Origin of the sequence: Pseudactinotalea sp. Z1748 (assembly GCF_049725185.1) — a bacterium.
GTDB lineage: Bacteria > Actinomycetota > Actinomycetes > Actinomycetales > Beutenbergiaceae > CALKWS01.
On the sequence record NZ_JBMPQB010000001.1, the window covers coordinates 1 to 113625 of the forward strand.

The following is a 113625-nucleotide window of genomic DNA, read 5'->3' on the forward strand; positions in this document are numbered from 1 at the left end:
AGGAGAGGGTGGACCAGTCCAGGACGACTTTGCCGCTGGTGCCGTTGGCGGCGATCTCGAAGCCGCGCTCCCACTGGGTGGCGGGTAGGACGTCGGTGATCACCGAGGAGATGGTGTGGTGCAGCCAGGTGGACGAACTCAGCATCGCGGCCATCGCGTTCCAGGTCTCGAACATCTCCCGCCCGTAGATCCCCTGCAACGTGAGCATGTGCGTCACCACCACCGACCAGTCGATATCGATGGAGGCAGTAGGCAGCCCCAGCAGCGCGATACGACCCCCGTGGTTCATATCCCGGATCATCTCCGGCAGCGCATCGGGGTGCCCGGACATCTCCAGGCCCACATCGAACCCCTCCTTCAACCCCAACTCCCCGAAAGCCCACTCGATGCTGGTCTTGGACACATCCACACTCAGGTCCACCCCCATCCGCTCGGCCAGAGCCAACCGGGGCGCGGACACATCGGTGATCGCGATGTACCGGGCACCCACATGACGCACCACCGCCGCGGCCATCAACCCGATCGGCCCGGCGCCGGTGATCAGCACATCCTCACCCACCACCGAGAACTTCAACGCGGTATGCACCGCATTACCGAACGGGTCAAAGATCGCACCCAGTTCGGCAGTGATGGGCTGCTGCCCCTCCCGGAAGGTGTGCACCCACACATTCTCCGCCGGAATCACCACGAACTCAGCGAAAGCCCCGTCGCGCTGCACCCCCACCGAGATGGTGCGGATACACAACTGGCGTTGCCCGGCGCGACAGTTGCGGCAGGTCCCGCACACGATATGACCCTCACCAGAGACCCTGTCCCCGACCTTGACGTCCTGCACCAGATCCCCCACGGCCACCACCTCGCCATAGAACTCATGCCCGGGAATATAGGGAGCAGTCACCATCGAGGCCGCCCAGGAGTCCCAATTACGGATATGCAGATCCGTCCCGCAAATCCCCGTAGTCAACACCCGGATCTTCACCTCCGCCCGACCAGGCTCAGGCTCAGGACGTTCGACAAGTTCCAGACCAGCACGCGGGCCGGGCTTATAAAGGGCACGCAACGGGGAGGGCCTCTCGGTATCGGGCGATTCGGTATCGGGCGATGGTGGTTCACGGCTGGATGGTGCGGGCTTGCGGCCATCGATGGTGGCGCCGTACAGGGTACCTGGAAGCCTGGCTCCGGGGTCGTGGTGGGGTCTGGCGGACCGGTGGCGCAGGGGTAGGTATCGGTCAGCATGGACGTCCGCGCTGGTTGACCCGGTGAGCCGGGTGCAGACCTCCCCGAGAGTAGGCTCGCGGTATGTCTGACCTGGATGATCTCACTGCCGTGGAACTGGCCGCCACCATCGCCAAGGGCGAACTCGGTGCGGTCGAGGTAACCCAGCACGCGCTGGACCGTGCAGCAGAACTCAATGACCGGATCGGCGCGTTCATCACCCTCACCCCCGAACTGGCCCTGGAACAAGCCAGGGCGGTCCAGCGCGCCATCGACGCGGCCGACGACGCGGCTGACCTGCCGCCGCTGGCCGGCGTGCCGCTGCCGATCAAGGACCTGAACCAGGTCGCCGGGGTCCCGATGACCGCCGGTAGCGCGGCGCTGCAGGGCTATGTGCCCGAGGTCGACGACGGCGTGGTCACCCTGCTGCGCCGGGCCGGGACCACCATGATCGGCAAGACCAATACCCCCGAGTTCGGGTTCCCCTGTTACACCGAGCCCGATGTCGCCCCGCCGGCCCGCAATCCATGGGACCTCTCCCGGACCGCGGGCGGCTCATCCGGTGGCGCGGCGGCCGCGGTGGCAGCAGGGATCACCCCGATCGCCCACGGCTCAGACGGAGGCGGTTCGATCCGCATCCCCGCCGGGGCTTGTGGCTTGGTGGGCTTGAAGCCCGCACGCGGGCGCATCAGCCCCGGCCCGCACGGCCTGGATGGCCCCGGCCTGTCCACCAACGGCGTCCTCACCCGCACCGTTGCCGACACCGCGATTGCGCTGGACGTCCTGGCGCACGCCTGGCCCGGCGATACCTACAGCGCCCCGCCCGTCGCGACCCGTTTCGTCGAGGCCGCCGCACGCTCCGCCGCGCCGCTCCGGATCGGGGTGCTCACCGAACCGATCATCGCCGATGTGGGGATCCATCCCCAGGCCCTGGCCGCCGTGGACAAGGCGGCGCGCCTGCTCACCGGCATGGGCCACCACCTCGATACCGCGGCGGTTCCCTTCAACGCCGAGGAGTGGGCCCCGTTCCGTCCGATGTGGGCCGTCCTGGCCACGTCCATCCCGCTGCCGCCCGGGGGTGAGAGCGCCCTGCGCCCGCTCACCCGGTGGCTGCGCGAGGCCGGCAAGGATGTCACCGGGCCGACTTACGCCGAAGCCGTGCTCGGCGGGCAGCGCCTCACCCGCCAGGCCGCACGCCGGTGGGCCGACTTCGATGTGATCCTCACCCCGTCGCTGGCTACCCCACCACCGGCGATCGGCGCGATCCGCAACGATGAGGACCCGGCCGCGGACTTCCAGGCCCAGATGGAGTTCACTCCGTGGACCTCCAGCCTGAACATCATCGGCAAGGCCGCGATCTCCCTCCCGCTGCACCACGCCGAACCCGACGACGGCGAGCCGGCATTGCCCTTCGGCGTCACCCTGGCCTCGGTGGCACCCGGGGGTGAGGACGTGCTGCTGTCCCTGGCCGCAGACCTGGAGCGCGCCGCCCCCTGGGCGCACCGCCGCGCCGTACTCCACTGACGCTGCCCGGTTTGCGCCGCTCTTGGGACGCCTTGTCGTTGCGGTGTGGAGTGTCATTGATGTCTGGCGCAAGGATGCGGGCCCGGCGGTGGTGGCCGGGTGTGGGGCGGGACATTCAGGTATGCCAGGTGGCCCCGGTTGGGGTGATGGTGGCGGTTAGGCCGTTGCTGTGGACGTGGGTGTGGTGTCGTTGGCACAGCAGGGCTCCGTTGTCCAGGTTGGTGTGTCCGCCGTCGGCCCAGAACTGGACGTGATGGGCTTGGCACCACTGGGCAGGGATGGTGCAGCCTGGGAACGAGCACCCCTTGTCGCGATGCCACAGGGCTCGCTGTTGTGCGCGGGTGAACAGGCGCTCATCACGTCCCTGATCCAGGATCTCTCCCTCCGAACCCAGCACTGCGGGGATGATCGAGGCATCACAGGCCATGCGCCGGATGGTTTCTGGGGAGAGCACCTGACCGGTCATCGTGATACCGGCGCCGTTGGTCTGGGACCGTAGGTCGCTCAGGGCGATGGTGATGAACACCTGGGCTTTGGTGGTCTGGGAGGTTCCCTCGGGGGCGGAGACGCCCCGTTGGATGATGGTCATTAGGGCCTCGGCCCGGCGGCGGGGTGCGCTGCGCGGATCGGGCGTGCCGTCCTCGGCCGGCTGCGGCTTGGACAGCGCTGAGAGGGTGGCGTCGATGATGGCCGCCCCTTCGGGGTCGAGGAAGATCCGGTACTCGGTCATCCCGCCGGCTGCGGGCAGGGTGTAGAGGGCTCGCCGGATCCGCTGCCCGTTCTCCTCGGCTTCCAAGTCCTTGGCTGGTTTGATGGTTCGCCGTGCTCGGCGCAGCAGGAGCGACAGTTGCCGTTCGGTCCAGCCGCATCGGCGTACCGGTGGCCCGCCAGGTCCTTCGGCGCCGTTCCCGTGGTCGCCCTGGTCGTCCTCCTCGTTCTTCGGGTCGGGAGGTTGGACCTGGTCGGTCGCGCCTTCGTTGATCGTCTTCATCGTGGTGGCGAGGGCCTCGGTGTCGCAGATCGGTTCCACCTCGTCGTGGAACTGAATGATCGCTGAGGCCTTCGAGGTGCTGATCAGCCCGGCATCGAACCCGGAAAGGGTGTTCTCCACACCGGGTGCGGGATTGTTGATCGTTGCGGCGATGCGCGCGGTGTGGATCGCTTGCCCCCGCGGTGGCGCCGGGGCGTACTGGCTTCCCACCTTGACCAGGTAGTCCACCGCCGTCATTGCCTGGCCTGCCGGTAATCCGCGGGCGATCGCTTCGGCTGCGGCGTGGGCCTCGAGCCGGGCCACCTCGTGGCGGATCCGACCCGCCTGCGCCAGCGCCTGGCCCAGGTCTGACTCACCCACCCGCCACCACCCACCGGCGGCCATCTCGCCAACGACCGAGGCGACCTGAGCCAACACGGCCGGTGCCTGGATCATCGGTGGGTCCTGGGTGATGGACATGAGTCGAACCTACAACCCACCTCCGACAAACGTTCGAACCACTTTAGCGCTGTGGATAGCGGTTCATATCGGGCGCCGCTGTGGACGCCCGGCCTGGGGATAACTGTGCAGTTGAACGCTCGGGTGAGAGGCCGGGAGGTCGCCGACGCCCGCCCGGGCCGACCACCTACGGCGAGTCAGTGCTACTCGCCCGCTGCCTGCCGCCGTCGTCGGCTGATGACGAGCCAGAGGCCGGTCCCCACCAGCAGCAGCCCGAACAGCAGCACCGGAACCGGAACCGGTAGGGAGAAGCCGCTGCCTGCGGTGGTGGCGAAGAGGGTGTCATCACCGGGCTCCAGGTCCCAGGAGACGGTGCGGCCCACCAGGGTACCGTCGTGGTCGGTGACAGCCTCCGGGAAGGTCACCGACAAGTCGATCATCCACGGCGTGGCGACCTGCTCGTCCCCCTCGGCCCCGTCCGGTGCGGTGAGGTCGAGGTCACCGAACCGCCCGGCCACGACGTGTCCGTCCTCCTCGGCGGCGACGATCAATGCGCCGGAGGTGGACTCCTCGATCCGCTCGATCGGCACGTCCGTCAGCGTCAACGTGGCCCCGATGTACTCGCCGTCCTCGAACGGCTCCGCGGCGATGCCGGCATCCGGGGCCGCGGCGATCTCCTCGTCCAGGATGCGCTGCAGCGCGTAGGGATCCTGACCATTGGCCTCGGCCCAGGCCTGGCTGACGGCGACCACCACGTCGCCGGACAGGGTGTCATCGGTGCTGATGGTCACCCCGCCGTCCAGGCGCACGCAGCCGGTGAGCACCACGAGCGCGATCAGGACTGCGCCCACCGGGCGCCAGATCCGCGACATCATCCTCCGAGTGTGCCATCGTGCGGCGAAGGCTCAGCCGTGGTCCGCGCCGGTATCGGTCGCAGCCGCTTGGGCGTTCGAGCCGGAGACGGTGCCCGAGTCGGCCGCGTCCGGCCACACCCAGTCGGCCACCTCGGGGATGTCCACACCGTGGTCGCGGGTGTACTGCCGGGCCGTCAGGCGGGCATCGCTCATCTCCTGGCGCAATCCCGCGTACCGGCTGCCCAACTGCGGCACCCGGTCGATCACGTCCATCACCAGGTGGTAGCGGTCCAAGTCGTTCAGCATCACCATGTCGAACGGCGTGGTGGTGGTGCCCTCCTCCTTGTACCCGCGCACGTGCAGGTTCGGGTGGTTCGTGCGCCGGTAGGTCAGCCGATGGATCAGCCACGGGTAGCCGTGGTAGGCGAAGAGGATCGGCTTGTCCTTGGTGAACACCGTGTCGAAGTCGCGATCGGACATCCCGTGCGAGTGCTCCCGGTCATCCTGCAGGCGCATCAGGTCCACCACGTTCACCACCCGCACCTTCAGGTCCGGCAGGTACTCGCGCAGCAGGCCGGCGGCAGCCAGGGTCTCGATGGTGGGAATGTCCCCGGCGCAGGCCAGCACCACGTCCGGGTCCTCCCCTTCCACCTCGGAGCCGGCCCAGTCCCACACGCCCACGCCGCGGGCGCAGTGGGCGATCGCGGCCTCCATGTCCAGCCACTGCGGGCCGGGCTGCTTGCCGGCCACCACCACGTTGACGAAGTCCCGGGTGCCCAGGATCTGGTCGTAGACGCTCAGCAACGTATTCGCGTCCGGTGGCAGGTACACCCGTACCACCTCAGCCTTCTTGTTCATCACATGGTCGATGAAGCCGGGGTCCTGGTGGGAGAAGCCGTTGTGGTCCTGGCGCCACACGTGCGAGGACAACAGGTAGTTCAGCGACGGTATCGGTGCCCGCCACGGGATCTCCTGGGTGACCTTGAGCCACTTGGCGTGTTGGTTGAACATCGAGTCGACGATGTGGATGAAGGCTTCGTAGGAGTTCAGCATCCCGTGCCGTCCACTCAGCAGGTAGCCCTCCAGCCATCCCTGGCACATGTGCTCCGACAGCATCTCCACCACCCGGCCGCTGGGTGCCAGATCATCGTCGGCATCGATGTCGCGGTACTCGGCGTTCCACTGCTTCGCGGTGACGTCGTAGACCCCCGATAACCGGTTCGAGGCCGTCTCGTCCGGGCCGAAGATGCGGAAGTTGTCCGGGTTGGCCCGGATCACCTCGGTCAGCCACCTTCCCAGCACCTTGGTGGGCTCATCGATGCGTGCGCCCGGGGCGGGAACGTCGACGGCGAAGTCGCGGTGATCGGGCAGGCGCAGGTCGCGCAGCAGGAGCCCGCCGTTGGCATGGGGGTTGCCGCTCATCCGTCGTCGCCCCTGCGGGCAGAGGCCGGTGATGTCCGACGACGGAGCACCGTCGTCGTTGAACAGGTCACCCGGGCGATACGAACGCAGCCATTGCTCGAGCAGACGCAGGTGCTCGTCGTCGTCGCGGGCCTTCGCCAGGGGCACCTGGTGGGAACGCCAGGACCCCTCGACCACGTCGCCGTCGACCGTGACCGGTCCGGTCCATCCCTTGGGCGTGCGCAGGATGATCATCGGCCACGCGGGCCGGGCCTCATCACCGTTGGCGGCGCGGGCCTTGATGTCGGCGATCTCATCGAGCACGGCGTCGAGGAGTTCGGCGTAGCGGCGGTGCGTGTCGGCGACCGGTTCGTCATCGAACCCGGCGGTGAACAGGTGCGGGTTGTGTCCGTATCCGCGCATCAGCTCCAACAGTTCGGTCTCCCCGATGCGGTCCAGCACGGTCGGGTTGGCGATCTTGAAACCGTTGAGGTGCAGGATCGGCAGCACCACCCCGTCGGTGCGCGGGTTGAGGAACTTGTTGCCATGCCAACTGGTGGCCAGTGGTCCGGTCTCGGCCTCACCGTCGCCGACGACGGTGACCACCAGCAGATCGGGGTTGTCGAATGCGGCGCCGTAGGCATGGGAGAGCGAATAGCCCAACTCGCCGCCCTCGTTGATCGACCCGGGAACATCGGCAGCGACGTGACTGGGCACCCCGCCGGGGAAGGAGAACTGCTTGAACAACCGGCGCATGCCCTCGGTGTCCTGGGTGACGTCGGAGTAGGCCTCGGTCCAGGTGCCCTCCAGGTAGGAGGCGGACACCAGAGCAGGCCCGCCGTGACCGGGACCGGTGACGTAGATGGCGTCCAGGTCCCGTTCGATGATGGCACGGTTCATGTGTGCGTAGGTGAACGTCAGGCCCGGGGTGGTGCCCCAGTGGCCGAGCAGCCGCGGCTTGATGTGCTCGGGCTGCAACGGCTCGTCCAGGAGCGGGTTGGCCATCAGGTAGATCTGTCCGACCGACAGGTAGTTCGCGGCCCGCCACCACCGGTGCAGGGTGTTCAGACCGTCCTCATTCACCTCCGTGGTGCTGCGGGGCCAGGCCGGAGCGGCAGGAGGTCGCGAGGTCTCGGCAGTGGTACCCATCTGCCCAGCGTGCACCGTGGCGCGCGGACGCGCCAGGGGGCGGCAGTGCCCGGGGCCCTTGCAGCACCTTGCGACGCCAGGGGGCGGACGCGCCAGGGTGCGGAGGAACGCCGGGGTGGGGGATTCCGGGAGCGGTCGCTGGGCCCTAGCCGGTTCCGTACCCCTGCATCGCCGACACCGTCAGGCCGTCACGACGGGTGTCGGTGCGCACCACCTGGGCGACCACCGGATGCTCGGTGCGCACGATCAACCCGTAGGGGACCCCCAGCGGAACCGGCACCGGGTCGAACAGGTCGTTGATCCGCACATGCCGCACCCGCCGCGCGCCGACCGCCAGGGTGAACGGCCCCGATGGGTCCTCATCGTCCCGCAGCACCTCGATCTCGGCGGTGACGTCCTGCGGCCCGGGGTTGAGCAGGCACAGCTCCTCACGGCTGGTGAACTCCGGTTCCGTCCCGGTGCCGGTGGCCGGGATGCATCCGGACGGGAAGACCCAGATGCGATGCCCCGGCTGCTCGGTCATGACTGGTCCCCGTTCGCGCCGTCCTGGTCCTGCTCCAGCAACGAACGCAGGTAGTCGTTCATCAGCACCCCCTCCGGGTCGTGCCGGTGTCGGATCTGCTGGAAGTGCTGCCACTGCGGGTACATCGGTGCCAGGTGGGCGCCCGTGCGGGAGTGCTTCTTACCCCAGTGCGGGCGACCGCCGTAATCCAGCAGCAACGGTTCCATGTCCGCGAAGTAGGGGTCCTCGGGCAACTCGGCGTTGTGCAGCAGGGCGATGCTCATCGAGTCGTGCCCGGTGGCATTGGACAGCATCAGGTCATCGGCCGCGATGGTGCGTACCAGGACCCGCCAGGCCACGTGCTGACGGTGGTGGGACTTGATGCGTTCCCGCACCGCCTGGAACACGTCCATGCCGACCTCCAACGGGAACAGATACTCCATCTCATCGAAGCGCAACGGGGGAACGGTCGGGATGATCTCGTGGCTGGGGCCGGTCTGTTCGGCCACCACGTGCGCGTTTGCCGGCATCACGGAGGCGGTGTGCTCGGGCAGGTTCAGCGTGCGCACCTTGACCTCGTCCCTGCGGGGGTACCAGTAGATGTCGGCATTGCGGTTGGTCAGGGACAACTCCAGGAAGTGGTCGATGGCCCACTCCGCACCCGCGCTCCACTCCAGGCGGCGCAGGTCGTACTCGGGGGTGACGCGGATGGTCACCGCCGTCATCACCCCGATCGTGCCCAGCGACACCCCGAGCGCCCGCAGTAGCGCATCCTCGGTGCGACCCGCGCCGGCGCCGGCCCTGGCGATGTCGTCGTCACCGCCTACCGGGCGGCTGCCCGGCGGTGGCGCGGTGGCCGGGGACGCGTCGTCGTCGGTCCCGAAGTCGAGCACCTCTCCGGTCCCGGTGACCATCCGCCCCCCGGCCAGGAGGGTGGACAGGTTGCCGAACTGGAGCCCGGTGCCGTGGGTACCGGTGCCGATCGCTCCCGCCAGGGTCTGGTAGGACACGTCGCCGAAGTTCTCCATCGCTAGGCCGGCCTGCGCCAGTTCCGCACCCGCCTGGTCCAGGGTGGTGCCCGCGCCGAGCCGGGCCAGGCCGGCCTCGGTGTCGTGATCGATGAGTCCGGATAGCCCATCCAGCGACACCAGGACGTCATCGGAGGCGATCAGCGGTGTGGAGGAGTGCCCGCTCCCGCGGGGCCGGACGGTGTGACCGTGTTCGCGGGCCCGGCCGATGATGCGGGCGAGTGCACCCTCGTCCGCGGGTTCGAGATGCCGGCCGGGGGTGAACTGGACGGAGCCGGACCAGGTGCGGTACTCCTGCGCTGCGGCCTCATCCATGATTTTCACGTTAGGTGCCCGCACCTGCCGGCGCCACTCGCGCCGGCGGCCCCAGGACGATGCCCGCTGGCCATCTTGAGTGGAATAGACTCAACTTCACTGGAGTTGTCTCTGATGGACCCTGACACTGCTCGCGGAGGAAGCGAACGTTGGACACACAACTCACCACCAAGTCCCAGGAGGCGCTGTCGGCAGCCGTCCGCAACGCCTCGGCCGCCGGTCACGCCCAGGTTGAGCCGGCCCATGTGCTGGCCGCCCTGCTCGCCCAGGAGGACGGGATCGCCGTCGCGCTGCTGAACGCCCTGGGGGTCGCCCCGGCCATGGTCGCCGGGCGCATCGAAGGTGTCCTCACGGGCATGCCCGCCGCCTCGGGAACCTCGGTCAACCAGCCCCAGGTGTCTCGCGGCCTGGCCACGGTGATGAAGACCGCCGGTGAGGAGGCCAAGGCGCTGGGGGATGAGTTCGTCTCCACCGAGCACCTGCTCATGGCCCTGGCGGCCGACTCCGGCAACACCGGTGAGGTGTTGCGTTCCATGGGTGCCAACCGCGACGCGCTGGCGGCCACGCTACCGAACGTGCGGGGTTCGGCACGGGTCACCACAGCGGACCCCGAGGGCACCTTCCAGGCCCTGGAGAAGTACGGCACCGACCTGACCGCCGCCGCTCAGGAGGGACGCATCGACCCGATCATCGGGCGCGACACCGAGATCCGCCGGGTGGTGCAGGTGCTCAGCCGGCGCACGAAGAACAACCCCGTCCTCATCGGGGAGGCCGGCGTCGGGAAGACTGCCGTGGTGGAGGGCCTGGCCCAGCGGATGGTCGACGGCGACGTGCCCGCCTCCCTGCAGGGCAAGCGCCTGATCTCCCTGGACCTGGGAGCGATGGTGGCCGGGGCGAAGTACCGCGGGGAGTTCGAGGAGCGCCTCAAGGCGGTGCTCGATGAGATCAAGGACTCCGACGGCGAGATCATCACCTTCATCGACGAACTGCACACCGTGGTCGGTGCCGGCGCCACCGGTGGAGACTCCACCCTGGACGCGGGCAACATGCTCAAGCCGATGCTCGCCCGCGGTGAGTTGCGCATGGTGGGGGCCACCACGCTGGATGAGTACCGCGAGTCCATCGAGAAGGACGCCGCCCTGGAGCGCCGGTTCCAGCAGGTGTTCGTCGATGAGCCCTCGGTGCCGGACACGGTGGCGATCCTGCGCGGCATCGCGCCGAAGTACGAAGCCCACCACAAGGTGGAGATCGCCGACGGTGCTCTGGTGGCTGCGGCGTCGCTCTCGCACCGGTACATCACCGGACGGCAGTTGCCGGACAAGGCCATCGACCTGGTCGATGAGGCCGCCTCCCAACTCCGGATGGAACTGGACTCCTCCCCGATGGAGATCGACGAACTCCAGCGGGCCGTGACCCGCCTGGAGATGGAGGAGTCCTACCTCTCCGACGCCGACAACGACGAGGCCTCCGCCGAGCGACTCGCGCAGTTGCGCGCCGATCTGGCCGACCGCCGGGAGGAACTGGTGGCACTGACCACCCGGTGGGAGGCGGAGAAGGCCGGCCGCAACCGGGCCGGTGATCTGCGCGAGCGGCTGGATACGCTGCGCACCGAGGCGGCCCGCGCCGAGCGCGAGGGAGACCTGGAGACCGCCTCCCGGCTGCGCTACGGAGAGATCCCGGGCGTAGAACGCGAGATCGCCGAGGCCGAGGCCGAGGAGGCCGGCACCACCGAGCAGGCCCCGATGATCGCCGAGCGGGTGGGTCCCCAGGAGATCGCCGAGGTGGTCGCGGCCTGGACCGGGATCCCCACCGGCAAACTGCTGGAGGGGGAGACCGAGAAGCTGTTGCACATGGAGGAGGTCATCGGCCAGCGTCTGGTGGGCCAGCGCGACGCCGTCGGAGCCGTCTCCGATGCGGTGCGCCGTTCCCGCGCCGGGGTGGCCGACCCCGACCGGCCCACCGGTTCGTTCCTGTTCCTCGGACCCACCGGTGTGGGTAAGACCGAACTGGCCAAGTCCTTGGCGGACTTCCTCTTCGACGACGAGCGCGCCATCGTGCGCATCGACATGAGCGAGTACTCCGAGAAGCACTCCGTGGCCCGCCTGGTCGGTGCCCCGCCCGGGTACGTGGGCTATGAGGAGGGTGGTCAGCTCACCGAGGCGGTGCGGCGCCGGCCCTACTCGGTGGTGCTGCTCGATGAGGTGGAGAAGGCCCATCCCGAGGTCTTCGATATCCTGCTGCAGGTGCTCGACGACGGGCGCCTGACCGACGGTCAGGGCCGCACCGTGGACTTCCGCAACACCATCCTGGTGCTCACCTCCAACCTGGGATCACAGTTCCTGGTGGACCCCTCCCTGGACCCGGCGGCGAAGAAGGACTCGGTGATGACCACCGTGCGGGCCTCGTTCAAACCCGAGTTCCTCAACCGTCTCGATGAGATCGTCGTCTTCGACGCCCTGACCATCGATGAGCTCGGCACCATCGTGGACCTGCAGGTGCGCCAGCTGGCGGACCGTTTGGCCGACCGCCGGCTGCAACTGGAGGTGACCCCCGCGGCGCGGGAGTGGCTGGCCCTGGAGGGCTACGACCCCGCCTACGGGGCCCGGCCGCTGCGCCGGCTCATCCAGCGGGAGATCGGGGACCCCCTGGCGAGGTTGCTGCTGGCCGGGGAGACGGTGGACGGAGATCGCGTCACGGTCGATCGCGCGCAGGAGACGAGCGCGGGCCTGGTACTCACCAGCGACTGACCACGGCGGGCGATCGGTCGGACCTCACATCGCTTCGGTGTGCAATTCCACGTCCCCGGCGGTGAAACTGCCGGTCAGGTGATGGTCCGGCTCCACCGTGAGCAGGCACCGCATCATGCGATCCCCCTCCTCCCAGGAACCGGAGGTGGGGGAGATGGTGTGGGTGCGCAGCGCCGCGGTGTCGACCTCATCGGGGACCACCTGGTAGGAGACCGGCAGGCAATGCTCCTCGGCCTGCCGGGAGTAGGCGTAGCGGCTGTCGAACTGCGCGTCGGTGATCTCCTCGGTGGCCACCACCTCGGCCTGGTGCGGCGCCGCGCACGGGACCTGGCGGAACAGATCGTCGTGCACGTACTCCAACGACTCCAGGCACGCCCCCAGGGCCAACCGCGTCTCGGGCACATCGACCGCGGTATCGGTATCACCGGGGGCGGGTTCGTCCTGCCCGCTGCGGGAGATCATCACGCCGGCGACCGCTGCCAGGGCGAGTACCGCCACGACCGCCGCGACCGCCGCGGCGAACCGCGCTCGCCGTCGTCCCCTGGTGCGCCCGGGGGCGTGCGACGGCGTGCTCATGGTCACGCACCCTATCGGCCGGTGCTGCCACGGCGGCAGCGCGGCGTCATCCCGGCGGCCGTGGACGACGGGGGCGATGGAATGGGTGCCCACGCGGGTTAAGGTGTGCTGGTCCGTCCCCCGGAGGTTGCTGGCATGTCCGATCGACTCATGGGCAGAAGCGCCTATGAGGTGCTCGGGGTGTCCGCGCAGGCCTCCGATGCCGAACTCAAGCGCGCCTACCGCCGCATGATGCGCCGGTCCCATCCCGATCTGGGCGGAGACCCCGAGGTGTTCGCGGCCGTGCAGTTGGCCTGGGCGCAGGTGAGCAGCCCGCAGTTGCGCGCCGCGCATGACCGACGACGGCGGAGCTCACCCGCTGCCGGGCCGGAACCGGAGCAGCGGGTCTGGGCCGCCGGTACTGCGGGGCGATCCTCGGCCTCGCGTTCGGCACCGGCGCGGGCCCGATCCCACGGGCACCCCGGCGGGTGGTCGCGCCAGCAGTACCTGACGCTCGTGCGCGAGTGGGTCGGGCGCGGCGTGGACCTGACCGACCCCTACGAACCCGCCCTGGTGCGGCGCGCACCCCGGGAGATCCGCCACCTGCTGGCCGATGCCGTCGCCGAGGAGGCCACCGCCAAAGCGCTGGCCGACCTGGGCTCGGCGTTCACCGTCTGGCATGACGTGGCCACGAGCAGAAGCACCCGTGCGGCCGGCGCGGCCGGGCACAGCAAGATCGATCACATCGCGCTGGGGCCCACCGGGTTGTTCGCGATCCAATCCGAGGACTGGGGTGCGCCGGTGCGGCTGGGCACCCGCGACCTGCACAGCGAGGGGCTGGCCGAGCGGGAGCGGCCGATGAAGGACCTGGCCGGCCGGCTCCGGGCAGCGCGCTCCTGGGGGCTGCACTTCACCGCGCTGGTGGTGGTGCTGCCCGATGAGCACCTGGAGGCCGACACCGCGGTGGTGGGGCGCTCGCGGCGGCTGCGGCGGATGGTGGTGCGCAGCAGCGCGATCGCCGCACTGCTGCGCACCGGGGTCCCGGGGGTGCCCGGGCTGGAGGCGGACGTGCTCTTCGACTGGCGCACGCGGCTGCACCGGTCGATCCACTTCGTCTGAGCCAGGACAGTCAGTTCAGCAGGTCGCCCTCGAACGGCCCGTTGGCACCACGGGCCAGACACATCAGCTGGGTGTTGCCCTCCTGCCAACCCTCGCCGCTGGGAATCAGGTACCACGGCATCACCGGGACCTCCTCGGTGGGCAACGCCTCGACCTGGTCGGTGCAGACCTGGTCGGCCTGGGCCTCCAACTCCTCCTGCCCGGGAAAGTCACCGTCCAGGGTGTGGACCGAGATCACCTGGGCGATGTGGGTCTGCGCGCAGGGCACCACCCGCACATCACCCACCGGGCGGGCCGGGGGCAGCGTGAGGATGCAGTTGCCTTCGGCCAGGGTGGCCGAGGCGATCGTGCGCGGGGTGTCGGTGTCACCGGCCTGGGGGGTCTCGGTGAGGCGGTCGAACGTGCCGGTGAGTGCCAAGGTGATCACGGTCAGGATCCACCCGACCGTGAACAGCGCCCCCAGCACGATGGCGCTCATCGCCAGTGCCGGGCTGCGTCGTCGTCCGCCTTTGACGCGGGGGCGGGCCAGCAGGCCCAGCACCAGCCCGGGTAAACCCAGCACCGAGGTGATCAGGCCGAGCACGGCGCGCGGCTCCAACTTCGCCTTGGGCATCTGCGGGAAGGTGAAGTGGCCGTAGTTGCCACTGGACTCCTGCATCGGCGCAGGTGCGGATCGCTGACCGTATGGGCTCCGGCCGGGCGGGGCGGGTTCGGCGGTGGGTGAGCCGGCCGGACCCGTGGGCACCGTGGGCACCGGCGGTGCTCCCGGGGGTGCTTCCCAGCGCTTCTCCCGCCGCTGGGCGCGGGACGGCTTGCCCGGTGGCGGCTGGGTCGGCTCGGTCATGGAGACACCCTAAACGCCGGTCGCGCCCGCTGGTTCATGCGGTGTGCTGTCCGGGCGCGGGCTGTCGCTCAGGTGTGCCGATTCAGGCGCGCCCGCCCCGGTCAGGCATCCACCTCGAGGACCACCGGCACATGGTCCGAGGCGCCCTTGCCCTTGCGTTCATCGCGGTCGATGGCGGCGCCCAGCACCCTCTCGGCCAGGACGGGGGAGGCCAGGGCGAAGTCGATGCGCATACCCTCGTTGCGGGGAAAGCGCAGGCGCTGGTAGTCCCAGTAGGTGTAGGCGCCGGGTGTGTGGGCGCGGCTGACCTCGGCGAACCCGGCCTCCTGCAGGGATGCGAAGGCGTCCCGCTCGGGTGGGGAGACGTGGGTGGCGCCCTCGAAGACGGAGGTGTCCCAGACGTCCTCGTCCAGCGGTGCGACGTTGAAGTCCCCCAGGAGTGCGATCCGCGCCTCGCCATCCTGTTCCAGCCAGGTGGCGGCCTGGTTCCGAAGCGCCGCGAGCCAGTCCAGTTTGTACAGGTAGTGCGGGTCCACCAGGGTGCGCCCGTTGGGCACGTACACGCTCCAAACGCGCACGCCGCCGCAGGTGGCACCGAGCGCCCGGGCCTCGGCGGCCGGGGGGTCGCCCCAGGTGGGCTGCTCGTCGAAGTGGGTCTGCACGTCCGCCAGGCCCACGCGAGAGGCGATCGCGACGCCGTTCCACTGGTTCAGGCCGTGGAAGGCCACCTCGTAGCCGATCGCCTCGAAGTCCATCACCGGGAACTTCGCGTCGGCGACCTTGGTCTCCTGCATCGCCAGCACGTCGGTGCCGGTGCGTTGCAGCCAAGCGGTGACCCGGTCGAGCCGGGACCGGATGGAGTTGACGTTCCAGGTGGCGATCCTCATGCCGATCACCGTAGTGCCAGGGCCGATACCCTGGGCCGCGTGAACAACTCTCCCCTGGACCGGTTGATCGAACTCGTGGCGGACCTGGCGGTGGTGCACGGTGAGGTCACGCTCAGCAGCGGCAAGAAGGCCGACTACTACGTGGACATGCGCAGGGCCACCCTGCATCACGAGGCCGCCCCGCTGATCGGGCACCTGTTGCTGGACCGGCTGGAGGAGGCCGGGATGGGTGTGGCTGAGGTGGACGCCGTGGGCGGTCCCACGATGGGCGCTGACCCGGTGGTTTCGGCCGTGCAGCACGCCGCCGCCAGCCGGGGCCTGTCCCTGGATGCGTTCCTGGTGCGCAAGGAAGCCAAGGGGCACGGAATGCGCAGGCAGGTGGAGGGACCCGATATCGCCGGCCGGCGGGTGGTGATCCTGGAGGACACCTCCACCACCGGGAACTCGCCGTTGTTCGCCGCTCGGGTAGCCCGTGAGCACGGCGCGCAGGTGGTCGGCGTGGCGACCGTGGTGGACCGGGACACCGGCGCTCGCGAGGCGATGGAGCGGGCCGGGCTGCCGTACGTCTGGCTGCTCTCGGCCGATGATCTCGGATTGGGCACCCGTTAGACTCGATCCCGGTTCGCACCCTCGGGTGATGGACCGGAAGGGGTGGGGGAACCGTTTCTCCACTCGGGACACCCAGGAGGTGGGCCACGGTGGAAGTCGTGCTCGTGCTGCTGCTCGTGATCGTCGTCGTTCTGGTGATCTGGGCGATCACGATGTACAACCGGCTGGTGCGCCTGCGGAATCTGGTGCAGGAGGCATGGCGCCAGGTCGACGTCGAACTGCACCGGCGTTATGACCTCATCCCCAACCTGGTGGAGACGGTCAAGGGCTACGCCGTGCACGAGCGATCGGTATTCGAGGAAGTCACCCAGGCTCGCGCGCAGGCCGCCACACCGGGATCCTCCCCGGGCCAGCAGGCCGCGCAGGAGGACATCCTGTCCAACGCCCTGGGCCGCCTGTTCGCGGTGGCGGAGAACTACCCGCAACTGCGTGCCGCAGAGAACTTCCTGCAGTTGCAGAACGAACTGACCAACACCGAGGACCGGATCGCCGCCGGGCGCCGCTTCTACAACGCCAATGTGCGCACGCTGAACACCAAGGTGGAGGTGTTCCCCTCCAACATCATCGCCGGGATGTTCAACTTCGTGCGCGCGGAGTACTTCGAGGCCAACAACCCCGCGGTACGGGCGGTCCCGAACGTCTCGTTCTCCGATTCCCAAGGGAACCTGGGTGGCTACGGCCAGGGCCAGGCGCCCCAGCAGCAGGGTGGCCGGGCCCAGCCCTCCCACGGCGGTCAGCCCGGAGCATTCCCGCCCGGTCAGGGTGGTGGCCGGCCCGGCTACTTCCAGCAAGGTCAGCAAGCGCCGCCCCAGCACCCTGGTCAGCCGGGTCAGCACGGTGGGCACAGCCAGGCGCCCGGGCACGCGCCGGGTCAACCCCCGCAGCCCGGCCAGCCCCCGCAGCCGGGTCAACCCCCGCAGCCGGGCCAGCCCCCGCAGCTGGGCGGCCAGCCCCCGCAGCCCGGCGGACAGCACCCGGACCAGGGCCAGCCCGGTTCGGGCGGCTATCCGGACTCACCGCCCCCAGCCCAGGGCTGACCTGACCTGCACTGCGGGCTGAAGGCGGACCGCGCCGCCGACGACGGTGCCCCGCGAGCCGGCTGACCGGGGGGTATGCGAGGCTGGGTTACCCGAGCCGTTCCAGTAGGGCTGCGATGTCGTCGTGCACCTCGCTGGGCCGGTAGGGGAAGCGTTCGATCTCCTCGGGCCGGGTGGAGCCGGACAGCACCAGGAAGGTGCGCAGACCGGCCTCCATCCCCGCCACGATGTCGGTATCCATCCGGTCCCCGATCATCGCGGTGTGCTCGGAGTGAGCATCGATCCGGTTCAGCGCGGTACGGATCATCACCGGGTTCGGCTTGCCCACGAAGTAGGGCTCGCGCCCGGTGGCCGCGGTGACCATCGCCGCCACCGATCCGGTGGCCGGGATCGGTCCCTGCCCGGAAGGTCCGGTCACATCGGGGTTCGTGGCGATGAACCGGGACCCGGTGCTGACCAGCCGGATCGCCCGCGTGATCGCCTCGAAGGAGTAGGTGCGCGTCTCCCCGAGCACCACGAAGTCCGGGTCGGTGTCGGTGAGGGTGTAGCCCTTCTCGTAGAGCGCCGTGGTCAGCCCGGCCTCCCCGATGGCGTAGGCGCTGCCCTCGGGGATCTGGTCGGCCAGGAACGTGGCGGTGGCCAGCGCCGAGGTCCAGATGTGGGTCTCCTCCACCTCGATGCCGGTGGCACGCAGCCGCGCGGCCAGGTCCCGCGGGGTGAAGATCGAGTTGTTGGTGAGGATCTGGAACGGGATGTCCTTGTCCCGCAGCGCGGCGATGAACTCCGCGGCACCCGGCAGGGCGTGCTCCTCATGGACCAGCACCCCGTCCATGTCGGTCAGCCAGTTCGAAATCCGGTCACCCACCGCGCTCACCTCTTAGATCGGGCCGGCCAGGTCCTCGCTGCGCGCCAAGCGACCGCTTCCGGCTTCCTGGCCCAGCCTAGCCAGCCCGGCCCGGCCCGCGATGTGTACGAGCCCGCCCCGCGCGCCCCCGCGCCCGTCCCGCGCCCGCGCCCGTCCCGCGCCCGCTCGCGCCCCCGCGCCCGTCCCGCGCCCGCGCCCGTCCCGCGCCCGCTCGCGCCCCGCGCCCGTCCCGCGCCCGCGCCCGTCCCGCGCCCGCTCGCGCCCCGCGCCCGTCCCGCGCCCGCGCCCGTCCCGCGCCGCTCGCGCCCGTCCCGCGCCCGTCCCGCGCCCGCGCCGCTCGCGCCCCGCGCCCGTCCCGCGCCCGCGCCGCTCGCGCCCCGCGCCCGTCCCGCGCCCGCGCCCGTCCCGCGCCGCTCGCGCCCCGCGCCCGTCCCGCGCCCGCGCCCGTCCCGCGCCGCTCGCGCCCCGCGCCCGCCCGCCCCGCGCGTCCCCGCGCCCCCGCACCCGCCCGCCCCGCTCGCGCCCCGCGCGTCCCCGCGCCGCAACCATCCAATTGGGCGGTTGTAGCGGCTGAACGAGACCGCCGGTCGCCCTAACCGACCGATTGGATGGTTACGGCGCGTGGGATGGCGGGGGAGGCGACCGGGGCGGGGCGCGGGTTGGGGGCGGGATACTGGGGTGGTGGAGCAGGACCAGCACCAGGGATATGGACCGACCGATGCCGCCGGCCCCGGCCGTGTGCCCGTTGCCGATGCGGAGCCGGGACGCGAGATCGAAGCGCAGCCGGAGCGCCGGAGCGAGGAGGAGCGCCGGGCGGGTCCCGAGCACCCCGACACCGAGTCGGGGGCGCCGGTCGAACAGGGTGTCGGGCCGTGGCCGGGAGGACCCGATGCCTGGCCGGAGGGGGACCACTACGACCCCGACCTGCTCGCCCGCGGGGACCGGCGCAACGTCGTCGATGCCTACCGGTACTGGCGCCTGGAGGCGATCGTGGCGGACCTGGACTCGCGCCGCCACGGCTTCCACGTGGCCATCGAGAACTGGGGCCGGGACTTCAACATCGGCTCGGTGGTGCGCAGTGCGAACGCCTTCGGGGCCGTCGCCGTCCATATCGTGGGTCGACGACGGTGGAACCGTCGCGGCGCCATGGTCACCGACCGGTACCAGCACGTCCATCACCACCCCGACATCGAGCACCTGGTGGCCTGGGCCGCCGAACAGCGTCTGCCCGTCATCGGCATCGACAACCTGCCCGGCTCGGTGCCGCTGGAGCACCGGAGGCTTCCGCGGGCGTGCGTGCTGCTGTTCGGCGAGGAACAGGCCGGCCTGAGTCCGGCAGCGCAACGGGCCAGCACCGAGATCGTGCACATCACCCAGCACGGCTCCACCCGCTCCATCAACGCCGGCGCCGCCGCCGCGGTGGCGATGTACCACTGGGCCCTGCAGCACGCCCGGGTGCCCGAGCCCCAGTAGTAGACGCCGCCGGAGCGCTCCGGCACCGCTCCCTCGCTGCACGCCCCGGCACGCCACCGACGTCGCGTTGCTCCCGGCGCCGTGCCGCCTGCCCCGCCCAGCACCTAGCGCCGGAGGTGGCATTGCGCCCGGCCGATGGGTCGTCGTCGGCCCTCAGCCCGGCGACGTCCGGCCCTCGTCTTCATCCCGAATCCGGCATCGGGGCCGATCCGTGGAAGACTGGAGCGGCTGGTGCTTCGCCCGGCGCAGACGCGCGTCCCCCCGGGGCGCCCAGATGAGAATCGCAGACGAACAGGAGATAGCAATGGGTATTGCCACCCCTGAGGTGTACGCGGAGATGATCGACCGCGCCAAAGCGGGCTCGTTCGCCTACCCCGCGGTGAACGTCACCTCCTCCCAGACCCTGACCGCGGCCCTGCGGGGGTTCGCCGAGGCAGAGAGCGACGGCATCATCCAGGTCTCGGTGGGCGGTGCCGAGTACGCCTCCGGCTCCACCATCAAGGACCGGGTGGCCGGTTCGCTGGCGATGGCCGCCTACGCCCACGAGGTCGCCAAGAACTACCCGGTCACCATCGCCCTGCACACCGACCACTGCGCCAAGGAGAATCTGGACTCCTGGGTTCGCCCGCTGATGGAGATCGAGGCCAAGCAGGTTGCCGATGGTGGCCTGCCCTCCTTCCAGTCGCACATGTGGGACGGCTCGGCGGTGCCGCTGGATGAGAATCTGCAGATCGCCGCCGAACTCCTGGAGAAGGCCCAGGCGGCGAACATCATCCTGGAGATCGAGGTCGGCGTGGTCGGCGGCGAGGAGGACGGCGTCGCTCACGAGATCAACGAGAAGCTCTACACCACCGTGGAGGACGGCCTGGCCACCGTGCGGGCGCTGGGGACCGGGGAGAAGGGTCGTTACATGACCGCCCTGACCTTCGGCAACGTGCACGGGGTGTACAAGCCCGGCCACGTCAAACTACGTCCGGAACTCCTCGGGGAGATCCAGCAGGCGGTTGGTGCCGAGGTCGGTCAGGACAAGCCGTTCGACCTGGTGTTCCACGGCGGCTCGGGCTCAACCGCCGAGGAGATCGCCACCGCGGTGGACCACGGAGTGATCAAGATGAACATCGACACCGACACCCAGTACGCCTTCACCCGTCCGGTGGTGACGCACATGTTCCACAACTATGACGGTGTGCTGAAGGTCGACGGCGACGTGGGTAACAAGAAGGTCTACGACCCGCGCGCCTGGGGCAAGCTCGCCGAGGCCGGTATGGCCGAGCGGATCGTGCAGGCCTGCCAGGAATTGCGTTCGGCGGGCCAGAAACTCATCTGAGCCGGCGCGTCATGACGGCGCGGTGTGCCGGGGCCATACCCGGGGCGCCGCGCCGGTCTCGCCGCACCCGACCGGTCTCGGCGATGAGGTGGGGCGACGGTGTGGCGGGATGGGGCGACGGTGTGGCGGGATGGGGCGACGGCGTGGCGGGGACGCCGGCGGAGGACGGGACGCCGCGGGCGGCGGTCAGGCGATGGCATCCGGTGGTTCGTCGTCGGGGGTGCGGGGCAACGGGATTGCACCACCGTGATCGTCACCGGTGTCGATCACCTCGACCAACTCCCCGATCCGGGTGACCTCCAGCAGGAAGGTCAGCACCTCCGGGGGGTTGAGGATCTGCACCCGGCCCGGAGTGCGGCTGGCCAGGCGGGCCAACATCGCGACCCCGGAGGAGTCGATGAAGGTCACGTGCTTGGCGTCCACCTGGGTGGGCTTTCCGGCCGCCTCGGCCTCGGCGACAGCATCGGTCAGTTCGGCGCTGACAGAGACGTCCACCTCACCGCTGAGCACGATGCGGGTACGGTCGGACTCGAGCAGCGTGTGCACACTGCCGCGCTCACCGCGCGGGCGCTCCTCGCCACTGTTAACGTCAGCCACGGTCAGCCTCCAGGTACTGGTCGGTCGGAACGGGTGCGGAACAGGATCGGTCGGTGCGTCCTAGGGATCAGACCATGTCGTGACACGCGAAGACAAGGAGTCCTCCCGCGATGGGACCCGACGTAACCACCGAGGCTACCGAACCTGTCGAGATGGTGCGGGCCACGGCACAAGCGGACGCCATCCAAGCCCTGCTCGACGGCGATTTCGCCATCGGCGTCTGGGACCGGCACGACGGCGCGTTCCGAGCGGTCTGGGTGAACGAAGCGTTCACCGAGGTGACCGGATACACCCTGCAGCGCGCGCAGGCGCTCGGCGAGCGCATCCTGCGCCCGGGGTACCGTGCCGTGATCGCCGAGCAGATCCAGGAACTGGGCCTGCGCTCGGACCCCGTGCACACCTCCTTACCGATCCGCACCGCGGTCGGGGAGGACCTCGACGTGCCGGCCACGCTCACGGTCCGTCACGACCCGGAGACCGGGGAGGTGCGGCGCCTGATCTGCGTGCAGCGTCAGGCGGCCACCACTGCCGAGCAGTTGCTGCCCGAGCACCACTCCCGTCGGGCGCTGGAGGTGGTGGCCAAGATCTCGGAGATCCTGGTCGACTTCGACGAACCGATGGCCCTGAGTGCCATTGCCAGGATGCTCGGGCGCCGGATGCACATCTGGTGCGGTTTCGTCGTCGACGACGGCGTGCTGCGGATGTCGGACGACATCACCGAGCACGTGCGGGTACGCCACGTGGGGGTCGCCCGCGGGCGCACCCCCACCGACCTGGCCGACCCGGTGGCACGCCTGCTGTCGCGGGAGCGGATCGAGTCGCTGAACCTCCCGCTGGACGGGCGGCACCCGTCCGGTTCCGCGACCGCCCAACTGATCGACCTGGTCCGCCGGCAGTTACCCGAGGATGCGCGCGGTAGTCGGGTGCACGTCTTTCCGCTGCTGGGCCGGGGCCGCACGTTGGGGTTGATGACGGCGGTGCCGCACGGCGAGGCCGAGCACAGCGAGGAGTTGCAGACCGTGCTCTACCTGTGCGCCCGGCGGGTGGGGATGGCCCTGGACAATGCCGAGTTGCACCAGGGCGAGCACCACCTGGTCGAGACCCTGCAGCGGGCGATGCTGCCGGAGTCCGACCCGATCAGCGCACTGGACGTGTGGACCTACTACGCCCCCAGTTCCGAGCACGCCCAGGTAGGCGGCGACTGGTACGACGTGATGAGCCTGCCCGAGGACGTGGTGGTGCTGGTGATCGGAGACGTGGCCGGGCATGATATCGAGGCCGCCGCGGCGATGGGGCAGTTGCGTTCGGTGGTGCGGGCCTTCGCCGCGGACCTGCATGACCCCGGTGAGGTGCTTTCCCGGGTGGACCGGATCGTGGACTCGATGCGCATCGGCCGGGTGGCCTCGCTGACCTACTCCATCCTCACCCCGATCGAGGGCAGCGGTGACTGGGAGTTGCGGTACAGCCGTGCCGGGCACCTACCGGGGTTGCTGATCAGTGAGGGTGAGGTGCGCCAACTCGATGGTGCAGGCGGCAGGCTGGTCGGCTTCGGGGCCACCACACGCAAGAGCGCCACGGAGCGCCTTCGGCCCGGGGACGTGCTGGTGCTCTACACCGACGGCCTCGTCGAGCGTCGCGACCGGCCGCTGCCCCAGGGTCTGGGTGAACTGACCGATGTGCTCGACCGGGCCGAGGTCCGCGATGCGGCGATGGTGGGGGAGCTCCTTGTTCGTGAACTCGCCGAATCTCCCGAGGATGATGTGGCCGTGGTGGTGATGCGCGTTCCGGAACCGGTGGAGGGGAGCCGCACACCGGTCCGGGAACGCCATTGGCGGTTCCCGGGGGTGAAGGAGTCGGTCCGGCTGGCCCGCAAGGCTGCCCGGCAGGCCTGCCAGGTGTGGGGCCTGGCGGTGGGCGGGTCGGTGGAACTGGTGGTCTCCGAACTCGTCGCCAACGCGGTGCTGCACGGCAGCGGGCCGGTGCTGGTGAATCTGGTGGACACCGGTGAGGGCGTGCGGGTGGAGGTCGCCGATGAGAACCCGATGCCTCCGGTCCCGTTGGAGGTGCATCCGGCTCGAGTAGGCGGTTACGGGATGCACATCGTGGCCCGGCTCGCCGACTGGGGCTGGCGGCCCTCCGGCGCCGGCAAGGTGGTGTGGGCCCGGATCGACCCGGCCCCGGAGCAGCGGGGGCTCTGACCGGCCTTACCGGCCACACCACGCTTGCTCAGCGCCGCTTCTTGGCCAGGTCGAACAGGCCCAATCCGCCACGCACATCAAGCAGGAACATGTCTCGGGCGGAAGCGTTGCGCAACCGGATTCGCCCGGCGCGTCGGCGCACCGCGTGCGCCAACTTCATCAGGGTGCTCACGCCGGTGGAGTCCATGAACTCCAGATCGGCCAGGTCCACGATCACATCGTCGGCTCCGTCGGCCTGGATCCGCGCGAGCACGGCTTCGGCCTCGTCACGGCAGCGTAGATCCAGGTCCCCACTCACGGTGAGGACCGTGGTGCCGTGATCGGCACGTACCGTCAAGTGCTCGGTGGGCGGTGCCATATGCGGTTCAGGCTAGGTCCGAGCGCGACCGTCCGCATCCGGAGCCGGGGTGATGGGAGACTGGGCCCATGCGTGAAAATCTGCTCGGTGGGCCCGAGCCCACTTACCTGCCCCAGGACCACCCCGATGTGCCCGCCCGCGCGGCCGTGGCTGCCGGTACCCCGCCGGTGCAGGTGGCCGCGGAGTACCCGGCGGCCCCCTACCCCTGGGCGCTGCTGGCCCGCGAGGCCCTGACAGCCGGCGAGGCGGTCGCTGCGTACGCCTACGCACGCACCGGCTACCACCGCGGGCTGGATGCGTTGCGCCGGGCCGGTTGGCGCGGGCACGGACCGATCCCGGCCACCCACGAACCCAACCAGGGTTTCCTGATGGCGCTGGTGGCGCTGGCCGCCGCCGCTGAGCGGATCGGGGAGGACGAGGAGGCCCAGCGGTGCCGCACCTTTGCCACAGACTCCGACCCGGCTGCACTGGAACTGTGAACCACTAGCCTGCTACCGGCCGCACCCAGCGGAACCGGTCCAGCGACCGGCTCGGCGGCCGGCACACGAACGGAAGGGACAACCGATGCCCGCAGTGGTGGTGCTCGGCGCTCAGTGGGGCGACGAGGGTAAGGGGAAGGCGACCGACCAGCTCGGTTCGCGCGTGGACTACGTGGTGAAGTTCAACGGGGGCAACAACGCCGGGCACACCGTCGTGGTCGGTGCGGAGAAGTACGCGCTGCACCTGCTGCCCTCGGGCATCCTGTCACCTGGGTGCACGCCGGTGATCGGGAACGGCGTGGTGGTGGACCTGGAGGTCCTGTTCGATGAACTCGAGGGACTGAACGCCCGCGGGGTGGACACCTCCAAGTTGCTGGTCTCCTCCTCGGCGCACGTGATCCCCTCCTACAACCGCACCATGGACAAGGTCACCGAACGGTTCCTGGGCAAGCGCCAGATCGGCACCACCGGGCGCGGTATCGGACCGACCTACGCCGACAAGATGAACCGGGTGGGCATCCGCATCTCCGACCTGTTCGACGCCAAGATCCTGCGCGAGAAGGTCGAGGGCGCCCTGGACCAGAAGAACCAGATCCTGGTGAAGATCTACAACCGCCGCGCCGCCGATATCGACGCTGTGGTCGAGGAACTCCTCGCCTACGCCGAGCGGGTGCGCCCGATGGTGGCCGACACCTCACTGGTGCTGAACCAGGCGCTGGATGCCGGCCGGACGGTGGTGTTCGAGGCCGGGCAGGCCACCATGCTGGACGTGGACCACGGCACCTACCCGTTCGTGACCTCCTCCTCGGCCACCGCCGGCGGGGTGTGCACCGGTGCCGGCATCGGCCCCACCCGCATCGACCGGATCGTCGGGGTCATCAAGGCCTACACCACCCGGGTGGGCGAGGGTCCCTTCCCCACCGAACTGCACGACGACGACGGGGAGTACCTGCGCAAGACCGGCGGTGAGTTCGGGGTCACCACGGGCCGGCCGCGACGCACCGGTTGGTACGACGCGGTCATCGCCCGGTACTCCTCCCGCATCAACGGGCTGACCGACCTGGTGCTGACCAAACTCGACGTTCTTACCGGCCTGGAGAAGGTGCCGGTCTGCGTGGCCTATGACGTCGACGGGGTGCGGCACACCGAGATGCCGGTGAACCAGTCCGACTTCCACCACGCCACACCGGTGTACGAGGAGTTGGACGGCTGGATCGAGGACATCAGTTCCGCCCGCACCTTCGCGGAACTGCCGGAGAACGCGCAGCGCTACGTGCTGGCCCTGGAGGAGATGTCGGGCACCCGCATCTCCGCCGTCGGGGTGGGACCGGACCGGGAGGCCACCATCGTGCGCCACGACCTCCTGGGCTGAGCGGGCCCTGCACGCCGTGCACCGCCCGGTCCCACGGCCGGTTGCGTTCAGAACTCCGGCCGGTCGGCGCCGCGCCGCCGCCCGAACCGGCGGCTACGAGGCGCGTTCACCAGACCTTCCTCCAGCAGCGTCTCGGAGACCTCCTGGGCGAGTTCGCGGCGCACCATGCGGCGCTGCACGCGCAGCGTCTGCTCCCGCTGGGCCCGGAACTCCCGCACGATCGAGAACACCATCAGGATCATCACCACCGAGAACGGCAGCGCGATGATGATCGCCACGTCCTGCAACGCCCCGAGTGCCGATTCCTCGAGTTCGGGATCACCCGCGGCCGCCGCCAGCCCCGCCAGCAGCAGCGCCATGGCCACGAGCCCCTCGATCACCGCCCACAGCACCCGGCTCCAGCTGGGCGGCTCCACCATCCCCCCGGAGGCGAGCATGTCCACCACGAGGGAGCCGGAGTCGGAGGAGGTGATGAAGAACAGCGTGATCAGCAGGATGACCAGGCCCGCCACCACCGTGCCACCGGGGAAGCCCTGCAGGAAGGTGAAGAGCACCCCTTCGGTGTCCACCGCCCCGTCGGTGACCAGACCGCCCTCGAGCCGTTCCCGCAGCACCGCCCCGCCACCGAGCACGGTGAACCAGAGGATGGAGAACAGCGCGGGGACGAGCAGCACTCCGAGCACGAACTCGCGCACGGTTCGGCCACGGGAGATGCGGGCGATGAAGACCCCCACGAAGGGCGCCCAGGAGATCCACCAGCCCCAGTAGAAGGCGGTCCACCAGCCCTGCCACTCCAGGGCCGCGGGCCCGATGGAGGCGGCGGTGTTGAAACTCAGATCGATGAACGAGGCGACGTAGGCGCCGATGCCCTCGATGTACTGACGCAGGAAGAACAGCGTGGGCCCGAACACGAACACGAAGGTCAACAGGCCCAGGGCCATCCCCATGTTGATGCGGGAGAGCCACTTGATGCCTTTCTTCACCCCGGTGACCACAGAGACGATCGCAGCGGCGGTGATGATCCCGATCAGCACCACGTAGGCCAGTGCGAGTGAGGAATCGGCGTCGAGTACGTCCAGGAACGTCAGGCCCGCGGCGATCTGCATCACGCCCAGGCCCAGGGACGTTGCCACCCCGAAGATGGTGCCGACGACGGCGATGACGTCGATCGCATCACCCGTCCAGCCCCTGACCCGTTCACCCAGCAAGGGCTGCAAGGTCCACCGCAACGAGATCGGTCGGCGCTTGACGTGCACTGCGTAGGCCACCGCGAGACCGACGACGACGTAGATCGCCCAGGGGTGCAGGCCCCAGTGCAGGAACGTGACCGCCAGGGAGGCCTCGGCCGCCTCGGCGGGATTGTCCTCGGGCGCACCGAAGATCGGATAGCTGGCGGTGTCGGCGAAGTGGTTGAGGGGCTCGGCCACGCCCCAGAACACCAGCCCGATGCCCATACCGGCGGCGAACAGCATCGCCAGCCAGGTGGGCAGGGTGAACTCGGCCTTCTCGTCGTCGCGCCCGAGTTTGATGTCCCCGTAGTGGCTCAATCCCACCCACAGCGAGAACACCACGAACGCCGTCACGACGAGGGCGTAGTACCAACCCACCCCCTGGATGACCACTTCCCGGACGTTGCCGAGCGTCTCCCCGGCGCTCAGCGGGGCCAGGACGGCCCAGAGCACGAACGCCAGGACGATGCCAAGTGCCGGAAGGAACACCCGGGGCTGCACGGAGGTGTACCACGGTCGGTCCGGGTCGTGAACCGGCGCCTGGATCTCCGGTTCGCCGACTGTGGATGGGGGCGAGGTTGACATCGTGATTCCCTTCGTGGCTCCGGCAGCGCTCCGTCAAAGACCGTATCGGGTTCGTCCAGGACTGCCAGCCCGGGAGCGCGGGCGTGGGCCCGCGACAGGGACGGGACGACCCGGTCAGGACGGGTAGTGTTGACGACCGTGAAGATTCTGCTCATCGGCGCCGGTGCCCGCGAACATGCTCTCGGCCGGGCGTTGCGCAAGGACCCGTCGGTGTCCGAGGTGTTCGCCGCCCCGGGCAATCCGGGGATCGCGCAGGTGAGCACCACCTTCGAGGTGGATATGCTCGACGGCTCCGCGGTGGCGCAACTGGCCACGGAACTCGGTGTGGACCTGGTGGTGATCGGGCCGGAGGCCCCGCTGGTGGCCGGCGTCGCCGATGCGGTGCGCGAAGCCGGGATCGCCGTGTTCGGCCCCAGCAAGGAGGCGGCCCGGCTGGAGGGTTCGAAGGCGTTCGCCAAACAGATCATGGCTGACGCCGGGGTGCCCACCGCGATGGCACACGTGTGCACGACCGCCGCCGAGGTGGAGGCCGCGATGGCGGACTTCGGCGCCCCGCACGTGATCAAGGACGACGGACTGGCCGCCGGCAAGGGGGTGGTGGTCACCGGGGACCGTCTCGCGGCGCTGGCCCACGCGCAGGGTTGCCTGGGCAAGCCGGGCGGGGCGATCGTGGTGGAGGAGTTCCTGGACGGTCCGGAAGTCTCCCTGTTCTGCCTGTCCGACGGCAGGACCGTGGTGCCGCTTGCGCCCGCGCAGGACTTCAAACGGCTGGGTGACGGCGATGCCGGGCCGAACACCGGCGGCATGGGGGCCTACTCACCGCTGCCCTGGGCGCCCGCGGACCTGGTGGAGCAGGTGGTGGAGCGGGTCGCCCAGCCCACGGTCGATGAACTGGCGCGCCGCGGCACCCCCTTCGTCGGCTTGCTCTACTGCGGCCTTGCGATGACCTCGCGCGGGATGCGCGTGATCGAGTTCAACGCCCGCTTCGGCGACCCCGAGACCCAGGTGGTCCTGGCCCGGCTGGACTCCCCGTTGGCCACGGTGCTGCATGCCACCGCGACCGGCACCCTGGACCGGGTCCCGCCGCTGCGCTGGTCCGAGGATTCCGCTGTCACGGTGGTGCTGGCCTGCCCGGGTTACCCGGAGGGGCCCACCCTCGGTTCGGCGATCAGCGGCGTGGCCGAGGCCGAGCAGGTTCCGGGCGTGCACGTGCTGCACGCCGGTACCGTGACCGACGACGACGGCGTGCTGGTCTCCGCGGGGGGCCGGGTGCTGTCCGTGGTGGGGACCGGTGCAGACCTGGCCGTGGCGCGCCAGCGGGCCTATGCGGCCATGACCCGGATCGATCTGGAGGGGTGTCTGTTCCGCACCGACATCGCCGCCCCGGAGCGACTGCCGGTGGGCTGAGCCCACTCAGTCGACCGGCTGGACCTGCAGTAGTACCCCGGTGCGAACCAGGTCCCGCAACCCCTGGTGCCTGGCGCCCTCGACGCGGAACCGGATCCCACCGCCGGGCTGATCGAACCAGGGCGGCACGATCTCGGCCTGGGCCTCTGCCGGCGCGGCGGCCATCAGGACCACCTGGCCGGCGCCGGGCCCGTTGGCGCTCTCCGGCAGGGACCGGAGCGGCCAGGGCGTCTGCCACGGGAAGAAGTAGAGCCCGTCCAGCACCCCGATCCGGTCGAACGGCACGCCGGCGGCCAGGTTGGTGATGATCCCACCCGGCCCGGCGCGCTCCAGCCGACGGCGCAGGTCGGCGTAGGCGGGCTGGGCGGCCTGGGCGCGCTGGGCGAGGTCGGCCCGGGGAAGCGGTGTGGGCGCCGGCAGCGGCTGGTGCACGTAGTCCCACACCGCCCGGCAGCCCAGTTCCTCGGTGGAGTACTCGGCGATGAACTCGTGCTGGCCGTAGTCGATGATCTGCAACGAGTAGTGCGCGCTGGAGTGACGCACCAGCGTTACGGTGCCCTCGAAGGGCGCCACGTCACTGCCGGGCAGGGCCACCCCGCCGGCGGGGAAACCCGCCTGATCCAGGGCCTGGCGCAACCGGGCGGTCTCATCGCCGGCGACCACCTGCACGGCCAGCCACGGCAGCAGGTGGTGGCGATCGCGGGGGTAGCGGCGCAGGTCCGCGGCCCAGCGCGCCTCATCCGGCACCGGCGCGCCGTCGGGACGCTCCAACATGGAGCCACTGCGGGAGTTCCAGTACGGGCGCTGGGTGTAGTTGAAATACAGCGACGGTTGCCCCCCGGTGATGCGCACCACCGCGGACAACCACGTCCCGGTGCCGGGCCTCGCCATCAGCGCCCGCAGCTGTGCCATCTGCACCGTGACCGGCTCCGGGACCGGCACCCGGGCCGCGCTCTGTTCGGTGCCCACCAGGAGGCGGCCGCTGTGGTGGGTGCCTGCCTGGGACCACTCCAGGTGCGCCACCGAACGGGGGGAGGCCCCGTCGTCGTCGGCCTGTCCGCCCTCGGTACGCCCGGCCGCGCCCACGCCCCCCGCGTGCTCGGCGGCAACCCGCAGGTGCCCGATGACCGACTCCGCGAGTTCGCGTTCGCCGTCGGGCAGGTCTGCAGGGGTCATGACCGCATTATCACCGGCCGTGACCTGTCGATGCACACCCCGGGGGTGATTGACTAAAGGGGTGCACACCGACGCCCCTGACCTGCCCGGCTGGCGCCACGTCTACTCCGGCAAGGTCCGAGATCTGTATGAACCCACCTCCGGGCCCCCCGACCGGGTGCTGGTGGTGGCCAGTGACCGGATCAGCGCCTACGACCACGTGCTGACCTCGACGATCCCGGACAAGGGGGCGGTGCTGACGGCGCTGAGCCTGTGGTGGTTCGAGCGGCTGGCCACGCTGGTGCCGAACCATGTGATCTCGGTGGAGGTGCCGGCCGCTGTGGCGGGCCGGGCGATGATCTGCCGACGCCTGCAGATGTTCCCGGTGGAGTGCGTGGCCCGGGGCTACCTGACCGGTTCGGGCCTGGCCGAATACACCCGCGACGGCACCGTGTGCGGTATCGAACTGCCCGACGGGTTGGTGGACGGTTCGAAACTCCCCGAGCCGATCTTCACCCCGGCCACCAAGGCCCAGGTCGGCGAACACGACGAGAACGTCACCTTCGCCCAGGTCGCCCGCCTCATCGGCGACGACGCCGCCGCACGGCTGCGCGACGTCACCCTGGCGGTGTACACCCATGCCGAGGAGATCGCCGCCGGGCGCGGGGTGATCCTGGCCGACACCAAACTGGAGTTCGGGCGGGACCCCGGCAGTGGTGCCCTGGTGCTCGGCGATGAGGTGCTCACCCCCGACTCCTCCCGGTACTGGCCCGCCGAGCACCACGAGCCTGGGCGCCCCCAGCCCAGTTTCGACAAGCAGTACGTCCGCGACTGGCTCACCTCCCCCGAATCCGGCTGGGACCGGACCGGCACCGAGGCCCCGCCGCCGCTGCCCGAGGACGTCGTCGAACGCACCCGCCGGCGGTACCTGCAGGCCTACGAGCGCATCACCGGGCAGGCCTTCACCGCGGGATAGGATCGACCCCGGAGCCCACACGCAAGGAGTTGCATTCATGGCACGTGTCGTCGTCGAGGTCATGCCCAAACCGGAGATCCTGGACCCGCAGGGCAAGGCCGTGGCCGGGGCGTTGTCCCGGGTCGGCATCGACGGCTTCAGCGGTGTGCGCCAGGGTAAGCGGTTCGAACTCGAGGTGGACGGTGAGGTCACCGAGGACATCCTGGCCCGGGCCCGCACCGCCGCCACGGACATGTTGTCCAACCCGGTGATCGAGGACGTGGTCTCGGTGCACGTGCTGGAGCAGGACTGATGGGCCGCATCGGCGTCGTCACGTTCCCGGGAAGCCTCGATGATCGCGACGCCGCCCGGGCGGTCCGCCTGGCCGGCGGGGAGCCAGTGCGGTTGTGGCACGGCGATGATGACCTGGCCGGGGTGGACGCGGTGGTGCTGCCCGGGGGGTTCTCCTACGGTGACTACCTACGCGCCGGGGCGATCTCCCGGTTCGCGCCCTTGATGGGGTCGGTGATCGACGGGGCCCGGGCCGGGCTGCCGGTGCTGGGCATCTGCAACGGCTTCCAGATCCTGTGCGAGGCACACCTGTTGGCCGGGGCGATGGTGAAGAACACCGACCTGACGTTCCTGTGCCGGGATCAGCGGCTCCGGGTGGAGAACACCAACACCGCGTGGACCTGCGCGTTCAGCCCGGGCGCGGAGATCACCGTGCCGCTGAAGAACCAGGACGGGCAGTTCATCGCCGACGAGGCCACCCTGGATGAGCTCGAGGCCGAAGGCCGGGTGGTGTTCCGCTACCTCGGCAACCCGAACGGGTCCCGGCACGACATCGCCGGCATCACCAACGCCCGCGGGAACGTGGTGGGCCTGATGCCCCACCCCGAGCACGCGGTGGAGGATGGGTTCGGGCCGGGCACCGACGGGCTGGGGCTGTTCACCTCCGCCCTGTCGGGGCTGCTGGAGACTGCCTGAGTGGGGCACGCACGGACCACCGGTGCGCCCGGCGACGGCTTCGGCGATGACTCCGACGGGGCCGACCTGCCCGAGGTGCACATGTGGACCGACGGGGCGTGCAAGGGCAACCCCGGCATCGGCGGGTGGGGGGTGCTGATGCGTTCCGGATCGCACGCCAGGGAGCTCCGGGGCAGCGAGCCGGTGACCACCAACAACCAGATGGAACTGACCGCGGTAATCGCAGGGCTCTCGGCGCTGAAGACCAAGTGCCGGGTACACCTGCACGTCGACTCGGTCTACGTGATGAAGGGTATGCAGGAGTGGATCGCCGGTTGGAAGCGCAACGGCTGGCGGACCGCGGCGAAGAAGCCGGTGAAGAACGGTGAGTTGTGGCGCGCCCTGGATGAGCAGGTGGCCCGCCACCAGGTGCGCTGGATCTGGGTGAAGGGCCACTCCGGCGACCCGGGCAACGAACGCGCCGACGAGTTGGCGAACCTGGCGATCGAGGACCTGCGCGCACAGTCCGGCGCCTGACCGCCGGCAGCCCCGTCCGGACGCACGCCGGCCTCAGGGTCTGATGCTCGCTCGATGACTATCGGCCGCGAGCCAGATCGTCCGGGCGGCGACCATGCCCAGGTCGGTCCGCTCCGCCGGCTTGTCGTCCCCGCCCGCCGCGCCGAGCGGCTCGGCCACGATCCGCACCACCCCGGCGCCCTCCTGCCGGTCGTGCACCCGCAGGTGGGTGCCGACCTCGATGCCGTGCCCGGTGAGGTAGCGCAGTACCGCCGGGTCGTCGTCGCTGATGCGCGCGATCGTGCCGCATGCACCCGACTCCACTTCCGACAGCATCCGGGCGCTGGTGGCCACCATCATCCCGTCCCGGTCCGGAATGGCGTCGCCGTGCGGATCGTGGGTGGGAAAGCCCAGGTCCGCCTCGATGCGTTCGATGAAGGTGTCCGATGCGGCGTGCTCCAGGTGTTCGGCCTCGTCGTGCACCTCGTCCCAGGAGTAGCCCAGCCGCTCCACCAGGAACGTCTCCAGCAGCCGGTGCCGGCGGGCCATCTGCACCGCGGCGCGGCGCCCCGCCGGGGTCAACTCCACCCCACCGTAGGGTTTGTGCGCCACCAGTCCGTCGGCTACGAGTTTGCGCACGTTCCCGGAGGCGGTGGAGGCGGCCACCCCCATCCGCTCGGCGAGTTCGTTCACCGCCACCGGCCCGGGATGCCATTCCTGCACCTTGAAGATGGTGCGCAGGTAGTCCTGCGCCATCCTGGTCAGGGAATCGATATGCACGGCGGCCCGCTGTCCCAGCGTTCCTCAGCGCACCGACAGTGCCGTGTCCAGGCCCGCCCAGTCCACATCCCCGGGCACCCGCTGCGCCACCGCGGCCAGCAACCCCAATCGAGCCTGGCGCAGGTCCTCCTGCGGTGCCATCACCAGGATCGCGTCGAAGAAGGTGTTCACCGACGCGACCAGGCCGGCCGAGTCGTCGGTGAACCCGGTCAGGGATGACGAGGGCGGGAGCGCGGCCAGCGTGTCCCGCAGCGCGAGCTCGGCCTTCTCGGTGAGCAGGTCCGAGGCCGGTTGGGCCGGTGTGCCCGGCGGCACGATCCGGTTGATGCGCTGCACCACCGCCACCAGGGCGGCGAAGTCGGCCCGGTCCAGCAGGGCGTCCAGCTCCGCCAGCGTCTGATCCACCCGGGCCGGGCGGTCCATCGCCGGGCCGACGGCGGTGACCAGCTCGGCGCGGATACCTTCGTCGCGCAGCAACTGGGCGAAGCGGGACTCGGCGAACTCCGCGGCGGCCTGCACCTGCTCGGGGCCGGCGGCGACGTCCTGCGCGCGCAACCGGTCGGCCGCAGCCTGCAGCACGGTGCGCAAGGTGAGGGCCTCGACGAAGGACGCCTGTTGCAGGGAGCGCAGGATCCGCACGATGCCCAGTGCGGCCCGGCGCAACCCGAACGGGTCGGAGGATCCGGTGGCCCTGGCGCCGGTGGCCAGCAGACCCACCAACAGATCCGCTCGGTCGGCGAGCGCCAGTAGCACCCCGGGCACGGTTTTCGGGGTGGCATCGGCGCTGGTACGCGGCTGCTCGGTCTCGACCAGTGCGGTGGCCACCGTCTCGGACTCCCCGGTGCGCCGGGCGTACTCCCCGGCCACGAACCCGGCCAGGGAACTCATCTCGATCACCATCTGGGTGGCCAGGTCGAACTTGATGAGTTCACCGGCTCGGTTCAGGGTGGTCCGGTCCGCATCTGGCACGTGCACGAGCTGGCCCAGCACCGTGGCCACATCCGCGATCCGGCGGGCGCGCAGGCCCACCGAGCCGAGACCGTCGGCGAAGGTGAGTTTGTCGAGCCCGGGGACGAAGGCGTCCAGGTCGCCCGACTCCAGATCGGTGTTCCAGAAGAACAGGGCGTCCTCGTAGCGGGCGCGCAGCACCGACTCGTTCCCGCGGGCCACTGCGGCCTCATCGCAGGCGCCGTTGGCCATGGTGATGAAGTGTGGCAGCAGCGCTCCGTCGGCGTCGCGCACCGGTAGGTACCGCTGGTGGGTCGCCATCACGGTGGTGAGTACCTGCTCGGGCAACTCCAGGTAGCGGGCCGCGAAGTCCCCTCGGATCCCCACCGGGGTCTCCACCAGGTTCGCGATCTCGGCCACCAGTCCCGCCGTCGCCTCGGCGTCGATGTGCCCACCGACCTCGGCAGCCAATTCCTGGGCCCGGACGAGCACCTGCTCGCGCCGCCGGGTCACCGAGACCTCGATGCCGCGCTCGGCCAGCGCTGGGCGCAACTCCTCGGCGCTCGCGATATCGACGGCGGGCTGGTCATCGAGCCGGTGCACGTGCGTGGTGCGCCCGGCCACCAGGCGCGAGGCCGCGGCCGGTACCACCACGGGCCCCCACAGCGCCACCAGCCAGCGGATCGCGCGGGAGTAACTCAGTTCCGGATCGGACCAACGCATGTTCTTGTCCGCCCGCAGCCCGGTGACCACGTGGGTGACCAGCGGCCCGAGCACGTCGAGGACCCCGCGACCGGGCACGTTCACCCGCACCGCGGCGTGGGTGTTCCCCCCGATCTCGGCCTCCTGCACGTCGGCAAGCTCGGCCCCCTGGCCGCGCATGAATCCTTGCAGCGCCTTGGTCGGGGCGCCGGAGTCATCGAAGGCGGCGGCCCACTTGGGCCCCTTACGCCACTGCACGGCGTCGGCCTCACGGGCAGCGACGTCGTCGACCGTCACCACGATCCGGCGCGGGGTGGCATCCACGTGCACCTCCCCGTGCTCCAGGCGGGAGGCGCCCAGCGCCTCCCGCACCGCGGCGCCGACCGCCTCGACCGACTCATCCACCACGTGCGGGGGCAACTCCTCGACCCCGATCTCGAGGGCGAACACCTGCGCCTGTGCGGGCAGTGCGCCGGCATCGACGACCGGCAGTTGAACCGGTTCGGCCGGGGTGTCCTTCAGCAGCGGGAAGCCCAACTCCTCGCGCCGGTCCACCCACAGCGCCGAGATCTCCCGGGCCAGGCGGCGCATGGTGCCGAAGGCATTGGCGCGCTCGGTGGTGGAGATCGCTCCGCGCGCGTCCAACACGTTGAAGGCGTGGGAGGACTTCAGCAGATAGTTGTGCCCGGGCACCGGCAGGCGCGCCTCGATCATTCGCTTGGCCTCGGACACGTAGTGCTCGTACAGCGACTGGTTCGTGGCCACGTCCGCATCGTCGAGGTAGTACCGGGACATCTCGTACTCGGTCTGCCCGAACGCCTCGCCGTAGGTGATGCCGGGGGCGTAGGCGAGGTCGGCGAAGTGGTCCACGCCCTGCACGGCCATCAGGATTCGCTCCAGCCCGTAGGTCAGTTCCACCGGTACCGGGTCCAGGTTCTGCCCGCCGACCTGCTGGAAGTAGGTGAACTGGGTGATCTCCAGTCCGTCCAGCCACACCTCCCAGCCCAGTCCCCAGGCGCCGATCGCGGGCTGTTGCCAGTTGTCCTCCACGAACCGCACGTCGTGGGCGCGCAGGTCGATGCCCAGCGCCTCCAAGGAGCCGAGGTAGAGCTCCTGGGGGTTGGCCGGCTCGGGCTTGAGGATCACCTGGAACTGGGTATGGGTCTGCAACCGGTTCGGGTTCTGCCCGTACCGGGAATCATCCGGGCGCACCGACGGCTCAACGTACGCCACGTTCCACGGCTCGGGACCCAGCACCCGCAGAACGGTGGCCGGGTTCATCGTCCCGGCCCCGACCTCGGTGTTGTACGGCTGCGTGATCAGGCAGCCGTGGGAGGTCCAGTACTCGGTGAGCGCGCGGATCGCGTCTTGCATGGTCAGCACCGCTCTAGGCTACCGAGTCCGCGGCCGCGCGCCGACGCCGCAGGCAGGAAGGGGCTCAGAGACGCATCCGCAGGTTCACGATCGCCTCGGACACCGCGTGTAGCGAGGTGTGTTGGGCGCGGGCGTGCCGGCGGATTCGCTGAAACGCCTCCTCCACGTCGATGTCATGGGTCTGCGCGATGATGCCCTTGGCCTGCTCGATCACCACCCGGGATCTGAAGGCCTCCTGCAATTGATCGTTCAGGCGGCGCTGGTGCGCGTGGTCGGTGGAGTTGATCAGGTAGACCGAGGCGGCGTCGGCGAAGAGCGTGGCGATGGTCAGATCCTGCCGGGACCACTCCCGGCGTTCCGCGCTGTAGAGGTTGAGGGCTCCGATGGTCCGTTCCTCGACCTTCATCGGGATGCCGGCCACCGAGGTGATTCCACTGCCGGTAGCCAGGGAGCAGTAGCGTGGCCAACGGTCGGTCACCGCGGCGATGTCGTCGATCGCGACGACCTCACCGGTACCGAACGCCTCCCTGCAGGGGCCGCCGGGTCCGTCGCGCTGTTCCTTCTCCAACTCCGCGAGTGAGGCAGGTACCGCGGTGATGAACTCCAACGTGCCGTCCCGGCTGAGGCTCACCCCGGCGCCGTGCAGGTCGAGCAGTTCCTGGACCCTGGCGGCCAGGTCCTGCAGGACGGTCAACACGTCGTAGGGCGCGAGCAAGGTCCTGAGGAACTCCGCGATCTCCGCCAGCACGGGACTGTCACCCTCCGACTGGCCGGGGGTGGGAACGCGAGGTCCGACGCTGGGTGGCGCACCGTTACGCATCACTCACCTTAGCACCCGTGGCCAGCGGCTCCGTGGCCTTCTGCACACCCGGCAGCATCGTGTGCTTGCGGCTCGGGGTCAACGGTGTAGACCTCATTCAACCCGGTGATCTGCAGCAGGAAGCGCATGTTCGCGGGGGGCTGGATCAGCACCGGCTTCCGGCCCGAACTGGTGGCGAGTGCGGTGACGGCGCTCAGGCCGCTGGCATCGACGAACGTCACCGCGCTGGCGTCGAGGTACGCCACCGTGGCGGCCTCGCGCACCGGTCCGATCAATTCCCGCGCACGGGAGGTGATCATGCAGTCGAGTTCACCGGACAGGACGATCTGCAGTCGTTGCGTGCTGGCATCGAGGATCTCGATGGAACCGAACACCCTCGGGCTCACGGCCCGGTCGCCGGGCTCGGGAGCAGCGCTTCGGTTCTGCGGACCAGGTCCTTGGGCCCCTCGCCCGGCGCTGCCACGCTCAGGGCAACCTCAACCCGGAAGGACGCGGCCCCCTCCATCCAGCGCAGGCGATCGAGGCACAGTCGTGCGCGGTCGGCGTATTCGACCAGGTCCAGGATGGTGCCGCGGGCAAGCATCCGGACCTGCCCGCCCACGGTATAGACCGAGGAACACTCCGGGACCGTGCGGCGGAGGTGGGACCGGGCATCGTCCATCACCACCTCCACCAAGGGCTCCGGACACTCGCATCCGAACCGCAGGTCGGCATAGACAAGGCCGATGCGATCGGCCCGGCGAGCATGAAACTCCAAGCGGAGCAATTCGAGGAATTCCGCTCCATCACCGGCTGACTCCACACGTACTGCGGCCACCATGGCACTCCAAGGTCACAGGAACGAACTGCAGGACTGGGCAGTTCCCATCACCGGGAGTCTGGGGTGATCCGGCGTCCACAGCCTTGTCGGAGCGCCAAGAACAGATTATATCGCCGGCTCCGTCCTGCGACAATGTGTCGTATCCCACTGTCGCACCCTCGCGGCGCAGCGCGCGAACATCAGCACCGCCCGGGGGTGGGTGACGCAGCGGGAGGAGCCCCGTCCGGACATGCGCGCCGCGGGCTCATGCGGTAGGAACGAAGCGATGAGCACGCCCCTTGAGCACTACGCCCTCCTGTCGGATCTGCGCACCGGACCGCTGGTGTCCCGGGACGGCAGCATCGACTGGCTGTGCCTGCCCAGGTTCGACTCCCCGGCGGTGTTCTCGGCCATCCTGGGCGATGCCGAGGACGGTCGCTGGAAGCTCTCGGTGCCGGACGGGCAGGTGGTCGAGCGGCGATACCTGCCGCAGACGTTCGTCCTGGAGACCGTGTGGCGCAGTCGGACCGGGCGTGTCCGGGTCACCGACTTCCTCCCGCCCAGCACCTCCCAGGGTGACCTGGTGCGCCGGGTGGAGTGCCTGGAGGGGCAGGTCCGGGTGGAGCACGACCTGCGCCTGCGGTTCGACTACGCCCGCGCCACTCCCTGGACCAGGGAGATCGAGCGGGACGGGCAGGAGCGTTGCCTGCTGGCCCTGGCAGGGCCGGACGCGATCCTGATCACCGGCCCGATGCTGCACTGGCCCGGCAACGGCGACGGCGGCGGGGAGGACGACGACGGCAGTGCCGCGTCGGTGGCGGAGCACCCCGGCACGACGCCGGCGGAGGGCCGGCGCGCCCCACGCCTGGTCGGGTCGTTCAACCTGGACGCCGGGGACGTCCTGGACTGGGACCTGACCTGGTTCCGCTCCTATCAGGACGTGCCGGAGCCACCCGACGCGGACCGGGCCCTGGCCAGCACCGTGCGGTTCTGGACCGACTGGGCCAGTCATCTGCGGGTGGACACCGACCACCAGGACCTGGTGCTGCGTTCGCTGCTGGTGCTGCGGGCGCTGACCCACCTGGACACCGGGGGGATTGTCGCGGCCCCCACCGCCTCGTTGCCGGAGTACTTCGGTGGCGGTCGCAACTGGGACTACCGCTACACCTGGTTGCGCGACGCCGCCCTGACCATCGAGGTCGCGATCGCGCACGGCTTGACCCGAGGTGCCACGTTGTGGCGGGACTGGTTGCTGCGCGCCGTCGCCGGGGACGCCGATGAGGTCAAGATCATGTACGGGCTGGGCGGGGAGCGCGAACTGACCGAGACCGAGTTGGAGCACCTGGCCGGATACGAGAACTCCCGGCCGGTACGCGTGGGTAACGGGGCCGCGGACCAGTACCAGGCCGACGTGGTGGGCGAGGTGATGATCGCACTGCACGAACTGCGGGAAGCCGGCGTGGCCGAGAATGAGTACACCTGGGGCCTGCAGAAGAGCCTGCTGGCCTATTGCGAGGCCAACTTCGACCGGCAGGACCACGGCATCTGGGAGATGCGTGGGGACACCCACTACTTCACTCACGGGCGCGCGATGATGTGGGCGGCGTTCGACCGTGGCGTGCGCGCGGTGGAGGAGCACGGGTACGACGGGCCCGCCGCGCGGTGGCGCGAACTGCGCGATCGGTTGGCGGATGAGATCGAGGAGCACGGCTTCAACGCCGAGTTGAACTGCTACACCCAGACCTATGACAACACCGAGGTGGATGCCTCCCTGCTGCAGATGCCCCACACCGGGTACATCGCCTACGACGACCCACGCATGCTCGGCACGGTCGAGCGGATCGAACAGGATCTGGTCACCTCCGAGGGCCTGGTGCACCGGTACCGGACCGAGGCAGGGATGGACGGGCTCGAGGGTGAGGAGTACCCGTTCGTGATGTGCACCTTCTGGCTGGTGGAGCAGTACGCGCACGCCGGGAGGCTGGACCGCGCTCGGGAGGTGATGGACCACATGGTGGCCCAGGCCAGCGACCTGGGTCTGCTCGCCGAGCAGTACGACCCCGAGACCGGGCGCCAGGCCGGCAACTTCCCCCAGGCATTCAGCCATATGGGCCTGATCCGGGCCGCCGACGCGATCCACGCCGCCGCGGAGGACAGATGAGGACCGCGTACGGATTCCACGCCTCGCACGAGCAGATCTCCCCGGCCCAGTTGCTCCGGGACGTGCAGCAGGCCGAGCGGGCCGGATTCGAGATGGCGATGTGCTCGGACCACTTCGCGCCCTGGTCGGTGCGCCAGCACCACTCCGGATTCGCCTGGTCGTGGCTGGGAGCGGCGCTGGCGACCACCGACTTCGACCTCGGCACCGTCTGCGCGCCCGGACAGCGTTACCACCCGGCGATCATCGCCCAGGCCAGCGCCACCCTGGCCCAGATGTTCCCCGGCAGGTTCTGGGTGGCGCTCGGAACCGGCCAGAACATGAACGAGCACATCACCGGCGATGCCTGGCCAGGGAAGGACCAGCGCCAGCAGCGGCTGGAAGAGTGCGTCGGCGTCATCCGGGCCCTGCACGAAGGTGAGGAGGTCACCCACAGCGGGCACGTCGTCGTCGATCGTGCGCGGATCTACTCCCTGCCCGACACCCCGCCGGAACTGATCGCCCCGGCGCTCAGCCCCGGCACCGCCGCGCGCGGGGCCGGCTGGGCCGATGGGCTCATCACGATCAATGACGACGCCGATTCGGTGCGGCAGATCATCGACGCCTACCGCGGTGCCGGTGGCCGGGGGCCGTTGTCGGTGCAGGTGCACGTGTGTATCGCTGAGTCCATGGCGGCCGCCCACCGGATCGCCCGGGACCAGTGGCGCAATCACGCGATACCGGTGCCGTTGCAGCATGACCTGCCCACCCCGGAGTACCTCGACATGGCCGGTGAGCACGTTCCGGATGAGGAGATCGCCAGTGGCGTGATCATCACCGACTCGGTACCGGACCTGGTGGAGCGCCTGCGCACCTACGAGGACCTGGGCTTCGACCGGATCTATCTGCACCACGTGGCCCAGGACCAGCAACCCTTCCTGGAACTGGCCGAACAGGAGTTGCTGCCGGCACTGCGGAGGCGGTGAGGCGCTGTGCACACGACGTGGTCTTGCGGGCGGTGACGCCGCGCCGGGCAAGTGGGTGATACTGGCGGAGGTATGTCAGAGGCGTCCTTGCACCGCCCCCGGCTGCCCAGGGAGATCTGGGTCCTGGCCGGCGCGGCGCTGCTCATTGCGTTGGGCTACGGCCTGGTGGCCCCGGTGCTGCCACAATTCGCCCGGTCCTTCGATGTGTCCGTGGCTGCGGCGTCCTTCGTGGTCAGCGTGTTCTCCCTGGCCCGGTTGCTGTTCGCCCCTGCCGGCGGCGCGCTCATCACGAAGTTGGGGGAACGGCGTATCTACATGGCCGGGCTGGTCATCGTGGCGATCTCCAGCCTGCTGACCGCCTTCGCGCAGAACTACACCCAGTTGCTCATCTTCCGCGGCCTCGGTGGCATCGGTTCCACGATGTTCACCGTCTCGGCGATGGGGTTGATCGTGCGGCTGGCCCCGCCTACCGCACGCGGACGTGCCTCCTCCACCTACGCCACGGCCTTCCTGCTCGGCAATATCGGGGGCCCGGTGATCGGCGGCTTCCTCGCCGAGTTCGGGCTGCGCGTGCCGTTCGTGGTGTACGCGGTGATGCTGATGTTCGCGGTGGTCGTGGTGTGGCGGCTGCTCCCGGCCACCGGGACCGGCTCGGCCCGCCCGCACGATGCCAGCCCGCCGATGCAGTTCGGCGAGGCGATCCGGGACAGCGCCTACCGGGCCGCGCTCGCCTCCGGATTCGCCAACGGCTGGGCGAACTTCGGCGTGCGGGTGGCGCTGCTGCCGCTGTTCGCCGCCGCCGCCCTGGAGGCCGGGCCCTGGGCAGCCGGGCTGGCGCTGGCGGTGTTCGCGGCCGGGAACGCGGTGGCGCTGAACATCGCCGGCAGGCAGGCCGACGTTCGGGGCCGCAAACCCCTGATCCTCATCGGTATCGCCGTGAGCGGGGCATTCACCGCGGTGCTGGGGCTCTCGGACAACCTCTTGGTGGTGCTCGCCGTCTCGGCACTGGCCGGAGTGGGCGCCGGCCTGCTCAACCCGGCCCAGCAGGCCGCGATCGCCGACATCATCGGGAACCAGCGGTCCGGGGGCAAGGTGCTGGCGGGCTTCCAGATGGCCATGGACACCGGCGCGATCATCGGGCCGGTGCTGGCCGGGGCGCTCGCGGACCAGTTCGGCTTCGGTGCGGCGTTCGGTGTCTCCGGGATGATCATGCTGCTGGCCGGCCTGGGCTGGTTGTTCGCCCGTGAGACCCTGGAACACCCGGAAGGAGACAAGCCATCCGACGGCCCTGACCACGACGGCCCGGACCACGGCGGCCCGGACCACGACGGCCCGGACCACGGCGGCCCGGACCACGGCGGCCCGGGCCACCACACCGGACAGGACCACGACGGCCCGGATCCGGGGCCGCGGTAGGAGACTCGGACACTCAGCGCGCCAGGTCCGCCATCACCGTGGCCAGGTCCGACTTGCCCTCGAAACCGATGCCGGGCAATTCCGGCAAGGTGACATGACCGTCGGTGACCTCGATCCCGTCGGGGAATCCGCCGAAGGGTTGAAAGAGGTCGGGGTAGGCCTCGTTCCCGCCCAGCCCGAGCCCGGCCGCGATGTTCAGGGACATCTGGTGTCCCCCGTGGGGGATGCACCGGGACGGCGACCAGCCGTGCTCGCCCAGCATGTCAAGGATGCGCAGGTACTCCACCAGTCCGTAGGACAGCGCGCAGTCGAACTGCAGCCAGTCCCGGTCGGGTCGCATCCCGCCATATCGGATCAGGTTCCGGGCGTCCTGCACGGAAAAGAGGTTCTCGCCGGTGGCCAGCGGGCCGGAATAGTCCTGCGCCAACTCCGACTGCAGGGCGTAGTCCAACGGGTCGCCGGCTTCCTCGAACCAGAACAGGTCGAAGTCGGCCATTGCCCGCCCGTAGGCCAAGGCGGTGCGAGTGTCGAAGCGTCCGTTGGCATCGACCGCCAGTCGCTGCCCGGGGCCCAGCACTGCGCTCGCAGCCTCGATACGGCGCAGGTCCTCATCCAGGCTCGCCCCACCGATCTTCATCTTCACCACGGTGTAGCCACGGTCGAGGTAGGAGCGCATCTCATCGGCCAGGGCGGTGTTGTCCTTGCCCGGGTAGTAATAGCCGCCCGCGGCGTAGACGAAGACCTCCCGGTTGGCGGTGCCGTTGCCGGAGCGCTGGGCGAGCAGGTCGTACAGCGGCCGTTCGGCGATCTTGGCCACGGCGTCCCAGATGGCCATGTCCAGGGTGCCCACCGCAACGGAGCGTTCGCTGTGCCCGCCGGGCTTCTCGTTGGCCATCAGGATGTTCCAGATCTTGTGCGGATCGAGGTTCGTCCCTGCCTCATCCACCAGATCGGCTGGGTCGGCGGCCTGTAACCGGGGGATGAATCGCTCGCCCAGAAGGGCGCCCTGGCCGTAGCGGCCGTTGGAGTTGAAGCCGAAGCCCACCACCGGCTTGCCCTCGCGCATCACATCGGTGATGACCGCGACCAGACTCAACGTCATCTTGGAGAAGTCGATAAAGGCATTGCGGATCGGTGAGGAGATCGGGAAGGTCCGCTCGCGGACGTCGACGATTCGCACGGGGCTCCTTGTCGCTGGCTGGCTCAGGTCCACCTATTCTCGCCTGCGGTCCGGCCGGCAGTGGCCGGGTTGCCCTCGCTTGCTCCCGGGTGCGGATTCCCGGGCATCGGCTACACCGCGCTCCCGGGCATCGGCTACCCAGCAACCTCGGAACTCCGCGCAGTGGTCCGCGCCGGGAAGAGGGTCAGACGCGCTCGAACCGGAGTTCGGTGTCCGGCCCGGTCAGAAGCAACTCATCGCCGTCGGTCGTCACGTCCTGGATCTGCCGCATGGCGGTCAGGAGTTGTGACTCCTGGTCCATCACCTCGGGCGGATCGCAGGCCATCATGGTGCTGACGAACTCGGTGGGCCACTGATCGGGCTGCTGGTCCTGCTCGCCCTTGGCGGTGGCTGTTCCGAAGTGGTTGCAGCCGCCGTGGCCGGAGACCTCGAAACCGTCGACGGTCAGCGTGGGTTCGTGCCCGGTGACCACCTCGATCTCACCGTCGGGGCCGTGACCGGAGACCAAGATCCAGTCGCCGTCGGCCGCCGGGTCGGGGCCCGCCGCCCCACCTGCGGTGTCGCAGGCGGTCAGCGTGAGCGCGACGAGCGCGAACAGTGCCGCGACGGCGCGGCCGGGAAAGCGGTGCATCGGTGGGTTCTTCCGTTCAGGAGTAGTGGTCGATGCCTTCCCTATGTTCCGTCCCGAGCGGGTGTTTCAACTGGGCCCAGGCGTGGCAACTGGGCCCGGGTGTGGCAGCGGGGAGCGGGAGGACCTGCCCGATCCGCTACCGGCGTGGCTCACGGAAGCGGCCGCACCGATCCGGTGAAGTGGACCCGGTCGCTGCCGGCCTTCCAGCCGGCGTAGGTGTAGGTACCGGAGTCGGTGCGGGCCTGCCCGAAGGAGACCGTCGAGGGCAGCAGCACCGGCTTGGCGAAGTCGATCTGCCAGGTGAACGCCGGTCCGCGGGCCGGGCCGATCGCCGCCAGCGCCCGCGCCGCGGTGTACATCCCGTGCGCGATGGCCCGCGGGAAACCGAAAGCCTTGGCGCTCAGGGCGGACATGTGGATCGGGTTACGGTCCCCGGAGACCGCGGCGTAGCGCCGTCCGGTCTTGGGCGTCAGGCGCCATACCGCGGTGGCCTCGGGCAGACCGGCCCCAGCACCGGCATCGTTCCGACCGGAACCGCTACCAGACTCTCCGCTTCCGGCGGCGCCACGGGAGTCGCCGTCGTCGGCTGCGTCGCCAGAGCCGGCGGAGCCACCCGGTCCGGCCTGCACCGGTCCGGCCTGCACCGGTTCGGCCAGCGCCAGACCGGGCAAGGTGGTGCCCTTGGCCAGGTAGGTCGAGACCCCCCGCCAGGCCACTTCCGGGCCCTCCTGCGCAGCCACCTCCACCACCAGGTCCACCTGAGTGCCGGAGCGGTGCGCGCGCAACCCCTGCGCGCGGGCCTGCACCCGCAGCGTGTCTGTGGCGGTCAGCGGGTGGAACTGCTCCACCCGATTGGCCACGTGCACCATGCCCAGTACGGGCAACGGGAAGTCCGAGCGCACCATCAGGTTCATCGCGAGCGGGAAGCCCAGCACGTGGACGTATCCGGCCGGCAGCTCGTCGGTGCCTGCCTCCCCGAGCAGGTGCTGGTACTCGGCCAGGTGCGCGTGGTCCACCGGCACCCGCGGCACCGTGTAGCAGACCTGGGGCAGCGTGGTGGGCGAGGGGGCGCCGGAGAGCATTCCCGGTGCCGCGGCCCGGGCGGTACGCCCCAGGGCGCGGGCGTACAACGACCCCAGCGAGGGCACCTGATCCAGCACCTGATCGCGCATCAGGCCCCCATCAGGTGCTGTCCGCACACCCGCAGCGTCTGGCCGTTGATGCCGGCGGACTGGGGCGAGGCCAGGAAGGACACGGCCTCAGCCACGTCGACCGGCTGGCCGCCCTGTTGCAGGGAGTTCAATCGTCTGGCGACCTGGCGCTGCAGCGCGGGGATGCGCGCGGTCATCTCGGTTTCGATGAAGCCCGGGGCCACCGCATTGGCTGTGCCGGAGTGCTCGGCCAGCAGCGGCGCCAGGGACCGGGTCATCCCGATCACCCCGGCCTTGGTGAAGGCGTAGTTGCTCTGCCCACGGTTGCCGGCGATCCCGGAGGTGGAGGCCAGGGAGATGATCCGCAGGCCATCGGGTGACAGGTCCGGGGTGGCAAGCAGGGCCTCGTTCAGTTGCACCTGGGCGCGCAGGTTGACCGCCACCACCGACTGCCAGCGGTCCGGGGTCATGTTCGCCAGCAGTTTGTCCCGGGTGATGCCGGCGTTGTGCACCAGGACGTCCAGGCGTCCGTAGCGCTCACGTACCCGCTCGATCAGCCGGGCCGGGGTGGCCTCGTCGGTGATGTCGGCCTGGATGGCGGTGCCCCCGACCTCGTTCATCACCGACGCCAGGCTCTCCCCGGCGGCGGGGACGTCCACCCCGACCACCTGGGCGCCCTCACGGTGCAGGACCCGGGCGATCTGCGCCCCGATCCCGCGTGCCGAGCCGGTGACGACCGCGACCTTGCCGGCCAGCGGTTTCGTCCAGTCGGCCGGGAGCGTCCCGGCGTCACTGCCCACCTCAAGGCCCTGGCCGGAGACGAACGCCGAGCGCGCCGAGAGCAGGAACCGCACCGCTCCGAGCGCGGCGGGGGCGTCCACACCCACCCCATCACGCAGGACGACAGCGTTGGCGGTGGCTCCGTAGCGCACTTCCTTTGCCACGGTGCGCCACAGGCCCTCGACCCCGGCCAGGGCGGCGGCGCGGGCGGGGGAGTCCTGATCGGTGGCTGCCCGAGTGAGCACCACTACCCGGCCTGAGGGCCCCAGGGCTTTCATCAGCGGACCTGCCTGGTCCACTACCTCGGCGGCATCTTCGGGTGCGGTCAGTTCGGTGAGCACCAGCATCAGGGCCCCGACGCGGCCACCGCGCATGGTCCGGCGCACATCCAGCTCCCAGTCAAGCAGGGTGGTGGCCAGGGTATCGGCGTCGGCCCCGGTGCCCAGCACCACCACCGGGCCGGTGACCAGTGGGGCGTCGATCGACTTCGGGTCGGTGCGGCGCAACCTGGCCGGGCGGGGCAGGCCGAACTGCTTGGCGACCTTCTTGGTCAGGCCGGAGTTCACCAGGTTCAGGTAGGTGTCGCTCACGCTGCCTCCAGGATCATCGCCATGGCCTGCCCGCCGGCGGCGCACACCGAGATCAGGCCGCGTGCCGGCGCGTCCTCGGGGTTGGCCTCGCGGTGCTGGGCGAGCAGGGCGGCCAGGGTGCCCACGATCCGGGCGCCGGTGGCGGCGAACGGGTGTCCGGCGGCGAGGGAGGAGCCGGTGACGTTCAGCGTGGCCGGGTCCACCTGGCCGGGGCTGGGTACCCCGACCTTGGAGGTGCAGAAGTCCTCATCGGCCCAGGCGGCGGTGGTGGTGGCCACCACGGAGGCGAAGGCCTCGTGGATCTCCACGAAGGTGAAGTCCGCCAAGCTCAGCCCGTTGCGGTGCAGCAGGCGCGGTACCGCGTAGGCACCGCCCATCAGCAGCCCGTCCTCGCCGTGGGCGAAGTCCACACTGGCCGTCTCGGCGTCGATCACGTGCGCCAGCACCGGCAGGCCGCGCTCGGCGGCCCACTCCGGTGTGCCGAGCAGCACCGCGGCGGCGCCGTCGGACAGCGGGGTGGAGTTGCCGGCGGTCATCGAGTCCTCGGCGGCGTGCTCACCCTTGGTGCCGAACACGGGCTTGAGGGTGGCGAGCTTGTCCGCGGAGGTGTCCGCGCGCAGTGACTGGTCGCGTACCAGGCCGCGGTAGGGGGTGATCAGGTCGTCGAAGAAGCCCTCCTCGTAGGCCTTGGCCAGGTTCTGGTGGGAGGCAAGTGCGATCGCGTCCTGGGCCTCCCGGGTGATCTTCCACTGGTGGGTGGTGATCGCCTGGTGCTCCCCCATGGACAGCCCGGTGCGCGGTTCGTTCACGTTCGGCGCCACCGGCGCCAGGTCGCTGGGGCGCAGTTGTCCCACGAGCTTGAGCCGCTGCGGCACCGTCTTGGCCCGCGACAGCCGCAGCAGTGTCTTGCGCAGGCGGTCGCTGACCACGATCGGGGCGTCGGACGTGGAGTCCACGCCCGCTGCGATGCCGGAGGTGATCTGACCCAGCGTGATCTTGTTCGCGATCGCGGCGACCGCCTCCACCGACGTGGCGCAGGCCCGCTGCAGGTCGAAGGCAGGGGTCTGGGGGGACAGGGCGGTGCCGAGCACCGCCTCCCGGGTGAGGTTGAAGTCGCGGGAGTGCTTGAGCACCGCGCCCCCGGCCACGTCGCCCAGACGTTCGCCCTGCAAGCGGTACCGGGCTACCAGCCCGTCCAGGGCGGCGGTGAGCATGTCCAGGTTCCCGGCGCTGGCGTAGGCGCCGCCGGCCTTGCCGAACGGGATGCGGTTGGCGCCGATGATCGCTGCGCGGTGATGGCCGACGTCGGGGGCCGCCTCGGCGCCGGAGCCGGCGCCCTGGGAGGTCGGCTTCTGGCCGCGGTTGCTGGTTCGGGGCTTGTCTGCCATGAGTTCCTCTGCGTGGTGGAGTGGACAGAGTCCGGAATGTGTCCGGTACCCACGGTACCTGATACTCTCGGTTGCGTGAGTGACGTCACTGTAACCACCTCTGCGGCCACCCCGCCAGCGGGCGACGGCCGTTCCACGCGCTGGAACAGCCATCGTGCCCGGCGCCATGACGACTTGTGCCGGTCGGCGCGCCGCGCGGTGCACCATCAGGGCCCGGATCTGTCGATGGATGAGATGGCCGGGGCCATGGGGACCTCCAAGTCCATCGTGTACCGCTACTTCAAGGACAAGGCGGGCCTGCAGGCCGCGGTCGGCGAGATGGTGCTGGCCGAGATGGCCCAGGCCTTCGGTGCGGCGGCGGAGGGTGGTGGCCCGCCCCGGGAACGGCTGCGGGCGATGATCGAGGTGTATGTGTCGATGCTCGCCAGTTCGCCGAACGTGTACCGGTTCGTCACCCGGATCGAGCAGGCCGGCACGATGTCCACCTTCATGGCTCAGGTGCAGCGCTACCTCGCCCGCCTGCTGCGCCAGGTCCTCGCCGAGGCCGGCTCCGACCTGCGGTTCGCAGTGCCGTGGGCGGCCGGGGTGGTGGGCTTCGTGCGCGGCACCGGGGAGCAGTGGCTCGCAGCGGATGCGGAGCAGCGGTTGGAGCCGCAGGTGCTCATCGATCTCGTCGCCGACTGGATCTGGCTCGGCACCGCCACCGTGCCCGGCGATCCGGCCGACACCAACGCCCCCTAACCCGACCCAGCCCGCCGTACCCTCGCCTACCGCCGCACCCGTTCACCGCCCGTTCAAGCCCCGACCCACCGCCCCGCACTGACCCAGACGCCCGGACCGGCGTTGACCCTATGGAGAATTCGATGCCCCGCTCTTCACGAACCAATGGAACCGGCCCCGAGGTGACCATCGATACCGCGGTGCTGGCGGATCTGCTGGATGGACGCTGGAAGACCCAGCGCCGCGCCATCCGGGACCTGTACGCCGACGAACGGTTCGCCCGCGTGCCCGGTCTGAGCATGGCCGAGCACCGCGAACGCATTCTGGACCAGTGCCGAGCGCTGGTGGACATCGGCATGCCCCGGCGCGGTTTTCCGGGGGCGGACGGAAGTCAGCCGCTGCCGGGGGGCAATGTGGCCGGTTTCGAGGAACTGGCCGTGCACGACCCGTCGTTGCAGATCAAGGCCGGGGTGCAGTGGGGACTGTTCGGCTCCGCGGTGCTGCACCTGGGTACCGAGTACCACCACAACACGTTCCTGTCGGGGATCGTGGAGTTGGAGGTGCCGGGGTGCTTCGCGATGACCGAGACCGGGCACGGCTCCGACGTCGCCGCGATCAGCACCACGGCCACCTACGACGAGCAGGCGGAGGAGTTCATCATCCACACCCCGTTCGAGGCGGCGTGGAAGAACTACATCGGCAACGCCGCCCTGCACGGGGTGGCCGGCGTGGTGTTCGCACAATTGATCACCCAGGGCGTCAATCACGGTGTGCACGCCTTCTACGTCCCGTTGCGCACCCGGAACGAGGACGGATCCGCCGGGGAGTTCCTGCCCGGGGTGCGCGGCCGGGACAACGGGCACAAGGGCGGTCTGCTGGGGGTGGACAACGGCATGCTGGCCTTTGACCAGGTGCGCGTTCCGCGCCGGAACCTGTTGAACCGGTACGGCGATGTCGCCGCCGACGGAACCTACACCTCCTCCGTCAGCAGTCCCGGCCGGCGGTTCTTTACCATGCTCGGCACCCTGGTGCAGGGGCGGGTCTCGCTGGGCGGTTCGGCGCTGACGGCGGCAAAGATGTCCTTGGCGACCGCGGTGCGGTACGGCAACCAGCGCCGGCAGTTCACCGGGCCGGATGAGCACGATGAAGTGGTGCTCATGGACTACCAGCGCCACCAGCGCCGGCTACTGCCACGACTGGCGAAGGTCTACGCCGCCCAGTTCATGCACCACCAGCTCTCCGACCGGTACCACGGGGTCTTCTCCGGCGCACACGACACCGACGCCGACCGGCAGGATCTGGAGACCCTGGCCGCGGCCTCCAAGCCCTTGGCCACCTGGCTGGCCCTGGACGTGATCCAGACCAGCAGGGAGGCCTGCGGCGGCGCCGGGTACATGGCGGAGAACCGATTCACCGGGCTGCACGCGGATTTCGATGTCTACGTGACATTCGAGGGCGACAACAACGTGCTGCTGCAACTGGTGGGTAAGCGCCTGCTCACCGACTTCGGCCGGGAGATGGCCAAGATGGATGTGGCCGGTGCGGTGCGGTACGTGGCCGATCAGGCTGCGGACATGACCTTGCACCGCACGCCGCTGCGCCGGGTGCAACAGTCCATCCGGGACTGGGGTTCCAAGGCGCGGTCGGCCACCGAACTGCGCGACCCCGATATGCAGCGGGAACTGCTGGAGGATCGCGTGGAGTCACTCGTGGAGCGGGTGGCGATGGAATTGAAGGATACCCGTGAGGCCGATGCGGCCACCGCGTTCGAACTGTTCAACGCGCACCAGGACGAACTGATCCAGGCCGCCCGTGCCCACGGTGAACTCCTGCAGTGGGAGGCGTTCACCGAGGCGTTGGCCGGAATCACCGACCCCGGCGCGAAGAAGGTGCTGACCTGGCTGCGTGATCTGTTCGGTCTGACCCTGATCGAGGAGAATCTGGACTGGTACCTGCTCAACGGACGCATCTCCACCCAACGGGCCCGCACCGTGACCTCCTACATCAACCGGCTGCTACCGCGGCTGCGCGCCCATGCGGGCGACCTGGTGGAGGCGTTCGGGTACAGCCCGGAGATGATCGGAGCCCCGATCGGAACCGATGCCGAGGGCAGGCGTCAGGACGAGGCACGTGACTACTACCGCGCCCAGCGGGCCCGTGGCTCCGAGCCCACACCGGAGAAGCACCTGCCCCGTGGATCGGTCACCGACAAGGAACTGACCACCGCTTGAGGGACGCGCTCGAAACCTGATCCACAGATCGTCCACAGCCTGTTCCGCAAGGCTGTCTGGCTGCACGCAAGTGCCGTGGTCGTCGGGGGTCTGCCCTGCTGCCACGCAGTCCGAGCGCCAGAGGAGATATCGATGACGACGTCCGATTACCAGTCTGCGGCGAACCAGCCCGAGCAGGGTGTATCCCAGCACGGTGTCCCGCCCCAAGCAATACCCCAGCACGAGCACCCGGAACGGGGCGGGCCCCAGTATGGTGGGCCCGGGCGGGGCCAGCCGCAGTACGGGGCGCCCCAGGGCGGGCCGCAGTACGGCGCTGCGCCGCAGGCGGGCGGGCAGGTGGGCGCCGGCGTCGAGAGCCTCGATCCGAAGGTCGGCGGTCTGCTCGCCTACTTCACCTGGATCGGGGGGCTGATCATGTACCTGACCCAGCGTCACCGCGAGGTCAGGTTCCACGCTGCTCAGTCGATCCTGTTCAACATCGTGGTCTTCGCGGCCTGGGTGGCGCTGTGGATCGTGGAGTTCGCGCTGACGATGATCTTCAGCCCCTTCGGGCTGGTGACTCTCGTGCTCTTCCCGCTCCTGGGCCTGGCCGTGCTGGCGGTATGGATCCTGCTGGCGATCCGGGGCTACAACCTGGTGCACTTCAAACTTCCGATCATCGGTGCCATGGCCGAGAAGTGGGCGGACAAGTAGACCCATCCGAGGCGGTGGCCGCCTCCCCCCTGACGGGCCGGCGGCCACCGGGCCCCAACGTCCAGTCCCCGGCGAATTAGGTTAGGGTTGCCTTATCTAAATCCCCGGATGATTGGACGTGTTCTGTGGCGCGCGTGCGACGCCTGACCTACGCCGAGGTTGTGCACAAGGAGCAACTGACCCCCTCGATGCTTCGGGTGGTCCTCAGTGCTCCGGGTGGTGGGGCCCTGCCGATCGAGTACCCCGGCTACACCGATACCTACATCAAGTTGGTGTTGCCCCGGCCCGGATCCGGACTGGTCTCACCGTTCCACCCCGATGAGGTCAAGGAGGGCCTGGAGCCCGCGCTGTGGCCCGTGATGCGCACCTACACCGTCCGCCATTGGGATGCCGGGCGCGGCCACATGACCGTTGATGTGGTGGTGCACGGCGACAAGGGGATCGCCGGGCCCTGGTCCGAGCAGGTCCAACCCGGGGACCAGGTGCAGTTCTTCGGGCCCGGCGGCGATTACCGGCCCGACCCCCACGCCGACTGGCACCTGCTCGTCGGCGATGAGAGCGCGCTGCCGGCAATCGCCGCTGCGAGTGAAGCGCTACCGACCGACGCCCGTGGCTACGCAGTCATCGAGGTGGCCAACGCCGCCGAGGAACAGCGGCTCACGGTCCCCGATGGAGTGCAGGTGCGCTGGATCCACCGGGACACCTCTGCCCGGGCACCGGGGATCGAGTTGTGCGAGGTGGTGCGGTCCCTGGACTTCCCGGCCGGGCGGGTGCACGCGTTCGTGCACGGCGATGCCACGTTCGTGCGGGAGATCCGCTCCTACCTGCGGTTCGAGAGGCATGTGCCCAAGGAGGACCTGTCCGCCTCGGGATACTGGCGCCGCGGACTGGACGACGAGGCCTGGCGGGCCGCCAAGGCGGAGTGGAAGGCCGCGGTCGAGGCCGATGAGGCAGCCCACGCGGGGGTCGGCGTCGCGTGACCCGGCATCGACTGGCCAGGTGAGGGGCACTACCAGCGGTTGCTGGTGAATTCGGCCCACCCGACCAGGCCGTCGAGGCGATGGCGGCCCCCGTCGTCGTCGGCCGCCCATCCGTGCCAGGTGCCGCACACGCCGGTGGTGGTGGTCGCCACGATGCCCAGGTTGGTCGAGACAGACCCGTGGTGGAAGGGTTCCAGTGTCGCCTCGACCCGGTCTCCCTCGATCATCCACGTGCCGGTGGGGGAGTCGGCATCGAAGGTCCAGACCGTCTCCTCGGGCAGGTAGTGCACGCGGGAGTCGATGATCAGTGCGTTCTCGGTTGAGCCGGTGCCCTCGGTCCACAACCCGCCCAGGTGCAACCCAGTGCGGACCCCCGCGACCGCGCCGGAGGCAACTGCGCTGGTGTAAATGGTGGAGTAGGGCCAGCGGCCGCGGCCGTGATCGACATTGGCCCAGGCGTCAGGGCCGACGGTGGTATCGGCGTCATCGATCTCGAGCCGGCCGCTGACTGGCAGCGCCGAGGACTTCAGCGTGTACTGGAACTGCCGATCGCTCCACGGGATCACCACCCCCAGGGATTCCGGCGGAATGGGCACGTGCAGGTCCAGCCGCACCCGGGGAGTTTTCGCCCGTAGCCGGGTGTTGCCGTCCTCGGTGTCCACCGCGATCGCCAGGTCCCGGGTGAGTGCGCGCACCGGTCCGCCGAAGGCGGTTTCGGGCAGTTCCACGTGGCGGGCCAGCGGTACGATCGCCGACTCCTCGATCACCGTGCCGTCGCTGCGGTCCAGGATCCAGACCTGGTGGGCGGCGGCGTAGTTCAGGGAGTTCACCGTCAGGGCGATGAGGTGGTCGGGGGTGTTGATGCCCCAGTGCTCGCGCCGCTTGGTGCGGCTCCAGGTGGCCGCCCGTGAACTCAGTGGCACGGTGCGCAGGTTCGCCCGGTGCAGCGCGCGCCGGCTCCACCCCAGGGCGGCAGGGTTGAGCGCGCCTGAGGGAAGGCACAGGTCCACCGGGCGGACGATCTCGGGCAGCACGGGCCCATCATCGCGCCCTTTGTGCCCGGGCCGCACGCTGCGCGCCCTGATTCGTCCTTGTGCGCCTATGCGCACGCCCGACCGCACGCCTGCGCGCACGCCCGGCCGCACGCCTGCGCGCACGCCCGGCCGCACGCCTGCGCGCACGCCCGGCCGCACGCCTGCGCGCACGCCCGGCCGCACGCCTGCGCGCACGCCCGGCCGCACGCCTGCGCGACCCTGTTCCCGCGCTACGGGGTGGGGCGGGTTCCCGCGCTACGGGGTGGGGCGGCGCCAGACCGAGACGTGCGAGGTGGCTTCGGAGGTGAAGGGCGCGCGGTGGAAGTCGGCCACGCGCTCGACCAGTTCCATGCCGGCCAGGCGGGCCATCAGATCCAACTCGGCGGGCCAGGCGTAGCGATGCTCGCTGGGACCGTAACGATACCTGCCGTCGTCACCTCGGGTGAAGTGATGAGACGTCATCCGTTGGGATAGCGGGTCGATGGTGTCCAGCCCTACGTGCCGCTCGGTCACCTCGAACGGCACCGCAGCCGCGCCCGGCGGCAGCCACCGCAGCGGTGGGACGCCCAGTTCGATCACGAAGTGACCGCCCGGGACCAGATGCGCCGCGGCGTTGCGGAAACAGTCCACCTGCGCCTCCTGGGTGAGCAGGTTGGAGATGGTGTTGTAGACCAGGTACACCAGGTCGAACTCCCCGGGCACCCGGGTGGTGGACATGTCCCCGACGGTCACCGGAATGTCCTGATCGGAGGCCTTGGTGCGCAACCGGGCGATCATCGGCTCGGAGGTGTCGATGCCGTGCACCTCGACTCCCCGCCGCCACAGCGGGACCGCCACCCGTCCGGTGCCGATGGCGAACTCCAGGGCCCTCCCGCCGCCGGCCCGGCCGGCCAACTCGGCCAGGAAGCCCACGGTGGGATCGAGCACCTCGGCGGAGAACATCGGTGCGTCCGGGTGGTCGTACCCGGCGGCCGCCGCTTCGGTCCAGTACTGGCTGCGCATCATGACGGAGCATGCCAGGGCGGCCGGTCGTCGTCGACCGTTTTTCACCCGACCGCCCTGCCGAGGACAGGCTGAGGCGGGTGCGTGCCTCGAAGTGACGCTGCGGCCGGGTCGCCCCGGGTACCGTGGCCCGGTGAACACCACCGCCACCGCCCCCCTTGAGACGGCCTCGGCATGGCAGCGCCTGGCCGGCGTGGCGGTGCACCTGTTCACCGCTATCGGCGCGCTGCTCGCCTTCGCCATGGTGCACTTCGCCTACGCCGGGCAGGTCCAACTGGTGCTGTGGCTGTTCCTGGCCGCGATGGTGATCGACGGCACCGACGGGTTCATGGCCAGGCGACTACGGGTGGCCCAGGTGCTGCCCAGGTTCGACGGTGCCCTGCTGGACAATGTCGTGGACTTCCTCACCTACGCCTTCGCCCCGATGGTGCTGCTCTGGTCGGCCGGCTACCTGCCTGGTGGAGCCGCCGGCTGGGCGGTGGTGGCCGTGGTCCTGCTTGCCTCCTGCTACCAGTTCTGCCGCACCGACGCCAAGACGCCCGACCACTACTTCCGCGGCTTCCCCAGTTACTGGAACGTGGTGGCCTTCTACGTCGTGGTGCTCGACCTGGGCACGGCCGTGACGGCAGCGATCCTGGTCGCGCTCAGCGTCGCGGCGTTCATCCCGATCTGCTACCTCTACCCCTCCCGCACCCAGGTGCTGTGGCGGGTGACGATGGTGGCTACCGCGATCTGGCTGGGGTTGTACGCGCTGATCGTGGCGACCTACCCCGACCCGTCCGGTTGGGCGGTGCTGGCCTCGGTGGTCTACCTGGGCTACTACGCCGGGGTGAGCGTGGTGCTCACCGTGCTGCGTCGCCGATAACTGATTCCCGCCTGGCGGTTCAGGAGCCGGCTGCCGCTCCTCGGCGGTGCTGGCGACCCTTTCGCCCGACCGGACCGGGCGGGGCGTGGCGAGCGAGCGTTGCTGTTCGGCTATGCCCCGGAGCCCAGCGCCCCGCGGGCTCGGTTGTAGCAGGGCTGGTGGACGCCCTTGACGACGAAGGATAATCGGCACGTGGGCACATCGGCCTCGCTGCACTACGTACCGGTCGCCGCCCTGGCGCCGGGGGTACTCAGTGCCGTGGGCTACCACCATGCGGGGGTCGAACCCGGGCTCCACCTGGGGATCCCGGCGCCGTCGTTGACGTTCATCTTCTCCACCCGGGGACCCATCGAGGTCGGCGCGAGTGCGGGGCAGGCCACCGGGCCGGGCGCCGAGCGTGCGCAGGTGCTGATCAGCCGGCTGCACACCGACCCCGCCTACGTCGTCGAGCCCGGTGAGCAGGCCGGCATCCAGATGGCCGTGCATCCACTGGCGGCCCGCTCGCTGCTGGGCGTACCGGCCCGGGAACTGGACCGGCTCGCACTCGAAGGCAGCGACGTGCTCGGCCCGGGCGCCGCCCGGACGCTCCGACGCCTCCAGGACATGCCGCTGGGACCGCAGGCCTTCGCCGTCGTGGGCGATTACCTGCGCGAGCAGTTGCAGCAGCGCCGTGCCGAACGGGTGCGCCCGGAGGTGGGCGAAGCCTGGCGGTGGATGTCCCGTACCCGGGGCGCCGGTTCGATGCGCAACCTGGCCGCGCACGTGGCGCTCAGCCAGCGCCAACTGACCACACTCTTCCAGCGGGAGGTGGGCATGGCCCCCAAGGCGATCGCCCGGCTGATCCGGTTCACCCGGGCGCGGCGGATGGTGGTGCAACACGTGGCGCTCGCCGGTTCGATGACACTCGCGCACGTGGCGCACGCCTGCGGCTACGCCGATCAGTCCCACCTGGTGCGTGACTTCCAGCAGTACACCGGGACCAGTCCCACCCAGTGGCTGCGGCAGGAGCACCAATATGTCCAAGCCGGGGCACACGTGCGCGCGGCAGGCTGACCCCTATGAACACGACCGAAACCTCTGCTGAATCCACTACCTCGCCGGCCGAGTCCACCACCTCGCCGGCATCCCCGCCCGCCCCGAACGTGTGGCCGACCTTGAAATGCCACGACGCCCTCGGCCTCATCGACTTCCTGGTCACCACCTTCGGGTTCGAACGCACCGCGGTCTACGCCGACGGGCCCACTGTGCACCACGCCCAGTTGACCTGGCCCGAGGGCGGCGGCGTGATGCTCGGCAGCGTGATCGCCGGCACCGCCTGGCAGCGCGAACCGGGCACCGCCGGGATCTACCTGGTGACCGACCGCGTCGGGGAGATCCACCAGCGCTGCCAGGAAGCCGGCGCTTCGATCATCGAGCCCCTCACCGACACCGACTACGGTTCGCACACCTTCGCCGTCGCCGACCCGGAGGGCAACTACTGGTCCATCGGCACCTACCGCGGCGAACCCAGCGGGACCTGAGCCGGCACCGGACTCCTGACCGCACCCGCGGCCGATCCGCCAGGGGCGTCGAGTTCGAGTCCGGTGGCCGAGGTCGATGCTCCGAACACTCGACTTGAGCCGCGAGGCTCGAACTCGGACCGGACAAGGATGCCCGTGGACGCGGTGTCCGTACCGGGACCTACCGTGGGGGCATGAGGGAACAAGCCACAGCCGCGCTGCGCGAACTCGTCGGTCACCCCGAGTCCGACTTCCGGGAGGGCCAGTACGAGGCCATCGAGGCACTGGTCGATCGGCGCGAGCGGGTGCTGGTGGTCCAGCGCACCGGGTGGGGCAAGTCCGCGGTCTACTTCGTCGCCACCGCGCTGCGACGGGCCGCCGGTGCCGGGCCCACCGTGATCGTCTCCCCGCTGCTGGCGCTGATGCGCGACCAGATCGCCGCTGCCTCGCGCGCCGGGATCAACGCGGTGACCATCAACTCCGCCAATGCCACCGAATGGGGCCAGGTCCGCGAGCAACTGGATGCCGATGCCGTGGACGTGCTGTTGGTCAGCCCCGAACGGTTGAACAACCCGCGGTTCCGCACCGAGCAACTGCCTGAACTGACAAGGCGCTGCGGGCTGCTGGTGGTCGATGAGGCGCACTGCATCAGCGACTGGGGTCATGACTTCCGCCCCGACTACCGCCGCATCCGCACCATGCTCGCCGGCCTCCCGGCCGACACGCCGGTGCTGGCCACCACCGCCACCGCCAATGAGCGCGTGGTGACCGATGTGGTCGAGCAACTGGGCACCGGCGCCGATGGCGCGCCCCGGCAGGTCAGCACCGTTCGCGGTGCGCTGGCCCGGTCCTCCCTGCGGCTGGGCGTACTCACCCTGGAGGGCCCGGCGCAGCGAGTGGCGTGGTTGGCCGCGCACCTGGATGACCTGCCCGGCAGCGGCATCATCTACGCCCTGACCGTGTCGGCCGCGCAGGATCTGACCGAGACCCTGCGTGCGGCCGGGCACCAGGTGCGCCCCTACACCGGCCGGACCGACCCGGCCGAACGGGAGGAGTTGGAGCAGGCGTTGCGGGGCAACCAGGTCAAGGCTCTGGTCGCCACCAGTGCTCTGGGCATGGGTTTCGACAAACCGGATCTGGGGTTCGTGGTGCACCTGGGCGCACCCAGTTCACCGGTGGCCTACTACCAGCAGGTGGGGCGGGCCGGGCGGGCCACCGAACGTGCCGAGGTGTTGCTGCTCCCCGGGGCCGAGGACCGCGACATCTGGGCCTACTTCGCCTCCGCCGCGATGCCCCGCCAGGCCCAGGCCGATGCGGTGCTGGCCGAACTGGGGCGTGCCTCGGGCCCGATGTCCACCGTGGCGCTGGAGACCTTGGTGGATGTGCGCCGGACCCGGCTGGAACTACTGCTGAAGGTCCTCGATGTGGAGGGTGCCGTGGAGCGGGTCCCCGGTGGCTGGGCCGCCACCGGGCAGCCCTGGACCTATGACGCGCAGCGCTATGAGCGCGTGGCCCAGGCCCGTGAGCGCGAACAGGGCCTGATGGTGGAGTATCTGGCCGGTAACTACTGCCGGATGGAGTTCCTGCAGCGATCACTCGATGATGCGACTGCGGCCCCGTGCGGCAGGTGTGACGTATGCGTCGGCCCCTGGTACCCCGTCGAGGTGCCGGCAGAAGCCGTGCAGGCTGCCACCGGGCAGTTGGCCCGGGCGGGGGTGCCGATCGAACCGCGGGCGCAGTGGCCCTCCGGGATGGGCCGCCTCGGCGTGGACGTCAAGGGCAGGATCGACCCGGGCGAGACGATGCAGCGCGGGCGCGTCGTGGCGCGGTTGTCGGACCTCGGCTGGGGGCAGCGGCTGCGGGAGGTACTGCAGGCCGACGACGGCGCAGCCCCTGACAGCGTACTGGCGGCAGTGGTGCAGGTGCTCGCCGAGTGGGACTGGGACCGGCGACCGGCCGGTGTGGTGGTGATGCCTTCACGCACCCGTCCGGCGCTGATCGACTCGGTGGCCCGGCATATCGGCGACCGGGGGCGGTTGCCGGTCCTGGGCACCCTGGAGTTGGTCGACGGCGGTCCTGCCGGCGGGCCCGGCGGCAACAGCGCCTTCCGGCTCGCGGGGGTCTGGGGCCGGTTCGGTGTCGGGGCTGATCTGCGCGCGCGCCTGGCAGACCTGCACGGACCGGTGCTGCTGGTGGACGACCTGGTCGACTCCCGCTGGACCGTGACGGTGGCGTCCCGCGAACTGCGCCTGGCCGGGGCGGAGGCGGTGCTGCCACTGGCGCTCGCCGCCCAAGGCTGACGCCGCCGGGCCGGTCCCGCACGCGTCCGCACCCCGCCGCCCGGCCCACACCCCGCCGCCCGGCCCACACCCCGCCGGCCCCCACCGCGCCGCCCGGTCCGCACCCCGCCTGCGCCACTGCACCGCTCGGTCCGCACCGGGCCACCTGGTCCGCACCGGGGACGAGCCCTACGGCCCAGGACGAGTCTGGTGAGGCTCGCTTTCGGCCGAAGCGCTCGCCGTCGGTCCGCTGGCGTGCAGTGGCAGTTTCATCCCGACGTGTGAGGCGACGAAACCGAGGCGCTCATAGAAGCGCACAGCATCGGTGCGGCTGCGGTCGGAGGTGAGTTGCATCAATGTGGCTCCCCTGTCGGCGGCGTAGGTGGCCATCCACCGGAAGAAGGCCTCACCGAGTCCCGCACCGCGGTAGTCCGCAGCCACGCGTACCGCCTCCACCTGGGCGCGGAGTGCACCACCACGGGAGAGCCCCGGAATGAACGTCAACTGGGCGGTCGCGGCCATCTCGCCTCCCGCCCGGGCGACCACCAGGACCTGGTTCGGGTCGGCGTCGATCGCCTCGAACGCCTCGGTGTAGCGGGGGTCGGTGCCGGCATGCTCGCGGCCCTGGCCGAGCACATCGTCGGCCAGCAGCGCCACGATGGCCGGCACGTCGGCCGCGGCAGCGCGGGTGAGGATGACCTCTTGGCCGCCGACGGCGAGGGAACCCAGGTGGGGCTGCGGTTGCTCGGGCGTGATCTGATCATTGGTCATCGAAGGGGTGCTCCTGATGGTGGCGCGCTGCCGGGGTGCGCGGGTTGTGGGGTGCGGTCGGGGTGCGCGGGTTGTGGGGTGCGGTCGGGGTGCGCGGGTGGTGGCGCGCTGCCGGGGTGCGCGGGTTGTGGGGTGCGGTCGGGGTGCGCGGGAGCCTGCGTGAGCGCCTCGATCACGTCGGCCACGCCGTCGTCGATGTTGGTGCCGGTGACCTGATCGGCCACGGCCAGGGTTTCCGGTGCGGCATCGGCCATCGCCACCCCGTGGCCGGCCCACGCGAGCATCTCGGCATCATTGGGGGCATCGCCGAAGGCGAGGACCTCATCCGGTGCGATACCCAGGTGGGTGCACAGCCGGGCCAAGCCCCAGGCCTTCGTGACGCCCTCGGCGAGCACCTCTACGAACGGTGCGCCGGAGTGGGTGACTTCGAAACCGGACAGACCCAGGCCGCGGATGGTGGCGACCAGTTCGTCATTGTCGGTGCCCGGATGGCGCACGATGAACTTCAGGCTGGGCTGGTCCAGCACCTGGTCCACCGTGTGCGCGCCCATCGAGTCCGGGTCGCGCTTGTGGTCGTTGAAATCAGCTAGATCCGCGTACCCCTCCTGGGCGACGAACGTCTCACCGCCCTCACGCACACTGACGAACACCGCCTCGGGCAGACGCTGCAGGAGCGCTTCGGCGAGTTGCCGCTGGGCGGGGACGGAGAGTTGGGCTTCGAACAGGCGCTCCCCGGTACCCAGATGCAACCCGAGCGCCCCGTTCCCGCACAACGCCCACCCGTCGAACCCTGCCTGCTCGGCGATCAGACGAAGACCGACGGGCTGGCGAGCCGTCACCGGGACCACCCCGATCCCTGCGGCCCGGGCAGCGTCCAGAGCGCTGCGGGTGCGGGCAGTGACCTGCTGCTGGGGATCGAGCAGGGTGCCGTCCAGATCGGTGGCGATCAAGCGGATGGTCACCCGGACACCTTATCCAGGCGCCCGGGCTGCAGGGCGAGAGTGATACGCGCTTCAACCGTCACTGGTGCCTGGTTGCCTTCGTCGGTGCGGAACCTGGCGTGGATGATCACCACCATCGACGTCGACTTCGAACTCCTCGAGGCACCCGCCGGACTGGCCAGGGCGCTCAAGGGTTGGCGCTGCGATGTCCCCGGGCGCTGGCCCGATGAGGACCGGCCGGTCACGCAACGGGCTGAGGGCCCGGCGGTTCAGAACGAGGCGGACCAAGCGACCTCGGGCTCGATCAGGAACACGATCCTGTTGCTGCGCTCCGGATAAGCAGCCCCGGTGTACTTGCGGGCGATTCGGTCGATGATCGGCCAGGCCCGCTCGTCGTCGATCCGCTCGGCCACCCGCCCCCGGATACTGGCCATCTGATAGGGGTTCTCCTGCGGGGTCAGCGATAACGCCACGCGGGGATCGCGCCGGATGTTGCGATCCTTGATCGAGTCGGGGATGGTCAGGACCGCGAGCCGCTCGTCCTCCAGGCCCACCCACAGCGGGACGCTGGTGGGTCGGCCATCGGGCATCACCGTGGCGAAATGAGCGAGGTTCGGCGCCTCCAGGAGGGCGCGAACCTGCTGCGGCAGGGCGTGCGTCATGAGGCAACTTCCGGTGTCAGTTCGGCGAGGACGTCGAGACGACCGCCATAGCGGAGTTCGGGCCAGTCCCGGAGCAGATCGGCGGCGGCGTCGAAGGAGTCCACCTGCAGCACCGAGATCCCGAACAGATCGCCGTCGTACTCGGCGCCCCCATCCAGGCTGACATCGTCATGGTCGGGGGTGCCGTCGTCCCGGCTGAAGGTGCGGCCGCCGCCGAGCACGATCGTCTGCTCGTGTTCGGGGCGGGCCCGGAGGCGCCCCACCCACTCCCACAGCGCGCGCTCGTTGGCCTCGGCCTCCTGCTCGGGGACCTGTCCTGCTCGGTACTGGACGACGACTCGCATGGCACCTCCGATTCGTGGGCTGCATCACTTGTTCATTGCAAGTGAGACTGAAGGTAGTAGCATCACTTGCAGAACGCAAGTGTGCGCAGTTGGGGTGTCACACCGGTGCTGTGGAGGTGTCGCAATGGCTGAGAAACGATCCGGTTGCCCGATCAATATGACCGTGGAACTGCTCGGGGATCGGTGGAGTTTGCTGGTGATCCGCGACGTGATGTTCGCCGACCGGCACACATTCGCCGAGTTGCACGCCGGGTCCCAGGAGGGCATCGCCACCAACATCCTCAGCGACCGGCTCAAGCGCCTCGTGGCCGCGGGGGTGTTGCGGCGGACGTCGGTGCCCGGCAGCCGGAACCGGGTGCGGTACGACCTGACCGAGCGCGGCATCGACCTGGTCCCGGTGCTGACTTCGATCGGCGGGTGGGGGGCACGGTACCTGGACGCCGACGAGTCCCTGTGCCAGGTGGTGCAGGACCTGCAGGCCGGTGGGCCCGACGCCCAGGAGAACGTGCAGCAGCACCTGCGCGAACGCGACCTGACACCCGCCTGACGCGCGCGCCGCTGTGTCAAGGATCAACTGTGAGGAGATTGACCATGCCCAACTACGGCCACGCCGTGCAGTTCGGCGTCTTGCTGGACGCAGGTGTCGGTGCAGGTGCGTCTGAAGCGGCCGACCTGGCCGTGCGCGCGGAACTGGCCGGCCTGGATCTGGCAGTCCTTGCCGAGGGCTCGGGCGAGCCTGCGGCTGGTGGCGTGACCGACGCGGCGGACGACGACGCGAGCCCAGTAAACCCGGCAGGTACCCCGGGCGACGACGCAGCCCCGGTTGGGGCGGGCCCGGACCCATGGACGCTGGCCGCCTGGGCAGCCGCGCAGACCGAGCGGATCACCTTGGCCATCGCCGGTCTGTCGTTCACGCACCGCCCTCCGTCGGTGCTGGCCCGCGCAGCCGGTAGTTTGAGCCTGCTCGCCGGCGATCGGGTGGCGCTGGCGCTCGACGTTGCTGACGACGCGGCTGCGGACCCATCAACCACGGACGCCGCGCCCGCTGACGCAAGAACCGCTGACGCCACAGCCACCTTCGCGGCACCCGCGGACGCACCGCTGACCGACGCGATCGCGGTTCTGCGCGTGATGGCGGACACCAGCACCGATGCGGCAACCTACCCCGGCCGTCACCACCGCATCTCCGACGCACAGCCCGGTCCCGCGCTGGCTCGGGAGGTGCCGTTATGGCTGACCGGATCCGATGAGCGGGCCGCTCGGCTCGCCGGCGCCATCGGCGATGGGATCCTGCTCGACCTCGACGCCGCCGGCGGGCCGGCCGGGCTGGCGCATCTGAACACCATCATCGATGAGGCGGCCGGAAACCACGACCGGGACCCGCGTGAGATCCGCCGGCTGGTGGTGTTCTCCGCGTCGACCGGGCAGCCTGCCGCAGGTGAGTTGGTGCGCCTCATCGTCGACCACGGGGTGAGCGGCTTGCTGCTCCGGGCGGGTGGCGCGCCGTCGTCCGCTGCCGTGGCAACCGATAGCGATGGGTTGGAACGCTTCGCCACCGACACCGTGCCGCGAGTGCGCACAGCCGTCGCCGACGTTTTGCCGGACCTGGGCTCCCGCAGGATCCGACGCGCCAGCGTGCGCGCCAAGCGACACCCGGGCATCGACTACGAGGGCGTGCCAGAGTCACTGGTGCACACCGCCGTCGAACCGGGCGATGCCGCCTACGGACGGCTGAAGTCGAACTACATGCGCGGCGGCAGCCCGGGCCTGATCCTGCGCCCGGAGACCATCGAGCAGGTGAGCGACGCCGTGGCCTACGCCCGGCGCAACCCGCACCTGGAACTGGGTCTCCGCAGCGGCGGGCACGGCATCTCGGGGCGGTCCACGAACAACGGCGGCCTGGTGCTCGATGTGGGACGGATGAACTCGGTCGAGGTGGTCGATGAGGCCAGCAGACTGGTGCGCCTGGGACCTGGCGCCCGGTGGCGGGATGTGGCCAGCGCGCTGCAACCCTATGGCTGGTCGATCGGTTCCGGTGACTACGGCGGCGTGGGCGTGGGCGGGCTGGTCACCGCCGGCGGCCTGGGTTTCCTCTCCCGCCACCACGGCCTGACGATCGACAACCTACGCGCGGCGGATCTGACCGTGGCCGACGGCACCCGCCTCCGGGCGAGCGAGGAGGAGAACCCCGAGGTGTTCTGGGCCGTGCGCGGTGCCGGGGCCAATCTCGGCATCGTCACCTCGGTGGAGATCACCGCCTCGCCGGTCGATCAGGTCGGCTGGGCCCAGTTGGGCTTTGCCGCGGGTGACGTGGCGCAGTTCCTGCAGGCTTTCGCCGACGCGGCCACCAGCGCCCCACGGCAGACCACCGCGTTCCTCCTCATGGGCCCGCCCCGGGGCGGCAGCGCCACCGCGCAGGTGATGGCGATGGTCGACTCCGACGACCCCGATGTGGTGATCGAACACCTGCAACCCTTCGCCCAGATCCCCACCATGATCCAGCAGCAGGTCGTCATCGCCCCCTATGCCGCGGTGATGAACATGTTCCCCGAGGCGCCCCACCAGGGCCGCGGCGAACCGGTGTCCAGGTCCGGGCTGCTGAACCAGGTCACTCCTGAGTTCACCAAGGCTGCCGCACGGTTGCTGGACTCCGGCACGATCGGCTGGTTCCAGTTGCGCACCATGGGTGGTGCGATCGGGGACGTGCCCGCTGAGGCCACGGCGTTCGTACACCGGGACGCCGTGATGCATCTGACCGTGATGGGCAGCAACGCCCAACGGGTGGATAGGCACTGGGAGGACCTGCGCGAGCACCTGTCGGGGTTGTACCTCAGTTTCGAAACCGACCGGAGCCCGCAGCGACTGGTGGACGCGTTCGGGGACCAGGGGCTGGCCAGGCTGCGTCGGTTGAAGGCGGAACTGGATCCCCACCAAGTGTTCCGAGACAACTTCGCGATCCCACCCGCTCACGCGGTCCCACCCGCTGACGCGGTCCCACCCGCTCACGCGGTCCCACCCGCTGACGCGGTCCCACCCGCTCACGCGGTCCCACCCGCTCACGCAACCCCCACCAATCACCCCCATCGACCAGGAGGCGCTCATGACTGATTACGGCCACGACCTACTCTTCGGCACCTTCGTCACTCCCACGAACTCACCGCCCCAGCATCCGGTGGAGCAAGCGATCGTGGCCGACCGCGCGGGGTTGGACCTGGTGAGTTTCCAGGACCACCCCTACCAGGGTCGATTCCACGACACCTCCACGCTGCTCGCCTACGCGGCGGCCAAGACCGAACGGGTGCGGCTGACGGCGAACGTGACGAACCTGCCGCTGCGTCCGCCGGCGGTCCTGGCCCGGGCAATCGCGACCCTGGACCAACTCTCCGGTGGCCGGATCGAACTGGGTCTGGGTGCCGGCGGGTTCTGGGACGCGATCGAGGCCATGGGCGGCCCACGACGAAGCCCAGGGGAGTCCATCGAGGCCCTGGAGGAGGCCATCGAGATCATCCGCGGCATCTGGAACACCTCCGAACGCGGGCGTTTCGTGGTCGAGGGCAAGCACTACCAGGTCGATGGCGCCAAGCGTGGCCCCGCCCCCGCCCATGACGTGGGCATCTGGATCGGGGCGTACGGCCCACGGATCCTGCGGATGACCGGCCGGGTGGCCGACGGATGGATCCCCTCGTGGCAATACCTCAAGAACGGCACCGATGATCTGGTCCGGATGAACGAGAACATCGACGACGGCGCCGCCGCAGCCGGGCGCGAACCGGCAGCGGTCCGGAGGTTCTTGAACATCGGGGGCAGGTTCGCCACCCAGTCGGGCGGATTCCTGCAGGGTCCGCCGGATCAGTGGGCCAAGGAACTGGCCGAGATGACCCTGAGCCACGGCATTACCGGGTACTTCCTGGCTTCAGATGATTCGGCCACCACCGAGACGTTCGCTCACGAGGTTGCCCCGGCGGTACGGGAATTGGTGGCTGCGGAGCGCTGAGCCGCCCGCCTCCGCCGGTCCCCACCCGGCTCGCACGCGACCTCGTGTGCGTCCCGGGTCCCGGTGCACGTGCTACAGCGGCGGGGGATACAGACGCCGGAACTGCCCCGCGGGGGCGGCCGCGAATCTTTGCCGGACTGTCGATTTCTGCTGTCCTCGCGCGACATGATGGTGACGGCACCATCGCCGCCACCATCGAAAGGAACAATGATGAAGTACCTCGTGATGCTGATCGGCGACGGTGACGTGCCCGCGTGGGACACCTTGAGCCCGGAGGAGCAAGGCGCGTTGATGGGCAGGTTCGGCGAGTTCGACGAGGCGTGCGGCGCTCGCCAGGGCGTGGAAATCCTCGCCGGGGAGGCCCTCTCCGACGGCCAGTCCGACGCCACGGTGATGCGCACCCGAGCCGGTGCCGTCACGCTCACCGAGGGCCCCTATGCCGAGGCCCTGGAGGGCTTGGGCGGGTTCTACCTGATCGAGGCACCGGACCTGGACGTCCTGGTGGAACTGCTCGGCCACCTCCCACCGTATGACATCCAGATCTCACCGGTCGTGGACCCGTACTGACCCGTGCCGCAGCGCGTCCTCGACGAACTCTGGCACAGCCATTGGGGCCTGCTGCTGGGCCACCTGATGGCGCGATTCAATCGCGCCGACCTCGTCGAGGACGCGCTCGCAGAGGCCTTCGCCCAGGCCGCCGCCCAGTGGCCCACAACCGGCGTGCCGCACAACCCGCCCGGGCGGCTCCGCACCGCCGCCCATCGCCGGGTGCTCGATGCCTTGCGGCATGAGCGCACCCTCCGGAGCAAAGCCCACCTGATAGCGGACGACGACGTGCAGCCGGCCCGGAGGATGCGGCCGCTCCGGGCGGGGTTACGTCGCCGGCCGGAGTCGCTTCGGGCGGCGATGAGCGCCTGCCGCTGCTGTTCATGGCTACCCACCCAGCACTGGCCGAGGAGGTCCGTCCGGCGCTCGCGCTCCGGTTCGTCCTTGGTGTGCCCACTGCCGACATCGCACGGTTGTTCCTGGTGCCGGCAGCCACGATGGCGGCACGGCTGACCCGCGCGAAGAAGCGCCTGGCCGGAAGCGGAATCCCGTTCTCGATCCCCGACCGAAACGCCTGGCCGGACCGGCTTGATGACGTGGCCCGGGCGATCTACCTGGCGTTCACCGCCGGATATGCGCCCGGAGGAGGCCACGACGTTGTCCGTGCGCAGCAGGCAGGGGAGGCGGTACGGCTCGCCGGTTTGGCTACTGACCTGATGCCCGGCCGTCCGGTGCTGGAAGCCCTGGTCGCGCTTCTGCGGTTCCAGCACGCCCGCCGCGATGCGCGGGTCAGTCCGGAGGGTGCTCTGGTGCGCCTGGCTGATCAGGACCGGTCCCGGTGGCGCGGTGCCGAGATCGCGGCGGGCTTGGACCGGCTCACCGCCCTGTCCCCGACCGATGGCCTCGCGGAAGAGTTGCGCTTGCAGGCCCTGATCGCGGCCTTCCACGCGACGGCCACCCGCGCTGCTGACACCGACTGGGCGGGAATCGTGCGCGCCTACACCCGTCTGGAGGCGCTCGCCGGATCACCGATCGTGCGGCTCAACCGTGCTGTCGCCGTGGGCGAGGCAGCGGGGGCGATGGCCGGACTTGCTATTCTGCGCGCCGCCGCCGACGAACTGCCCGGGCACCATCGTGTGGCGCTCGTGCGCGCCGAGTTGCTGCACCGCGGCGGACAGGCCGAGGCCGCTCGTCAGGCCTACCTTGAGGCGATCGACGCCTGTCCCGACGGCGCCGAGCGAGACCACACCCGCGCCCGGCTAGCCCTGGTGAGTTGAACATGATCTGCCACTGGGCGCGGGGATGCCGCTAGTGGCGCATGGTGAAGGTGTATGTCCCGGTGGATGTTCGGCGCTGATGGTACTTATGGTCGTGCGCCATTCGATGGTGGCGGTGGCATAGGGGGACGGCGTTGTCGAGGTCGGTGGGTCCGCCGTTCTCCCAGGGGGTGGCGTGGTGCAACTCGCACCAGGAGTAGGGCCGGGCGCATCCATCGGCCGCGCAGGTGGTGTGTCGAACCGTCAGGGCGGTGCGTTGGGTTTCGGTGAAGAGCCGGTTGCCGCGCCCGAGGTCCAGTGGTTGGGATTGACCGCCGAGGACGAGGGGTACTAGGCCGGAGTTGCAGGCGAGTTGGCGGGCGTGGGCGGCGGAGATCTTCTCCCCGGTGTCCAGTCCGGCGGCTGCGATGCGTCCGCGGAGGACTTGTTCGTCGAGGGTGATGATGATGGTGGCTGCGGTTTTGGGGCTGAGGTGGTCGGTGGGTAGGTGTTCGATGAGTTCTGCCAGGGCCAGGCCGTGGGCGTTGGCCCAGTCGGTGCGCCGGGCCTGGGCGACCCGGGCGGGGTCGGGAAGCCCGGACAGATCCTGCGCGCCGCTGCCGTGGGTGCTGCTGCCCTGAGCGCCGAGGCCGGTCGCGCCGGTATCGGTGCGGTGGGGGCCGGTGGTGTCCGTGCCGAACAGCGCCTGCCCCTGCCCACTTGCGTCGTGGCTGCCACCACCGCCGGCACCACCAGCGCCACCGCCGCCGGCACCAACGGGGCCGCCGGTACCGTTGGTGGTGCCGTGGTTGGTGCGCCGTGGTGCGGTCATGGTGTGGATGATCTTGCGTAGCAGGTGGCCGTGGAAGACCGGCAGGGTGAAGTGTCCGGTGACGGTGCCGTCGTGGTTGTCCCGGATGGTCAAGCGGGTGTGGGCGCGGGCTTGCTGCTCTTCATCGGCGATTTGGCCTTCTTCGTGGGTGTCGATGCTCTCCCGGTCCTTCTTCAGGGCTTCCAACTGTCGTCGGGCTCGCTGGCGCAGCACCGAGGGCGGCATCTGCTTGGCCTTGGCGACCAGGTCTTCTTCGACCCGGGCCGCCTCGGTGATGGTCAGCCCGTTGGGGAGCTTTTCGCCTGCGCCCACGATGATCTCGGCGTGGTCGGGGGAGATGTCCCCGGCATCGAGTGCTCGTTGGGTGGGGCCGCGCTGGCTCAGGCGGGTGGCGAGTTTGGTCTGGCGGCTGGTGTCCCGGCCGTCGTCGTTGGTGTGCTTGGCCGCCCAGGAGGCGGTATCGGCATGCCCGGACTTGCGCGCGGTGTTGGCCTTCTCCGCCGCGTTGAGGACTTTGAGTGTGTAGGCCCGCACCCGCGACTCGATCCGCTTCAGGTCCACCAGCAACTGGCTCTGCCCGGCAGCGCTGAGCCCGCCGGGGTCCAGCCGCGACAACCCATCCAGCGCGGCGTGCACCTCCTGGGTCGGGGAGATGTGCGGGAGCGGGTGCACTGCCATGAACGCACACTAGTTGATACAGACGTTCGAGTCAACAGTCTACTCCGATTCATGTCACATTGCACTGTTGAGTGATTATAGGTAGCGGTGGCTGCGTGCAGGTAATGGCGGTGGTGGCCTGTGGGCGGGTGCATACAGGGCGTGGCAAAGAGCGCTCGGGACCCGGCGCGCCCGTGGGAGACTCGAATCATGACCGGTTCGACGAATCCCCAGCCCTCCGACGCCGAGATCGACCAGCGCGCGCCGGCGCGCCCGCAGAGGGGTGTGCGATGACTCGGGTCGGCGCGATATTCAACCCGCACCACAATCCACCCGAGGCACTGCGAGGGGCGGTCGAGGTAGCCGAAGCCGCCGGCGTTCCCGAGCTCTGGCTCTGGGAGGACTGCTTCCGTGAGTCGGCCTACGCCTCGGTCGCCGCCGCCCTGGCGTGGACCGAGCGCCTGCGGATCGGCCTGGGGATCGCACCGATCCCGCTGCGCAACGTGGCGGTGACCGCGATGGAGATCGCAACCATCGAGCGGACCTTTCCCGGCCGGTTCTACCCCGGCCTGGGCCACGGTGTGCTGCCGTGGATGAAACAGGCCGGCGCGCACGCGGCCTCCCCACTGACGCTCATGCGCGAGTACATCACGGTGTTGCGGTCGTTGCTGGCGGGGGAGGAGGTGACCGTGGCCGGCCGCTACGTCACCCTCGACAAGGTGCGGCTCGAGTGGCCGTTGGAGGCCGCACCACCCGTCTACGCCGCAGGCGTGGGACCCAAGACGCTGGCACTGACCGGGGAGGTCGCCGACGGTGCGGTCCTCGTCTCCGGACTCTCCGTCGCCGAGGTGGGTGAGCGGGCCCGCCTGATTGCCGACGGGCGCACCGCCGCCGGACGTGACGGCGATGCGGTGGTGGTGGCCTACGTCGACACCGCCTTCGGCGACGGCGCCCGGGAGCGGGTTGCCGCCGCGCTGGGCGAGGCCGGCACCGACGACAACCGGGGCGTGTGGGGCGAGCCCGACGACGTGGCGGCGGCTGTGCGACGCTTCGCCGACGCCGGTGCCGACGCGGTCATCCTCTCGCCCGTGCAGGGTGAGCCCGATCCGCACGCGTTCCTCCGTGCTACCGGCGAGGTCGCCCGCCTCGTCGACTGACCGGAGCCAGCCGACTCACCGAGGCCGGCAGCCGGAGAGAGCGGGGCGGTGCGCTCGTGCGTTCCCCGCGGCTCTAGTCCGGGCGCAACTCCATCAGCGCGCCACCGTCGGTGGCGAGCCAGATCGCGCCATCGGGAGCCTCGGCCAGGGCGCGGATCCGATCGCCCATCTGCCACTCATCGACCTGCTCGGCGTTCTCGCGGTCCAACTCCACACGCACCAGGTTCTCCCCCGAGAGGCCGCCCAGCAGCGCGCTGTCGGCCCACCCGGTGAACAGGTCACCGGTGTAGATCATCAGGTTCCCGGGCGAGATCGCCGGCACCCAGTAGGCCTTCGGTGCCTCGAAACCGTCCCCCTCGGCGTGATCGGGGATCGCGGTGCCGTCGTAGTGCTCACCCATCGACACCTCCGGCCAGCCATAGTTGGCCCCCTCGCGGATCAGGTTCAGCTCATCGCCGCCTGCCGGCCCCATCTCCGAGGACCAGAGGTTGCCCTGAGCGTCCACGTCGATGCCCAGCGGGTTGCGGTGGCCGGTGGTCCAGAACTGCGCCGCGATGCCGCCGTCGTCGGCGAAGGGGTTGCCGGGGGCAGGATCACCCTCCAACGTCAGGCGCACGATGGTGCCGAGGTTGGTGCCCATGTCCTGGGCCGGTTGTAACTCCTGCCGGTCCCCGGAGGTGATGTAGAGCGAGTCGTCGAGGACGACCATCCGCAGCGCGAAGTGGCCGTTGCCGGACGCCGGATCCTGTTCCCAGATCACCTCGAGATCCTCAAGGGCGGCGCGGTCCGCGTCCAGGTGTGCCCGTCCGACCACCCCCTGGCTGCCGCCGTCGGCGGCCCGCACCCAACTGAGGTAGATGGTCTGGTCCTGCTCGAAGTCCGGGCCGGCGATGACGTCGTGCATGCCGCCTTGCCCTGCGGGGACAACCTCGGGCACGCCGCTGACCGGCCTGACCTCTCCGGAGGCCTGATCCCGTATCTGCACGGCGCCGGTGCGCTCGGTGATGAGCAGCAGGTCGGTGCCCGGCAGGAACTCCAGCGCCCACGGGTTCTCGAACTGCTCGTGCTCCACGGCCTCGAACTCCGCCACCGCTGCCTCGTCGTCGCGGGCATCCTCCGCCCCCGGTGACTCCTCGCCGTCGGACGGGTCCTCGTCGGCGGCCGGGTCCTCGTCGGCGTGCTCCTCAGTGGTCTGCGGCTCCGCAGTGGTGGCCGGATCCGCAGGCGTGTCCGGATCCCCCGCAGCGCACCCGGCGAGCAGCAGTGCCGCTCCCGTGGCCATGAGTGCGCAGCGCATACTTCTCGACGCTAACAGTGCCCGTTGTCACCGCAACAGAAGCCATGAGGCTCGGGCGAGCGCAGGTGCGCGGGTCGCCACCGTTGCTCAGCCCGGGTGTGGGTGGTCGGCGCTACCGTACCCGTATGGAGCACGCGCGCCCGGACAAGCACCTGACCGCCCGGACGCTGAACCGGGCGACCCTGGCCCGCCAGTTGCTGCTGCGCCGGGCGCCCCTGGACGTGGCCGAGGGAGTCCGCGCCATCACCGCGATCCAATCGCAATCGGCCCCCTCGCCCTACCTCGCCCTGTGGAACCGGTTGGCTGACTTCGACCCCGCGGATCTCGACGTCGCCTTCAGCTCGCACCGCATCGTCAAGGCCACGTTGATGCGCATTACGCTGCACGCGGTGCACGCCGAGGACTACCCGTTGCTGCACCGCGCGATGCAACCGACCTTGCGCGGGGCGCGGCTGGGCGATGCACGGTTCACCGGCGAGGGGCTCACCCCGCAGATGGCCGACGATGTCGCCGGTCGCCTGGGCGAGTTGCTCGCCGAGCCCCGCACCGGGGCGCAGGTGACCGCCGACCTCGCCCACCCGCAACTGTGGTGGGCGCTACGCCACTACGCCCCGATCGTGCACGCCCCTACCGGAGGGCCGTGGTCGTTCGGTGCCAGGCCGGCCTACGTGGCCAGCCCGCATCCGTCGTCGTCGGCCGATCCGGATGAGGCCGCCCAGCACCTGGTGCGCCGCTACCTGCAGTCCTTCGGTCCGGCGCGGGTGCATGACGTGGCCCGGTACGCGCTGATCCAGGTGACACGGGCGCGGCGGGTGGTCGAGACGATGAGGGATGAACTCATCGGGCGCCAGGGCCCGGACGGGGTGGAGTTGCTGGACGTGGAGGGCGCGCCACTGCCCGAGGAGGACACGCCCGCCCCGCCACGACTGCTGCCGATGTGGGACTCGGTGCTGCTGGCCTACGCCGACCGCTCACGCATCATCCCGCCCGAGTACCGCGGGCATGTGATCCGCCGCAACGGCGACACGCTGCCGGCTGTGCTGGTGGACGGGCAGGTGGCAGGGGTCTGGCGCGCCGTGGACGGTGCCGTGGAGGTCACCACCTTCCGCCCCCTGTCCGAGGCGGACTGGGCCGGCATCGAACAGGAGGCGGGTGCGCTCGCGGACTTCGTCGCCGAGCGCGATCCGGTGGTCTACGGCCGCTACCGGAACTGGTGGGCGAAACTGCCCGCGGAGCAGGTGCGGGTCTTCGGCGAGTGAGCCCGCGGGCGGGGTGTTCGCTCGCTGTGCCCGGTCAGTCCACGTCGCCGCGCCAGCTACCGGTGGCGGTGCCGCGCTTCTCGATGAACTCCTTGAACCGCTTCGCGTCGGCCTTGACCTGACGGTCGTCGGCCCCGACAGCAGCGCCGGCCTTCTCCTTGGCATCCTGCGGCTTCCACTCGAGCTGGATCATCACCCGGGTGGAGGTGTCGCTCAGTTTGTGGAACGTGACGACGCCGGCGTGGTAGGGCTCACTGTCCACCGTGCGCCAGGCGATCCGCTCGTCCGGGTGCTGCTCGGTGATCTCGGTGTCGAACTCCCGTGTGGTCCCACCCACGGTGACGACCCAGTGGTTCTTGGTGTCGGTGATCTGGGTGATCGAGTCGACCCCATCCATGAAGTGGGGGAAGTCCTCGAACTGGGTCCACTGGTTGTACGCGACAGAGACCGGTACGTCGACCTCGATGGACTCTTCGATGGTGCTCATCTCGTCCTCCTAGTTGTGTGCGGGGCTTCCTTTCATAACAACGCAGGAGGGGCCCCGCCACTTGGCGGACCGCTGGAGGTCACCAGATCCGCACCCGCTCCTCGGGTGGCAGGTAGAGGGCGTCCCCGGGTTGGACGTCGAAGGCCCGGGCGAAGGTGTCCAGGTTGCGTACCACGCCGTTGCAGCGGAACTCGTTGGGGGAGTGCGGGTCGATCGACAGCAGCCGGATGACTTCGGCATCGCGGGCCTTCTGCTGCCAGATCCGGCCCCAGGAGTAGAACACCCGCTGCAGCCCGGTCAGCCCGTTGATCACCGGTGCGTCGTCGAGACCGGAGCGGCCCGCCTTGCGCAACGCAATCTCATAGGCCTTGATCGCGATCGACAATCCGCCCAGGTCACCGATGTTCTCCCCGACCGTCAGGGCCCCGTTCACGTGGTGGGCGCCGTCCAGCTGCGCCGGGGAGAACTCGTCGTACTGGGAGATGAGGGCCCGGGTGCGCTTGTCGAACTCGGTGCGGTCCTGCTCCGTCCACCAGTTCCGCAGCCGGCCGGTGCCGTCGAACTTGCTGCCCTGGTCGTCGAATCCGTGCCCGATCTCATGGCCGATCACCGCGCCGATGCCGCCGTAGTTCCAGGCGACGTCGGCCTCGGGATCGAAGAACGGTGGCTGCAGGATCGCGGCCGGGAAGACGATCTCGTTCCTGGTCGGGTGGTAGTACGCGTTGACCATCTGCGGCGGCATGAACCACTCGTCGCGGTCGACCGGCTTGCCGAGCTTCGCCGTGTTGCGATCGGTTTCGAACCGCTGCGCGCGCCGCACGTTGCCGAGCAGGTCGGTCGGGTCGATCTCCAGCCGGTCGTAGTCGCGCCAGGAGTCCGGGTAGCCGATCTTCGGGGTGAACCCGTCCAGTTTCTCCAGGGCCCGCGCTTTGGTCTCCTCGCTCATCCAGTCCAACTCGGCGATGGACCGTCGGTAGGCCTCGATCAGGTTCGCGACCAGTTCCTGCATCGCAGCCTTGTGCGCGGGCGGGAAGTGACGCTCGACGTACACCTTGCCCACGGCCTCACCCATAGCGCCCTCGACCAGTGCCACGCCCCGCTTCCAGCGTTCGCGGAGCTCCTCGGCGCCGGTGAGGGTACGACCGTAGAAGTCGAAGTTCTCCTCCACGAAGGCGGCAGGCAGGTAGGGAGCCCGGCTGGAGACGACGTGCCACAGCAGCCACAGCCGCAGGGAACTGACATCGGTCTCCTCCCACACCGTGCCCAGGTGGGTGAGGTAGGACGGCATCCCGACGATGGTCTCGGCAAGGGCATCCTCGGGAAAGCCCAGGGCGGTCCGCCATGTCTCCCACGGGAAGCCGGGGGCGGACTCGACGATCTGGTCCCAGGTGCGCGGGTTGTTCAGTAGATGGGCTTCCCGCGTCTTGACCCGATCCCAGTGCCCGGCGGCCAGCCGTGTCTCCACGTCCATCACGCGCTGGGCGGCACCGGCGGCCTCCTCGGCGGTGACCAGCCCGGACAACTCCAGCATGGTGGCCACGTGCGCGACGTAGGCGCTGCGCACCGGTGCGTGGGTGTCCTCGCGGTAGTAGGACTCATCGGGCAGTCCCAGGCCGGCCTGCGACAGCATGACGATGTAGCGGTCCGGGTTGTTGAGGTCGGTGTCGATGCCCAGCCGGATCGCCCCGGTGATGCCGGTGGCCTTGAGTGCGCCCATCGCTGCCGCCAGTGCCTCGGAATCGGTGGCGGCGGTGAACAGTTCCAGGTCTGCCCGCAGCGGGGCGGTTCCGAGCGCCTCGATCCGTTCGGTGCTCATGAACGAGGAGTACAGCCCGCCGAACCGGGCGGCCGCACCGGAGGCGGTGTCCTCGTCGGTCGCCTCGCCGGCCTGCGTGTCTGCCGCCGCGGTGACGATCTCGCGCACGCGCGCCTCGGACAGGTCGCGCAGCACCATGAAGGCACCGTCGCGGGCGCGGTCGGCGGGGATCTCGTGCTCGCGGACATAGGTGCCGTTGATGAAGCCGTACAGGTCGTCCTGCGGTCGCACCGAGGTATCCATCGCGCGCTCGAACGGCGTGGTGGTGGCGGGGGTGTCGAACTGGTTTGTCGTCATGCCTGGACGATACGTGGAGTTGAGGGTTCGGCGACGCCGGATCAGGCCCGGTCACGCTGCTCGGGCAGGGGCAGATCGGTCAGCATCTTCATCAGCAACTCACGCAGTTTCGCGATTTCGGCCGGGTCCAGGCTCTCCCCGATCAGGCTCTCCACCGCCTGAGCGTCCTGCAGGGCTTCCAGCGACTCCCGGCCTTTCTGCGTCAAGGTGACCAGGCGTCGCCGCCGATCCGTCCGGTGTGGTTCCCGGGTGAGATAGCCGTGGCGTTCCAACCCCGGCAGCACGCGGCCCAGGGTTTGTTCGGTGACGTGCATCTGGGCGGCGATCTCACGCTGGGACAGCGGTCCGCGCACCAGCACGGCCAGCACCGGGACCGAGGCGTGCGTGAGGTGCCAGTGCGCGAGGTACTCATCCCACCGGCGCTCGACCCTGCGGGCCGCAGCGGACAGCAACCGCCCGGTGGGCCACGAATCGGGGGAGGGGTAGGCCGCGGTGTGCTCCGACGCGCCTGTCGGTACCGACTCCTGACCGCTCACGTTCCGATCACCTCTGTGCCGCTCACTCGCCTCACGTCTCGATCCTGGCTGGTCCCGGCCCGCCGGCGTCGTGGTGGGCTGGTGATGTGGGCGACGTCACGAAAAGGACGTGTCGCCATGACTTGCACGGTACCTGTCCAGGAAGGATATTACTAAGCATGCTTAGTAATCGCCCGGGGAGTGCCCGGCATCGGGGTAAAAGTACCCGCTCAGCGGTGCTGCGCGCACTCACTCTCGTCGTCGTCCTCGGCGCCTGGCTCGCCATCGGCGCCTTTGGCGGCATAGCCCAGGGCAACCTGTCCCAGGTCCAGGAGAACGACCAGGCCTCCTTCCTGCCGGAGTCCGCGGAGTCGACCCGCGCCGGCGAACTCGCTACCGAGTTCATCGACAACGAGACCCTCCCGGCGCTGCTCGTAGCGATCCCGGACGACGGCGGCGAGATCACCGGGGCGCAGACGGCCGCCGCCCAGGAACTGGCGGAGGCGATCCCGGAGCGGGAACTGCCCGGCGGGGCGGCCCTTGGTGACTACGTGGATGGACAGGTCGTCGTGGTGCCGGCCGAGGACGGTGAGGCGCTGCTGTTGCCGGTCCCGATCGCCGAGGACGAGGCCGACGAACTGTTCTCCGACTCCGGGGACCGGGTCAGTGAGGTCGTGGTGCAGGAATTGCGCACCATGGCAGCCGAGACCCTGCCGGACGAAGGCCTGCAGGCCTGGGTGACCGGCCCAGCGGGTTTCGTGGTGGACCTTGTGGGTGCCTTCGCCGGGATCGACGGCGTGTTGCTGGTGGTGGCCCTCGTGGTGGTGTTCATCATCCTGGTGCTGGTCTACCGCTCCCCGATCCTTCCCTTCGCCGTGCTGATCACCTCGGTGTTCGCTCTCGCCGGGTCGGCGCTGGCGGTCAAGCCACTGGCCGAGTCCGGCCTGCTGGTGCTGAACGGGCAGAGTCAGGGCATTCTGGCGATCCTGGTGATCGGGGCGGCCACCGACTACGCACTGCTGGTGGTGGCCCGCTACCGGGAGGAACTGACCCGCAATGCCGAGCCGGCAGCGGCGATGCGCATCGCGTGGAAGGCCTCGGTGCCACCGATCGTGGCCAGCGGAGGCACCGTGATCGCCGGGTTGTTGTGTCTGCTGCTGTCCGACCTGAGTTCCAACGCCAGCCTCGGCCCGGTCGGCGCGATCGGGATCGCCGCGGCCATGCTCGGCGCGCTGACCCTGCTGCCGGCCATCCTGCTGATCGGTGGGCGCCGCTCCCGTGGCATCTTCTGGCCGAGGACCCCCGCGTTCGCCCCCGACTCCCTGGCCGCCGTGGACAGTGGTGCAGGGCTGTGGGGCCGGGTGGCGGCACTGGTGTCCCGCCGCCCGCGCGTGATCTGGGCCGGCACCGCCGTGGTGCTGCTCGGTCTCGCCGCGTTCCTGCCCACGTTGCAGGCCGAGGGCACCGGGGAGGCGGATGTGTTCCTCGAGGACGTCGAGTCCGTCACCGGCGAGCAGGTGCTGGCCGAGCACTTCGACGCCGGTCAGGTCGATCCCATTCTCGTCCTCGTCGATCAGGACGACGCCGAGGAAGTGCTGGAGCAGGTGCGCACGGTCGAAGGCATCGGTGCAGCCGACCTCCTCACCGATGACCACGGCGAGGCGGTGGTGGTGGACGGCCTGGTCCGGATCGAGGCGTCCACGACCGCCACCGCGGAGAGCCAGGAAGCCACGAAGGTGGCCGGCCAGGTGCGCACCGAGGTGCAGCAGGTCGACGAAAACGCACTGGTGGGCGGGGCGGCCGCGGAACGGCTGGACACCCAGGAGACCGCGTCGCAGGACATCCGCACCATCGTGCCGCTGGTGCTGGCGGTGATCTTCGTGATGCTGGTGATGTTGCTGCGTTCGATCGTGGCACCGCTACTGATCCTGGCCGCGAACGTGCTCTCGTTTGCCGCCACGATGGGTCTCGCCGCGATCTTCTTCAACCACGTCTTCGACTTCCCCGGGGCCGATGCGTCGGTGCCCCTGTACGGATTCATCTTCCTGGTCGCCCTGAGCATCGACTACTCGATCTTCCTGATGACCCGGGTGCGGGAGGAGTCCCTGACCCACGGCACCAGGGCCGGGGTCCGCCGCGGCCTGACGATGACCGGCGGGGTGATTACCTCCGCCGGTGTGGTCCTCGCAGCCACCTTCAGCGCCCTGGTGGTGATCCCGTTGCTGTTCCTGGTCCAGTTGGCCTTCATCGTCGCGGTCGGCGTCCTGATCGATACGTTCATCGTGCGCAGCCTGCTGGTTTCAGGCATTGTGTATGACGTCGGTCGCGCCACCTGGTGGCCGTGGGGATCCCGGATTCCCCGCGATGAGACACGGGAGCGCTCGGAGAGGAAGCCGGCCCTGCAGGGGAGTAGCCGATGAGTCAGACCGCCCACGGATCTTCGCCTCACCTGGTGCGCCGGATCGGCGTCACCGTCAGTTACGTGATCTGCCTGGTGGGGTCGATGATCGGGGTCGGCGTCTTCGGTGGCACACCGATCTCCGAGGCTGCCGGCGGACTGCTGTCCACTGACGCCACCCATCTGGCGCCGGCCTCGCCGGCCTTCTCGGTGTGGACGTTGATCTACGTCGCGCTGGGTGCCTACACGCTGTGGCAGTGGTGGGACCGGCGCGATCCGCGTGGGATCGGCTGGTGGGTGGCATTGTCGTTGCTGCTGAACGCGGCCTGGATCCTGTCCGTCCAGGCAGACTTGATCTGGGTCAGCGTTGGGGTGATCGCGGTCCTGCTGGTGGTGCTCGCCCGCACCTTCGCCACCCTGCTCGGCACCCGCCCGAGGAGCACGGCTGAGGCCGCGGTGGCCGACGGAACCGTGGGTCTCTACCTGGGCTGGGTGAGTGTGGCCACCTGCGCCAACGTCGCGGCCGCGCTCGCCGGTGCCGGATTCACCGGGGGCGGCTACCCCGAGGTGTGGGCCGTGGCGGTTCTGGTGGTTGTGGCCGCGATCGGGGTGACTCTCGCCGTGGTCGGCAGGGGCCGGCTCGCGGTGGCGGCGACGCTGACCTGGGGGCTGGCCTGGATCGCAGTTGCCCGCACGGACGAGCCCTATTCCATGGGCGTGGCGGTGGTGGCCGGTGTGGCTGCCGCCGTGGTGGCCCTGAGTGCTCTCGGCCTGAGGCTGCGGGCGGAACGGGTACCGACATGACCGCCTGGATGCCGGCCACCGACGTGGACGCCCAAACCGGAGCCGGGTCCGGCCCTGCGAGTGCGCCTGGCGCCGATGTCCGCACTGCCGGCGCCGGCGCGCAGACCGACTGCGCCGAGGACGACGTCGTCGCGACCGCGACGGCCGCGGGGACGGCGACCAAGATCGCTCTGGCCCGGTTCTTCGATGCCGGGCTGCAACGTGCCGCCGGGCCGGATCACCAGCAGTTGTGGTCCGCGCTGGCCGAGGTGGCCTCCGGCGGCAAAGAATTACGACCGGCCCTGTTCCACAGTGTCTATCTGGCCCTGGGCGGTGACGATGAACAGGCCGCGGCCGAGGTCGGCGCTGCCCTGGAGTTGCTGCATACCGCCCTGGTGATCCACGACGACGTCATCGACGGGGACACCGTGCGGCGCGGTCGGCCGAACGTGGCGGGGATCTTCGCCGACGACTCCCGGGAGCGTGGGCATGACCATGACCGGGCGACCCATTACGGCGAGACCGCCGCCATCCTCGCCGGCGATCTCGCGCTCACCGGGGCGGTCCGGGTGCTTGCGCTCTGCGGTGCCTCCCAGCAGACCGTGGCACGGATGCTGGACCTGCTCGACCGCGCCCTGCACCTGAGTGCCGCCGGTGAACTGACCGACGTGCGGTTGAGCATGGACGCCGATGCCGAGATCGCCGACGCGGTCGACATGGAGTATCAGAAGACGGCGGTGTACTCCTTCGAGTTGCCCCTGCAGTTGGCATCCGTCCTCGCCGGGGTCGAAGGGTATGAAGCGACCCTGGTGGAGTTCGGGCGCCTCCTCGGGGTGACGTACCAACTGCACGATGACCTCGATGGCATGTTCGGGGACGAGGCCACCATCGGCAAGAGCGTCCTGACGGACCTGCGCGGGGGCAAGTGCACTCCCCTGATCGCCCATGCCCGCACCACGGCCTTCTGGCCGAGGATCCGGCCCTACCTGGGGTCAGGGTCCCCTGACTCCGCCGCCGAGGTGCGCGCCCTGCTGGAACAGTCCGGATCGCGGGCCTACGTGGAGGAGTTGGCGCGGAGCCTGGCGGCCGAGGCCTGTGCGCGGGTGGCCGAACTGCCCTTCGCCCCGTTGCTGCAGGGTTGGGTGCGCCTGGTCACCGAACGAGCCGAGTGATGGCTCGGTCCCGTCCGCGCGCCGCCGCTACCGGCACCTACGACGTGGTGGCCAGTCGCAGTGCTGCGGTGCTGATCCAGTCCTATTCCACCTCCTTCGGGTGGGCCTGCCGGATGCTGCCCCAGCCTGACCGTGAGCATGTGCGAAATATCTACGCCCTGGTGCGGCTCGCCGACGAGATCGTCGATGACCCCGATCCCGAGTGGCCCGGTCCTGCTCGCCGCGAGCTCCTGGACGCACTGGAGGCCGAGACCCGGCGCGCGTGCGGCGGTTCCCGGAGCGCGAACCTGGTGGTGCACGCGTTCGCCCGCACGGTACGGGAGTTCGGAATCGGACCCGAACTGATCACCCCGTTCTTCGCCTCCATGCGCACCGACCTGACCACCAGCGAGCACGATGAGACCAGTTTCGCCGAGTATGTGCACGGATCGGCCGAGGTGGTGGGGCTGATGTGCCTACGGGTGTTCACCGCCGGGGACGAGGCAGCCTACGCACGGCTGTCGCCCGGGGCCATCCGCCTCGGTGCGGCGTTCCAGAAGGTGAACTTCCTGCGGGATCTGGCCCAGGACCACACCGGCCTGGGCCGCACCTACTTCCCCGGCCTGGACCCGGCCGCCTTCGACGACAGCCACCGGGATGCGTTGCTCGATGAGATCGATGCCGACCTGCGCGCGGCGGAGGTGGCCCTGCGTCAGCTGCCCGCCGGGGCCAGGCGGGCGGTGCGGGCCGCCCACTCCCTGTTCGCCGAGTTGTCCGGGCGTCTGCGCAGCACCCCGGCCGAGCGGTTGCGCAGCGTCCGGGTGCGCGTCCCCGATACGGTCAAGGCGCGCCTGGTAGCCCGCGCCGTGCTCAGTGGAGGGCGGCGATGACCGATGCTCCGCAGACCCCCGCCCCACCCACGCCGGATGCGCGCGGCCGCAGCGCCGTCGTCGTCGGTGGGGGTATCGCCGGCCTGGCCACCGCGGCCCTGCTGGCGCGGGACGGGTTCCGGGTGGACCTGCTGGAACAACAGGATCAGGTGGGTGGCCGGGCCGGTAGTTGGCAGGCCGACGGGTTCCGGTTCGACACCGGTCCGTCCTGGCTCCTGATGCCGGAGGTGTTCGAGCGCTTCTTCTCCCGGATGGGTGCCTCGGTGGGTTCGCGCCTGGATGTGGTGACCTTGGACCCGGCCTACCGGGTGTTCTTCGAGGGGCATGAGCAGCAGGTCGACATCGTCGCTGATGTGGACCGGAACGTGGCGACGTTCGAGGAGATCGAGGCCGGTGCCGGCACCCGGTTGCGCGGCTATCTGCGCTCGGCCCAACACACCTACGAGATGGCATTGGCGCACTTCCTCTACACCAGTTTCACGTCCCGGACCGACCTGCTCAAAGGTGCGGTGCTGAAGCAGGCGCACCGGCTCGCGCCACTGCTGCTGCGGTCCCTGCAGAGCCTCATCGCCAGCAGGTTCCAGGATCGGCGGCTGCGCCAGATCCTGGGTTACCCGGCGGTGTTCCTGGGTTCCTCCCCGGACCGGACGCCGAGCATGTACCACCTGATGAGCGCCCTGGACCTGACCGGAGGGGTGCGTTATCCCCAGGGTGGGTTCACCGAACTCATCCGGGCGATCGCCGAACTGGCGCACGAGCGGGGCGCCCGGGTGCACACCGGAGCCACCGTCACCGCCATCACCACCGAGGTACTGCCCGGTCGCCGCCACCGCGCACGTGCGACCGGGGTGACCTACCGGGACCGCGAGGGCCGCACCCGGCACCATCGTGCGGACGTGGTGGTGGCCGCCACCGACCTGCACCACGTCGAGCACGGCCTGCTCCCGGCGCACCTGCGCGACCACTCGGAGCGGTGGTGGCGCAGTCATGATCCCGGCCCCGGTGGCGTGCTGGTCTACCTCGGGGTGCGCGGCCGGCTGCCGCAACTGACCCACCACACGCTGCTGTTCACCGCGGACTGGGCGCGGAACTTCCGCGACATCCGTGCCGGCCGGGTGCCCAGCCCGGCGTCGGCCTACGTGTGCACCCCCTCCCGTACCGACCCCTCGGTGGCACCGCCCGATGGTGAGAACATCTTCATCCTGGTCCCGGTGCCGGCCGACCCGGGCATCGGCCGCGGCGGCCTGGACGGACAGGGCGACGCCCCGGTGGAGCGGATCGCCGACGAGGCGATCGCCATGCTCGCCGACCACGCTGGCATCGCCGACCTGGCCGAGCGCATCGTGGTGCGGCGCACCGTGGGGCCGGGGGACTTCGCCGAGGATCTGAACGCGTGGCGAGGGAGCATGCTCGGGCCGGCGCATACCCTGGGCCAGAGTGCGTTCTTCCGGGCCTCGAACGCCTCGACCCGGGTGCGTGGGCTCTACCTGGCGGGCGCCGGCACCATCCCCGGGATCGGTCTGCCGATGTGCCTCATCAGCGCCGAGACCGTGGCCGAGCGGATCGCCGGTGAGATGCCGGCTCGCGGGGCGGTGCGATGATCGCGCTGGCCTACCTTGCCGCCCTGCTCGGGGTGATCGGCTGCATGGCGCTCCTGGACCACCGCTTCCGACTGGTGTTCTGGGCTGATGCTCGCCGCGGACTGCTCACTATCGCTATCGGCGCTGGTGTCTTCCTGATCTGGGATGTGGTGGCGATTGCCGCCGGGTTCTACCACAAGGGTGACAGCCCGGCGATGACCGGCATCCTGCTGGCCCCCGAGCTGCCACTGGAGGAACTCTTCTTCATCGTGTTCCTGTGCTACCTCGCGCTCGTGGTGCACGGCTTGATCTCCCTGGTGCTCCGGCGGCAGGAGCAGCCGTGACCTATCCCGTTCTGGCGATGGCGGTGGTGCTGTTGTCCGCGCTCACGGCACTCGTGGCCGGGCGGCGTCGCGGTGGTCGGTGGTGGGCCGCGACGGCGCTGACGGCGGTAACCCTGATCGCCTTGACCATCGTGTTCGACTCGCTGATGATCTATGCGGACCTGTTCCGCTACGACGAGGCCCACCTGATCGGTGTCTATGTGCTGCTCGCGCCGGTGGAGGACCTGGCGTGGGCGGTCGTCGCCGCACTGCTGCTCCCGGCGGTGTGGTCCCTGCTCGGACCTCGCCGCCGGGCCGCGCGACCGACGAACCCGGCGCAGCAGGAGGAGGAGTCGTGACCGTGGCCAGCAGACCCGGCGCCCTGGCCCAGCTCCTCGGTTCCTCCCGCCCGCTGAGTTGGATCAACACCGCCTACCCCTTCGGAGCCGCGTACCTGCTGGCCGGCGGTGGGGTCGATGTGGCGTTCGTGGTGGGCGCGCTGTACTTCCTGATCCCGTACAACCTGGCCATGTACGGCATCAACGACGTGTTCGACTACGAGTCGGATCTGCGCAACCCCCGCAAGGGCGGCGTCGAGGGGGTGGTGTTGGACCGCCGGTGGCATCGCCTGACCATCGGTGCCGCACTGGTCACGAACGTACCGTTCCTGATCGCGCTGCTGCTGATGGGCACCCTCGCCTCCGCCGCGGTGCTGGCGGTGAGCGTGTTCGCGGTGGTGGCTTACTCGGCGCCACCGATGCGCTCCAAGGAACGACCGGTGCTGGACTCGATGACCTCCAGCACCCACTTCGTCTCCCCAGCGGTTTTCGGCCTGGTGCTCGCCGGGGGTGACCCGAGCAGGACCGCCCTGATCGCGCTTGCGGCGTTCTTCGTCTGGGGCGTGGCCTCCCAGGCCTTCGGGGCGGTGCAGGACGTCACCGCCGACCGGCAGGCCGGGATCGCCTCGATCGCCACCTGGCTGGGTGCCGCGCGCACGGTACGGCTGGCCATGGTGTTGTACGCCGTCAGCGGGTTGTTGCTGCTTGGCGCCGGCTGGCCCGCGATGCTGGCCGGCCTGCTCGCGCTGCCCTACCTGGTGAGCATCGCGCCGTTCCGGTCGCTGCCCGACGGCCAGTGCGAGACCGCCAATGCCGGGTGGCGACGATTCCTGGGCCTGAACCTGGTGACCGGGTTCCTGCTCACCCAGTTGCTGATCTGGATCGGATGGGGTGGTTGAGGTGCCCATCCAACGAACTGCGTCACGAACCGCGTTACGAACCCCGGCCGGGGACCCCGCGAGCCGCAAGCCGACGGGCGTGCGGCTGTTGGGGGTCCCGGGCGGTCCCACCGCCGGGCCGCGGTTCACCTGGTCGCGGTGCTCGGCGTGGCCGGCCTGCTCGTCGCCACCCGCTATGACTGGGTCGGTGTGGCGGTGTTCGCGCTGGTGCTGGGCGGCATGACGGCGATGCGCGTGCTGCAGTTGCCCGCGCCGCTGCAGGTAGCCGCGGCACTGGCGGCGCAGGGGGCCGCGTGGGCGAGCGTGCTGCACCTGTACGAACGGATCTGGTGGTTGGACATCCTCGTGCACCTGGTCCTCAACGGGCTGCTCGCCGGCGCCGCGGGGCTGGCGCTGCACCGTGCCCGGATGACGTCCTCGAAGCAGCACCGGCGGGGACGGTGGGGTCTGGTGATCACCACCACCGGAGTGGGCGCCGTCCTGGCGGTGGTCTGGGAGATCGCGGAATGGTTCGGGCACGTCTACGTCGACCAACGGGTGCAGATCGAGCCGGGAGACACCGTGGGCGATCTGGCCGCGGCGCTCCTGGGCTCGGCTCTCGCCGGGATCGCCCTGGCCCGGCGCCGAACGGAGGACGAGAGATGAACCGGCTCCGAACCGTCAGCGTGGTGATACCCGCTCGTAACGACGCACCCGCCCTGGCCCGGTGCCTGCGGGCGCTGAACCGGCAGAGCGTGCCACCGCTGGAGGTCGTGGTGGTCGACAACGCATCCGAGGACCGAACCGCCGAGGTCGCCAGGCATTACGGGGCCCGGGTGGTGACCGAGCGGCGCGTCGGCATTCCGCAGGCTGCCAGCGCCGGGTACGACGCGGCCCGCGGGGAGATCCTGGCCCGACTGGACGCCGATTCCGTCCCCGGGCCCAGGTGGGTGGAGCAGGTGAGCACACTGATGTCCGGTACGCGCTGGGACGCGGTCACCGGAGTGGGCCGGTTCTACGAACTGCCCCGGAGCGGCCGGGTGGTGGCCGGGCTCTATCTGGGCGCCTATTACCTGTTGTGCCACGCGGCTCTGGGGCACCGCCCGCTATGGGGCTCGAACATGGCGCTGCACAGCAGTACCTGGCGGCAGGTCCGGGACCGCATCCATGACGACGACGCCGAGGTGCACGACGATCTCGACCTCGCCTTCGCCCTCGGTCCGGAGCGGACGATCCGCTTGGACCGGTCCCTGGTGATGGGGGTCTCGGCCCGGGCGTTGCGCGGCCGGGCACAGATGCGGCGCCGCTTTGCCCGCGCCTTCCGGACCCTCTCGGTGAACTGGGCCATCGCGCCCCCCTGGCAGCGCTGGGCACGCAGGATCCGCCATGTTCTCGGACCGGGTCGCGGCCGGCCTCCGGCCACCCGGCACCCCACGGCGCAGCGAGGGCAGGGTCTTCGATGACCGAGCCGCTGCCGGCCCGCACCGACCTGGTTGCGGCAGTACGGGCGCAGCTGGCCCGCGCCGGGAACCCCGCGCGGGCCGCCGCTGCGCAGCGGTACATGAAGTCGGCGCTGCCGTTCCACGGGGTGGCGATGGCTCAGGTACGCCGGATCGTGCGTGACCTCGCCGGCGCGCACCCGATCACCACCGCCGCGCAGTGGGAGGCCACCGTGCGAGCGCTGTGGGACGGGGCTACCCACAGGGAGGAGCGCTACGCGGCCACCGCCCTGGCCCGACAGCCCCGCTACCGGGCCTTTCGCACCACGGCGATGCTGCCGCTGCTGCGGCACATGATCGGCACCGGAGCCTGGTGGGATCACGTCGACGAGATCGCCTCTCACCTGCTCGGGGAGATGCTGCAGCGCGAACCGCATGTGGTGGCCCCGGTACTGCGGGACTGGGCGGACGACGACGACATGTGGGTGCGTAGGTCGGCGATCCTGGCACAGTTGCGCGCCAAGGCCGCCACCAGCACCGACCTGCTTGCGCACTGCCTGGAGGCGAACCTGACCGGGTCGCGGTACGGCGGGGAGTTCTTCGTCCGTAAAGCGGTGGGCTGGGCCCTGCGTGAGTACGCCAAGACCGACGCCGCCTGGGTGCAGGCGTTCCTTGCCGAGCACCGTGACCGGCTCAGTCCCCTGAGCGTGCGGGAGGCGAGTAAGCACCTGGCCCGTACCTGAATGCACCCGGGCGCGCCGTGGCCCCCTGGCGAGTTGACTCAGGACTGGTCGTGCCAGGGTGCCTCGAGTTCGGCAGCATCCGGGGCCGGGCCGGTCAACGCAGGTGCATCGGTGAGCGCCAGGGCCTGCAGCGCGAGGTCGACGTAGCGTTGCCGCAGGGTCGTGGTGCGCTCGGCATCGGCGGCGCCGAGCGCCGCGATCTGGGTCGCGATCAGGGTGAGGTCGGCACCGGTGACGTCAGATCTGACCCGGCCCGTTGCGATAGCGCGGTCGAGGAGCTCCTGCATCGCCAGATTCCCCCGGTGCGCGAGTTCGTAGAGGTCCTCGGGCGGGGTGAAGGTGCCCAGCAGGTTGCCCATTCGCAGGGTGCCGGAGTTCGCGTACCAGGTCAGGAAAGTTGCCAGCCCGCTCCAGGGGTCCGGACCTGCCAGCGCAGAGCGCAGCTGGTCCATGATGGACTGCAGTCCTTGCCGGGCCACCGCCACGAGGAGCGCCTCTTTGGCGGGGTAGCGCCGATAAAGGGTCGCCTGACCGACGCCGGCCCCTTGCGCGACGGCTGACATCGGGGCAGTGGGGTCACGGCTGAACACGTCCAGTGCGGCCTCGAGCACGAGGATGTCGTTGCGTCGCGCTTCGGCCTGGCGTCCGCGGCGGGGAACCATGAGGCACACACTAACGGACAACACCAGTCCGGTCTGTGTTACCTTAAAGCGGACAAATGCAGTCCGATAACATGCCCAGGAGTGATAGCCCTATGCGCAGCGTGCACGTCACCGCTTTCGGAGGTCCGGAAGTCTTAGAAGTTCGTGACTCCCCGCGACCGACACCGGGTCCCGGCGAGGCGGTCATCGAGGTCGAAGCGGCGGAGATCCTCTTCCTCGACACCCAATTGCGAAGTGGCTGGGGACGGGACTTCTTCACGGTTGAACCGCCGTTCATCCCGGGCGTGGGGATCGCAGGCACCGTGACCGAGACCGGGGACGGGGTGAAGGACAACTGGAAAGGCGCCCGGGTGGTGACCAGTACCTCAGCCGTGGGCTCGTACCGGGGCGGCGGCTACGCCGAGTTCGCTGCAGCGAGTATCGACCGCGCACTGCGGATCCCCGCCGGAATCGATTCCGCTGAAGCCTTGGCCGTCCTGAACGACGGTGCCATGGGCGTCAGTAGGGTTGACCGCTCCGGACTGTCGCCGGGTGATAGGGCGTTGATCACGGCCGCCAGTGGAGGAATTGGCATCTGGCTGGTGCCGTTGTTGACCGCCGCCGGCGTCCACGTCACCGCGGCCGCCCGCGGCCGGCAGAAGGTCGACCTCGCCCGCGGGAGAGGGGCGACCGTAGCCGTCGACTACGGCCAGCCGGGTTGGGCCGATGAGCTCGGTCAGGTCGATGTCGTCTTCGACGGCGCCGGCGGGCACCTGGGCGAGCAGGCGGCGAGCCTGCTGCGACGTGGCGGGCGATTCTTCTCCTACGGTGCAGCGTCCGGCGACATGGCCGATATCGAGGTACTCGCCGCCGAGCGAGACCTCCGGGTGATCGGCCTGGACGAGGAGTTCACGGACGAGGACGCACACCGCTATGCCGGAGAAGCGCTGCAGCATCTGGCCACGGGATCGGTCCGCCCGGTCATCGGGCAGAAGCGGCCCCTCGAGCGTGCCGCCGAAGCCCATGCGGCGATCGAGGCACGTCGCGTCGTCGGGAAGTCGGTGCTGATCCCATGAGCCAGAGAGGCGGCAATCCTCCGCAAACCGTTCTCGTCGTCGGTGCCACCGGCCGGACCGGACGGCGCGTCGTCGACGGGCTCCTCGCAGCCGACGTGGCCGTACGAGCATTGGTCCGGCACCCCCTGACAGCGGGACTGCCCGCCGAGGTCGCCGTGATCGAGGGGACGTTGCAGGACGCCGGCGCTGTCCGGGAGGCGGCACGTGGAGCCCACGCCGCCTTCCTCATCTGGGTCGGCGACGACGCGGCGGTGATACCATCTGTGATCGACGCGCTGACCGAAACGGTGCGGCACGTCGTCTACCTGTCGGCCGCGAACCTGCACCACGATGTCGGTGAGGGAAGTGCGGTCCAGCCCGGGGTCTACGCCGAGGTCGACCGTGCACTCGCGCACTCGCCGAGCACGTGGACCTTCTTGCGCGCCGGTGGGTTCGCCGCCAATAACCTGGAGTGGGCCGAGCAGATCCGGACCGGCGACACCGTGCGCGTGGTCCACCCCGACGCCGGGCGGTCCATCGTGGACGAGCGTGATCTGGCCGAAGCCGCAGTCAAGGCGCTGCTGGATCCGTCACTGGCCGGTCGAGCCTTCTCCCTCACCGGCCCGCAGACCATGACCCAGCGAGAGCAGATCGCCGTGATCGGCGGCGTCATCGGGCGCGATCTGAGTGTGGAGCACCGCGACCCGGACGAAGCACGTGAGGAGTACGCGGCGGTGCTGGGCGCGGACTTCGCCGACCAGGCACTCGGGTACTGGAGGACACTGGTGGATCGTCCCGAACCGGTCACCACCGGCATCGAGGAGATCCTGGGACGGGCGGCCCGACCCTTCCAGGATTGGGTGCGCCTGCACCGCAGCGACTTCGAACGACTCACCACCCACGAGGTGGGACACCGGTACGCCGAGGCGTTCCGCACCGGCCGCCTCGACGATGCCGGCGGCCTGCTGGCCGCGGACGTCGTCCGTGTCGCGCCCTTGGAGGACGGCGGGGTCGAACGTGAGGTACGAGGCCTGCCGGCGATCACGGAGAACGCCCAACGCCAGGTCGAGGGTGCGGACATGGAGTCGGTCCAGGTGGACGACCCCCTGGTGGGGGGCGACCGTTTCGCGATTCGCTTCACGTTTGCCATGAGAGATCGCGAGACGGGCGAACGGTTCCGCATCGTCAAGATGTCCGTTTGCACCGTAGCCAGCAGCAGGATCGTGCGCGAGGAGGTCTTCTACTACCTGAATCCCTAACACCGGCGGCGCGAACGATCACCGCCGCGGTCGGTCCGGAGGCTGGCCATGTACGTCCGGCGGCAGGTGTCAGCCGCGGCCGAACAGGCGATGCCGCTCGCCGGATCAGCGTCGCCGTCGAAGGCATACCGACTACCGTCAGCAACTTCACCTGCACCGAGATCGACGCCGTCTTGGGCGGTCGTGGCAAGTACATCCAGTCTGACCAGATGCGGTTTTCGACCATCCACGAGGCTCGTGCTGTGACGGGGCAGGATCTGGTGAAGACCTGGCGCGCGCGTAGCCCCTACAACACGTGCGCGCACGTGGCGCGACGACGTCTGACGCGAGGCGAGAACCGCGGGCACCTGATGCCTCCGTTTCTCGGCTCGCCGAGGGACGTCGCTCGCTCGCTCGCGGTCAGCGCCAGCCCAGGCCCGGTGCGACGTGGGTGAGCAGGTTCTCGATGATGCGGGCGTTGTACTCCACGCCCAGTTGGTTGGGGACCGTGATGAGCAGGGTGTCGGCGGCAGCGACGGCCTCGTCCTGACGAAGTTGCTCGACCAGGGCGTCGGGCTCATCGGCGTAGGAGCGACCGAAGATTGCCTGGGTGCTGGCGTCGATCATGCCGACCTGGTCCTTGCCGGAACGCTCACCGCCGAAGTAGTGGGCGTCGGTACCGTCCACGATCGGGATGATGTTCCGGCTGACCGAGACCCGCGGTTCGAACCCGTGCCCGGCGTGGGCCCAGGCGGTGCGGAAGGCTTCGATCTGCGCGGCCTGCTGGACGTGGAAGGGACGGCCGTCCTCATCGTCCTTCAGGGTGGAACTCATCAGGTTCATTCCGAGTTCGGCGGCCCATTCGGCGGTGGCGTTGGATCCGGCGCCCCACCAGATCCGCTGCCGCAGCCCGGGTGAGTGCGGTTCGATACGCAACAGTCCGGGCGGGTTGGGAAACATGGGCCTGGGGTTCGGTTCGGCGAAGCCCTCACCGGTCAGCACCTGCAGCAGCACCTCGGTGTGCATCCGGGCCATGTCCGCATCGGACTTACCCTCCGGGGGCTGATATCCGAAGTAGCGCCACCCCTCGATCACCTGCTCCGGGGAACCGCGGCTGATGCCCAGTTGCAGCCGACCGCCGGCGATGAGGTCCGCCGCCCCGGCGTCCTCGGCCATGTACATCGGGTTCTCGTACCGCATGTCGATCACGCCGGTGCCGATCTCGATGCGGCTGGTGCGTGCTCCGATGGCGGCCAGCAGTGGGAATGGGGAAGCCAACTGGCGGGCGTAGTGGTGCACCCGGAAGTAAGCGCCGTCGGCCCCGGCCTCCTCCGCGGCGACGGCCAGGTCGATCGACTGCAGCAGGGCGTCGGACGCAGACTGGGTCTTCGATTGCGGGTGCGGGGTCCAGTGGCCGAACGAGAGGAATCCGATGTTCTTCACGGTCTCGGCAACGCCTGGCGGGCGCAGGTATTCCGCGCTCGGGTGCGCGTGGGGCCGGGGGCAGGCAGGGCTCACGGGTCGGTCAGCCAAGGAAAGCCGTTGGGATCCTTGGTGGCGCGTTCCTGGAGGACCCGGTCGTCGTGCCCGCGGATCTGGTGGAGGAACGGGAAGTCCTGCGGGTGCACGGTGATCTTGGCCAGCGGTCGTACCGGCACTGCGCTGGCCGCCTGTGCCGGCTGGACGGTGCCGAGGGCCCCCGCCATCGGGGGTTGGGCGGTGAAGGTCTCACCGGGAAGTACGTACACCGTGCCGGTCCGCCAGGGCCGACGGACCAGGGCGGCGTCGGTGATGGAGAAGAAGTAGTAGGGCTCGCTCCACTCCCCGGAAGGACCCTGGATGCGGATGCAGGCGTTCGTCAGCCACATCGGGCTCCGTGCCCGATCGAGGATCGCGTAGTACATCGGCCAGATCCCGTCGGTGGCGGCATAGACAGCCTCGCGGTCACCGAACTCGATGACGTCGTCGGCCTTGCGTGGTTCGAACAGTTCGATCGCCGGATGCTGTGAGCCATGCAGGACGACGTCAGCGTGGTCAGCGATGTGGCAGAGGAACTGCCACTTCGGTTCCGCCAGCCGATAGGGCACCGGATCGGCCGGTCCCCGGCTGAGTGCGTGGTCCCACAGCGCCACGAACCGCTCCCGGCTGCCGGCAGTGGCCCCCTCCGGCCGGGGCAACCAGAAGTCGGGCAGGCTTTCCATCTCCTAGATCGTGCCATTGCCGGCGCGATCGCTCCAGGAGTTTCTCAGCGCCTGCGCCGGGTGTGCCGCGTACGCCGCCGGCGCTGGGTGCGGCGGAGGGTCGCAGGGGACCGCGGTGGCAGGAAGCGCGATGCGGCGGCGGGCCCGCTACCGTAGCCGGCATGGACTCACCAGGACTGGCGGACTTCCCGCTCAATGACGGCAACCGACTGCCCGCCGTCGGGTTCGGCACCAGCGGGCTTCGCGGCGAGGACGGCCTGAATGCCTTTCGCAGCGCCTTGGAGGCCGGGTACCGGTACGTGGACACCGCGGTGAACTACGGCAACGAGGCCGAGGTGGGCAAGGCCGTGCGTAGCAGCGACCTGGACCGCGCCGAGGTGCTCGTGGCCACCAAGGTGCCCGGACGTGATCATGCCAAGGACAAGGCCGTGCGGAGCGTGGAGGACTCACTGCGCACCATGGGCCTGGACTACCTGGACGTGGTGCTGATCCACTGGCCCAACCCGAGCCAGGGCCTGTACGTCCAGGCGTGGGAGGCGTTGGTGGAGGTGCGTGAGCGTGAACTCGTGCGCTCCATCGGCGTCTCCAACTTCACCACCGGGCACCTGGACCGGATCATCGACGCCACCGGAGTGACCCCGGCTCTGAACCAGATCGAGATGCACCCCTACTTCACCCAGGAGCAGATGCGCACCGATCACGTCGGACGCGGGGTGCTGACCCAGTCCTGGAGCCCGCTGGGCAAGGGCACGGTGCCCTTCGACGCGCCGGCGATCGCCGCAGCCGCTGAGCGTCACGACGTCAGTCCGGGGCAGGTGATCCTGCGATGGCACCTCCACCTGGGCGCACAGCCGCTGCCGAAGTCCGGTGACCCCGGCCGCCAGGCCCAGAACCTGGACCTGGCCGGATTCGCCCTCACCGAGGAAGAGGTCACCGCGATCAGCGCGCTCACCCGTGCCGACGGGCGCCGGTTCGGGGGCGACCCGAACACCCACGAGGAGATGTGACCGGGCAGGATCGGGACGCTGATGCCTGTGCCGGTCTATACGCGTCACAGCATGTTCTTCATCTACTTGATCGTCTGGACGGCCTGGGGGATCGGTGCGCGATGGGCGTTGGGGCCGACGTACGTGCCCTGGCTGCTCAGGATGGTGCGAACGCCCGGGCGTGCCCTGCTGGTGTACGGCGCTGTGTTCGTATGCGCCGTGATCGTGGCGGTGGTGCTGGTGCAGATGACCGATCGCGGGGCGGGCCCGTCGGCCTTGTTGATCGTTCTCGGGATCGGGACGATGCCGCTCGCTCCGCTGGTGATGGACGCGATTCCGGGTAAGGGAGGCGGGCGGGCGGAGTTGCACCGCCATTTCGAGATGTATCGGCGGCAGGGGCGGTTGCGCGAGGTCGGCGCCGAGGATCTGAGCGTAGGGGGCCAGCGGGCGGTCGGTCTCATTGCCGCGATCCTGTCGTTGGTCACGTTGGGGCCGCTGATGGGTGGGATGTTCGTGGTGATGGACCCGTGAGGACCGCGCGGCCGGCGCAGGATCAGCCCGGCACCAGGGAGTCGGCGGGGCGGGTCGGGGCGTGCCAGCGCTCGACGGTCTGAGTCACCCAGAAGGCCATGAACTGCAGGATCAAGGCCGCCTCGAGCACGAACACCCACTGCGGCAGCACCACGCGCACCGGGCCCAGCACCATCCCCACGGTCACGAGCATCAGCACGAAGCCGAAGGAGTACCAGTTGGCCCACCGGCGGCGGCGCCCGATCCCATTGGCCGCGCGCGCACGGGACAACGCCGTGGCGTTGATCCCCACCAGGGCCACCACGCAGATGAACAGGATGATCGCAGCGGCGCCGTGACCGTAGGCCAGGAAGGTGTCGCGGGCGAACATGAACACCCCCGCCAGGCCCAGGTACGCCAGCAGGCCGGCGATCAGCACGATGCGGCCGCCCCGGGTGTGCAGGTGCCGCTCCCGCTGCGGCACCACCACGAGTTCCAGGATGAAGGCCACCAGGACCACCGCGAGCACGGCCCAGGTGTTCTGCGTCAGGGCCTGGGTGAGGTCATCGGGCAGGCGGGCACTGTCCGCGCTCATCGCATGAGCCGGGCTGGTCGGCACGAACGCGACGATGAAGCTGAGGTAACCGGCGAAGTTCAACAGCACGTCCTCGGTGTCGCTGCGACCGCGGTGGATGATCAGGCAGGTCCCGATCGCGCACAGGCTGGCCACGAAGACGTCCCGGGCGGGGGTGTAGTAGTAGGCACTGACCGAGGCGAGAACCTCGCCGTCGTCCGCCCCGATCTGCAGCGCCACACTCAGCAGCAACAGCGCGGTGAGCAGGATGATGGCCAGGCGCAGGTACCGGTAGGTCGCCTGCATCTCGTGGCGGTGTCCCTGGCGGTGGGGCGGCGCGGACCGGACGGAGGTCACCTCCCCCTCCTTCCTCCCGGATGCGGCCCAGCCTGGCACAGCCGGCCCCCGTCGTCACGGGTACGCGGCGACAGCGCCCGAGCGCGGGCCTCGCGCCCCCTGAGGAGCGCGGGCCTCGCGCCCCCTGAGGAGCGGGGGCCTCACGGCCGATGCGTGGGTACCGTGTGACCATGCGAGCCTCCACCCGATCAGCCGTTCCTTCCTTCCAGGTCATGATGCTGCTGGACCAGGTGGCCAGGCTGCGCGCTCAGGGCCGGGACGTGATCAACCTGTGCGCCGGGGAACCCTCCGGAGGCGCCCTGCAGGCGGTGCGCGAGCACGCCGCCGTCAGCCCCCAGGACTTCGGTTACACCTCCCCGATGGGATTGCAGGAACTGCGCCGGGCCATCGCCGGGCACTACCGGCGCTGGTACGGCATGGAGGTCGATGCCGAGCAGGTGGTGGTCACCACCGGCTCCTCCGGTGCGTTCATGCTGACGTTCCTGGCCGCGTTCGACCCAGATGACGTCGTCGTGCTGGTGCGACCCGGCTACCCCGCCTACGGCAACATCCTGAGGGTGCTGGGCTGTGATGTGGTGGACCTGGACTGTGGGCCGGAGGTGGGCTTCCAGCCCACCACACAGATGCTCGAGGCGGTGCTGGCCGCCCACGGCAGGATCGACGGGCTGATGCTTGCCTCCCCGGCCAACCCCACCGGCACCATGATCGACCGGGAGCGGCTGACCGCGCTGGATGCCTGGTGCAGCGCCAACGACGTGCGCCTGATCAGCGATGAGATCTACCACGGCATCACCTACTCCGGGGCCGGGGGGCGCGACGCTCACGGCGTGTGTGCCTGGGACGTGGGCCCGCAGCCCACGTCGGTGGTGATCTCCTCCTTCTCCAAGTACTGGGGGATGACCGGGTGGCGACTGGGCTGGGCGCTGGTGCCACCGGACCTGCTCGACGCCGTAGCGGGCCTGGCCGGCAACGTCGCGCTCTGCCCGCCCGCACCGGCGCAGGCTGCCGCGTTCGGAGCGTTCAGTGATGGCGCTTACGCCGAGGCCGAGGCGCGGGTGGCCAAGATGAGCCGCAGCCGGGAGGCCCTGCTGTCCGAACTGCCCAGGCTCGGGTGGGGCCCGGTGGCCCCGGCGGACGGGGCCTTCTACCTCTGGGCCGGGCTGGCCGAGGGAATGGGGCGCTACGCCTCGTCGGTGGATTGGTGCGCGCAGTTGCTGGAGACCGATGGGGTGGCTATCACCCCGGGTGTGGACTTCGACCGTGAGAACGGCGACCGGTTCGTGCGGCTGTCCTTCGCGGGCGAGCCGGAGGAACTGACCGAGGCGGTCCGCAGGATCGAGCGCTTCCAGAACCGGTGAGCCCGGGGCCGCCGCGGTTGCGTCCGGCTCGCCGCCGCTCCCAGGGGTGGTGTCGGTGGTCCGTGGCATCGTGACCGTCATGGACCAACGGATCAGTTTCATCACCCTGGCGGTGCGTGACCTCGATGTCACCCGAGCCTTCTACCTGGACGGGCTCGGCTGGCGGGCGGAAGTGGACGTGCCCGGTGAGGTCCTGATGATCCGGACCGGCCGGCACCTGGTGCTGAGCCTGTGGGATGCCGGTGCGTTCGAGGCCGAGGTCGGTCCGATCGCCCGGGGGGCCGGTGCCCCGCCGATCACGCTGGCGCACAACGTGGCAACCCCCGAGGAGGTCGACGCCATCCTCGCGCGCGCTCGTGGACTGGGTGCCGACCCGATCCAGGACGCGATGCAACGGGAATGGGGCGGTTACTCCGGCTACTTCGCCGATCCCGACGGGTACCGCTGGGAGATCGCGGTGAACCCCGGACCGATCGGTCAGTTGGTGCTGCCAGGCACCGGGTCCTAGCCCCGACAGCACTGGACGGGATCTGGTCTCACCCGCGCGCCCGGCCTGGCTAGGATGACCGGTCGTGAGCACCGAAGCCGGCATCCTACGTCCCTGCCTCGACAGTCCGTTCTGGCGCGGGGCGGTCGGCTGGGTGCCGGAGGCGCAGTGGTGGCAACCCTGGCGGGTGCTGCCGGACCGGATCGCGCGGGCCCATGCGCCCACCCTGCTGGAGGTCGCTCGGATGCCCACCGGGGTGCGGGCGGAGTTCCGCACCGACGCCGGCGCGCTGAGGCTGCCGGTCGAGTACTCCTCCACCGAGCGTGTGGCGCTGCTGGATGTGGTGGTCGACGGCGAACTGCACGCCCGGATGGACCTTCCGGTGGGGGTGAGCGACGTCCGGGTCTCACTGCCCCCGGGCACCCATCAGGTGCAGCTGTGGCTACCGCAGGCCGGTCCGACCCGCATCGGGGAGTTGGAACTGCAGGATGCCGAGGTGGTGGAGCCGATCGAACGCGGGCGGCGCCTGACCACCTACGGGAGTTCGATCACGCTCTGCTCGGCCGCTTACGGACCCAGCCGCACCTGGCCGGCGCTGGTGGCGCAGTCCCACGGCTGGGATCTGACCTGCCTGGGATACTCGGGCCAGTGCCACCTGGACCCGATCGCCGCCCGCACCATCGCCGCGGTCCCGGCGGACGTGATCGCGCTGTGCCTGGGCATCAACATCTACGGCGGTTCGACGTTCAACGAACGCTCCTTCGCCCCGCACGTCTCCGGTTTCATCGAACAGGTCCGCGAAGCCCACCCGAACGCACCGATCACGGTGATCACCCCGATCGCCAGCCCGGAACGGGAGGCCACGCCCAACCACGCCGGGATGACGCTGGAGCAGATGCGCACCGACATCACCGAGGTGGTGCAGGTGCTGCAAACCGACGACGACGACGTCCACCTGGTCGACGGCTTACAGATCCTGGGCTTGCACGAGGCACACCTGTTGCCCGACGGTCTGCATCCCGACGGTGAAGGTTATGAGTTGATGGCCCGGCGCCTGGCGCCGATTCTCGGCTCTCTCTCCGCCGCGGCACCGTAGGGCACGGCGCCCGACCCGGTGCGCCGGCACGTTAGGGCGCCCGAACCGGTGCGGCCGGCCACCGGCCTCAGCCACCTACCTCAGCGGTTGGTCTGCACGCCGCGCACCGGCGCACTGACCAGCCGAGACTGAGTGGGGCTCAGCCGCGGGAGGCTGCGCGTGCCGAGAGGTAGTCCCAGCGGCGGGCCTTGTGCCGCGCGCGCCGCACGCACGCCCACGCCACGATCAGCACCGTGACCAGGACCTGTCCGCCGATGATCGCGCGGTTGACGTCGATGGCCGGCTCCCACTTGACCTGCCCGTCCCGGACCGAATAGACCCCCAATGGTTTGACGCGGGTGCCGAAGCCGCCGCCACCCCCGGAGCCCTCGGCGTGCTGGGCGTGGGCGGTGTCGCCGCCCCCGGAGCCGAAGCCCATGCCACCGCCGCCCATCACCTTGGCCACCGGGATGATCGTGGCACCATCGGCCTGGTACGCCTCGCCGAAGGCGCGGCGCACATTCTGGGTGTCGCGGGCGGCCTCGACGGGAAGATTCGCATCCCCGAGGGTTTGACCCTGCTCAACGTGATCGTGTGGTTCCTGATCGCTCATGTGATTCCTCCTGCGGAGTTCGATTCCGATACGTGACGCGCCCCTGGTGCCTGCGGGACCAGGAGTGCCGCAACGACGCGCCATCCGAGCAACCCCAGCCCCAGCACACCGGTGGCGACCAGGACGAACGCCGACGCGGTGCCCTCGCCGTTCAGTAACCGTAGCCCCATGCCGAGGGCCAACGTGATCGGCCAGATCAGCAGGCCCGAACGCAGACTGCGCAGCGCCCACCGGGTGCGCCCGGCGATCACCCAGGCAACCAGCGCCCCGACGGCGAAGGGCCAGGCGGTCTGCAGCACGCCGGTGGGTGTGACCGTGTCATAGTGACTGGCCCGCCCGGCCACCGCGAATGCGAGCACCACCAACAGATCCAGGGCAATGCTGACGAGGCGCATACCTCCATCCTCACCCGCGGCGAGCCCGGTGTACACCGATCCAGCCGATTGGGCGGGCGCGGCGCGGCCTTACCGACCGCAGTCGTCCGACGCAGCTCTTGCGGACCCCGGGCTGCGTCGTCGTCCGCTCCCGGTCCCGCGGACCCCGGGCTGCGTCGTCGTCCGCTCCGCAGGCGGACGGGGGTAGATTACGTTGCGTTGCCCCGAGCCACGTAGAGGACCCTTCGTTGACGCACACCGCCGACACCGTCGCCCATGCCGAGGCCACCCCTGAGGCAACCCAGCCCTATGCCGAACTCGGCTTGAACACCGAGGAGTACGCCGGGATCCGCGAACTCCTCGGCCGGCGGCCCACCGCCGCGGAACTGGCGATGTACTCGGTGATGTGGTCCGAGCACTGCTCCTACAAGTCCTCCAAGATGCACCTGTCCCAGTTCGGCGCCAAGACCACCGAGGAGATGCGAGCCCGGTTGCTGGTCGGGATCGGGCAGAACGCCGGCGTGGTCGACATCGGTGAGGGTTGGGCGGTGACGTTCAAGGTGGAGTCGCACAACAGCCCCAGTTACGTCGAGCCCTACCAGGGCGCGGCCACCGGTGTGGGCGGCATCGTGCGCGACATCATCTCCATGGGTGCCCGGCCGGTCGCGGTGATGGACCAACTCCGCTTCGGTGCGCCCGACCACCCCGACACGCAGCGGATGGTGCACGGCGTGGTCTCCGGCATCGGCGGATACGGCAACTCCCTGGGACTGCCCAACATCGGCGGTGAGACGGTGTTCGACGCCGCCTACCAGCGCAACCCGCTCGTCAACGCCCTGGCCGTGGGGGTGCTGCGGCACGAGGACATCCACCTGGCCAACGCCGAGGGCGTGGGCAACAAGGTGGTGCTGTTCGGGGCCCGCACCGGCGGCGACGGGATCGGGGGTGCCTCGATCCTGTCCAGCGCCACCTTCGATGCGGACAAGCCCGCCAAGCGCCCGAGCGTGCAGGTGGGTGACCCCTTCATGGAGAAGGTCCTGATCGAGTGCTGCCTGGAACTCTTCGCCGCCCGGGTGGTCGAGGGTATCCAGGACCTGGGCGCCGCCGGAATCTCCTGCGCCACCTCCGAACTGGCCTCCAACGGGGACGGCGGCATGCACGTGGACCTGGAGAACGTGCTGCTGCGCGACCCGACCCTGACCGCCGGGGAGATCCTGATGAGTGAGTCCCAGGAGCGGATGATGGCGGTGGTGGCTCCGGAGAAGCTGGAGCAGTTCCTGGCCATCGCCGAGCGCTGGGACGTCGAGGCCGCTGTGATCGGGGAGGTCACCGGCACCGGACGCCTCACCATCGACCACGACGGTGAGCGGATCGTGGACGTGGACCCGCGCACCGTGGCCCATGACGGCCCCGTGTACGACCGTCCCTACGCCGAGCCGACGTGGCAGGCGGGGCTGAACGCCGACGCCGCCGAGGCCCTCGCCCGGCCGGCCGCGGCGCACGAACTGCGCGAGCAGGTGCTGGCGGTGCTGTCGAGCCCGAACCTGGCGAGCAAGTCCTGGGTCACCGACCAGTACGACCGGTACGTGCAGGGCAACACCGCCCTGGCCCAGCCCGACGACGCGGGTGTGGTGCGCGTGGACGAGTCCAGTGGGCTCGGGGTGGCCCTGGCCACCGACGCCAACGGGAGGTTCAGCAAACTCGATCCCTACGTAGGCGCCCAGCATGCCCTGGCCGAGGCCTACCGGAACGTGGCCACCGTGGGCGCGCAGCCGCTGGCGGTGACCGACTGCCTGAACTTCGGCTCGCCGGAGGACTCCGACGCGATGTGGCAACTGGTGCGCTCCATCACCGGGCTTGCCGATGCGTGCCTGGCCCTGGGCATCCCGGTGACCGGTGGCAACGTCTCGCTGTACAACTCCACCAAGTCCGCTGATCTGCCCCCGGGCCACATCGACGCGTCGATCCATCCCACGCCGGTGGTCGGGGTGCTCGGGCTCCTCGACGACGTGGGCGCGGTGGTCCCCTCGGGATGGTCCGAGGCCGGGCAGGAGATCCTGCTGCTGGGTACCACGGCGACTGAGTTGTCCGGGTCGGTCTGGGCCGATGTGGTGCACTCCCACCTGGGCGGGCTACCGCCGGCGGTGAACCTGGACGCCGAGCAGGCGCTGGCGCGGGTGTTGATTGCCGGTGTGGGCCAGGGTCTGGTCAGCGCCAGCCACGACCTGTCCCAGGGCGGGCTGATCCAGTCGCTGACCGAGTCGGTGCTTCGCTTCGGGGTCGGGGCCCGGCTCGATCTGGCGCCGGTGCTGGAGCGCGACGGCGTGGACGCCGCCACGGCGCTGTTCTCCGAGTCCACCGCCCGGGCGCTGGTGGCCACCACCGAGACCGATGCGGTGATCGACCTGGCCGCCCAGCACGGGGTCCCGGTGCTGCGCCTGGGTGTGAGCGACGACGGCGTGGGGCTGGATCTGGCCGGACAGTTCAGTCTGTCCATGGCCGAGTTGGAGCAGGCCCACCACGCCACACTGCCGGCCATCTTCGGTTGACCCCGTCCGATCCCCCCTCCGGCCGCTGCGCAGCCCCGGGGCGCTGAGGGCGATAGTTGCCGTCCAGGGCGATACCTGTGGGGCTCGCCCTCGACGCCGGGGCTCGGCTTCGGTGATCGGCCGGGCTTAGTCCGCTTCGCGTAGGCCGCGGCGTTCGGGTGGCAGGCGCGTGCTGGCGTGTACGTGGCGGCGCAGGTCGGTGAGCAGGCGACCGGGATCTCTCAGGTCGGCACGGGTTGCGCGCACGATAAGGCATCCGGCTGACCGCAGGGCGTCCTCGCGGCGCTTCTCGTCGTAGACGTCGCTGCCTTGGGTGTATTTGGCGACGCCGTCGTACTCCAGCCCGACCATCTGCCACTCGCTATGAACGTCGGCACCGGACCACAACAGGTCCGGATAGAACGTGCCCAACTCCGTGGCGACCCCTACCTGAAGGTCGGGTGCGGTGAACCCTGCGGACAGCACGATCCAGCGAACCAGCGACTCGGCCGCCGATTCGGATCGGCCGTCGGCATGGCTGAGCACCGCGCGGGCCCGTACCACTCCCCGGACCGGCCCCGCGTCCGCCACCCTGTTCAGCCAGGCGGCTCGGATCTGCGCCTCACGGGCGGACGATGCCGGCCAGTCGAACCGGGTGGTCCCCGCGAGCCGGCGAAGGATCGCATCCGCTGTGGAGAGCGCGGGACCGGGCCGCTGGGTACGCGCGCAGTCCACGCAGGTGCGATCCAAACCGGTGACCGGTAGGCCCAGCGTCCGCACGAGGTCCGCCTCCGGCAACTCCACAACCCGGTGCCGGATGACGTCCCGGGCGCGGTTCCCGGCGGGGTGAGACGTCTGCAGGATGTGCACTTTGTCCGTACGCTCCAACCACGTCGGGATCCCGTGCAGCGCGGCGGCTGTCTCGTGGCTGAAGGCGAAGGCCGTCCGGAGGGCACGGTGGACAGCACGGCACCGCGCCAGCAGTTCGCTCACGCGGCCGTCCTCGTACGCACCGGCCTCGGCGTACGCACCGCGTCGCACCCTGACCAGTACGCCTTGACGGCGGAGCCGGTCGACCGCACCGGGCGGGTAATCGGAGGTGAACCGGATCCGGGGGGCGTTGGCGACCATCGCGACATGGTGTCCGGAGACCACGCTGTGCGGTGAGCCCCCGGTGCGACTGTGTGGATAGCCAGGGGCGGCTGTGGAGAACTGGCCGCCCAGGCCGCCCAGGGCGATCGTGGCCGCCCAGACCGCCCAGGGCGATCGTGGCCGCCCAGGCCGCCCAGGGCGATCGTGGCCGCCCAGGGCGATACCTGTTGGGCTCGCTCTCGGCGCCGGGGCTCGGCTTCGGGGTGCTGGGAGGGGTGCGGTCGGCTTCGGGGTGCTGGGAGGGGTGCGGTCGGCTTCGGGGTGCTGGGAGGGGTTCGGTCGGCTTCGGGGTGGTGGTGGGGCCGGTGCTAGCGCCGCTCCGGGCGCGCAGGCGGGCGGCGGGTGGTGCGGCGAGTCACGAAGCCGAGTAGCGCCCCGGCGGCACCCTGCCGCCCGACCTGGAGGCGGATCATTTCCTCCCGGCGCGGGCCACCCCAGATGTCCTTGGGCAGCGACGTCGCCGAGACCAGCCAGGTGGGTAGCCCCAGGAGCCGAGCCATGGCGGTGAGCCGTTCGGACTCGCTCTCGTCCTCGCTGAGCTCGTCCTCCAGCAACTCGGTGAGTTCGTCGGAGACCTCCGGCAGGTCCAGGGCCTGTGCGATGGGGGCGTAAGTCAACCCGTCCGAGTCTTCTTCGAGCATCGCCATCCCGACCGGTTCACCGAACTCGTCCAGCATCGGCTCGCCGAACTCGTCGAGCGGAACGGCCCCGCCGAACTCGCCGTGCCCGGGCCCCGCACCGTACTCGGGCTCGGGCGGGTTGGTGTCGACCGTCGCGACGCGCTCGTCACCGTCGTAGAGCCACAACCGAAGGGCCTCGTCCCGCCGGATCTGAGCAACGAGCGCAAGGGTGCCGGTGGTCGTGGCCAGGTCCCGCCCCACCGCGTCGATGGTCCGGTTACCAGCAGCAACCTTGCCCAACGGGTTCTCCGCGACCACCAGCACCCACCGGCCCTGGGCCGGACCGATCCAGCCGCTGAAGCCCAGGGACTCCAGGACCTCCACGACGCGCTCGCGATCGGCCGCGATGTACACGCCGGCGCAACTGACTCCCTCGCGGCGGTCGGAATCGGGGTTGATCATCCCTGCTGGGTACATGGCGTCCAGTCTGGCACCGGCACATCGCCGGCGGCACGGCGAGAACGGAGGAGGGAGGTCGGCGTTGCCTACCGGATGTGATCGTTGCGCGCTTATCCACCTGGCAGAACCGCGAAATCCCTGGGAGAATGGATACTGAGGGTGAGGCGCTCGATGAAGTGGCTGTTGGATTCGCTGAGCGGGGCCCCGATGATGATCCGGCCCCGGCGTCCCCGGGCTGCCGTCGAGTACGCCACGGACCGACGCGATCTGCGGGAGTGGATCGAGAGTTGGTGGCCGTGGGCTCGCCGGCGAGCAGAGGAGGCCGAAGCGCGCGAGGTGTTCCGGGTGCTGGAGATGCAGATGCGGCTGACCACACTGACGGCGATCCTGCGGCGAATCGACTCCGACCCGGACATGTTCGCGCGGCAGCACCACTGGCGAACGACGCTGTGGGCCTACGACTCCATGCTCGCCGATGCCTGCGCACTCGCCGGCCTGTCGGCCCGGTCGGTTCCCGCCGGTCCGAAGGCCGATGCCGAACGTGCCCGGCGCGAACTCGAGCTGTGTGGTCGTGGGTGGACGTGGTGACACCACCCGTCGTTGCCTGACCCGCAGGCCTGACCCGCAGGCCTGATTCGCAGGCCTGGTTGGCCGACCGGCCGACCGGCCGGCTCGGATGGACTCAGTCCTTCTTGAACTCCAACTCGATGGGGTTGGGGTGCTCATCCTGTGAGGACAGGCTCGCGGCGTCGCGCTCGGCGACCGCCTGAACCGCCTTTGCCACCGTGGTGTGCAGATCGCTGTGAAAGACACTGGGCACGATGTAGGTGGCGTTGAGTTCGTCGGCGGTGACCACATCGGCCACCGCGTGGGCGGCGGCGATGAGCATCTCGTCGGTGATCCGCGTGGAACGGGCGTCGATCAGTCCGCGGAAGACCCCCGGGAATGCCAGGACGTTGTTGATCTGGTTGGCGAAATCGCTGCGGCCGGTCGCCACCACGGCGGCGTGCCGGGTGGCGATCACCGGGTCGATCTCCGGCATCGGGTTGGCCATCGCGAACACGATCGCCCCCTCCGCCATCGACTTCACGTCATCCTCGGAGACCAGGTCCGGTGCCGAGACCCCGATGAACACGTCGGCATCGACCAGTGCTTCGGAGAGGGTGCCCTTCAGATCACGCTTGTTGGTCGCCTCGGCGACCCACTCCAGCGACGGATCGAGGTTGTCCCGGTCGGCGTGCACGATGCCGCCCACGTCGGCAACCACCACATCGGTGGCACCGGCGGCAAGCAGCAGCCGCAGGATCGCCGATCCGGCGGCACCGGCACCGGCCTGGACGATCCGGACGTCCTCGAGCTTCTTCCCGACCACCTTCAACGCATTGGTCAGGGCGCCCAGAGCAACGATCGCGGTGCCGTGCTGGTCATCATGGAAGACGGGGATATCCAGTTCCTTGCGCAACCGGTCCTCGATCTCGAAGCACCGGGGCGCGGAGATGTCCTCCAGATTGATCCCGGCGAAGACCGGGGCGACGGCCTTGACGGTCCGGACGATCTCATCGACGTCCTGGGTGTCCAGGCACAGCGGGAAAGCGTCAATGCCGCCGAACTGCTTGAACAGGGCGGCCTTGCCCTCCATCACCGGCAGCGCGGCCAGCGGTCCGAGGTTGCCCAACCCCAGGATCGCCGAGCCGTCGGAGACCACGGCGACGGTGTTGCGCTTGATCGTCAGGCGGGAGGCGTCCTCGGGATGTGCCGCGATCTGCTGGCTCACCCGCCCCACGCCCGGGGTGTACACCAGGGAGAGGTCGTCGCGGTGCCGGATCTGCATCTTCGGTTCGATCTGGATCTTCCCACCCAGGTGCGCGAGGAACGTACGGTCCGAGACCCGTCCGATTCGCACACCCTCGACCTCGCCGAGGGTGTCTACGACCTTGCGTGCGTCGCTCTCGCCGCCGGTGGCACACGTCAGGTCGACCTGCAGGCGGTCTGGCCCGGAGGCCGACACGTCCACCGCGGTCACCACACCGCCGGCCCTCTCCACCGCGGTGGTCAACAGGCTCACCGCCGTGGGTATTGCGGGCAGATCCAGCCGCACCGTTATGGAGTAACTGACACTGGGAGCGCTCATCGACATCCACCTTCACCGGAACTCGCCACCACGCGGTCTCGCCACCACCCGCGGGGGCACCATCGCCCCGCAGCGGCGGGGCACGGTCCATTCTGCCGTAGTGCTAGCAGCCGTACACGTTCATCCGGCGGGGTGTTCCGACTTGTACAGATCGACAATTAATGATCGTACGGGCAGGCCACGGTGCGGTGTCGCCAGGTCAGGGCGGCGGTGTCGCCGGTTCAGGAGGGCGGGGGAGCGGTCGAGCGGCGCACGACGAGTTCAGTGGCAAGTTCGATGCGCTGGTGGGCCAGGGTCTGCCCGTCGGCCAGCTGCAGCAGCATCCGGGTGGCGGTTGCCGCCATCTCCCGGAGTGGCTGGTGCACCGTGGTCAGCGCCGGCTCGATCCACTGGCTCACCGCGACGTCGTCGTATCCCACGATCGACAGATCCTCGGGCACCCGCAGGCCCAGTTCATGGGCCGCGCGGAGTACGCCGAGGGCTTGCATGTCGGAGCCGGCGAAGATGGCGGTGGGCCGGTCCGGCCGGTCCAGCAGGTCCCGGCCGTGCTGGTAGCCGGTCGAGACGTGGAACAGCCCGTGCCGGATGAACTCCGGGTTCACACTCACGCCGACCTCGTCGTGAGCGCTGCGGAACCCGTCCACCCGGGCCCTGCTGCACAAGACGTCCTTGGGTCCGGAGATCACCGCCAGGCTGCGGTGCCCCAGGCCGAGCAGGTGCCGGGAGGCGGACAGTCCACCGCTCCAGTTGTTCGACCCGACCGTGGGGATGCCGACCGGTGGCTCGCCATCGGTATCCAGCACCAGGAACGGGATCGATCGGGACTCCAACTGATATCGCTGCGCGGCCTCCACGCCGGAGAGCACGAAGAGCACCCCGGCCGGGCGTCGTGCCAGGACGGCATCGAGCCATTCCTGCTTGGGCCGGTGCTCACCACCCAGTTCAGAGAGCACCACCCCGATCTGGCGCGCGGCGGCCACGGTCTCCACCCCGCGAATGATCTCCACCGACCAGGCCGAGTCGAGCTCGTGGAAAACCAGGTCCAGTAGGGCCGGGCTGGTTCGGTGGCCGGAGCGGCGTCGCCGGTACTGGTGGCGCTCAAGCGCTTCCTCGACCTTCGCGCGGGTCTGGCTGGCGACGTCGGGACGGCCGTTCAGCACCTTGGACACGGTCGGCACCGAGACGCCGATCTCTGCCGCGATCGAGGCGATCGTTGCCCTGGGCTTCTGGGCCGCCATGGCCTCGTTGCTCATCGTTCCCCTATTGCTCCGATGCGAAAGTTTCGGCTTCAGGGTATCACCATGACCATGCCGTTACCGAAACGTTGTTTGACGAGTTCGGGCACATCCGCTTAAGGTCGCACCAAGCAACTTTCGATGCTTTCACGAAAGTTTCGATCAGAGTGTCAGCACAACGAAGTGGACCGGAGCCGATGACGACGGACATAAGCGCCGAACGCACCGCTGAGTCGCAGGTGCCGCCTTGGCGTGACCGCACCCGCACACCGGCGGAGCGCGCCGATGGTCTTCTTGCCGAGATGACCCAGGCGGAGAGGCTCGGTCAGATCGTGGGGCTGTGGGTCGGCGCGGACGCCTCGGGAGCCGGGGTGGCCCCGAACCAGTCGGACATGCCCCAGGGCCTGGAGTGGGAGGCCGTGATCGCCGACGGTCTGGGCCAACTCAGCCGGCCATACGGAACCGCACCGGTGGAGCCGGCGCTGGGCGCTCGCTCGCTTGCCCACTCCCAGCGTGAGGTGATGGCGGCCAACCGGTTCGGCATCCCGGCCCAGGTGCACGAGGAGTGCCTGGCAGGCTTCGCCGCCTGGCAGGCCACCGCCTTCCCGATCCCGCTGTCCTGGGGCGCCTCGTTCAACCTCGAGCGGGTGGAACAGATGGCCACCCTGATCGGGCAGACCATGCGGGCCGCCGGCGTGCACCAAGGTCTCTCGCCCGTGCTCGACGTAACCCGGGACTACCGGTGGGGCCGCACCGAGGAGACGATCAGCGAAGACCCCTTCCTGGTGGGGATGGTGGGTGCCTCATACGTCCGCGGACTGGAGTCGACCGGGATTGTGGCCACCCTGAAGCACTTCGTGGGCTACTCGGCGTCGCGGGCCGGGCGCAACCTGGCCCCCGTCTCGATCGGCACCCGCGAGTTCGCCGACGTCCTTCTTCCCCCGTTCGAGGCGGCGTTGCGCCTGGGCGGGGCCCGTTCGGTCATGCACTCCTACACCGACATCGACGGCGTGCCCTCGGCGGCGGACACCTGGTTGCTGACCGACCTGCTCCGGGACACCCTCGGCTTCGAGGGCACCGTGGTGGCCGACTACTTCGGCGTCCGCTTCCTCGAGCGGTTGCACCGGGTGGCGGCCGACGGATCGCACGCTGCCGCTCTTGCCCTGACCGCGGGCGTGGACGTGGAACTGCCCACCATCGACGCCTACGGCGATCCGCTCGCCCGTGCCCTCGCAGAGGGCCGGGTCGCCGAGACGATCCTGGATCGGGCGGTGCGGCGGGTCCTGATCCAGAAGATCGAACTCGGTCTGCTCGACGCCGACTACGCCCCGGAGCAGGCCGATCCCGAGTCGCTGGCCCTCGACCCGGAGCCGGCCCGCGAGGTGGCCCTGGAGATGGCGCGGGAGTCGGTGGTGCTGGTGGCCAACGGCGACACCCTGCCGCTGGCACCAGGCGCCTCGATCGCGGTGGTCGGCCCCTTGGCCGATGACCCCTACAGCATGCTCGGGTGCTACTCCTTCCCGGCGCACGTGGGAGCCCAGCATCCTGACCACGAGATCGGCATCGACATCACCACGGTGCGGGCCGGTCTCGAGGCCGAACTCGGCAGCGTCCGGTACGCCCGAGGCTGCGACGTCACCGACAGTGACCGCTCCGGCCTGGCCGAGGCCTCCGAGGCAGCCCGCGCGGCGGATGCATGCGTCGTGGTCGTCGGCGACCGCGCCGGGCTCTTCGGGCGGGGCACCTCCGGAGAGGGGTGCGACGCCGCTGACCTGGCCCTGCCCGGGATCCAGGGCGAACTGATCGAGGAGATGCTGGCCACCGGCACCCCGGTGGTGCTGGTGCTACTGACCGGCCGCCCCTACGCGCTGGGACACTATGCCGACCGGGTCGCGGCCATCGTGCAGGGCTTCTTCCCCGGCCAGCACGGCGGTCAGGCCATCGCCGAGGTGCTTACCGGCACGATCAACCCCTCCGGCCGGCTGCCGGTGGGCATTCCCCGGGACCCCGGCGGCCAGCCCGGCACCTACCTCGCCGCCCCGCTCGGCCAGGCCTCCACGGTCTCCAACCTCGATCCCAGCGCACTCTTCCCCTTCGGCCACGGCCTGACCTACACCTCCTTCGAGTGGGGTGAGGCGACAGTGGCCGGCGGTGGAACCGAGTGGGACACGGCCGGGCTGGTCACGGTGGAGTTGACCGTCACCAACACCGGGGACCGGCGCGGCACCGAGGTCGTCCAGGTCTATCTGGAGGACCATGTGGCGCAGGTGACGCAGCCGGTGCGCCGCCTGATCGCCTTCGCCCGGGTGCCGCTCGATGCCGGAGCCTCCGCTGGGGTGCGCTTCACACTGTCGGCCGACCTCACCTCCTTCACCGGACTCGCCGGCGAGCGGATCGTCGAACCCGGGCAGGTCAGCCTGCACATCGGACGCTCGGTCACCCAGACCCTCGCCAAGGTGGACCTGGACCTGACCGGCGCCCTACGCACGGTGGGTCATGACCGCGAACTGGCTCCCGTCGTCGTCGTCGATCCCGGCGAAACTACTGCGGGGGTGTCATCGTGACCGCACCGCAGCCCATGCCCGGAGCCGGCATCCCCCCGGGCCGCGAGATCCCCGGGCCTGGCGTCGCCGTCGGGGTCGGAGTCGGCGCCGACGGCCCCAGCGGCGGGCCGCGCAAGGAAGGGCCGCGGTCGTGGCTGGGCAGGCACGGGCACGAGTGGCGGATCGCGCTGAAGAAGGACTGGCGGCTGTACTCCCTGCTGGTGCTTCCGGTGATCTGGTTCCTGATCTTCCGCTACATCTCGATGGCGGGAAACGTGATCGCGGTGCGCCGGTACCGTCCCGGCGGGAGCATCTTCGGTGACGAGTTCGTGGGCCTGCGGTACTTCCGGATGATCCTGGGCGATGCCAGTTTCTGGAACGCCTTCGAGAACACCCTCATCCTGGGCGGGTTGAGCCTGGCCATCGTGTTCCCGCTGCCGATCATCCTGGCGCTGATGCTGAACGAGTTGCGTTCGCGAGTGTTCAAGCGCACCGTGCAGACCATTTCCTACCTGCCGCACTTCATGTCCATCGTGGTGGTCGCGGCGATGGTGCTCCAGATCGTCTCGATACGCGGCACGATCAACCAGATCCTCGACGTGTTCGGGGCCGGTCCGATCTCCTTCATGCAGCAGTCCGAGTGGTTCCGGACCATCTTCATCACCTCGGAGATCTGGCAGACCGTTGGCTGGGGCACCATCCTGTACCTGGCCGCACTGACCACGATCGATCCGCAACTCTATGAGGCCTCCCGGGTTGATGGGGCCAGTAAGTGGCGACAGACGTGGCACGTGACCCTGCCGGGGATCCGGCCCACGATGGTGGTGTTGCTGATCCTGAATATGGGCAACTTCCTCTCGGTCAGTTTCGAGAAGGTGCTGCTGCTCTACAACCCGTTGCTGTATCCGACCGCTGATGTCATCGCCACGTACCTGTACCGCGTGGGGCTGCAGGGAGCGAACTTCTCCTACGCCGCGGCCATCGGCTTCTTCGAAGCCATCATCGGCGCCATCTTGATCGTGGGCGCGAACCTGATATCGCGCCGTCTGGTGGGGGAGAGTCTCTGGTGAGCACGTCAGTCGATGCCAAGGCCAAGGGCCGGGCGAATGAGATCCTGGGCGTCAACGAACAGGCGACCAAGATCAAGGACAGCCGCGGCTACACCGTGTTCCGGTGGTTCAACGCGTTCTTCCTGATCCTGGTGTGCGTCCTCACGCTGTACCCGTTCGTCAACGTGATCGCGCAGGCATTCTCCGCCGAGATCTACATCACTCGCGGGCAGGTGAACCTGTTCCCGCGCGGATTCAACGTCACCACCTTCGAGGCGGTGATGGGCGACAGCCGGTTCTGGACCAACTACCGCAACACCGTGGTCTACACCGTCACCGCCACCGCGATCTCGATGGTGCTGACCACCACGTTCGCCTACGCCATCAGCAAGAAGCACCTCAAGGGCCGCAACATCTTCATCGCGATCGCGCTGTTCACGATGGTCTTCAACGGCGGCCTGATCCCGAACTACGTGCTCGTGGACAACCTGGGGATGCGTAACACGATGTGGGCGATCGTGATCCCGAACGCGATCAGCGCGTTCAACCTGCTGATCATGAAGTCTTTCTTCGAGAACTTCCCCGCCGACCTCGAGGAAGCCGCCCGGATCGACGGCCTGCATACCTACGGGGTCCTGTGGCGCATCGTGCTGCCGCTGTCCAAGGCGGTGATCGCCACCATGATCCTGTTCTATGCGGTCGCGTTCTGGAACCAGTGGTTCTTCGCGTTCATCTACCTCGATGACGCGAATCTGTACCCGGTCACCATGTACCTGCGCAACCTGATGGCCGGCGCCCTCTCCACCGAGGGTCTTGGCACCGAGAGCGCGCAGATCAACTCCAACATCCAGGCGGTGGCGATGTTGCTGACGATGCTGCCGATCCTGTGCCTGTACCCGTTCATCCAGAAGTACTTCGTCTCCGGCGTGATGCTCGGAGCCGTCAAGCAGTGAGCGTCGCTGCCCACTGCCAGTCCCGCATTCGATCGTCGCGAACGACGACGTTCACCATTGGAGGAAAGATGAGGAATACACGAAGAAGGGTGCTCGCGGGTATCTCGACCGCGACTGCCACAGCCCTGGTGCTGGCCGCCTGCGGCGATGGTGGTGGCGACGAGGTCGACGCCGAGGAACTCCTCGAGGACGAGTCCCAGAACGTGGGCGCGATGGAGGACTTCTCCGTCGGTGACACGTTCGTGGCCACCACCGATGAGCCGCTGGAGATCTCGGTGATGTACCGCGATCATCCGAACTACCCGCTCGATGAGGACTGGATGTTCTTCGACGTGATCGAGGAGAACCACAACGTCGTCTTCAACAACCAGGTGGTGCCACTCTCGGACTGGGCCGAGGGCCGCTCGCTGGCGATCGCCGGTGGTAACGCCCCGGACGTCATCCCGGTCACCTATGCGGGGGACGAGGCTCAGTTCGTCGGCTCGGGCACGATTCTGCCGATCTCGGATTACCTGGACCTGATGCCGCACTTCACCCAGAAGGCTGACGAGTGGGACCTGTGGGAGGAGATCGAGCAGCAGCGTCAAGTCGACGGGCGCTACTACATGATCCCGGGCCTGCACGAGAACCCCTTCCCGCAGTACTCGCTGGTGGTCCGCAAGGATCTGTTCGAGGAGTCCGGGTTCACCGAGGACCCCGAGACCTTCGACGAACTCGCCGACCAGCTCGAGACGGTCATGAACGACCATGACCTCGACTACGGCTGGACGGAGCGGTGGAGCGGTGGCGGCCCGATGGAGGCCACCGTCAGTTTCATGGCCGACTCCTTCGGCACCTCCGCCGGTTGGGGCTTCGGTGATGGTCTGAACTACGACCACGACGCCGGCCAGTACGTCTACGCCGGTGCCCAGGACGGTTACCGCGACCTGCTGACGTACCTCAACGACCTGGTGGAGCGCGGGGTCCTGGACCCCGAGTCGGTCAGCCAGGACGATGACACCGCCATTGCGAAGTTCACCAATGGTCAGGCCGCGGCGATCGCGGGCAACAACCAGGAGATCCTCAACTACCGGGACGGATTCGATGACCCGGACGTGGAACTGCGGATGATCCCGGTGCCGGCCGGCCCGGCGGGCAATGTCACCACCGAAGGCCGGACGGAATCCGGCCTGATGTTCTCCGCCGATCTGGCGGACAAGGAGACGCTCGTCGCGACCCTGCAACTGGTCGACTGGCTGTACTTCTCCGACGAGGGCCAGGAGTTCGCCAAGTGGGGTGTGGAGGGTGAGACCTTCGAGCGTGACGGCGACACCCGCATCCTCAACGAGAACATCGACATCCATGGCATCAACCCCGATGCCGATGAGTCACTGAATGTGGACTACGGCTTCCACAACGGTGTCTGGATGCCCGCACAGGGTTCGACCGAGGACCTGGTCCAGTCGATGCTCGGTGATGAGATGGTCGAGTTCCTGTCCATCATGGGAGAGAAGGAAGTGATCCCGCCCGGGCCTCCCTACCCCTACGACGAGGCCGAGCAGGAGACGCAGTCCCTGACCTCCAACACCCTCGGCGACGCCGTGCAGCAGAACACCGCTGCCTTCATCATCGGTCAGCGCTCACTTGACGAGTGGGACAGCTACGTGGCCGAACTCGAGGGCCTCGGGATGGAGAACTACGTCCAGGTCGCCAATGAGGCCGTCGAGCGCGACGTGGACGAGGACGCCTTCGAGGACGAGGAGTAAGATCACTCGGCCGTACTTGCGAAGGTTCCGTGACCCGGTGACGACGGGGCCGGTGGCAGCACATCGCCACCGGCTCCGTTCGCATCGGGGCAGAATGCGTCCAAGACGAACCCCGATCTGGCAGGTATGACCATGACCTCTGACCGTTCAGCGGCCCGCGACCCCGGCGATGGCGTCCTCGGCCGCGGCACCGGCGCGATCTACTGGTTCCTCGTCGTGGGCGTGCTGCTCGTCCTGACCACGCTCCCGGGCACGTTGCCGCTGATGCTGCTGGATCGCTCGACGAGCAACATCCCGCTGGTCGCGCTCTGCCTGGTTCCGGCTGGTCCGGCACTGTCGGCCGGGCTGTTCGCCATGCGGGACCGGTACCGCGCCGAGTCGCTGACGCCGATGGCCTCATTCCTGCGCGGCTACCGGCTCAACGTGGTCGAGGTCCTCAAACTATGGGTGCCCGGCCTCGCCGTGCTCACGATCATCGGCATCACCCTGGCCAACCTGGAGTACGCGGGAGTACCGGGAGGCTACGGGGTGGTGCTGGTGGTGCTCGCGGTGCTGTTCTCGGTGTGGGCCCTGAACGGCCTGGTGATCACGTCCTTCTTCGCGTTGCGCACCCGCGACGTGGCCCGGCTGGCCGTGTACTACATGGCCAGGACCCCGCTGGTGGCCCTGGGCGTGCTGGCCATGCTGGTGGTGGCCGCGGGCATC

General features: G+C 69.6%; 104 protein-coding genes (1 of these 104 only partly in view). 58 read left to right on the forward strand and 46 right to left on the reverse strand.

The window, feature by feature from the left end; translation table 11 throughout:
• The coding region (gene tdh / locus ACO0LU_RS00005; RefSeq protein WP_424789386.1) for an L-threonine 3-dehydrogenase at positions 1–1060 on the reverse strand (1060 nt) is incomplete at its 3' end.
• A 239-nt stretch (positions 1061–1299) separates the two neighbouring features.
• Here tdh and ACO0LU_RS00010 point away from each other — a divergent pair.
• Positions 1300–2739: an amidase gene (locus ACO0LU_RS00010; protein WP_424789387.1), complete on the forward strand. Its 1440-nt coding sequence runs from the start codon at positions 1300–1302 to the stop codon at positions 2737–2739.
• A 115-nt stretch (positions 2740–2854) separates the two neighbouring features.
• Here ACO0LU_RS00010 and ACO0LU_RS00015 read toward each other — a convergent pair whose 3' ends face one another.
• The 5 genes from ACO0LU_RS00015 to ACO0LU_RS00035 form a co-directional block, all read right to left on the reverse strand.
• Positions 2855–4189 (reverse strand): DUF222 domain-containing protein, encoded by a 1335-nt coding sequence (locus tag ACO0LU_RS00015; protein ID WP_424789388.1) that lies wholly within the window; start codon positions 4187–4189, stop codon positions 2855–2857.
• 182 nt (positions 4190–4371) lie between these two features.
• The gene (locus ACO0LU_RS00020; protein ID WP_424789389.1) at positions 4372–5043 is read right to left on the reverse strand and encodes an LppM family (lipo)protein; all 672 of its coding nucleotides are present in this window, start codon (positions 5041–5043) and stop codon (positions 4372–4374) included.
• A gap of 30 nt (positions 5044–5073) precedes the next feature.
• Positions 5074–7572: a phosphoketolase family protein gene (locus tag ACO0LU_RS00025; RefSeq protein WP_424789390.1), complete on the reverse strand. Its 2499-nt coding sequence runs from the start codon at positions 7570–7572 to the stop codon at positions 5074–5076.
• 145 nt (positions 7573–7717) lie between these two features.
• A complete protein-coding gene (locus ACO0LU_RS00030; RefSeq protein ID WP_424789391.1) occupies positions 7718–8095 on the reverse strand; it encodes a sensory rhodopsin transducer in 378 nt (125 codons plus the stop codon).
• Complete coding sequence (locus ACO0LU_RS00035; RefSeq protein WP_424789392.1) at positions 8092–9417, reverse strand: D-arabinono-1,4-lactone oxidase; 1326 nt, start codon at positions 9415–9417, stop codon at positions 8092–8094. The genes ACO0LU_RS00030 and ACO0LU_RS00035 overlap by 4 nt, the downstream gene beginning before the upstream one ends.
• Positions 9418–9566: 149 nt before the next feature.
• Here ACO0LU_RS00035 and clpB point away from each other — a divergent pair, with 149 nt between their 5' ends.
• The gene (gene clpB, locus ACO0LU_RS00040; protein WP_424789393.1) at positions 9567–12164 is read left to right on the forward strand and encodes an ATP-dependent chaperone ClpB; all 2598 of its coding nucleotides are present in this window, start codon (positions 9567–9569) and stop codon (positions 12162–12164) included.
• A 24-nt stretch (positions 12165–12188) separates the two neighbouring features.
• Here clpB and ACO0LU_RS00045 read toward each other — a convergent pair whose 3' ends face one another.
• The gene (locus tag ACO0LU_RS00045) at positions 12189–12740 is read right to left on the reverse strand and encodes a septum formation family protein (protein ID WP_424789394.1); all 552 of its coding nucleotides are present in this window, start codon (positions 12738–12740) and stop codon (positions 12189–12191) included.
• Between the two features lie 135 nt (positions 12741–12875).
• On the opposite strand from ACO0LU_RS00045, the gene ACO0LU_RS00050 reads away from it, so the two are divergent.
• Positions 12876–13838 (forward strand): J domain-containing protein, encoded by a 963-nt coding sequence (locus tag ACO0LU_RS00050; protein WP_424789395.1) that lies wholly within the window; start codon positions 12876–12878, stop codon positions 13836–13838.
• Between the two features lie 10 nt (positions 13839–13848).
• On the opposite strand, the gene ACO0LU_RS00055 is transcribed toward ACO0LU_RS00050, so the two are convergent.
• The gene (locus ACO0LU_RS00055) at positions 13849–14682 is read right to left on the reverse strand and encodes a hypothetical protein (RefSeq protein WP_424789396.1); all 834 of its coding nucleotides are present in this window, start codon (positions 14680–14682) and stop codon (positions 13849–13851) included.
• A 101-nt stretch (positions 14683–14783) separates the two neighbouring features.
• Positions 14784–15569 (reverse strand): exodeoxyribonuclease III, encoded by a 786-nt coding sequence (locus tag ACO0LU_RS00060; RefSeq protein ID WP_424789397.1) that lies wholly within the window; start codon positions 15567–15569, stop codon positions 14784–14786.
• A gap of 39 nt (positions 15570–15608) precedes the next feature.
• Here ACO0LU_RS00060 and pyrE point away from each other — a divergent pair, with 39 nt between their 5' ends.
• Entirely contained in the window at positions 15609–16178 is a 570-nt protein-coding gene (gene pyrE / locus ACO0LU_RS00065; protein WP_424789398.1) for an orotate phosphoribosyltransferase, read from the forward strand.
• 89 nt (positions 16179–16267) lie between these two features.
• Entirely contained in the window at positions 16268–17215 is a 948-nt protein-coding gene (locus ACO0LU_RS00070) for a LemA family protein (protein WP_424789399.1), read from the forward strand.
• Positions 17216–17303: 88 nt separating this feature from the next.
• Here ACO0LU_RS00070 and ACO0LU_RS00075 read toward each other — a convergent pair whose 3' ends face one another.
• Positions 17304–18047: an HAD-IIA family hydrolase gene (locus ACO0LU_RS00075; RefSeq protein ID WP_424790167.1), complete on the reverse strand. Its 744-nt coding sequence runs from the start codon at positions 18045–18047 to the stop codon at positions 17304–17306.
• 804 nt (positions 18048–18851) lie between these two features.
• Here ACO0LU_RS00075 and ACO0LU_RS00080 point away from each other — a divergent pair.
• A complete protein-coding gene (locus ACO0LU_RS00080) occupies positions 18852–19553 on the forward strand; it encodes a TrmH family RNA methyltransferase (RefSeq protein ID WP_424790168.1) in 702 nt (233 codons plus the stop codon).
• Between the two features lie 304 nt (positions 19554–19857).
• Complete coding sequence (gene fbaA, locus ACO0LU_RS00085) at positions 19858–20880, forward strand: class II fructose-bisphosphate aldolase (protein WP_424790169.1); 1023 nt, start codon at positions 19858–19860, stop codon at positions 20878–20880.
• A 186-nt stretch (positions 20881–21066) separates the two neighbouring features.
• Here the strand turns inward: fbaA and ACO0LU_RS00090 are convergent, their stop codons facing one another.
• A complete protein-coding gene (locus ACO0LU_RS00090; protein WP_424789400.1) occupies positions 21067–21477 on the reverse strand; it encodes an STAS domain-containing protein in 411 nt (136 codons plus the stop codon).
• Positions 21478–21587: 110 nt separating this feature from the next.
• Here ACO0LU_RS00090 and ACO0LU_RS00095 point away from each other — a divergent pair, with 110 nt between their 5' ends.
• Positions 21588–23675 (forward strand): SpoIIE family protein phosphatase, encoded by a 2088-nt coding sequence (locus ACO0LU_RS00095; RefSeq protein ID WP_424789401.1) that lies wholly within the window; start codon positions 21588–21590, stop codon positions 23673–23675.
• 28 nt (positions 23676–23703) lie between these two features.
• Here the strand turns inward: ACO0LU_RS00095 and ACO0LU_RS00100 are convergent, their stop codons facing one another.
• On the reverse strand, positions 23704–24033 hold the full coding sequence (locus ACO0LU_RS00100; RefSeq protein ID WP_424789402.1) for an STAS domain-containing protein: 330 nt from the start codon (positions 24031–24033) through the stop codon (positions 23704–23706).
• A gap of 68 nt (positions 24034–24101) precedes the next feature.
• Between ACO0LU_RS00100 and ACO0LU_RS00105 the strand changes: the two genes are divergently transcribed.
• Both ACO0LU_RS00105 and ACO0LU_RS00110 read left to right on the forward strand, forming a co-directional pair.
• Positions 24102–24512 carry a DUF3151 domain-containing protein gene (locus tag ACO0LU_RS00105; RefSeq protein ID WP_424789403.1) on the forward strand — a complete coding sequence of 137 codons (411 nt, stop codon included), beginning with the start codon at positions 24102–24104 and terminating at the stop codon, positions 24510–24512.
• A gap of 85 nt (positions 24513–24597) precedes the next feature.
• Positions 24598–25884 (forward strand): adenylosuccinate synthase, encoded by a 1287-nt coding sequence (locus tag ACO0LU_RS00110; RefSeq protein WP_424789404.1) that lies wholly within the window; start codon positions 24598–24600, stop codon positions 25882–25884.
• A 47-nt stretch (positions 25885–25931) separates the two neighbouring features.
• On the opposite strand, the gene ACO0LU_RS00115 is transcribed toward ACO0LU_RS00110, so the two are convergent.
• Positions 25932–27698 (reverse strand): BCCT family transporter, encoded by a 1767-nt coding sequence (locus tag ACO0LU_RS00115; RefSeq protein ID WP_424789405.1) that lies wholly within the window; start codon positions 27696–27698, stop codon positions 25932–25934.
• Between the two features lie 138 nt (positions 27699–27836).
• Between ACO0LU_RS00115 and purD the strand changes: the two genes are divergently transcribed.
• On the forward strand, positions 27837–29105 hold the full coding sequence (purD, locus tag ACO0LU_RS00120) for a phosphoribosylamine--glycine ligase (RefSeq protein ID WP_424789406.1): 1269 nt from the start codon (positions 27837–27839) through the stop codon (positions 29103–29105).
• A gap of 6 nt (positions 29106–29111) precedes the next feature.
• Here purD and ACO0LU_RS00125 read toward each other — a convergent pair whose 3' ends face one another.
• Complete coding sequence (locus ACO0LU_RS00125) at positions 29112–30281, reverse strand: glycohydrolase toxin TNT-related protein (protein WP_424789407.1); 1170 nt, start codon at positions 30279–30281, stop codon at positions 29112–29114.
• 61 nt (positions 30282–30342) lie between these two features.
• On the opposite strand from ACO0LU_RS00125, the gene ACO0LU_RS00130 reads away from it, so the two are divergent.
• The 4 genes from ACO0LU_RS00130 to rnhA all read left to right on the forward strand — a co-directional run bounded on the left by ACO0LU_RS00130 (position 30343) and on the right by rnhA (position 32718).
• Positions 30343–31236, forward strand: a complete 894-nt coding sequence (locus ACO0LU_RS00130; protein WP_424789408.1) for a phosphoribosylaminoimidazolesuccinocarboxamide synthase — start codon at positions 30343–30345, stop codon at positions 31234–31236.
• A 37-nt stretch (positions 31237–31273) separates the two neighbouring features.
• Positions 31274–31528 carry a phosphoribosylformylglycinamidine synthase subunit PurS gene (purS, locus tag ACO0LU_RS00135; protein WP_424789409.1) on the forward strand — a complete coding sequence of 85 codons (255 nt, stop codon included), beginning with the start codon at positions 31274–31276 and terminating at the stop codon, positions 31526–31528.
• Positions 31528–32202, forward strand: coding sequence for a phosphoribosylformylglycinamidine synthase subunit PurQ (gene purQ / locus ACO0LU_RS00140; protein ID WP_424789410.1), 675 nt, complete (start codon positions 31528–31530; stop codon positions 32200–32202). Before purS ends, purQ begins: the two co-directional genes overlap by 1 nt.
• Before the next feature lie 81 nt (positions 32203–32283).
• Positions 32284–32718 carry a ribonuclease HI gene (gene rnhA, locus ACO0LU_RS00145; protein WP_424790170.1) on the forward strand — a complete coding sequence of 145 codons (435 nt, stop codon included), beginning with the start codon at positions 32284–32286 and terminating at the stop codon, positions 32716–32718.
• 33 nt (positions 32719–32751) lie between these two features.
• Here rnhA and ACO0LU_RS00150 read toward each other — a convergent pair whose 3' ends face one another.
• From ACO0LU_RS00150 to ACO0LU_RS00170, 5 genes are all read right to left on the reverse strand, one after another.
• Positions 32752–33477: a metal-dependent transcriptional regulator gene (locus ACO0LU_RS00150; RefSeq protein ID WP_424789411.1), complete on the reverse strand. Its 726-nt coding sequence runs from the start codon at positions 33475–33477 to the stop codon at positions 32752–32754.
• Between the two features lie 24 nt (positions 33478–33501).
• Positions 33502–36501 (reverse strand): glycine--tRNA ligase, encoded by a 3000-nt coding sequence (locus tag ACO0LU_RS00155; protein WP_424790171.1) that lies wholly within the window; start codon positions 36499–36501, stop codon positions 33502–33504.
• Positions 36502–36565: 64 nt separating this feature from the next.
• Positions 36566–37321: a GAF and ANTAR domain-containing protein gene (locus ACO0LU_RS00160; RefSeq protein WP_424789412.1), complete on the reverse strand. Its 756-nt coding sequence runs from the start codon at positions 37319–37321 to the stop codon at positions 36566–36568.
• Between the two features lie 8 nt (positions 37322–37329).
• On the reverse strand, positions 37330–37695 hold the full coding sequence (locus ACO0LU_RS00165) for an STAS domain-containing protein (RefSeq protein ID WP_424789413.1): 366 nt from the start codon (positions 37693–37695) through the stop codon (positions 37330–37332).
• An 8-nt stretch (positions 37696–37703) separates the two neighbouring features.
• Positions 37704–38138, reverse strand: coding sequence for a hypothetical protein (locus ACO0LU_RS00170; RefSeq protein ID WP_424789414.1), 435 nt, complete (start codon positions 38136–38138; stop codon positions 37704–37706).
• 268 nt (positions 38139–38406) lie between these two features.
• On the opposite strand from ACO0LU_RS00170, the gene ACO0LU_RS00175 reads away from it, so the two are divergent.
• The 3 genes from ACO0LU_RS00175 (at position 38407) to ACO0LU_RS00185 (ending at position 42659) form a co-directional block, all read left to right on the forward strand.
• On the forward strand, positions 38407–40281 hold the full coding sequence (locus tag ACO0LU_RS00175) for a glycoside hydrolase family 15 protein (protein ID WP_424789415.1): 1875 nt from the start codon (positions 38407–38409) through the stop codon (positions 40279–40281).
• A complete protein-coding gene (locus ACO0LU_RS00180) occupies positions 40278–41243 on the forward strand; it encodes a TIGR03885 family FMN-dependent LLM class oxidoreductase (RefSeq protein ID WP_424789416.1) in 966 nt (321 codons plus the stop codon). Before ACO0LU_RS00175 ends, ACO0LU_RS00180 begins: the two co-directional genes overlap by 4 nt.
• A gap of 72 nt (positions 41244–41315) precedes the next feature.
• Complete coding sequence (locus tag ACO0LU_RS00185) at positions 41316–42659, forward strand: MFS transporter (protein WP_424789417.1); 1344 nt, start codon at positions 41316–41318, stop codon at positions 42657–42659.
• Between the two features lie 13 nt (positions 42660–42672).
• Here the strand turns inward: ACO0LU_RS00185 and ACO0LU_RS00190 are convergent, their stop codons facing one another.
• The 5 genes from ACO0LU_RS00190 to ACO0LU_RS00210 all read right to left on the reverse strand — a co-directional run bounded on the left by ACO0LU_RS00190 (position 42673) and on the right by ACO0LU_RS00210 (position 48379).
• Positions 42673–43839 (reverse strand): mandelate racemase/muconate lactonizing enzyme family protein, encoded by a 1167-nt coding sequence (locus ACO0LU_RS00190; RefSeq protein WP_424789418.1) that lies wholly within the window; start codon positions 43837–43839, stop codon positions 42673–42675.
• A 184-nt stretch (positions 43840–44023) separates the two neighbouring features.
• Complete coding sequence (locus ACO0LU_RS00195) at positions 44024–44470, reverse strand: META domain-containing protein (RefSeq protein WP_424789419.1); 447 nt, start codon at positions 44468–44470, stop codon at positions 44024–44026.
• A gap of 149 nt (positions 44471–44619) precedes the next feature.
• On the reverse strand, positions 44620–45642 hold the full coding sequence (locus ACO0LU_RS00200) for a MaoC/PaaZ C-terminal domain-containing protein (protein WP_424789420.1): 1023 nt from the start codon (positions 45640–45642) through the stop codon (positions 44620–44622).
• Complete coding sequence (locus tag ACO0LU_RS00205; protein ID WP_424789421.1) at positions 45642–46991, reverse strand: 3-oxoacyl-ACP reductase; 1350 nt, start codon at positions 46989–46991, stop codon at positions 45642–45644. The genes ACO0LU_RS00200 and ACO0LU_RS00205 overlap by 1 nt, the downstream gene beginning before the upstream one ends.
• A complete protein-coding gene (locus ACO0LU_RS00210; protein WP_424789422.1) occupies positions 46988–48379 on the reverse strand; it encodes an acetyl-CoA C-acetyltransferase in 1392 nt (463 codons plus the stop codon). Before ACO0LU_RS00210 ends, ACO0LU_RS00205 begins: the two co-directional genes overlap by 4 nt.
• A gap of 75 nt (positions 48380–48454) precedes the next feature.
• Between ACO0LU_RS00210 and ACO0LU_RS00215 the strand changes: the two genes are divergently transcribed.
• The 4 genes from ACO0LU_RS00215 (at position 48455) to ACO0LU_RS00230 (ending at position 53003) form a co-directional block, all read left to right on the forward strand.
• Positions 48455–49120: a TetR/AcrR family transcriptional regulator gene (locus ACO0LU_RS00215; RefSeq protein WP_424789423.1), complete on the forward strand. Its 666-nt coding sequence runs from the start codon at positions 48455–48457 to the stop codon at positions 49118–49120.
• A 122-nt stretch (positions 49121–49242) separates the two neighbouring features.
• Positions 49243–51330, forward strand: coding sequence for an acyl-CoA dehydrogenase (locus ACO0LU_RS00220; protein ID WP_424789424.1), 2088 nt, complete (start codon positions 49243–49245; stop codon positions 51328–51330).
• Between the two features lie 132 nt (positions 51331–51462).
• Positions 51463–52023 (forward strand): DUF4870 domain-containing protein, encoded by a 561-nt coding sequence (locus ACO0LU_RS00225; protein WP_424789425.1) that lies wholly within the window; start codon positions 51463–51465, stop codon positions 52021–52023.
• Between the two features lie 134 nt (positions 52024–52157).
• Entirely contained in the window at positions 52158–53003 is an 846-nt protein-coding gene (locus ACO0LU_RS00230) for a siderophore-interacting protein (protein ID WP_424789426.1), read from the forward strand.
• 29 nt (positions 53004–53032) lie between these two features.
• On the opposite strand, the gene ACO0LU_RS00235 is transcribed toward ACO0LU_RS00230, so the two are convergent.
• Both ACO0LU_RS00235 and ACO0LU_RS00240 read right to left on the reverse strand, forming a co-directional pair.
• Positions 53033–54037, reverse strand: coding sequence for a DUF2804 domain-containing protein (locus ACO0LU_RS00235; RefSeq protein ID WP_424789427.1), 1005 nt, complete (start codon positions 54035–54037; stop codon positions 53033–53035).
• Positions 54038–54292: 255 nt separating this feature from the next.
• On the reverse strand, positions 54293–55042 hold the full coding sequence (locus ACO0LU_RS00240) for a class I SAM-dependent methyltransferase (protein WP_424789428.1): 750 nt from the start codon (positions 55040–55042) through the stop codon (positions 54293–54295).
• Between the two features lie 130 nt (positions 55043–55172).
• Between ACO0LU_RS00240 and ACO0LU_RS00245 the strand changes: the two genes are divergently transcribed.
• The 4 genes from ACO0LU_RS00245 to ACO0LU_RS00260 all read left to right on the forward strand — a co-directional run bounded on the left by ACO0LU_RS00245 (position 55173) and on the right by ACO0LU_RS00260 (position 59703).
• Positions 55173–55904 carry a CDP-alcohol phosphatidyltransferase family protein gene (locus tag ACO0LU_RS00245; RefSeq protein WP_424789429.1) on the forward strand — a complete coding sequence of 244 codons (732 nt, stop codon included), beginning with the start codon at positions 55173–55175 and terminating at the stop codon, positions 55902–55904.
• Between the two features lie 192 nt (positions 55905–56096).
• Positions 56097–56957 carry a helix-turn-helix domain-containing protein gene (locus ACO0LU_RS00250; protein ID WP_424789430.1) on the forward strand — a complete coding sequence of 287 codons (861 nt, stop codon included), beginning with the start codon at positions 56097–56099 and terminating at the stop codon, positions 56955–56957.
• A gap of 5 nt (positions 56958–56962) precedes the next feature.
• Positions 56963–57424, forward strand: a complete 462-nt coding sequence (locus tag ACO0LU_RS00255; protein ID WP_424789431.1) for a VOC family protein — start codon at positions 56963–56965, stop codon at positions 57422–57424.
• Between the two features lie 173 nt (positions 57425–57597).
• The gene (locus ACO0LU_RS00260) at positions 57598–59703 is read left to right on the forward strand and encodes a RecQ family ATP-dependent DNA helicase (protein WP_424789432.1); all 2106 of its coding nucleotides are present in this window, start codon (positions 57598–57600) and stop codon (positions 59701–59703) included.
• A gap of 168 nt (positions 59704–59871) precedes the next feature.
• Here ACO0LU_RS00260 and ACO0LU_RS00265 read toward each other — a convergent pair whose 3' ends face one another.
• The 4 genes from ACO0LU_RS00265 to ACO0LU_RS00280 all read right to left on the reverse strand — a co-directional run bounded on the left by ACO0LU_RS00265 (position 59872) and on the right by ACO0LU_RS00280 (position 62400).
• Positions 59872–60453 carry an N-acetyltransferase family protein gene (locus ACO0LU_RS00265; protein ID WP_424789433.1) on the reverse strand — a complete coding sequence of 194 codons (582 nt, stop codon included), beginning with the start codon at positions 60451–60453 and terminating at the stop codon, positions 59872–59874.
• Positions 60450–61415: a Cof-type HAD-IIB family hydrolase gene (locus tag ACO0LU_RS00270; protein WP_424789434.1), complete on the reverse strand. Its 966-nt coding sequence runs from the start codon at positions 61413–61415 to the stop codon at positions 60450–60452. The genes ACO0LU_RS00265 and ACO0LU_RS00270 overlap by 4 nt, the downstream gene beginning before the upstream one ends.
• 248 nt (positions 61416–61663) lie before the next feature.
• Positions 61664–62056, reverse strand: coding sequence for a PPOX class F420-dependent oxidoreductase (locus ACO0LU_RS00275; RefSeq protein WP_424789435.1), 393 nt, complete (start codon positions 62054–62056; stop codon positions 61664–61666).
• Complete coding sequence (locus ACO0LU_RS00280) at positions 62053–62400, reverse strand: hypothetical protein (protein ID WP_424789436.1); 348 nt, start codon at positions 62398–62400, stop codon at positions 62053–62055. Before ACO0LU_RS00280 ends, ACO0LU_RS00275 begins: the two co-directional genes overlap by 4 nt.
• Before the next feature lie 124 nt (positions 62401–62524).
• On the opposite strand from ACO0LU_RS00280, the gene ACO0LU_RS00285 reads away from it, so the two are divergent.
• The 4 genes from ACO0LU_RS00285 to ACO0LU_RS00300 all read left to right on the forward strand — a co-directional run bounded on the left by ACO0LU_RS00285 (position 62525) and on the right by ACO0LU_RS00300 (position 66961).
• Entirely contained in the window at positions 62525–62947 is a 423-nt protein-coding gene (locus ACO0LU_RS00285; protein WP_424789437.1) for a winged helix-turn-helix transcriptional regulator, read from the forward strand.
• A 44-nt stretch (positions 62948–62991) separates the two neighbouring features.
• Positions 62992–65508 carry an LLM class flavin-dependent oxidoreductase gene (locus ACO0LU_RS00290; RefSeq protein WP_424789438.1) on the forward strand — a complete coding sequence of 839 codons (2517 nt, stop codon included), beginning with the start codon at positions 62992–62994 and terminating at the stop codon, positions 65506–65508.
• A complete protein-coding gene (locus tag ACO0LU_RS00295) occupies positions 65501–66394 on the forward strand; it encodes an LLM class flavin-dependent oxidoreductase (RefSeq protein ID WP_424789439.1) in 894 nt (297 codons plus the stop codon). The genes ACO0LU_RS00290 and ACO0LU_RS00295 overlap by 8 nt, the downstream gene beginning before the upstream one ends.
• A 210-nt stretch (positions 66395–66604) precedes the next feature.
• Complete coding sequence (locus tag ACO0LU_RS00300) at positions 66605–66961, forward strand: YciI family protein (RefSeq protein WP_424789440.1); 357 nt, start codon at positions 66605–66607, stop codon at positions 66959–66961.
• Here ACO0LU_RS00300 and ACO0LU_RS00305 read toward each other — a convergent pair.
• On the reverse strand, positions 66938–67183 hold the full coding sequence (locus ACO0LU_RS00305) for a hypothetical protein (protein WP_424789441.1): 246 nt from the start codon (positions 67181–67183) through the stop codon (positions 66938–66940). The two genes, ACO0LU_RS00300 and ACO0LU_RS00305, sit on opposite strands and share 24 nt — an antisense overlap.
• 140 nt (positions 67184–67323) lie before the next feature.
• Between ACO0LU_RS00305 and ACO0LU_RS00310 the strand changes: the two genes are divergently transcribed.
• Entirely contained in the window at positions 67324–68217 is an 894-nt protein-coding gene (locus ACO0LU_RS00310) for an RNA polymerase sigma factor (protein WP_424789442.1), read from the forward strand.
• Positions 68218–68248: 31 nt separating this feature from the next.
• On the opposite strand, the gene ACO0LU_RS00315 is transcribed toward ACO0LU_RS00310, so the two are convergent.
• Positions 68249–69706 (reverse strand): HNH endonuclease signature motif containing protein, encoded by a 1458-nt coding sequence (locus ACO0LU_RS00315; RefSeq protein WP_424789443.1) that lies wholly within the window; start codon positions 69704–69706, stop codon positions 68249–68251.
• Positions 69707–69975: 269 nt separating this feature from the next.
• On the opposite strand from ACO0LU_RS00315, the gene ACO0LU_RS00320 reads away from it, so the two are divergent.
• Positions 69976–70842 carry an LLM class flavin-dependent oxidoreductase gene (locus ACO0LU_RS00320; protein WP_424789444.1) on the forward strand — a complete coding sequence of 289 codons (867 nt, stop codon included), beginning with the start codon at positions 69976–69978 and terminating at the stop codon, positions 70840–70842.
• Between the two features lie 73 nt (positions 70843–70915).
• Here the strand turns inward: ACO0LU_RS00320 and ACO0LU_RS00325 are convergent, their stop codons facing one another.
• Complete coding sequence (locus tag ACO0LU_RS00325; RefSeq protein ID WP_424789445.1) at positions 70916–72139, reverse strand: PQQ-dependent sugar dehydrogenase; 1224 nt, start codon at positions 72137–72139, stop codon at positions 70916–70918.
• 125 nt (positions 72140–72264) lie between these two features.
• On the opposite strand from ACO0LU_RS00325, the gene ACO0LU_RS00330 reads away from it, so the two are divergent.
• Complete coding sequence (locus ACO0LU_RS00330; RefSeq protein ID WP_424789446.1) at positions 72265–73398, forward strand: winged helix DNA-binding domain-containing protein; 1134 nt, start codon at positions 72265–72267, stop codon at positions 73396–73398.
• A 34-nt stretch (positions 73399–73432) separates the two neighbouring features.
• On the opposite strand, the gene ACO0LU_RS00335 is transcribed toward ACO0LU_RS00330, so the two are convergent.
• From ACO0LU_RS00335 to ACO0LU_RS00345, 3 genes are all read right to left on the reverse strand, one after another.
• Positions 73433–73885 (reverse strand): SRPBCC family protein, encoded by a 453-nt coding sequence (locus tag ACO0LU_RS00335; protein WP_424789447.1) that lies wholly within the window; start codon positions 73883–73885, stop codon positions 73433–73435.
• 79 nt (positions 73886–73964) lie between these two features.
• Positions 73965–75998 (reverse strand): M13 family metallopeptidase, encoded by a 2034-nt coding sequence (locus ACO0LU_RS00340; protein ID WP_424789448.1) that lies wholly within the window; start codon positions 75996–75998, stop codon positions 73965–73967.
• Between the two features lie 41 nt (positions 75999–76039).
• Positions 76040–76534 carry a MarR family winged helix-turn-helix transcriptional regulator gene (locus tag ACO0LU_RS00345; protein WP_424789449.1) on the reverse strand — a complete coding sequence of 165 codons (495 nt, stop codon included), beginning with the start codon at positions 76532–76534 and terminating at the stop codon, positions 76040–76042.
• Positions 76535–76749: 215 nt separating this feature from the next.
• Here ACO0LU_RS00345 and ACO0LU_RS00350 point away from each other — a divergent pair, with 215 nt between their 5' ends.
• From ACO0LU_RS00350 to ACO0LU_RS00400, 11 genes are all read left to right on the forward strand, one after another.
• Positions 76750–78933: an MMPL family transporter gene (locus ACO0LU_RS00350; RefSeq protein ID WP_424789450.1), complete on the forward strand. Its 2184-nt coding sequence runs from the start codon at positions 76750–76752 to the stop codon at positions 78931–78933.
• The gene (locus ACO0LU_RS00355) at positions 78930–79715 is read left to right on the forward strand and encodes a TspO/MBR family protein (protein ID WP_424789451.1); all 786 of its coding nucleotides are present in this window, start codon (positions 78930–78932) and stop codon (positions 79713–79715) included. The genes ACO0LU_RS00350 and ACO0LU_RS00355 overlap by 4 nt, the downstream gene beginning before the upstream one ends.
• Positions 79712–80866 (forward strand): polyprenyl synthetase family protein, encoded by a 1155-nt coding sequence (locus ACO0LU_RS00360; protein ID WP_424789452.1) that lies wholly within the window; start codon positions 79712–79714, stop codon positions 80864–80866. The genes ACO0LU_RS00355 and ACO0LU_RS00360 overlap by 4 nt, the downstream gene beginning before the upstream one ends.
• A complete protein-coding gene (locus ACO0LU_RS00365; protein ID WP_424789453.1) occupies positions 80866–81735 on the forward strand; it encodes a phytoene/squalene synthase family protein in 870 nt (289 codons plus the stop codon). The genes ACO0LU_RS00360 and ACO0LU_RS00365 overlap by 1 nt, the downstream gene beginning before the upstream one ends.
• Positions 81732–83336: a phytoene desaturase family protein gene (gene crtI / locus ACO0LU_RS00370; protein ID WP_424789454.1), complete on the forward strand. Its 1605-nt coding sequence runs from the start codon at positions 81732–81734 to the stop codon at positions 83334–83336. Before ACO0LU_RS00365 ends, crtI begins: the two co-directional genes overlap by 4 nt.
• A complete protein-coding gene (locus tag ACO0LU_RS00375) occupies positions 83333–83659 on the forward strand; it encodes a lycopene cyclase domain-containing protein (protein WP_424789455.1) in 327 nt (108 codons plus the stop codon). The genes crtI and ACO0LU_RS00375 overlap by 4 nt, the downstream gene beginning before the upstream one ends.
• Positions 83656–83997 carry a lycopene cyclase domain-containing protein gene (locus ACO0LU_RS00380; protein WP_424789456.1) on the forward strand — a complete coding sequence of 114 codons (342 nt, stop codon included), beginning with the start codon at positions 83656–83658 and terminating at the stop codon, positions 83995–83997. Before ACO0LU_RS00375 ends, ACO0LU_RS00380 begins: the two co-directional genes overlap by 4 nt.
• On the forward strand, positions 83994–84875 hold the full coding sequence (locus ACO0LU_RS00385; protein WP_424789457.1) for a prenyltransferase: 882 nt from the start codon (positions 83994–83996) through the stop codon (positions 84873–84875). Before ACO0LU_RS00380 ends, ACO0LU_RS00385 begins: the two co-directional genes overlap by 4 nt.
• Positions 84876–85022: 147 nt before the next feature.
• Entirely contained in the window at positions 85023–85520 is a 498-nt protein-coding gene (locus ACO0LU_RS00390; RefSeq protein WP_424789458.1) for a hypothetical protein, read from the forward strand.
• Positions 85517–86317, forward strand: a complete 801-nt coding sequence (locus ACO0LU_RS00395; protein WP_424789459.1) for a glycosyltransferase family 2 protein — start codon at positions 85517–85519, stop codon at positions 86315–86317. Before ACO0LU_RS00390 ends, ACO0LU_RS00395 begins: the two co-directional genes overlap by 4 nt.
• A complete protein-coding gene (locus ACO0LU_RS00400) occupies positions 86314–87036 on the forward strand; it encodes a DNA alkylation repair protein (protein WP_424789460.1) in 723 nt (240 codons plus the stop codon). Before ACO0LU_RS00395 ends, ACO0LU_RS00400 begins: the two co-directional genes overlap by 4 nt.
• A gap of 38 nt (positions 87037–87074) precedes the next feature.
• On the opposite strand, the gene ACO0LU_RS00405 is transcribed toward ACO0LU_RS00400, so the two are convergent.
• The gene (locus ACO0LU_RS00405) at positions 87075–87698 is read right to left on the reverse strand and encodes a TetR/AcrR family transcriptional regulator (RefSeq protein WP_424789461.1); all 624 of its coding nucleotides are present in this window, start codon (positions 87696–87698) and stop codon (positions 87075–87077) included.
• 92 nt (positions 87699–87790) lie between these two features.
• On the opposite strand from ACO0LU_RS00405, the gene ACO0LU_RS00410 reads away from it, so the two are divergent.
• Together ACO0LU_RS00410 and ACO0LU_RS00415 are read left to right on the forward strand one after the other, a co-directional pair.
• Positions 87791–88753 carry a zinc-binding dehydrogenase gene (locus tag ACO0LU_RS00410; protein ID WP_424789462.1) on the forward strand — a complete coding sequence of 321 codons (963 nt, stop codon included), beginning with the start codon at positions 87791–87793 and terminating at the stop codon, positions 88751–88753.
• Entirely contained in the window at positions 88750–89991 is a 1242-nt protein-coding gene (locus tag ACO0LU_RS00415) for an NAD(P)H-binding protein (RefSeq protein WP_424789463.1), read from the forward strand. The genes ACO0LU_RS00410 and ACO0LU_RS00415 overlap by 4 nt, the downstream gene beginning before the upstream one ends.
• Positions 89992–90390: 399 nt before the next feature.
• Here the strand turns inward: ACO0LU_RS00415 and ACO0LU_RS00420 are convergent, their stop codons facing one another.
• Together ACO0LU_RS00420 and ACO0LU_RS00425 are read right to left on the reverse strand one after the other, a co-directional pair.
• Positions 90391–91413, reverse strand: a complete 1023-nt coding sequence (locus ACO0LU_RS00420) for an LLM class flavin-dependent oxidoreductase (protein ID WP_424789464.1) — start codon at positions 91411–91413, stop codon at positions 90391–90393.
• Between the two features lie 71 nt (positions 91414–91484).
• Positions 91485–92171 (reverse strand): hypothetical protein, encoded by a 687-nt coding sequence (locus tag ACO0LU_RS00425; RefSeq protein ID WP_424789465.1) that lies wholly within the window; start codon positions 92169–92171, stop codon positions 91485–91487.
• A 161-nt stretch (positions 92172–92332) separates the two neighbouring features.
• On the opposite strand from ACO0LU_RS00425, the gene ACO0LU_RS00430 reads away from it, so the two are divergent.
• The gene (locus ACO0LU_RS00430; protein WP_424786906.1) at positions 92333–93178 is read left to right on the forward strand and encodes an aldo/keto reductase; all 846 of its coding nucleotides are present in this window, start codon (positions 92333–92335) and stop codon (positions 93176–93178) included.
• A 21-nt stretch (positions 93179–93199) separates the two neighbouring features.
• The gene (locus ACO0LU_RS00435) at positions 93200–93688 is read left to right on the forward strand and encodes a hypothetical protein (protein WP_424789466.1); all 489 of its coding nucleotides are present in this window, start codon (positions 93200–93202) and stop codon (positions 93686–93688) included.
• 22 nt (positions 93689–93710) lie between these two features.
• Here ACO0LU_RS00435 and ACO0LU_RS00440 read toward each other — a convergent pair whose 3' ends face one another.
• Positions 93711–94598 carry a hypothetical protein gene (locus ACO0LU_RS00440; RefSeq protein ID WP_424789467.1) on the reverse strand — a complete coding sequence of 296 codons (888 nt, stop codon included), beginning with the start codon at positions 94596–94598 and terminating at the stop codon, positions 93711–93713.
• A gap of 170 nt (positions 94599–94768) precedes the next feature.
• Here ACO0LU_RS00440 and ACO0LU_RS00445 point away from each other — a divergent pair, with 170 nt between their 5' ends.
• The 3 genes from ACO0LU_RS00445 (at position 94769) to ACO0LU_RS00455 (ending at position 97539) form a co-directional block, all read left to right on the forward strand.
• On the forward strand, positions 94769–95956 hold the full coding sequence (locus ACO0LU_RS00445; protein ID WP_424789468.1) for a pyridoxal phosphate-dependent aminotransferase: 1188 nt from the start codon (positions 94769–94771) through the stop codon (positions 95954–95956).
• A 79-nt stretch (positions 95957–96035) separates the two neighbouring features.
• Positions 96036–96464, forward strand: coding sequence for a VOC family protein (locus ACO0LU_RS00450; protein WP_424789469.1), 429 nt, complete (start codon positions 96036–96038; stop codon positions 96462–96464).
• A gap of 64 nt (positions 96465–96528) precedes the next feature.
• Entirely contained in the window at positions 96529–97539 is a 1011-nt protein-coding gene (locus ACO0LU_RS00455) for a GDSL-type esterase/lipase family protein (RefSeq protein WP_424789470.1), read from the forward strand.
• Positions 97540–97678: 139 nt separating this feature from the next.
• Here ACO0LU_RS00455 and ACO0LU_RS00460 read toward each other — a convergent pair whose 3' ends face one another.
• Both ACO0LU_RS00460 and ACO0LU_RS00465 read right to left on the reverse strand, forming a co-directional pair.
• Positions 97679–98131, reverse strand: a complete 453-nt coding sequence (locus tag ACO0LU_RS00460) for a spore germination protein GerW family protein (RefSeq protein ID WP_424789471.1) — start codon at positions 98129–98131, stop codon at positions 97679–97681.
• On the reverse strand, positions 98128–98526 hold the full coding sequence (locus tag ACO0LU_RS00465) for a DUF3054 domain-containing protein (protein WP_424789472.1): 399 nt from the start codon (positions 98524–98526) through the stop codon (positions 98128–98130). The genes ACO0LU_RS00460 and ACO0LU_RS00465 overlap by 4 nt, the downstream gene beginning before the upstream one ends.
• A gap of 227 nt (positions 98527–98753) precedes the next feature.
• On the opposite strand from ACO0LU_RS00465, the gene purL reads away from it, so the two are divergent.
• On the forward strand, positions 98754–101054 hold the full coding sequence (gene purL, locus ACO0LU_RS00470) for a phosphoribosylformylglycinamidine synthase subunit PurL (protein WP_424789473.1): 2301 nt from the start codon (positions 98754–98756) through the stop codon (positions 101052–101054).
• Between the two features lie 126 nt (positions 101055–101180).
• On the opposite strand, the gene ACO0LU_RS00475 is transcribed toward purL, so the two are convergent.
• Positions 101181–102164, reverse strand: coding sequence for a type IV toxin-antitoxin system AbiEi family antitoxin domain-containing protein (locus tag ACO0LU_RS00475; RefSeq protein WP_424789474.1), 984 nt, complete (start codon positions 102162–102164; stop codon positions 101181–101183).
• A gap of 329 nt (positions 102165–102493) precedes the next feature.
• Positions 102494–103267, reverse strand: a complete 774-nt coding sequence (locus ACO0LU_RS00480; RefSeq protein ID WP_424789475.1) for a hypothetical protein — start codon at positions 103265–103267, stop codon at positions 102494–102496.
• Positions 103268–103435: 168 nt separating this feature from the next.
• On the opposite strand from ACO0LU_RS00480, the gene ACO0LU_RS00485 reads away from it, so the two are divergent.
• Positions 103436–103852: a hypothetical protein gene (locus ACO0LU_RS00485; protein WP_424789476.1), complete on the forward strand. Its 417-nt coding sequence runs from the start codon at positions 103436–103438 to the stop codon at positions 103850–103852.
• Between the two features lie 94 nt (positions 103853–103946).
• Here the strand turns inward: ACO0LU_RS00485 and ACO0LU_RS00490 are convergent, their stop codons facing one another.
• Together ACO0LU_RS00490 and ACO0LU_RS00495 are read right to left on the reverse strand one after the other, a co-directional pair.
• Positions 103947–105395, reverse strand: a complete 1449-nt coding sequence (locus tag ACO0LU_RS00490) for an NAD-dependent malic enzyme (protein ID WP_424789477.1) — start codon at positions 105393–105395, stop codon at positions 103947–103949.
• A gap of 221 nt (positions 105396–105616) precedes the next feature.
• Positions 105617–106648: a LacI family DNA-binding transcriptional regulator gene (locus ACO0LU_RS00495; RefSeq protein ID WP_424789478.1), complete on the reverse strand. Its 1032-nt coding sequence runs from the start codon at positions 106646–106648 to the stop codon at positions 105617–105619.
• Between the two features lie 179 nt (positions 106649–106827).
• On the opposite strand from ACO0LU_RS00495, the gene ACO0LU_RS00500 reads away from it, so the two are divergent.
• The 5 genes from ACO0LU_RS00500 to ACO0LU_RS00520 all read left to right on the forward strand — a co-directional run.
• Entirely contained in the window at positions 106828–109194 is a 2367-nt protein-coding gene (locus ACO0LU_RS00500) for a glycoside hydrolase family 3 N-terminal domain-containing protein (protein ID WP_424789479.1), read from the forward strand.
• Positions 109191–110243 (forward strand): ABC transporter permease, encoded by a 1053-nt coding sequence (locus ACO0LU_RS00505; RefSeq protein WP_424789480.1) that lies wholly within the window; start codon positions 109191–109193, stop codon positions 110241–110243. Before ACO0LU_RS00500 ends, ACO0LU_RS00505 begins: the two co-directional genes overlap by 4 nt.
• Before the next feature lie 41 nt (positions 110244–110284).
• Positions 110285–111175, forward strand: coding sequence for a carbohydrate ABC transporter permease (locus ACO0LU_RS00510; protein ID WP_424790172.1), 891 nt, complete (start codon positions 110285–110287; stop codon positions 111173–111175).
• A 68-nt stretch (positions 111176–111243) separates the two neighbouring features.
• The gene (locus tag ACO0LU_RS00515) at positions 111244–112920 is read left to right on the forward strand and encodes an extracellular solute-binding protein (RefSeq protein WP_424789481.1); all 1677 of its coding nucleotides are present in this window, start codon (positions 111244–111246) and stop codon (positions 112918–112920) included.
• A gap of 132 nt (positions 112921–113052) precedes the next feature.
• A protein-coding gene (locus ACO0LU_RS00520) for a glycosyltransferase (RefSeq protein ID WP_424789482.1) crosses the window boundary here: on the forward strand, positions 113053–113625 show its 5' portion. The gene runs 126 nt beyond the window's last position; the window shows 573 of its 699 coding nt (coding positions 1–573); it begins with the start codon at positions 113053–113055; the stop codon falls past the right edge of the window.

Excerpts from the sequence above, each read along its gene's own strand:
- ACO0LU_RS00060 (WP_424789397.1), bottom strand. The coding sequence starts at position 15,569 with ATGAGGATCGCCACCTGGAACGTCAACTCCATCCGGTCCCGGCTCGAC.
- ACO0LU_RS00310 (WP_424789442.1), top strand. The coding sequence starts at position 67,324 with ATGGCTACCCACCCAGCACTGGCCGAGGAGGTCCGTCCGGCGCTCGCG.
- ACO0LU_RS00195 (WP_424789419.1), bottom strand. The coding sequence starts at position 44,470 with ATGCACCGCTTTCCCGGCCGCGCCGTCGCGGCACTGTTCGCGCTCGTC.
- ACO0LU_RS00335 (WP_424789447.1), bottom strand. The coding sequence starts at position 73,885 with ATGAGCACCATCGAAGAGTCCATCGAGGTCGACGTACCGGTCTCTGTC.
- ACO0LU_RS00325 (WP_424789445.1), bottom strand. The coding sequence starts at position 72,139 with ATGCGCTGCGCACTCATGGCCACGGGAGCGGCACTGCTGCTCGCCGGG.
- ACO0LU_RS00330 (WP_424789446.1), top strand. The coding sequence starts at position 72,265 with ATGGAGCACGCGCGCCCGGACAAGCACCTGACCGCCCGGACGCTGAAC.
- ACO0LU_RS00100 (WP_424789402.1), bottom strand. The coding sequence starts at position 24,033 with ATGGCACCGCCCACCGAGCACTTGACGGTACGTGCCGATCACGGCACC.
- ACO0LU_RS00400 (WP_424789460.1), top strand. The coding sequence starts at position 86,314 with ATGACCGAGCCGCTGCCGGCCCGCACCGACCTGGTTGCGGCAGTACGG.
- ACO0LU_RS00020 (WP_424789389.1), bottom strand. The coding sequence starts at position 5,043 with ATGATGTCGCGGATCTGGCGCCCGGTGGGCGCAGTCCTGATCGCGCTC.
- ACO0LU_RS00435 (WP_424789466.1), top strand. The coding sequence starts at position 93,200 with ATGCCTGTGCCGGTCTATACGCGTCACAGCATGTTCTTCATCTACTTG.
- purQ (WP_424789410.1), top strand. The coding sequence starts at position 31,528 with ATGGGCCGCATCGGCGTCGTCACGTTCCCGGGAAGCCTCGATGATCGC.
- ACO0LU_RS00280 (WP_424789436.1), bottom strand. The coding sequence starts at position 62,400 with ATGCGAGTCGTCGTCCAGTACCGAGCAGGACAGGTCCCCGAGCAGGAG.
- ACO0LU_RS00500 (WP_424789479.1), top strand. The coding sequence starts at position 106,828 with ATGACGACGGACATAAGCGCCGAACGCACCGCTGAGTCGCAGGTGCCG.
- ACO0LU_RS00300 (WP_424789440.1), top strand. The coding sequence starts at position 66,605 with ATGAAGTACCTCGTGATGCTGATCGGCGACGGTGACGTGCCCGCGTGG.
- ACO0LU_RS00160 (WP_424789412.1), bottom strand. The coding sequence starts at position 37,321 with ATGCGTAACGGTGCGCCACCCAGCGTCGGACCTCGCGTTCCCACCCCC.
- ACO0LU_RS00275 (WP_424789435.1), bottom strand. The coding sequence starts at position 62,056 with ATGACGCACGCCCTGCCGCAGCAGGTTCGCGCCCTCCTGGAGGCGCCG.
- ACO0LU_RS00185 (WP_424789417.1), top strand. The coding sequence starts at position 41,316 with ATGTCAGAGGCGTCCTTGCACCGCCCCCGGCTGCCCAGGGAGATCTGG.
- ACO0LU_RS00035 (WP_424789392.1), bottom strand. The coding sequence starts at position 9,417 with ATGGATGAGGCCGCAGCGCAGGAGTACCGCACCTGGTCCGGCTCCGTC.
- ACO0LU_RS00475 (WP_424789474.1), bottom strand. The coding sequence starts at position 102,164 with ATGGTCGCCAACGCCCCCCGGATCCGGTTCACCTCCGATTACCCGCCC.
- ACO0LU_RS00360 (WP_424789452.1), top strand. The coding sequence starts at position 79,712 with ATGACCGCCTGGATGCCGGCCACCGACGTGGACGCCCAAACCGGAGCC.
- ACO0LU_RS00375 (WP_424789455.1), top strand. The coding sequence starts at position 83,333 with ATGATCGCGCTGGCCTACCTTGCCGCCCTGCTCGGGGTGATCGGCTGC.
- ACO0LU_RS00010 (WP_424789387.1), top strand. The coding sequence starts at position 1,300 with ATGTCTGACCTGGATGATCTCACTGCCGTGGAACTGGCCGCCACCATC.
- ACO0LU_RS00075 (WP_424790167.1), bottom strand. The coding sequence starts at position 18,047 with ATGGACGGGGTGCTGGTCCATGAGGAGCACGCCCTGCCGGGTGCCGCG.
- ACO0LU_RS00430 (WP_424786906.1), top strand. The coding sequence starts at position 92,333 with ATGGACTCACCAGGACTGGCGGACTTCCCGCTCAATGACGGCAACCGA.
- rnhA (WP_424790170.1), top strand. The coding sequence starts at position 32,284 with ATGTGGACCGACGGGGCGTGCAAGGGCAACCCCGGCATCGGCGGGTGG.
- ACO0LU_RS00050 (WP_424789395.1), top strand. The coding sequence starts at position 12,876 with ATGTCCGATCGACTCATGGGCAGAAGCGCCTATGAGGTGCTCGGGGTG.
- ACO0LU_RS00340 (WP_424789448.1), bottom strand. The coding sequence starts at position 75,998 with ATGACGACAAACCAGTTCGACACCCCCGCCACCACCACGCCGTTCGAG.
- ACO0LU_RS00030 (WP_424789391.1), bottom strand. The coding sequence starts at position 8,095 with ATGACCGAGCAGCCGGGGCATCGCATCTGGGTCTTCCCGTCCGGATGC.
- ACO0LU_RS00015 (WP_424789388.1), bottom strand. The coding sequence starts at position 4,189 with ATGTCCATCACCCAGGACCCACCGATGATCCAGGCACCGGCCGTGTTG.
- ACO0LU_RS00200 (WP_424789420.1), bottom strand. The coding sequence starts at position 45,642 with ATGCGCGATCAGGTGCTGGATCAGGTGCCCTCGCTGGGGTCGTTGTAC.
- crtI (WP_424789454.1), top strand. The coding sequence starts at position 81,732 with ATGACCGATGCTCCGCAGACCCCCGCCCCACCCACGCCGGATGCGCGC.
- ACO0LU_RS00255 (WP_424789431.1), top strand. The coding sequence starts at position 56,963 with ATGAACACGACCGAAACCTCTGCTGAATCCACTACCTCGCCGGCCGAG.
- ACO0LU_RS00320 (WP_424789444.1), top strand. The coding sequence starts at position 69,976 with ATGACTCGGGTCGGCGCGATATTCAACCCGCACCACAATCCACCCGAG.
- ACO0LU_RS00365 (WP_424789453.1), top strand. The coding sequence starts at position 80,866 with ATGGCTCGGTCCCGTCCGCGCGCCGCCGCTACCGGCACCTACGACGTG.
- ACO0LU_RS00460 (WP_424789471.1), bottom strand. The coding sequence starts at position 98,131 with ATGAGCGATCAGGAACCACACGATCACGTTGAGCAGGGTCAAACCCTC.
- ACO0LU_RS00265 (WP_424789433.1), bottom strand. The coding sequence starts at position 60,453 with ATGACCAATGATCAGATCACGCCCGAGCAACCGCAGCCCCACCTGGGT.
- ACO0LU_RS00445 (WP_424789468.1), top strand. The coding sequence starts at position 94,769 with ATGCGAGCCTCCACCCGATCAGCCGTTCCTTCCTTCCAGGTCATGATG.
- ACO0LU_RS00220 (WP_424789424.1), top strand. The coding sequence starts at position 49,243 with ATGCCCCGCTCTTCACGAACCAATGGAACCGGCCCCGAGGTGACCATC.
- ACO0LU_RS00055 (WP_424789396.1), bottom strand. The coding sequence starts at position 14,682 with ATGACCGAGCCGACCCAGCCGCCACCGGGCAAGCCGTCCCGCGCCCAG.
- ACO0LU_RS00105 (WP_424789403.1), top strand. The coding sequence starts at position 24,102 with ATGCGTGAAAATCTGCTCGGTGGGCCCGAGCCCACTTACCTGCCCCAG.
- ACO0LU_RS00115 (WP_424789405.1), bottom strand. The coding sequence starts at position 27,698 with ATGTCAACCTCGCCCCCATCCACAGTCGGCGAACCGGAGATCCAGGCG.
- ACO0LU_RS00315 (WP_424789443.1), bottom strand. The coding sequence starts at position 69,706 with ATGGCAGTGCACCCGCTCCCGCACATCTCCCCGACCCAGGAGGTGCAC.
- ACO0LU_RS00305 (WP_424789441.1), bottom strand. The coding sequence starts at position 67,183 with ATGCCGCAAGGCATCGAGCACCCGGCGATGGGCGGCGGTGCGGAGCCG.
- ACO0LU_RS00155 (WP_424790171.1), bottom strand. The coding sequence starts at position 36,501 with ATGCAAGACGCGATCCGCGCGCTCACCGAGTACTGGACCTCCCACGGC.
- ACO0LU_RS00485 (WP_424789476.1), top strand. The coding sequence starts at position 103,436 with ATGAAGTGGCTGTTGGATTCGCTGAGCGGGGCCCCGATGATGATCCGG.
- ACO0LU_RS00480 (WP_424789475.1), bottom strand. The coding sequence starts at position 103,267 with ATGATCAACCCCGATTCCGACCGCCGCGAGGGAGTCAGTTGCGCCGGC.
- ACO0LU_RS00045 (WP_424789394.1), bottom strand. The coding sequence starts at position 12,740 with ATGAGCACGCCGTCGCACGCCCCCGGGCGCACCAGGGGACGACGGCGA.
- ACO0LU_RS00290 (WP_424789438.1), top strand. The coding sequence starts at position 62,992 with ATGCCCAACTACGGCCACGCCGTGCAGTTCGGCGTCTTGCTGGACGCA.
- ACO0LU_RS00180 (WP_424789416.1), top strand. The coding sequence starts at position 40,278 with ATGAGGACCGCGTACGGATTCCACGCCTCGCACGAGCAGATCTCCCCG.
- ACO0LU_RS00295 (WP_424789439.1), top strand. The coding sequence starts at position 65,501 with ATGACTGATTACGGCCACGACCTACTCTTCGGCACCTTCGTCACTCCC.
- ACO0LU_RS00210 (WP_424789422.1), bottom strand. The coding sequence starts at position 48,379 with ATGGCAGACAAGCCCCGAACCAGCAACCGCGGCCAGAAGCCGACCTCC.
- ACO0LU_RS00240 (WP_424789428.1), bottom strand. The coding sequence starts at position 55,042 with ATGATGCGCAGCCAGTACTGGACCGAAGCGGCGGCCGCCGGGTACGAC.
- ACO0LU_RS00355 (WP_424789451.1), top strand. The coding sequence starts at position 78,930 with ATGAGTCAGACCGCCCACGGATCTTCGCCTCACCTGGTGCGCCGGATC.
- ACO0LU_RS00110 (WP_424789404.1), top strand. The coding sequence starts at position 24,598 with ATGCCCGCAGTGGTGGTGCTCGGCGCTCAGTGGGGCGACGAGGGTAAG.
- ACO0LU_RS00225 (WP_424789425.1), top strand. The coding sequence starts at position 51,463 with ATGACGACGTCCGATTACCAGTCTGCGGCGAACCAGCCCGAGCAGGGT.
- ACO0LU_RS00465 (WP_424789472.1), bottom strand. The coding sequence starts at position 98,526 with ATGCGCCTCGTCAGCATTGCCCTGGATCTGTTGGTGGTGCTCGCATTC.
- ACO0LU_RS00395 (WP_424789459.1), top strand. The coding sequence starts at position 85,517 with ATGAACCGGCTCCGAACCGTCAGCGTGGTGATACCCGCTCGTAACGAC.
- ACO0LU_RS00285 (WP_424789437.1), top strand. The coding sequence starts at position 62,525 with ATGGCTGAGAAACGATCCGGTTGCCCGATCAATATGACCGTGGAACTG.
- ACO0LU_RS00495 (WP_424789478.1), bottom strand. The coding sequence starts at position 106,648 with ATGAGCAACGAGGCCATGGCGGCCCAGAAGCCCAGGGCAACGATCGCC.
- ACO0LU_RS00515 (WP_424789481.1), top strand. The coding sequence starts at position 111,244 with ATGAGGAATACACGAAGAAGGGTGCTCGCGGGTATCTCGACCGCGACT.
- ACO0LU_RS00425 (WP_424789465.1), bottom strand. The coding sequence starts at position 92,171 with ATGGAAAGCCTGCCCGACTTCTGGTTGCCCCGGCCGGAGGGGGCCACT.
- ACO0LU_RS00405 (WP_424789461.1), bottom strand. The coding sequence starts at position 87,698 with ATGGTTCCCCGCCGCGGACGCCAGGCCGAAGCGCGACGCAACGACATC.
- ACO0LU_RS00410 (WP_424789462.1), top strand. The coding sequence starts at position 87,791 with ATGCGCAGCGTGCACGTCACCGCTTTCGGAGGTCCGGAAGTCTTAGAA.
- ACO0LU_RS00260 (WP_424789432.1), top strand. The coding sequence starts at position 57,598 with ATGAGGGAACAAGCCACAGCCGCGCTGCGCGAACTCGTCGGTCACCCC.
- ACO0LU_RS00125 (WP_424789407.1), bottom strand. The coding sequence starts at position 30,281 with ATGACCCCTGCAGACCTGCCCGACGGCGAACGCGAACTCGCGGAGTCG.
- ACO0LU_RS00025 (WP_424789390.1), bottom strand. The coding sequence starts at position 7,572 with ATGGGTACCACTGCCGAGACCTCGCGACCTCCTGCCGCTCCGGCCTGG.
- ACO0LU_RS00175 (WP_424789415.1), top strand. The coding sequence starts at position 38,407 with ATGAGCACGCCCCTTGAGCACTACGCCCTCCTGTCGGATCTGCGCACC.
- ACO0LU_RS00450 (WP_424789469.1), top strand. The coding sequence starts at position 96,036 with ATGGACCAACGGATCAGTTTCATCACCCTGGCGGTGCGTGACCTCGAT.
- ACO0LU_RS00490 (WP_424789477.1), bottom strand. The coding sequence starts at position 105,395 with ATGAGCGCTCCCAGTGTCAGTTACTCCATAACGGTGCGGCTGGATCTG.
- ACO0LU_RS00415 (WP_424789463.1), top strand. The coding sequence starts at position 88,750 with ATGAGCCAGAGAGGCGGCAATCCTCCGCAAACCGTTCTCGTCGTCGGT.
- ACO0LU_RS00095 (WP_424789401.1), top strand. The coding sequence starts at position 21,588 with ATGGGACCCGACGTAACCACCGAGGCTACCGAACCTGTCGAGATGGTG.
- purS (WP_424789409.1), top strand. The coding sequence starts at position 31,274 with ATGGCACGTGTCGTCGTCGAGGTCATGCCCAAACCGGAGATCCTGGAC.
- fbaA (WP_424790169.1), top strand. The coding sequence starts at position 19,858 with ATGGGTATTGCCACCCCTGAGGTGTACGCGGAGATGATCGACCGCGCC.